A 115,343-nucleotide genomic window follows, 5' to 3' on the forward strand; every position below is an offset into this window, starting at 1 on the left:
TTAAGCACTGTTTAAGCAGTGCTTTTTTTTATTCAAAATTTATTTATTAGCCCGATATGACGACTAAAAAGCAACAAGTCCTTAATAAAAAAAGACCTATTATGATTTTGGGTTGTACCAGTGATGCCGGAAAATCCTTAATAGTTACCGCAATTTGCCGATTGCTTGCTAATCGCGGGGTAAAGGTTGCGCCTTTTAAAGCGCAGAATATGAGTAACAATGCGGCCATTACGGAAGACGGCTTAGAGATAGGCCGTGCGCAATATCTGCAGGCACTGGCGGCGAAGGCGACCCCCAGCGTATTAATGAATCCGGTTTTATTAAAACCCAGTGCAGAAACCTTCAGTCAGGTCATTGTTAACGGAGTGGTGAATAATGAAGTCAGCCGGTTACCCTGGATGGATCGTAAATCTCTGCTCTGGAAAGAGGTCCAATATGCACTGCAGAGATTACAGGATGACTATGAACAGGTAATTATTGAAGGGGCAGGCAGTCCCGCTGAAATTAATCTTCGCGCGGGAGATATTGTCAATATGTCCGTTGCCCTTGAATGCCAGGCAGATGTTTATTTGGTCTCGGATATTGACCGTGGCGGATCCTTTGCGCATCTGCTGGGGACCTGGGCATGTTTAGCGCCCGAGGAACAGAAGTTAATTAAAGGGTTTGTGCTTAACAAGTTTCGGGGAGATCCGCTTTTACTGGGTAATGCAATGGACTGGTTAGAAGAAAAAACCGGCATCCCTACGGTGGCAAATTTACCCTATTACCGTCACCAACTGCCCGAAGAGGATAGTTTCAGGCTAGGCAGCCAATGGCAACGCGGTAAAATCAATGTTGCGCTTATTTATTACCCTTACGCTTCTAATCTGGATGAGTTTGATCCGCTCTTATACCAGGATGACGTTAATCTGGTTCCCGTTCATCAAAATATCGACTTAACCCGGTTTGATGCATTGATTTTACCGGGCAGCAAAAACAGTGGTGTCAGTTTAAGCTTTTTAAGCAGCACCGGGCTCGATAAACAAATTCAGCAGTTTCAGAGAACCGGAAAATTGATTCTGGGAATTTGTGGCGGCCTGCAGATTCTTGGAAAAACTATTTTAGATCCTTTCCATATTGAAGATGGTGACAAGCAAGGTTTGGCTTTAATCGATTTGCACACTGAGATTTGCGACGATAAATCGACCCGACAAACAACTATTAATTGGCTCGGAAATAGCATTAAAGGTTATGAAATACACCACGGTAAAACCATCCGCGATGCAGCACTTGAGCATTTTATAGCGGCTGATAGCGGCTGGCAGCAAGGTAACGTTTATACTACTTATGTTCATGGTTTGTTTGAGAATAAAGTTTTTTATAACTGGTTTATGAAACACCTTGGCGGACTCGAAAATGGTTTTGAATGGGCAGATCATCTTGATAATGAACTGGATAAATTAGCGGAAATGTTTGCCGAACACGGATGGTTATAATTTTTTTTGTAAAAAGGGTTTTGAATCAAAACTTTATTGATCTGCTTCAGCGCACTCAATGATAAAAGCTGATTAAATCTTTTCTTTTACGGTCACTAGGACCGCCTCATATTTTTAACCTCATGAGATATTTTATGAAAAAATCAATTTTATTTTCTTGTTTACTTATTAGTTCTGCCTCAGCCTTTGCCTCTACTGATGCCCACTGGGGATATTCCGGTGAGCACGGTCCAGATCATTGGGCTAAACTCAGTCCTGACAATTTTTCCTGTAGCGCATCAAATCAATCACCGGTTAACCTAACGGGGTTTATTGAAGCGGACCTTACGCCGATCAAATTTAATTATAAGGCAGGGGGGAACGAAATTGTAAATAATGGTCATACCGTGCAAATTAATTATCAATCGGGCAGTAGCATCAATATTGATGGTCGCGAGTTTGACTTATTACAGGTGCATTTTCATGCGCCGAGTGAAAACCAGATTGATGGAAAATCCTACCCTCTAGAAGCGCATTTGGTGCATGCAGATAAAGCCGGAAACCTGGTTGTTGTCGCGGTCATGTTTGAAGAAAAAGCTGAAAACGCAACCTTGGCTGACGCATGGCAGCAGATGCCCGAGCATGCCGGGGATAAGTATTCACTAAACAAACCCTTTAACATTGATGGTATTTTACCTACCAACCGGGATTATTACCGTTTTAATGGATCCTTAACCACACCACCATGCTCTGAAGGTGTGCGCTGGTTAGTTTTAAAAGAGAGTGTTGCGGTGTCTGCCAAGCAAGTTAAGGCATTTTCAAGTGCCTTAACCGGACCCAACAACCGTCCTGTTCAAGCGACCAATGCGCGCCTTATTTTAAAATAATATGGCAGATATGGGAAAAGGCTTTCGGTTTTCGGCCGTCAGCCTTCGGGGTTTAGGGGTTTAAACGTTTCACAGTCCAATTTTTATCCAGTGGTTGATAAACAAATCTGTCGTGTAAACGATCCGCCTTGCCCTGCCAAAACTCGATGTTGTCAGGGATAACCCGATAACCCCCCCAAAATTCCGGTAACGGGATCTCTTTTCCGGCAAATTTTTCCTCAAAATACTTTACTCTTTGCACTAAGCTTTCTCGATCATCTAGTTCCTGACTTTGATGTGAAGCCCAGGCACCAATACGACTGCCGCGGCCACGACTTTGGAAATAAGCATTTGATTGCTCAAAGCTGATGCGCTCAATTCTTCCCTCAATACGGACTTGACGCTGCAGTATATTCCAGTGAAACAACAGTGCGGCAAAGGGATTAGTCTCTAACTCATGGGCTTTACGGCTGTCATAATTGGTGAAAAAGACAAAACCTTTGGAATCGACCTCTTTGAGTAAGACCATGCGCGAAGAGGGGCGTCCTTCTGCAGTGCAAGTTGAGATAGACATAGATTCAGGCAGAACAATACCCGTATCTTGCGCTTGTTTTAACCAGCTATTAAAAAATGAGATGGGATCCTTCGTTGTTTTTAATGCTTCATTTTCGATTAATACACCTTGACCCAGAGTGAAAGCACAACGAATTTTACTGATAAGTGACATAATATCTTCTTAATTAAATTGGAATTTAAAGGGTATACCCGAGCTGCCTCCTGAGTGTATAATTTGTTGCAAATTTTGTCGAATAATTCAACCCATATCATTGAGAACTTCTGTGCCAGTTTCATTTAATTATCAAGACCTAATCACTGTCTTTAATCACACTTTTAGTGAACCCTATAATACCGTTTTAATAGCAGGTGAAGATGAGCCTGTTTATTTACCCGCAGACTCTCAAAATAGTCAGCATCGAATAATCTTTGCACATGGTTTTTACGCCAGTGCATTACATGAGCTGGCGCACTGGTTAGTGGCAGGTGAACAGCGCAGGTTATTGATTGATTTTGGTTACTGGTATGAACCCGATGGCCGTGATGCGTTACAGCAAGCCGAATTTGAAAAAGTTGAGATAACACCGCAGGCAATAGAATGGGCATTGGCTGCAAGTTGTGGTTTTAAATTTGACGTCAGTGTGGATAATCTCAGTGGTATCAGCATTGACCGATTGGGTTTTAAACATAAAGTGCACGAAAAGGTGATGCATTATTTACAAAATGGATTTTCCGAGCGGACTCTGTTGCTTATTAATGCCTGTCGGGATTTCTATCACCGCCCGGTATTATCACCTCAATTATTTGATTATCAGGAGATGTCTGCCCTTGGTCCTGCAGATATAAACGTTTTGGAAGCTCTTAATGAATAAAACTTACCATCATCCAGTGCAGATTTATTACGAAGATACCGACCATTCCGGGGTCGTTTATCATCCTAATTTTCTTAAGTATTTTGAACGGGCGCGGGAGCACGTGATTGGTAGCAATCTGCTGGATAAATTGTGGCGTGAAAATGGGCTTGGTTTTGCGGTGTATAAAGCGAATATGATCTTTCAAGATGGGGTTGAGTTTGCTGAAATTTGCGACATTCGCACCACCTGCCAACTTGACGGCAAGTATAAAACCTTATGGCGACAAGAGGTATGGCGACCTGGCGCGACAAAAGCGGCGGTTATTGGTGATATTGAAATGGTTTGTCTGGATAAGCATAAACGCTTACAACCTTTGCCGGAAAGTATCTTGAGCATGCTGCTGGGGGAGTAATAGCAGAGACCATTTTTGTTGTTTTAACTCCCTAAGCTGTTTTGTGGTCAACGCGCCGTACAATATTACTTAACCAAGACAATACAATCTTTTAAGATTCCTCAACATGTTATGGACACATAGGTATTATTTCCATAACATGTGGTTAACATATCAGCAATATTTGAAACTAAAAAATTATGATTAATGAAAATAATGAAAATAATGAAAATAATGAAAATACAGAAAATGAAAAAGATGTAGATATACTGTTGGTAGGGTCGGGTATTATGAGCGCGACCTTAGGCATTTTATTAAAACAGTTAGACCCTGCACTGAAAATAGCCATGATCGAGCGTCTGCCTGATGTGGCAACCGAAAGTAGTGATGGTTGGAATAATGCAGGGACAGGGCACGCGGCTTACTGTGAACTGAATTATACACCGGAAATGAAAGATGGCAGCATTGATACCAAAAAAGCATTTTTTATCAATACCGCTTTTGAAGAATCGCTACAGTTTTGGTCTTATTTAGTCGATAAAAAAATCTTACCCAGCCCGACACATTTTATTAATCAAGCTCCTCATCATAGTTTTGTGAGCGGTGATAAGGACGTTGAGTTCCTGCGTAAACGTTACCAAACATTAAGTGCGCACCCGCTATTTTCTGCGATGCAATACAGTGAAGATCCGGACGTTTTGAAAAAATGGATGCCATTAATGATGCAGGACAGAGCGCCTGATAAAAAGGTTGCCGGTACGAGAGTACGTTACGGCTCCGATGTCAATTTTGGTGCGTTAACTCGGGATATACTGACCGGACTGCAGGATATGGGTGATTTTGAACTGCTTGTACAGCACTGTGTTACCCATATTGATAAACAAGATGATAATCGCTGGAAAGTGCGGGCTAAAAATAAAACCGGTGGGGCGCATCGTTACTTTAATGCACGATTTGTTTTTCTTGGTGCCGGAGGTGGTTCTTTACCGCTGCTACAGGCATCCGGCATTCCTGAGGGCAACGGTTATGGTGGTTTCCCTATCAGTGGCCAGTGGTTGGTCTGTACTGTGCCTGAAGTGGTTGAAAAGCATCATGCCAAGGTTTATGGAAAATCACCGGTCGGTGCGCCACCCATGTCAGTACCTCATTTGGATACGCGTATTATCGATGGTAAGAAGGCCTTGTTATTTGGCCCCTTTGCCGGATTTACTACCAAGTTTCTTAAAAAGGGATCTTTCTGGGATCTGCCGACTTCTGTCAATCTATCAAATCTGTTCCCTATGCTGTCGGTAGGTTTACACGGTTTTGATTTACTCCGTTATCTTATTTCTGAAGTCTTACAAACACACAAATCCAGAGTAAAAGCGTTACAACAATTTTATCCCGATGCAAAACCCGCCGATTGGTTTTTGTCGATGGCGGGTCAGCGTGTGCAGATAATTAAAAGAGGCACTGAGCGCGCAGGGAAACTCGAATTTGGCACTGAAGTTATTCATGCCGATGATGGCTCGCTGGTGGCTTTATTAGGTGCATCACCCGGTGCATCAACGGCAGTGCATACGATGTTGAACATTATTGAAGAGTGCTTTCCCGAGGAGATAAAAACCGCTGCATGGCAACAACGAATGAAAAAAATGATCCCATCCTATGGTCAATCCCTACTTGAGAATGCTGATTTGCTGGCCGAGGTGAGAAAGCATACCCTGACCAGTCTGGAGTTGGATACTTTACCGCTATAAAAACTAAACGCATTATACGTAAGTGCTGTGTTTAGTACGTAGTTTAATACGTGTTTATACGTAGTTTATTGCTGTGTTTAGTACATAGTTTAATGCGTTGTTTAATAGGTTATCGTCCCTCTTATTTCGCTTAATAAATGCCTAAAAGGCAGTGGGGGTGATGACGCTATAGAGCAGTGCTTGACGTGAGCCTGAGCTGTGAATAAGATGGATAAAAATGCGACGTCGTCGCAACTAATAAACAGCTTCAGCCATGTAAAAATAACCGAAAGTGAAAGTGATGAAAAAAGATAAAGTTCTCACCCCAACCAAACAGATGCAAAAAGATGTCAGAACCGGTGGCAGTAAACACCAAGCATTTTCCCGATATCTGTCTGCTGGTGGACAGCCTGAGCCCGGCTCAATGGCATTAGCAATGATTCCCGATAAAGCGACCGTTGAGCAATATGGCTGGATGAATATATTAATTTTGCTTATGTATTGGCTGCCGATCGGTTCTTTATATGCCGCCGGCGCGTTTATGCAGGGAAACTTCTATTTGGGGCACTTATTGGTGCCGATGATAGTGACCTATTTTTTATTAAGGAAGAGTGCTGTCAGTTACTATTTCTTTATCTATCTCAGTGCCAAACCCATCTACGAGGCTTTTAATACAAATACCGATAATAACTTGTTTTTGTCATTTGTAACTGTCTATTGCTCAATATTGATTGTTCTCACTATTAAAACCAAATTAAGACTATTTCCCTATCAGAGTTTTTTTCAGCAGAAGAAAAAATCCGACGGAACCTTTGTTTTCACCGCGGAGCCGAAAGAGGGAACAAAGTAGCGATTACATCTGTTATATATGACCGATGGCGGGCATGGCAGCAGTTATCATTGCCTGCATAAAAAGTCATTGTATATAAATATATCTGCCGGTAAAAAGCACCGTTTTAAGGTTTTTGATGTCACCTTTCCGTAAAGTAATTATCATAAAGAAATCGTATTTAGCTTATTGTTTGACAATTCTGAACTAGAATTATAAGCAGGTATCAGATAATAGGAAAAGGAGGACGTTATGCACTTTCACAATGCTGCCGGTCAGGTGATGAGGCTTGCTGATAATTTAACATTAAAAGAACTATACAATATGGGTATTGAGCTTACCATTTCAGAAAAAGTTGATCCCAACCACGAACTTTGGTTGTCAGATGAGGAGATAGATGAACTTGAGACTGTAAAAAAAGATGCTTAATCTCTTCTGCAGTTAAATCCTCCGTTTACTACCGGAGGATTTTTTTTTGCAGATTTTAACCTTCAATATTAATCTTGTTAATATTCATCTCAAAGGGCAACTATTTGCAACAGCAAGTCGCTCGTGTATTATCGCAATAATCATCGCTAAATGCTCTGCTGTTGCACCTGAAAATAATGCGGTTTTCATTTTTTTAACCCGCAACGATTAATCAGATAGTTATGCATATAGTTATGCAGATTGTATCAATACCATAGTAGCAATCTTATTTTTTAAACGAACCCTATAAAAAACTTATTTCCAGTTTTTTTCTGGAAATAATCATTCAATCGCGAATCCATAAAGAGCAAATATGACATTTAAAGATTATAAATTATTAAGCGAACAAGCCGTTTCCTTAATTGCAGATGAAACGGATTTAACGGCAAATCTTGCTAATCTCAGTGCATTACTCAATATGAACTTAGATAATATTAATTGGGTCGGATTTTACTTACTCAAGGATAATCAATTAGTATTGGGTCCTTTCCAGGGACAGCCTGCCTGCATTCGCATTCCTTTAAATACAGGCGTGTGCGGTACTGCATTTTCTACCAATACAATTCAAAGAGTGGCTGATGTTGATCAATTTTCCGGGCATATTGCCTGTGATGTAAACAGCCAATCTGAAATTGTGCTGCCAATCAGTATTCAGGGCATACCTTCACTGTTATTAGACATAGATAGCCCGATTAAAAACAGATTCACACAAACCGATCAAGATGGATTAGCCTATCTGGTTGAAAAAATACAGCCGCACCTTTAGCTTTTAGCTTGTCGGCTAAGCAATCATCATATTCTTTGTGTTGTTGGTACAATAAACACACTGAAAGCGGAAAAATAATGCTGAGTTTCAATATAATTTATTCTTATCTGGTGTTGTTGTCCCTCAGGTATAAAATGTCGCCCCTGTTTGTTATTTTTATTTATTGATTTGAGGTTTATGAAGTTGAATTCAAAACATTGTGTTGTAATTGCAATCGCAGGCGCTTCTGCATCGGGTAAAAGTTTAATAGCAAATACTATTTATCGAGAGTTGTGTGAAGAGATGGGCACCGATCAAATAGGTATTATTTCCGAGGATTCCTATTATCGGGATCAAAGCCATCTCGCATTAGATGTACGCAAGTTAACTAATTATGATCATCCTAAAGCATTTGAGCATGAATTGTTGTGCTCTCATCTAAAAATGCTAAAAGATAAATGTTCCGTAAATATCCCCGTTTACAGTTATACGGAGCATACCCGGACGCTAGAATCAGTGGCCATGACCTCTAAAAAAGTGATCATTGTCGAAGGTATATTATTACTCACCGATCCAGCTTTACGTGAGCAGATCGATGTCAGCATTTTTATTGATACGCCCCTTGATGTCTGTCTTATGCGCCGTTTAGTCCGGGATATGGCCGAGCGGGAAAGAACCATGGAGTCGGTTTTATTACAATATACTAAAACAGTCCGGCCGATGTTTTTGCAGTTTATCGATCCCTCTAAACAACACGCTGATATTATTGTGCCGCGTGGAGGCAAAAACCGAATCGCAAAGGATCTTCTCAAAACAAGAATAAAGTACCTATTGGGCAAATAAATAGGCAGTGATTTAAGGTCATATCTGCTTGAAAGGTGAAACCGGCAGATATAAGTGCTTCGACTGAAATTATTGCTCCATTTTGTATTTTAACCAACCTTTATCTAAGAGAACCGTAATGTTATTAGAATCTTATTACACAAAACATGACAATATAATGCGTATTTCTGCTGAGCAAGCAAGTGACTTCGCAAAACAGCAATGCCATGATTTTAACCCGCTTCATGATCCTGATAATAAACGTTTCTGCGTACCGGGTGATTTATTATTTGCTTTGGCTTTATCTGAATATGGGATCAGTGAGTCGATGAGTTTTACTTTTACCAATATGGTTGGTGCGAACGTCGGTATCGTTTTTCCCGAAGCAACGGGTGAGCATATTATTATCACCAACGAGCAGGGAAAAAGTGTATTAGAAATTAAAAAACAGGGCAATACCAGCCATGACCCCGCGTTAATCGAATCTTTAATCAAAAACTATGTGGTTTTTTCAGGAGAAAATTTTCCTACGCTGTTGATGCCGCTAATGAAAAAGCATAATGTCATGTTCAACCCTGCTCGCCCGCTGGTTATGTACAACAGTATGAGCTTTGAGTTTGAATCTTTATCACTGAATAACCCACTCCATGTAGAGTTATCAGATTCTTACTTTGAAGTATCACCAAAACGCGCAGATAGTTTCCTTAATTTTGATATTTTTGACGGACAGCAAGTGATTGGAAAAGGCATCAAAAAGCTTATTGTTGCCGGTTTAAAACCCTATGATCATGAACTTATTAGTGCTTTTTCAATGGCTTATGAAAGCAGACGTTCTTCATTTTATTGATTGATTAAAGTACGGAAAAAATTGTAATTAATTTTTTAATTACAATTTTTTTCTCAATAGCTCTTGCCTAAAAACTCTATGTCTAAAAACTTGGATTATGAGTTCATCTCTAGTGATCCTCGAGCAATTATCTGCAACTGCAAAATGGTACGTTTGGTTAAATCATTTCGTTTGTTTTTGTCAATATCTAAGGCTTCTGCACCCGCACTAAAAACAATGATCACCGTTGCACTTGCCTGCAGGTAAGCAATTTCGGCATTTAACTTGTTAGCTTGCTGTAAATAACCACAAAGTATCATCGTAAAAGAATCTATTTCACGGCTCACGGCGGATCTAAAGGCCGCGGATGAACCGGATCTTTCCTGTAATAACAATCGAAAAATGTTGGCGTTTTGTTCAACGAACTCCATAAAAGTCAACACTGATATTTTTATGGGTGAACCGCCTTTTTTAATGCGCAGCCTGGCTTGGCTCCGTAAGTGGTCAAGCATTAAACCGGCTTCGCTGACTAGGATTAAACCAAGCTCATCCATGTCCGAAAAATGCCGATAAAAGGAGTTTGCTGAGAGTCCAGCCGCTTTTGTCACTTCCCGTAAACTTAAATTTGAAAAACTACGTTCAGCGCTCAATTGCGCTAAAGCTGCAGCAATTAACAGACGTCGGGTTTTTTGTTTTTGCTGTGCTCTAATACTGCTCATGACCAGACCTTATCTATCCTTAGCGCATTCCAAAACCCATGGGCATTTCAAGTTTAGGGCAAGATGCAGAGGTTAATGTTAAAGAGATGTAAAAAATATGCTGTATATATGAGCAATATGTTATTATAGCTTTAAAGTGTACAAGTGTACGCTGAATATTTTCTTTTACCTATATTTGCCGAGTGGGAGGCGAAATGAATAAACCCCGTATTCTTTGGCTTAATGTTTTGTTCTTTTTAAGTACATTCTTAGTCGCCGCAGTTGCCGTACCTTATCGTGCTATCACACATGGTTTTGATGCCCCCGAAATTATTTTTGCACTGTTATGTTTTATTTTCTGCGGCATGTCAATTACGGCGGGTTATCATAGATTATGGTCACACAAAACCTACCAGGCACATTGGAGTTTACGTTTTATTTTTTCCTTAGGGGGAGCATTTGCTTTACAAAACAGCATATTGCATTGGTCATCGGATCACCGTATTCATCACAAACATGTTGATAATAATGACAAAGATCCCTATTCCGCTAAAAGGGGATTTTGGTATTCGCATCTTGGCTGGATGCTGCGTGAATATCATCCAACTAGTTACGACAATTATAATAACGTTCGAGATTTGCAAAAAGACCCCATTATAATGTGGCAGCATAAATATTATTTGCTGTTAACGCTGCTGCTAAATATCGGCATCCCGTTAGTTTTTGGTTTTTGGAATGGTGATATCATTAACAGCTTCTTATTAGTGGGTTTTTTACGTTTAGTATTAAGCCACCATACCACTTTCTTTATCAATTCATTAGCCCATGTCTGGGGCACCCAAACCTATACCGATAAAAATACCGCAAGGGACAATGGTTATTTGGCTTTTCTTACCTTTGGTGAGGGCTACCATAACTTCCATCATCTTTTTGAAAATGATTATCGTAATGGTATTCGCTGGTGGCAGTTTGATCCGACCAAGTGGCTGATAAAAAGTTGCGAATATTTAAAACTGACCAGCAAATTACGTGTCAGTCCTGAAGATCGCATGGCAAAAGCTAAATTAGCTATGACCTTAAAACGCAGTCAGCAAAAATTAGCCGCTTACCCCGATACGGATAAAATGCGTGAACGTTTACAATCTGAATATGACCTGCTTATTATTAAAATAAATGCCTATTATGCCGTCCATAAAAAATTAGTTTCAGATACCAAAAAGCAGCTTGTTAATGATGTTGAGAATTCAGAGCTAATGCAAAACTATCTGGAATTAAAGCACTCTTTAGCGGAGCAACAACGCAGTTGGAAATCATTAACCGCAAAACTTGTCTAATCACTTCGGAATGACGACTATCTTGTTGTTGCAGTAACAATAATCCTGTCCCGATCAAGCCACAAATCTGTACTAAAATTAATATAAATGCTTGAGCAGATTGCTCGGGCAGTTTTATTTTTTATTAGGAAGAGGCTAAGGGGACAAGTAATGCATAAGCATATTTTTTTTGTGCTGCTTTGTATCTGCATTTCCTCTGCTGAATGCGGAACAACACTTCAAGAGCAGGTAAAAAGCTATACCCTCTCTGCAGAACGGGGCGATGCCGCCGCACAACACAATCTTGGGGTCATGTACATGACCGGTGATGGTGTGCCGCAAAGCTATAAGCAGGCCTTCAAGTGGTTTAAGAAAGCCGCCGAACAGGGGCTTGCCAGTGCTCAAGTCAATCTTGGCAGTCTCTATCAGAGTGGCCTCGGTGTCCAGCAAAATAATAAAACAGCCTTTAGTTGGTATCAAAAAGCCGCGCGGCAGGGGCATGCTTCTGGACAAAATAATCTTGCACTTATGTATATGCTCGGTCTTGGTGTGAAGCATAATCCAACCGAGGCCATTGAGTGGTGGCATAAAGCGGCACAGCAAGGGCATGTCAATGCACAAATCAGTCTTGCTACTATCTATGAGCTTGGTTTGAGTGTCCCTAAAAATAGTAATGAAGCCATCAAATGGTCACGTAAGGCTGCACTGCAAAAAGAGAGCAGTGCTAAAAAAAACTAAAAAGCGCGTGTTTGCTGCCAGATCACGATGGTAAAGGAAGGAGGCCGTACAATGGAGCATTGGTTGACGGAATCAAGCTCAATTTATCGCGTCAGACTTAATGGTGATGGTAACCAATTATTCAGGTGAGTTCAGGTAGTGTGCAAGCAGCATCAAGTAACCTACTCGAGTCAACACTATAATGTAAAAGTAGTTTATAAGACTCAGGTGGTAAAATGGAATATTGATTAATGGAATCAAGCTCAATTTACCTTAATGGAGATGGTAACCAATATCCGAATGGAAAAGCATCTGTTAAGTAGGGGGATCATAATGGAACATTTATGGGATCAAGCTCAATTTATCGCACCGGGTTTAATGGTGATGGTAACCAATAGCTTAGGTGATAAGTTGGGGGCTGAAGCAGTTAATATTAAGACCGGCAGAGTTGAGGTAATGTGCAGGCCGCATCAAGTCACTGTGCAGAACGATGGTGACTGTTTCTGGTTAGCATCTGGCAAAATGCCAAATATCGATATCAGTCAGGATGAAGCTGAGTTATTGACTAAGTTATTGAACATTGAAATCGGTAGTCAGGATAAATAAAGACTGTATTTTTATCAAGGTTATTGATGACTTGCCATCAGTTGACTCATCAGGAAGAGTGTCAATGAAAATGTCTGTTGTTATAAGTAACCTTTATTATAGATAGTTTTTATTGTAGTTAGCTTTTATTGGATATAACAATAAACAGGGTGATTATTATGACTAAGCAACCTATCGCATTTTTCCCTACCCGGTACTGGCATAAAGAGGGGGATTTAGTCACCTGCGACCTATGTCCTCATCATTGTCACCTGCGCGAAGGAAAACGCGGCATCTGTTACGTGCGTATGAATCATCATGGTGCAATAGTGCTGAGCAGTTACGGCCGTTCTTCGGGTTTTTGTGTCGATCCTATTGAGAAAAAACCGCTCAACCATTTTTATCCCGGTTCAAAGGTGATGTCATTTGTCACCGCAGGTTGTAACCTCTCCTGTCAATTTTGCCAAAATTGGGAGATCAGTAAATCGCGTGAGATAGATACCCTTTGTGATACCGCCATGCCCGAACAACTTGCACTGGCTGCCAAAGAGCAGGGATGTAAAAGTATCGCCTTTACTTATAACGACCCGGTGATCTTTATGGAATATGCCATTGACGTTGCCATAGCGGCCAAAGCCTTAGGACTGAAAAGTGTCGCGGTAAGTGCAGGTTATATGTGTGCTCAGCCTCGAGTTGATTTTTACGACCATATGGATGCCGCTAATATTGATTTAAAAGGCTTTACCGAAGCGTTCTATCATAAAATCTGTCACGGGCAGTTACAACCCGTATTAGAGACTCTGTTATACCTTAAACATCACACCTCGGTCTGGTTTGAAATCACCACTTTATTGATTCCCGATGAAAATGACAGCGATCAGGAGTTAAATGACATGTGTCACTGGATAGCTGAAAATCTCGGCCTCGACATACCGTTGCACTTCAGCGCCTTTCATCCTGATTTTAAAATGATCGATAAACAGCCCACACCACTGGCGACCTTATTGCGCGCCAGAAAAATAGCCTTGAGCTATGGTTTGCATCATGTGTATTGCGGCAATGTGCATGATCCCGAGTCAGACAGCACCTATTGTCCAAATTGTCAGCATCTGCTGATTGCAAGGGACTGGTATCAGCTGGGCGAATATAACCTCGACGAGTCCGGACACTGTTTGAATTGCGGGCAGCTATTGGCAGGGCGGTTCGCCGGACCCAAGGAGAGTTTTGGTCGGCGGCGTATACCTGTCAGAATAAAATGATGGTGATGTCTGTATCCAAATTATTTGAAGATGCCTCTGCAAGTCGTTTGGGTACAGAGCTTATCTTCCTTCGTTTGATCTGACATTATTTTTGTATCGCTGATTTCTCCGCTGTTTAACTCTTCCTCAGGACTTTTACTCTTCATCAATGAATAAAAAATTCAGCGGCGATATAGATGCTAATTGTTTTTCTTCAGAAAGAGACACATTAAAAAACAGCCATTATAAAACAAGTCAATTTAATCTGCCTTATTTTAAGAATACCATTGCGGTTATTCACAGCTTCCAAGCCAGTTCAAACCGTGCGAATTTATCCTCTGAAAATTTATCATTAATTTCCCCTTAAATAATAAAATAACCTTGCACAGCGCTTTTTTGTGGTGCGTTTATTTCTTTTTAAGATCCATAGTGGTGCAAAATCAGCATGGATAACATCTGATTTTATTACTTAGCCCAAGGAAATAGAGGGGTTGTAAATTCTGGCATGCATATTGCTTTATTTAAAGTTCTCGTATGAGAGATATTGGTAGATATTATTAATATCACAATTCGGTAATAGACATCTAGGGTTCCGGCTGCTTGCAGTGACTGGTCCGAGAGTTGTCGACCTTTTCTAAGGTTACACGGAGGGATAAAAGCCCGGGAGAAGATTATACCAAATCTCTCGTACTTTTAATCTGTGACCAAGGAGAATATTATGAAACTAACTACCCAACTCAGTAAGTCAATCACCAAATTACTTGCTATCAGCACATTGTGCAGCGCCTTCCTTATTACTCCCGCAACAGCCGTTGCAGAAACAAAATCAGAATTTCGTTTAGCCTGGACAATTTATGTAGGTTGGATGCCATGGGACTATGGTGCCGCTTCCGGTATTGTCAAAAAATGGGCAGACAAATACGATATCGACATTGATATTGTTCAAATTAACGATTATGTCGAGTCTATCAATCAATATACAGCGGGTGGTTTTGATGCCGCCGCAATGACTAATATGGATGCTTTAACCATTCCTGCCGCCAGTGGCGTTGATTCTACCGCATTAATCATCGGGGATTTCTCCAATGGTAATGATGGAATAGTGCTCAAAGGGACTGATAAATTGGCCGATATTGAAGGTCAAAATGTTAATTTAGTTGAATTGAGTGTGTCGCATTACCTGCTCGCGCGTGCCTTAGACACGGTTTCATTAAGTGAGCGTGATGTGCGCGTGGTTAATACCTCCGATGCCGACCTGGTCGCGGCTTTTACCACTGAAGATGTCACCGCAGTAACCACCTGGAATCCCCTGTTGAGTGAGATCACGGCAATGCCAAATACCAAAAAAGTATTTGATTCCTCTATGATCCCCGGTGAAATCATCGATCTCTTAGTGGTTAATACTGAGACCCTGCAAGATAACCCTAAGTTGGGTAAAGCATTAACCGGGGCCTGGTATGAAATTATGGCGACCATGCAGGGCAATGAAAAAGAAGCGATTAAAGCACGTACTTTGATGGCCGAAGCATCGGGTACTGATCTGGCCGGATACGATGCGCAATTAGCTTCTACAAAAATGTTCTTTGAGGCTAAAGATGCCGTTGCCTTCAATAATAGCGCTGCACTGATAAGTATTATGGGTAAAGTCGCAGAGTTCTCCTTCGCCCACGGCCTGTTGGGTCAAGGTGCCCCGGATGCAAAATTTATCGGTATTCAAACCCCCAGTGGTATTTACGGTGATAAGGCTAATATAAAATTACGTTTTGACCCTAGTTATATGCAGATGGCCACAGACGGTAAATTATAAGGTCCACACTATGCGCCTGATGAACAGTAAGCCGAGCCGCGCTATGCGGCTCACTTTAAACTTATTACCCTTTGCCATTTTGCTGGTGATTTATACGCTTGCATCGGATGCTCGCTTACTTGAAAACCCAAGTGACAAACTATTACCCGCCTGGTCCAGTTTTGCCGATGCCATCGAGCGTATGGCATTTACGCCCAGTAAACGGACCGGCGAATATTTGTTATGGGTTGACACTCTGGCAAGCTTACAGCGTTTGCTGTTAGCCGTTGGAATCAGTGCACTGATAGGTTTAATACTCGGTGTGGTCAATGGCATGTTACCGGTTATGCGCGCTACCTTTTCACCCTTAGTAACCGCCATTTCTTTGATACCGCCAATGGCCATATTGCCTGTCCTGTTTATTGTTTTTGGATTGGGAGAGTTATCTAAGGTGATGCTTATTATTATCGGTATCTGTCCGATATTAATACGTGATTTACAACAACGAACGCAATCACTGCCCGTTGAACAACTGCTTAAAGCACAAACTCTGGGCGCCAATAGCTGGCAGATAATGATCCGTGTTGTCCTTCCGCAAATATTACCGCCACTGATCAGTGCGGTACGCTTAACGCTCGGCAGCGCATGGCTTTTCTTAATTGCCGGTGAAGCGATTGCAGCAACCGAAGGCTTAGGTTATCGGATCTTTTTAATCCGTCGTTATTTGGCGATGGATGTGATTTTACCTTATGTGTTGTGGATAGCGCTTTTAGCCTTTGTGATGGATACCTTATTACGTTTGCTTTCAGCTAAGGCTTTCCCTTGGTATCACGGTAAAAGGGAGCAAGAGTGATGGATAATCCTATTATTGAAATGAAACAGGTGTGGAAAGAATATGGCGATCAAGTGGTGCTCGAAAAATTAAACCTAAGCGTTCAAGCGGGCGAATTTGTCAGTATTGTCGGTGCGTCTGGTTGCGGTAAAACAACCTTGTTAAGTATGCTCTTGGGGACCGAATCGCCAAGTCGCGGCGCATTGTTACTCGACGGCGAGCCGATGCCCGCTGAGCCCAGTGCATCACGCGGTATTGTGTTTCAAAAATACTCTGTTTTCCCGCATCTGAATGCATTGGAGAACGTCATGCTCGGGGGCGAGTTTGCTGCCTCTGTGTTGTTCGGGCGAGCCTTTGGTAAGCAACGTAAAAATCTTAAAGAAAAAGCGCTGGAGATGCTACAGGCGGTCGGCTTGAGTGATGCAGCTCAGCGTTACCCCAGTGAGCTATCCGGTGGAATGCAGCAACGTCTTGCTATTGCACAGGCGTTGATCAAACAACCCCGTATTTTACTGCTCGATGAACCCTTCGGAGCGCTGGATCCCGGCATTCGCAAGGATATGCACAGCTTGATTCGTGAGTTATGGAAAAAACGCGGCTTAACGGTATTTATGATAACCCATGATTTATCCGAAGGTTTTAGTCTCGGCTCACGAGTTTGGGTATTAGATAAACCGCGTATCGATCCGCAGCAGCCGGAACGCTATGGCGCGCAAATTGTATATGATATCGGCTTAAATACCGGGCAAAAACTACCTGAATCAATACAGAATCTATTGGATAAAACAGTTCAAGACGTTTAAGACATCACCTTAAATTCAGAGAAAAAAACACCTGAATCAATACAGAATCTATTGGATAAAACAGCCCAAGACGTTTAAGACATCACCTTAAATTCAGAGAAAAAAACACCTGAATCAATACAGAACTTATTAGATAAAACAGCTCAAGAAAAAACTGTTTAGGAGAATATTATGCAAACAACGAATCAGCCACAAGACATTGATCAAGAAAGTATTTATGAAGAAACCATTGCCGGAGCCAGTCATTGGTCAATGGTAATACCAGCCGGACAAGTCTTGTCGATCACCGATCCCCAGGGTGGGGCCAATGTGTCAATGTTATTTTATAATCCGAAAAATTTATTAGAGCGTTATAACGCACCCGATACTTTAAAATGTCAGCATACTTTTAAGTTAACCGAGGGACATTGTTTATATTCGGATATGGGGCGGATTTTTTGTTCAATTATTCGCGACGATACTCACTGGATAGACACAGTAGGCGGTCTAACCAACAAACACAAAGTAGAGAAGAAGTGGGGGACCAGAAATTATCAGAAGGATCGTAATAACTGGCTGCAAAATGGTCATGACAGTTTGCTGGTTGAAGTGGCGAAATACGGTTTAGGTAAGCGTGATTTGGCGGCCAACATTAATATTTTCAGTAAAGTTAAAAGTGATGATTTAGGCAACTTAAGTTTTGCTCCCGATCACAGCAAAGCAGGAGACAAGGTTGAACTGCGTTTTGAAATGGAGACGCTGGTGGTGCTTACGACTTGCCCGCATCCAATGAATGATGCAGCCAAGTATCCCAACCTTGGGGTGGAGCTTGAGATCAATAAAGCCGCCGCCATCACGGCAGGCGATCAATGTTTAAATTCCAGTGCAGAAAATGGTCGCGGATTTGAAAATAACCGCCGTTATTTATGTCAGCACCAGCACCAGACAGCAGGAGCGCAATTATGATTATTGAAAGTCCCCTACAAGCAGAGCAAGCCATGCGCCGCGATACCGTACTCGCGGGTGATTATTATATGCAGATAGTGAAAGCAGGACAGACACTGCGCATCCTCGATATCGAAGGCAATCAAGCAGCCGATACTTTGTTTTACAATGCCCATGATCCCAGTGAACGTTACAGTGCCATTGATACCATTCGTGAACAGGGTAATGTTTATTTAACTGCGGGTACAAAATTATTATCCAATGATGGCAATCTGATGCTCGAAATAACAGCTGATACCTGTGGTCGCCACGATACTTTAGGCGGTGCATGCTCTACCGAAAGTAATACGGTACGCTATGCCATTGAAAAAAAATGCATGCATGCCTGCCGTGACAGCTGGTTACTGGCGGTGGCAGAAAATCCGCAATTTGGCTTAAACAAGGGCGATATCACCCATAATATCAACTTCTTTATGAACGTTCCTGTCAGTGCTGAAGGCGGTCTAAGTTTTGCCGATGGTATCAGCGGCGCGGGTAAATATGTGGAATTAACCGCGGCGATGGATGTGGTTGTTTTACTGTCCAACTGTCCTCAGCTTAACAACCCTTGTAATGCCTATAACCCAACGCCCGTGGAAATGATCGTTTGGGATAAAGCTTAATACTATCTCTGTTTGAGCCGTAAATCATATCTTCAATGAGATAACGGGGACGACCCTGTTAACCACTCTCAGCACTATTTCGGGACGACCCGACCTTAATAAGGTCAATCTTATGTTTACTAAAATATTAATTGCCAATCGGGGCGCAATTGCCTGCCGCATTATCCGTACTCTATCGGCCATGGGCATTCAAAGCGTATCGGTTTACAGCCTTGCCGATGCGGATAGTTTACATGTAACCCAGGCTGATGAAGCTTATTCATTGGGTGAAGGCGGCGCAAAACAAACCTACCTTGATATAGAAAAAGTCATAAGCATCGCGAAAAAATGCGGCGCCCAAGCTATTCATCCCGGTTACGGATTTTTAAGTGAAAATGTCGATTTTGTGGCTGCCTGTGAAAAAAACGGGTTGGTTTTTTTAGGGCCGACCACGGAGCAGATGCTGCAGTTTGGTTTAAAACATCGCGCTCGAGAATTAGCCGAGCAGGCTAATGTGCCTTTATTGCCCGGCAGCGGTTTATTGGACGATTTAGACGATGCGCTACACTGCGCAGAAAAAATCGGCTATCCCGTTATGTTAAAAAGTACTGCCGGTGGTGGCGGTATTGGTATGCAGCGTTGTAATAGCGCCATTGAGCTTAGTCAGGCTTATGATTCGGTAAAAAGATTAAGTGAAAATAATTTTAGCAACAGCGCATTGTTTTTAGAGAAATTTATTGTGCGAGCGCGCCACATAGAAGTGCAAATTTTCGGTGATGGCAAAGGCCAGGCGATTGCATTAGGTGAGCGCGACTGCTCGGCGCAGCGTCGTAACCAGAAAGTAATTGAAGAAAGCCCCGCACCCAATTTAGACGCAAAATTAAGAGAAAAATTATATACAACAGCAACCCGATTAGCCGCAGCGGTTAATTATCGTAGTGCGGGCACGGTTGAATTTGTGTTTGATCAGCAGACGCAGCAATTTTACTTTCTGGAAGTGAATACCCGCCTGCAGGTTGAGCATGGCGTTACCGAGCTGGTGTATAACGTTGATCTGGTTGAGTGGATGATAAATTTAGCGGCCAATCAACTGCCTGCATTAAATGAACTGAGTAAAAATATCGTCGCCAATGGCCATGCCATCCAAGTGCGTTTATACGCCGAAGACGCCAATAAAGATTTTCAACCCAGCGCCGGACTTATCAGTCATGTTAGCTGGCCGACCAGCGTGGATCACGGTACCTTGCGCATCGATCACTGGCTGGAAAGCGGCTGTGAAGTCTCGCCCTTTTTTGATCCTATGCTCGCCAAAATAATCTGTCACAGTCAAACCCGCGAGCAAGCGCTCAGCGGCTTAAAGCAGTCTCTGGCGAGCAGTGAAATTTATGGCATAGAGACCAATAAAGATTATCTGCTGCAGTTGCTTAGCAGCGAAGTTGTCGAAGCGGGTTTACTGTTAACCCAAAGTCTTAACCAGTTTGTTTATAAGCCTTGCTCTATTGATGTACTTAGCGGCGGAACACAAACAACCATTCAAGATTATCCCGGCCGTAAAGGTTACTGGGATGTTGGTGTGCCGCCTTCAGGCCCGATGGACAGTGTCGGTTTTCGTTTGGCCAACACCTTATTAGGTAATAGTGATAAAGCTGCCGGCTTGGAAATTACCGTCAGCGGCCCGACGCTAAAATTTAATAGCGCAACGCAGATTGTTATAACCGGTGCACAGATTGAGGCAACACTCGATGATCTAAGCGTTAAAAATGGCCTGGTTATTAATGTTAATGCAGGGCAAACCTTAACCTTAGGCAATATTCAAGGTGCCGGCGCACGCTGTTATTTAGCGGTGCAGGGCGGCATTCAATGCCCTGATTATCTAGGCAGTAAATCGACCTTTACCCTGGGACAATTCGGCGGTCATGCCGGACGCGCAATCCGCACCGGAGATGTATTACCTGTTAATGCGCTCACTGAAAAACAGTTACACAGGGACAGCAGCACTGATTTTCCTGTGCAATTACCTGACATTACAGATGATTGGAGCATTCGGGTTATCTACGGCCCGCACGGCGCGCCAGACTTCTTTTGCCCGGAAGATATTGATGAGTTCTTTGCCGCAACCTGGAAAGTACATTTTAACTCTAGCCGCACCGGAGTGCGTTTAATGGGCCCTAAACCCAAATGGGCGCGTGTTGATGGCGGTGAAGCGGGATTGCATCCGTCCAATATTCACGATAATGCCTACGCTGTTGGTACTATCGATTTCACCGGCGATATGCCGGTTATTCTGGGACCCGACGGACCGAGTCTGGGCGGATTTGTCTGTCCGGTGACCATTATTAAAGCGGATTTATGGAAAGTCGGGCAGCTTAAAGCGGGGGCAACCATCCGTTTTCAGGCGGTTTCCATCCATGATGCACAGCAGCTTGAACTGCAGCAGATTAAATCCTTAGCTGCGGGGGTATTTACAGATCAGCAACTGCCGACCGAGTTGCCGGTCAGCGCAATTATCAAGAAAATTGATAAAACCGAGCATAGCGAGCAGGTGGTGTACCGCGCCTCGGGTGAAGATTATCTGCTGGTGGAATATGGCCAGCAGGTATTAGATGTTGCGCTGCGTTTCCGTGTTCATGCATTGATGCTGCGCTTACAAGACATGAAAATAGAGGGGATTGAAGAGCTTACGCCGGGCATCCGCTCCCTGCAGGTGCATTATGATAATCTGCAGTTGCCCTTAGATAAATTATTGGCATTACTTGCACAGGCCGAAGCAGAACTGGGTGACATCAGCCAGTTAACCGTCCCTTCACGGATCGTTCATATTCCCTTATCCTGGGATGATTATGCGACGCGTTTGGCGATTAAAAAATACGATGAACTGGTGCGTAAAGATGCCCCATGGTGTCCCGATAATATTGAATTTATTCGCCGGATTAATGGCCTTGACTCGGTTGAGGAAGTTAAAAAGATAGTGTTCAGTGCCAGTTATTTGGTGATGGGATTAGGCGATGTCTATTTAGGCGCGCCCGTTTCCACACCGCTCGATCCGCGCCATCGTTTAGTGACCACTAAATATAACCCGGCAAGAACCTGGACGCCTGAAAATGCGGTGGGTATTGGCGGCGCTTATTTGTGTGTGTACGGCATGGAAGGCCCGGGGGGCTATCAGTTTGTTGGCCGCACACTGCAGATGTGGAACCGTTATCGTAAAACCGCTGAATTTAGTAAACCCTGGTTATTGCGATTTTTTGACCAAATCCGTTTTTATCCGGTCAGCAGTGAAGAATTAACCCAAATTCGTCACGATTTCCCGCGCGGTGATTATCCGCTTAAAATCGAACCAACTACTTTCAGTCTGGCTGAATATCAGCAGCAGCTGATCGACGATCAAGAATCTATTATTGCTTTTAAAGAGACGCAGCAAAAATCCTTCGAAGCCGAGCGTCAGCGCTGGCAGGAAAGCGGACAGGCTAACTTTGTGGCCGATGAGATGACCCAGGTAGAAACCGATATTGCCACTCTAACGGCGCAGCAACGCGGCGTGGACAGCCATGTTGCCGGAAACATCTGGAAAGTGCTGGTTGAACCCGGTGAACATGTGATTGCCGGGCAGCCTTTATTAATACTGGAAGCGATGAAAATGGAAATCGAAGTGGTTGCTCCGGCGGCGGGGTTAGTCGAAAGAATAGTACAAAAAGAGGGGGCTCAAGTGCATGCCGGGCAGCGTTTATTGATTTTGGAGCAGGTCTAATGAAGACTCAGATGAGCGAACAACTAATGACCATCGATGCCCTGCAGCAGGCTTATCGCAGCGGTAAATTAAATGCGCAAATATTTTTAAAAGAGAAATTACAAGCGGCAAAAAATGATCTGAATAATGTCTGGTTAGCCACCATTTCCGAATCGCAACTGCAGGAAATGTTAACCAGACTGAGCACTAAATCAATGGATGAGCTGCCGCTTTATGGCGTGCCCTTTGCAATCAAGGACAATATCGATTTATCTTTACTGCCCACCACGGCGGGTTGTGCAGCTTATGCTTATCAGCCAAGCCAATCGGCGCAGGTGGTGCAGCTGTTAATGCAAGCCGGTGCTATTCCTCTGGGTAAAACAAATTTAGATCAGTTTGCCACCGGACTGGTCGGCGTGCGCAGCCCCTGGGGCGCGGTAAAAAATAGCTTTAATCCCGAGTATATCTCCGGTGGTTCAAGTTCAGGCAGTGCGGTGGCTGTCGCCAAAGGACAGGTCAGCTTTGCATTAGGGACAGATACCGCAGGCTCCGGCCGAGTACCTGCCGCCTTAAACAATATCGTCGGATTAAAAGCGACCAAAGGTCTATTAAGCTGCACCGGCGTTGTGCCCGCCTGTAAAAGCTTAGATTGTGTCACGCTCTTTGCTAATACGGTGGATGAGCTCAATCAACTGCTTGATATCAGCGCGCAGCTGGATAAAAGCGATTGTTATTCTCGCGCTAACAGCCTTGAGAATAGTGCATCTTATTATCAAGCAGAAAATAGTTTGTCAGGCTTAAAAATAGGCATGCCGGCGAGCACTCAGCTTGAGTTTTTTACTGACAGGAGCGCACAGGCTTTGTTTGAAAAAAATATCGATCTATTAAAACAGGCCGGGGCGCAGATAATTCCGATTAATTTCCAGCCTTTTTTAGAAGCCGCTAAACTGCTCTATGAAGGTCCTTGGGTAGCGGAGCGTTATGCGGGCATTGAAGATTTTTTTGATAAAGAGACAAAGCAATGTCTCCCGGTGATTGAAACTATTATCGGCGGGGCGGAAAAATATTCGGCAGTGGATACTTTTAAAGCCATTTACCGCCTGCAAGCTTATAAAATCGAATGTGATGCTATTTTAGCGCAGGTTGACTGCATATTAACGCCGACCGCGGGAACAACTTATACTATTAAACAGGTGGAAGCTGAGCCGATTAAGTTAAATTCAAATTTGGGTTATTACACCAACTTTATGAACCTGCTTGACTATGCAGCGATTGCGCTGCCGGCCGGTTTTTTGGATACAGGTTTATCCTTTGGTATCACCCTGTTCGGGCCTGCGTTTAGTGACCGATTATTGCTCAGTGCCGGTGCGCAGTTGCAGCAACTTGCAGGTTTGACTTTAGGGGCAACGGGGCAAGCGCTTCCTGTAGTTAACAAGCCCGCATCCACTGTGTCTAGCGCGGCAGCAGATCAAATAGATATCGCCGTTTGCGGCGCGCACTTATCAGGTTTTCCGCTTAATAAACAGCTTATTGATCGCGGAGGGCGCTTAGTCAAAGCCTGTAAAACATCGAATAATTATCGTCTATACGCTCTGGCCGGCGGTCCACCTTATCGTCCCGGATTAATACGCGAAATGGCGTTAGGAAAGGGCGTTGCGATCGACGTTGAAGTCTGGCGTCTACCTGCGCATTCCCTTGGCAGTTTCTTAGCAGGCATAGCACAACCTTTAGGGCTAGGGAAAGTCCAGTTAGAGGATGACACTTGGGTAACGAGTTTTATCTGTGAAGGTTATGCAATTGCTGACGCACAAGATATAAGTCAATTTGGCGGATGGTCCGCTTATATTAAATCCCAGTAATATTCATGCATGAGGTCGCCCGTTGTAATTATTAAAAATAACTGGCTATTTTTCCGTGGATTATGTCTGACAGATTGATAATCCACGGAAAGATATTATTTCAGATAGAGGCCAATTTTGTTTACATAGTTTTTTATGCACAATCATAAACGGTCAGTCCTTTATAATATGTTACTCTTGGATCCTGTTGTTATAGAAAGGAAAGGGTCGTTAATGAACAAGCCAATCAAAGCAGCGCTATTATCTGCTTTTATTTTTCCCGGTGTGGGGCATCTGTTATTCAAGCGCTATATTTCTGCGGCGATATTGGCCACAACGGCCTTTACCATCACTTATCTGTTGGTTGCTAAAGCACTCGAAAATGCAATGTTGATCGTTGATAAAATTCAACGTGGTGAAGTCGCCGCAGATATAACTACGATTAGCGAATTAGTATCACAACAGCCCTCAGCCGATGGTTTTCTGAGTACAGATCTAATGACCACCATACTGCTGATTACTTGGTTAGTTGCGATTATTGATTGTTATAGAATCGGCCGCTCACAAAAAAACAAAGCCGAACTTTCAAAATAAGTTTAAAAATCTCAGTTACACCGAATTCAATTAACGCTTGATGGGGCGTTTTTTCTTGGTTCTTTTTTCTGCTTATTTGGAAGAGCAGATCTAAATCCCGTTTTACTAGCCTCTTTATTTATATAAGAATTTAACTCTTTGATGATTAAAAGATTATACAGTTTTCATAAAAAATAAACGGAACATGTCATCAAGGTAAAAATTGCATCTCTGTAGTTAGAAATATGTTAAAATGCCTCCTCTTTAGCACAACAAAAAACAGCTTGGCGCGATCAATTAACAGCCAGGCTGCTTAATAAATTAGCCCTATTAATATATTTATGGCTATTTTACTCTTAGGAACTCTGCCCATGAAAAAACTCTTTTCTGCCCGTTATACAGCTGTTGTACTGAGCAGCTGCTTTCTGATAGGTGCCTGTTCCTATGTAATGAACAGTGGTACCAGCAAAAGTGAAAAACTGATGGCAAACCCTGTTGAGGTCAGTATCACTTCCCTTGATGATTTGAATACTTTATTTGATAAATACCAATACAACGATGAAAATTGGGATAAAGGCAGCCGCGAAGTGCCGCGTATTACCTTTGAAGGAGTCGGCAAACATTGGGCTGAGGGATCAAAAAAACTGCCCGTAGAAACTAAAAAAATGATATTTTTCCGTCTCATGACACCACTGGCATTAGTTTCTAATGAAAATATTTTACGTGAACGGGAAGTTGTTAAAAGCAGTCCGCTGGATGCAAGCAAACTTAAAAAAATCGCCCTTAAATATCGCGTTATTGAAGAGCAGAGCGACGAGTTGAATGAAGATAAACGCGCAGCATTACTGACCCGTGTTGATGTTTTACCCCCGTCATTAGCACTCGCACAAGCGGCCGAAGAGAGTGGTTGGGCGACCTCGCGTTTCACACAGGAAGGTAACGCTTTCTTTGGACAGTGGGATTTTACCGGTAACGGCATGAAACCTCGGGCTCACCGGGAAGAGCTGGGTGACTATGGCGTTGCGCGTTTTGATAGTCCGCTTGCTTCGGTTGAAGCTTATATGCTTAACATTAACAGCAACAGCTCATATCAGAAATTACGTACGTTACGCAGTGAACTGCGCGCCGACGATAAAGCGGTTACCGGCATAAAATTGGCGGGAACTCTGGATAAATATTCCGAGCGGGGACAAGAATATATCGACGGGCTGCGTGCCATGATCCGCTATAACAAGCTTGAGCAATTCGATCAGGCGTATTTATCTGATAATAAATTAATCCACTTAATCACAGAGTATTAATATCACTCTGTTTATAAACATCACAATAACGGAAGACTGTGCATACATCCTTCCGTTATTAATCTGCTAACTCTAAGCCATTCTCAAATCTGCAATCAGCAGCGTAAAACACCCTTTCTTAAAAAGCATTAATTTTGGTATATTTATAAAAAGCCAATCTGACTGATATCTAACCTGAAAGCTTGCGGCTGTTTATCTGCAAGCAGAATGCTAATTTGTTTAACGTCCGCCAATTTTAATGGCGGCGCATCGTCAACGGTTGTTCCTCTATAGGTAGGAATAAATTCTTCTTCTTTAAAAATCAAACTGTTCCAGTTGTTTGCCGGCGCATTAAACTCAACCTTGTAGGCAATCGCGCCTGTTCCCGTATCCGTTCGTAAACGTAACTGATAGCGACGATCATCCCCTTTGAAAGTCATAGATACTTTATCTTTTGCTGCTATTGGTTTAATGAGAATATATCGGGCTGAAGCAAAACCGCCGTTATTTGCAAATGAAAGTTTGCCGCTAAAGCTGAGTATGTTGTTATCGACTGATATTTTACTCTGTGAAATCCCGCCCATCACGGAGTCATTCACTATCACCCATCCGTCAATAAATTGTTTGCTGTTAAAGTCGAGCTCTTCGGCCAGACTGTGGTTTATGTTTGTCATTATTAGCACCAAAAGTAGTCTATATTTGCTCGTTAAAAAGTTCATCCAAGTCACTCTCATGGTAGTCCCGGAAATTTTTATCGTAAGTTGCAGTTCGTTACTAAATGCTTAGTAGACCTGTTTATTTCGCTAAAATTTATCAGACTATATAAAGCGTTCATGTTTGTCTGATTGACAGTTCATAGGCCCATTTAAAAGATGGTCTCTGTGAATGAGATAGGGAAGATTTAACTTACCTATGAATTTACTTATGAGCTTACCCATACACTTGCCAATGCACTTACCAATCAATTGTTTTGCCCTGCCAGTCAATAAAACAGGCTTGCTGGTCGGAAGCGTAATTTTCTAAGGCAAATGGTTTAATTAAAGATAAAAGCTGAGTAGCCACAAACTCAGGCTTAAATAATTTTTCCGGCGCCACATTAGACTGGAAAGGTTGGGATAATTTTGTATCAGTGGTGCCGGGATGAAAGACTATCAAGCGGACGTTTTTAGCGCGTCTGGCATATTCAATGGCAGCGGTTTTTACGAACATATTAAGCGCTGCTTTGGACGCCCGATAACTGTACCAGCCACCGGCACGATTGTCGCTAATACTGCCCACCCGCGCACTGAAGACCACAACGGTGCAGGGCAGCGGGTGCTTAAGTAAGGTAATTAATTGTTGCAACCACAGGCTCGGAACCACAACATTCACGTGCATCACCTTTTCAAATATATCGACAGAAAATTGCTCTATTTTTTTCTCCGGTAAAAATGAGCTGTCGTGTAAAATGCCGTTGCACACAAAAACCTGCGCACAGGGAAGACAAGTCGCTTTTATGTTCTCAATAATCGCCTTTATCTGTTCCGGGCTATACGTGCATTCAATTTGCTTTAATCTTTTTTGATTAAGCAAACGCTGCTCAAAGTGCGCCGGAAAACTGCGGCTAATCGCATAAACCACAAGTTCATCATCTAATAGCAGCTTATCAATCAGAGCTTTTGCAATGGCACTGCTTGCGCCGATAACAAGGGCGCAACGTTTAATCTCGGTCATTGTTTTTTCCCGGTGAGTTATGCGCTGATTTTATTTCACACTGGCCATTTTTACAGCTTTTTTCCCCCATTAATAGGCTTGAAATACGTATTCGGTGTTTTGCAAATAACAGGTAGCACCAATCGGCAAAGGGTTTGATAATAGGAAAACGCAGCACCGCAAGCCAGGGTTTTTTACCCACCAGTCGCCATGCATGACAGGTCACATCGAGTCCGAGCAGTGTAACGCCATTCAATTTTCCATGCAGTATCTCAGTGGCCTTGCGTTTGTTTATATCGGGAAATTTCTGCTCAAAATCGCTTTGGTGAATATCCTCCAGCTGAATGTTATTGTGCAGGTCATAACGGCGTAATGCCTGCATTTCCGTTGAACAGAGCGGGCAGTTTCCGTCGTAAAAAATCGTTAGCATGACAAACCTCAAAGACTTAAATGATTGTTAAGCTTAACATACGTACCAACTCTGCCGTTGGATCTGTTTGTTTCTCGATCTTAATATGATCACTGAATTAATCCGATATTTTCTTCAATATGATTTTGTTTATTATTGTCAGAGGATAGTCTGTTATCGCAACGGGGCGAGTTATTGTTTTATAGTTTGCTGAGTGCCCCCAAGCAGTTTACAAAACGCCACATCTGTGGCTAAATTTACCCGGACTTCTGGTAGCATAGTCAGCATTTTTAATATATTAACTTTGATTAAAAAGAGTATTTTCCCTAACTGTAAAACAAGATAACAATCAAAAAATAAGCTAACTTTGACGGTACAGTATTGCAATAAGGCGATAATTAACCACAAAAGTGCTCTATACCCTCTAAAATATTTTCTAAATGCTGGTGTTAGCAAACAAAGTGTAAAGATGAATATGATATATAAACATACTCAATGACAGAAAGCGTTGCTGGCCTGCTGACAGGATGACTATAGAAGAAAAGATTGGACAATTATACTAAAAACAAATATTTGAATATCAAACACTTAACATATCGATCTGAATGGTTTTATATACCTTTTTATTCAGATTGACATTTAATTTTTATACATTGAATTTGGCTCATCTTTTTAACGAATTGGATACTTACCTATGAAAACCGAAAGAATTAGGATCGCCTAGAAATACATTGTCCCCTGTCAGCCGTCAAGTTGCTGACGAAGGTATCTTACTTCTGGAAAACAAAAACGCGACACTACCTATCAAAAAAAGGGGAAAATATTTCTCTTTTTGGTTGTTGTCAAATAGATACTTATCGCAGTGGTACTGGGTTTGGTGCTGCTGTTAATGTGCCTTATGCGGTCAACGCATTACAAGGACTTCGTGCCAATCCTGCGATTGAAATTAATGAAGCGCTTGTAACAATCGGTGAACAGTGGATTGTATAGCATCCATTTGCCGACGAGTTCATTAAACAGGCTGCTACTAACTCAGATAAAGCGTTATTTTTTTATCGGCCGCACCGCAGGTGAAGATCAGGACTGTGCAGATGCGGCGGGTAGTTATCGTCTGACCGATGTTGAAATGCTAATGATCGAAAAAGTTAACACCTATTTTGACCAGATTATTATTGTTCTTAATGTGACCAATATTATGGATATGTACTGGCTGGAGTCGATAAAAAATAAACAATCTATTCAAGCCGTCCTCTATAGCCGGGCAGCCGGTATGCAAAGCGGTCACACGTTAACTGATATTCTTTGCGGCGCTATCTCACCCAGCGTTTGTCTGAGTAAAACTATCGCTTATCAGCTTTCTGACTATCCATCATCCGCTAATTTTGGCTGCAAAGATTATAATCTATACATTGAAGATATTTATCTTGGATACCGTTATTTTGAGACTTTTAACTCGCAAGCCGTCCAGTATGGGTTCGGGCGGGTCTTTCATATACTGAGTTTAGCCGCTAACTGGTTTCACACTTAGTACAGGGTATTGGCATTAACCAACTCCTGCATTTTGATATTAAAGAGGAAACCATCGGATCGAAATTTAGTAGTAAAGAGGTTATCCAAATTTATGTTGAGGCGCCGTAAGGCCGTCTTGGTAAATCAACACGTGTATTAGCCGGCTTTGTTAAATCCAATATACTTAATCCAGGTGAATATGAAATTGTTCTCCTTTGTATCACACTTAAAACACTGGCTCCTATGATGACAGTGGAGTAACAGGACACCGTAATTGCTACGTTATTGAACCGGGTTGTTATTAACTTTATGTCGGCGCTAGCGTTCGCCACGCGCAGTGTATCAGTACAACGTTACAACTGGATCAGCTATTAGTAATAGAACAACTCACTGAAGCACTGGCGCCGATTAAAGCGTTTGAGCGACTAAAACTGGCCTGCTAGAGGGGAATGGTCTTTATCAGGCAACCTATGAGTTAGTCCCGTGGCGGCAGACGGTCCTTCTGGAAATACTCATGGACACTGACCATAAAGCCATGCAAGTGACTATCTGTACGGTACTGGAACAGTGAGCTTGATGAGCAGTTATTGTATCTTGTAGGGCAAGAGCTTGGTGCTAATCAGATTGACACTTTATTAGGACCGGGTATCAATATTCACCATCATCCGCTTAATGGCAGAAACTTCGAGTATTTCTCTGAAGATCCGTTAATTACCGGAATTATGACTGCGGCACAAACCCGCGGCTTTGAAAAAGCTGGCGTATCCGGCACCATTAAGGACTTTTCTGCCATTGACCAAGAGACCGTGCGAGTCGATGTTGACAGGGTAATGTCACAGCGCGCGCTACGCGAAATTCACCTTAAAGCCTTTGAAATGACCACTAAAGAGGGCCATACGTCAATCATTATGACATCATATAACGCTATTAACGGGTATTGGCCGCCTCTAATTACGATCTCAACACCACTATTTTACGTGGTGATTGGGGGAGGGCTGGGATTGTGATCACCGACTGGTGGGCTAAAATGAACGATCCGGTGGCAGACAACACGCTTGAATCTATAGAGAATGGCACCTTGACCGTTGGGTAAGTGCAACGTAGTGCAATGAACATCTGTCGTTTTATCATGGAAGCTCTCGTGATGGGGCGTCTACTTAAGGCTTATGAGCTGATTAAGGCGTTTTCAGAAAATAACGACATTGCCACTGTTAATGCACTGCGCATTGAAGATAAAATCAAACTAAATTGTAAAACCAATATCAGTGTGGCTATTGCAGTTTCTAAGTCTAGTATCTATCAATGTAACGGCCTTCTTCGTTATAATCGAAACTCACTTGCTCAATCTTCTTGCAGTCTGGGTTTCACGGCATATTTAGTATATCTCTTACGGTTAACGGCACTATTGACAAGCTGGCCACTATTTAAGGACTGCAGGTAAAACTGGAAAAAGGGCGCTACGAACGGTATCTGGATTTCGTAAAATCTAGTGTAGTACTTGAGTCTCTTATTTTTACTAAAGCGTGAAAAACACACTGCGCTGCATTATGCGTTGTTGAACTGCGATCACTATTGTTCTTCGAATCATCTCTTTTTTACATCTATCTCCTGTACCTAATTAGTGGAATTGTTATTACTTTGACCCTTCTAGCTGATCCGGGTTAGTCAGTTGTTGTGATGTAGATATCAGTTCCACAGAAATGTGAATATGAAATTAGGAAATATTTAGGAAGCGCTTTATCCTCAACAGGAAATTATAAAAAAATTGTAAAAAAATTGTTTTATAGTCATCTGTTAATTACAGAATGATTGCACCGCTATCAATGAAGTACTCAAGTATTACGTCGGGAAAATAGATAAAATTCTGATGAATTATAAATAAGAGTTAATGATATAAATGCAATATTGTTTAGGGATTGAACAAACTTATGAGTTTAATATGAAAAAAACGGGCTTCACTCTGATCGAGTTGCTGGTGACAGTGTCTATATTTTTAACCTTATTATTTATTGGCATCCCCAGCTTTAAGGATATGATTGACAATAGTCGGATAGTTTCAAGCTCCAACGAGGTGCTTGGGGCATTTAATTATGCCCGTATGGAAGCTGTTAAACGTGGTAATACCGTCCATTTAGGGCAACGAAATGGTACTTGGGCTAGTGGTCTTGTCGTGTGGGTGGATGCAGATGCTGACGACACAATGGACCCAGGTGAAGAGTTACGTTTATGGGAGCCCTTAAGCAGAGAAAACACCTTGGTCAGTGCTAACACTATAACAAGTTTTGTCTTTCAGGCCACCGGAGCGGTTGATAATGCGGATCAATTGACTATCTGCGACAATCGCAGCGGAGAAAAGGGGCAAACAATTTCTATATTAATATCAGGGACAATCTTTGCTGAGAAGGTGACTTGTGTATAAACATAATCAAACCAACAGACAGAAACGATTAATGACGCGAAATCAGCAAGGTAGTTCACTGCTCGAGGTGTTGATCGCAGTGTTAATTCTGGGAATTGGTTTGCTCGGGTTAGCATTTCTGCAGATGGTTAGCCTTAAAAATATTAATAACTCACAATTTCGCACACTGGCGACAGTCTATGCCTATGATATGGCAGAACGCATGCGTTCCAATCAAACTGCAGTCTCCGCCGGTAATTATGATTCAATCACCGCTATAGTGAATGATCCTCCTGGCTGTCCCCCCTCGTGTACTGTTGCACAGATTGCTCAGCTTGATGGCTACCAATGGAATCAGCAAATTAAACAAGGTTACTATGTTGGAGAATTAGGATTAACGGAAGAAGCTAAAAATTTCAATATAGGAGGATTACCTTCAGGTATCGGCACGGTTACCAAAAACGGCAATGTCTATGATATCAAAATCGCCTGGCAGGAGCAGCAGCGTGATAGTGCAGGCGGTAATGTGGATAGCGTTGAGTTTACCCTTTCCATTCAGCTTTAAAAATTTAACGGCAGCAGTAAAATTAGCAGGAATAAGGATGTTAATACAGGAAGTTGCATTTGAGATTAAAGGATCTATTTAGGAATATAGGGATATGGCTACAATAAAAAATTGCCGTTTAATACAGCAACGCGGGTTTACATTAATAGAACTGATGATCTCCATACCGCTTGGCTTGCTGGTCATGTTTGCTGTACTGAAAATATTTACCGCCAATGTAGAGGGGGTTAATTTACAAAATGCCTTTTCCCGCGTGCAGGAGAATGGCCGCATGGCAACTGAACTGCTGATCCGCGATATCCGTGGCGCGGATTATTGGGGTTGTCTGCGTGATACTAGTTTGATAACTAATAATTTAGATACCAGTGATGATGATTATGTATTGGCCACGCAAATTCCGACAGGGTCAAGTGGCATTGCCGGAGAAAATAACGTCGACTCAGGCATAGAAATCGCGGACATTCCTGTCAAAGAGGCAACCGACACACTAACCCTACGCGGTGCCAGTGCTATCGCCAATATAAAGATTGTTCCTCCCTATGCGCCCGCTTCATCTTCGCAGATCAAAATCAACTCCGAGGGATATATTCCCCCGGGCACGATCATCATGATTGGGGATTGTGGGGGAGCTGATGTGATTTCAGTTACCAACAATAACGGCAACAACGACACTGTAGTCCATAATAGCGGTACCATAAATATTGCTAATTCGGTGAATAATGCACACGGAAAACTCTCGCGCAGTTATTCCAGCAGTTCACTACTGATGACTCCCTACGTTAAAACTTATTTTATTGGCCAGAATTTAGCCGGTAGTTATTCATTGTTCAGTAGTGATAATGGCGTGGCTAATGAGCTGGTGCGAGGCGTTACTGACTTACAGCTGGAATATGGTGAAGATACAGGCACATTTTCCGAGGCTTCTAGCGTAAATATGACTGCAGTGCGCTCCATTCGTTTTAGCATTGTTGCAGAAAGCAGCAGTGGTTCAGGAAATGCCCCCTTAGCCAGAACCTATACAGTCACCTCGAATATACGCAATCGTACATTACAATAAGGTGCACAAGATGAAAATTAAAAAACAGTCAGGTGCCGTTTTGGTGATAAGTATAGTTATTTTACTGGTCTTAACCTTTTTGGTGCTCTCAGTCACTCAATCCGGAGTAGTACAGGAAAAAATGACTGCGGCGGTGCGTGATTCACATATCTCGCAGGAAATAGCTGAGTCGGGTCTTAGAGATGCTGAACATTATATTGAAACACTGGTCACCATCAACGGATTTAATGATACGGGCAATGGTGGATTGTATACGCAGGAGAAGGGCCCGGCAGATCTCTTTGATCCAAGCATCTGGGCGGACAGTAAAACCCGAGTCGCGACAACCAGTGTTTCCGGGCAGTTGGAAGCAAGCTATTATATCGAATATCTGGGGATACAAAACCTGTCGGATGATGATTTAGGTGCGGTTAATATAACCGGATACGGCACAACAACGGGCGGGGGTAATCTAAATATTTTTAAAGTTGTCTCCCGCTCCTTGGGTGCTAATGGTAATAGTGAGCGTATCGTTGAGATATATTATGGAAAGCGTTTATAACTTAGGTCTTTATAGCTTAGGTATTTATAACCTAGGCATTGATAACTTAAGCATTGATAACTTAGGCAAAGGAAGGTCACAATGAACAGAATATTCACAAAAACATTGCTCAGCGAGATAGTGGCTGCGAGCCTCTTTTGCGCTCCTCTTGCCTTAGCCGCCGAATTGAACCTTTCATCAACCCCCTTAATAACAGCCGCTGCCGTGGCACCGAATATGATGCTGCTATTGGATAGCTCCGGGTCGATGAGCAATATTGTCCCGGATTCTCCCTATAATGCTGACACTTATTCTTATACCTGTGAGGATGGCTTAGGTAACGGTAGCCGAATCGATATTGAAATTGAGAGTAATGGTGATGCGACAGTGGGTGGTACAGCATTTGGCAACGGATCTGCAGAAGCTTGTTTCGATAATGGCAAGCTTTATAATGCCCGCCTCTACGCTAATGGCGGTACATCTCCTTCGGGTTACTTAGATGCATCTTATACAGGTCATTATTTAAACTGGTATTTTGATAGCGAAACGAACGGTTTTGCTGACGGTAAGAAAACGGGGACTTTTACCCGTATGGAAATAACCAAAAAAGCTTCCATTAATTTACTCGATGAGTTAGGGGATATTCGTATTGGCCTTGCAAAATACAACGGCAGCGATGGTGCGCGGATTCTGGAAAATATTGACGACCTGAGTACTATTAAGAGCAATCTAACAGCAGCAATCACCGGTATAAGCAACGATGGTATGACTCCGCTAGGGGAATCGTTGGCTGACATGGGGCGTTACTTTACCTTAGGTTATCCAGCAGCCTCTTCATTGGTAATTCATCCCGATGCAGATGGGAATGGGACAAGTGTCCCAACAAATGGGGTATTTACAAATAGTCTTGCATATAAATCAGGCGTAACAGCCCCCTCTGAAGTGACTCAATACTGGTGCCAGCAGAATTTTGTGGTGGCAATGACAGATGGTGTCCCGACAAACGATAGCAACGTGAGTAGCTATTTAAGGGACTATGATAATGGCACCGGAGAGATATTAGATGATGTGGCGCTTGCGATGTTTGATATTGATTTACGTCCGGATCTCAAGAATGGTACTAAGCAGATAAAAAACAATGTGATAACCCATGTTATCGGTTTTGCCGATGCCGACGTAGTCAATAGTACTTTGATGGTAAATGCGGCTGCAAACGGCGGCGGTACTTTTACTGGTGCAGCAGACAGTGCGGGTTTGGTGAGCGCATTTCGCAGCGCATCCAATAGTATCTTTAACAAAGTAGGCACCCTGGCGTCGGTGTCATTTAATACTAGTCAGCTTACCGCTGACAGTGGACTGTACACAGCAAACTTTAATACTGCAGGTTGGAGAGGCAGCCTGCAGGCCTATCCATTGTCTGGCACCGGTGTGGTAGAAGCACAAGCTTGGAACGCTGCGACCAAGCTTGATGAAATGGATTATACCGATAGAAATATATTTACTTATAACCAGAATTATTCTTTGGGTGGTGATTTCACCCGTACTAATTTGAGTACTGAGCAGCGAGATGATCTCAATGCCGGCCCGGCAGGCGCTGCCGACGCTGATGTAGATCTGCTGATCAACTACCTCCGCGGCGATCGAAGTAATGAGGGGACAGGTGCAACGAACTATCGCACTCGTAGCAGTCGACTGGGTGATATAGTCAATTCAACGGCAATGTATGTGGGTGCGCCATATTTAAGCTGGCCAGATTATGGCAGCAACAATATGTTTGGTGCGGCGGACAAAGACTATTCCACTTTTAAAACCGACAATGCGGCGCGCACACCTATGGTATATGTGGGCGCTAACGATGGCATGCTGCACGGATTTAATGCGTCGCTCTCGGGCACTAATGCGGGTAAAGAACAGTTCGCTTATATACCGGGAAGTATTGCTTCCGATGCTGAACAAGCCGGATTACATTATCTGGCCGAACAAAATTATGCGCACCAATTTTATGTTGATCTAACGCCGACCATCAGTGATGTTTATATCGGCAAAAAAGGATTTTTAACCACTAGAGGCTGGCGTACCCTTTTGATTGGCGGATTACGCGCTGGCGGTAAAGGTCTGTTTGCGCTGGATGTCAGCGATCCTGAAAACTTTGCTGCACAGGACGTATTATGGGAATTCAGCAGTGCTGATGATCCCGATTTGGGTTACACCTACAGCAAGCCAACCGTGGCCATGATGGCTAATGGAAAATGGGCGGTGATTGTTGGTAATGGTTATAATAGCGGCGACGGTAAGGCCAAACTGTTTATTATCTTTATCGAAGAGGGCCTGGATGGTACCTGGGATACGGGGGATTACATTAAAATAGATACGAGTGATGCTACATCCAACGGATTATCAACGCCGCGTGTGGTTGATATTGACGGAGATGGGGTGGCGGACCGTATCTATGCCGGTGATTTACAAGGTAATATGTGGGCATTTGACGTCACCTCGGATGATCCCACTAAAAAGAACAAGGAATGGGAAGTGGCTTATCTAACGAGTAATGCAAATGGCGCTCCACCTGCCCCCCTCTTTACTGCGACCGATAGCAGTGGCAATGCTCAACCGATCACCTCGGCGCCGATCCTGTCAACAAACCCGAATACATCACAAGGTGATCCTGATCTTTTAGTGTTTTTTGGTACAGGAAAATACCTGGAAGCCACCGATGTCACCACCAATAGGGATGAAATGAGTTACTACAGTGTCTTGGATGCTGGTGCAAGCAGTCTAACACGCAGCGATTTAGCTTCCCGCGAGTTAGTGACTAACGCGGGTTTACGCACTATCAGCGGCAGTGACTGGACTTCTAATTCCGGATGGTATTTAGATCTGCTTGACTCCTCGGCGACTCCCAGCGCGCAGGGCGAACGTGTCATTGCCGAGTCACTTATCCGCAATAATGTCTTATTCTTTAATACTGTCATCCCCAGTGGAGACCAATGTTCGTCTGGTGGTAAAGGCTGGTTAATGTCATTGGATTTAGGAACCGGACTGGCACCCACCTTCGGTGTTTTTGACGCCAATGGTGATAAGAGTATTGATGATGGTGACATAGGTTACATAGGAGAGGTTTTTGATGACGGTCTTCCCTCTGCGCCAGCTATCTTGGGTGATGTGCAATATACGGTCGGCAGCACAGGTGCATTGGAGGCGCGAGACATTCACTCGGGGGAAAGTAGTAATGGTGGACGACTCTCCTGGTTTGAACATACCCGCGAATAGGCAGGGGATTAATATGATCTATTCTGTTTGCGCTCGTTAGACGCAGATAAGAATAGAGCCGGTAATAACTGGAATGCGCAGAACAACAATTGCGTTAAATAAGATATCTATTTTAAGCAGTACAAAACAACATAAAATGCTCTAATTTGCTATAACAAGGAGTTTTAATGAACGGTCAAAAAGGATTTACCCTGATCGAGTTGATGATTGTGGTGGCTATTGTCGCCATTTTAGCCGCCATAAGTTTTCCGTCTTATCGGGACAGTGTGCGTAATGCGCGGCGAGCCGAAGCGCAGGCTACGCTACAAGGTTTGTCTCAAGCGATGGAACGTTATTATACTACTAATGGTACCTATGCGGGCGCTGCTGCCGCTGGCGCAGATACGGGCGCCCCGGATATTTTTTCGACAAAATCACCGATTGATGGCGGTGATGCATTTTATAATTTAAAAATTGTTTCAGCGGGTGGGTCTGCCTATGTGGTTGCCGCTGAACCGATTAATGTTCAGGCGGGCGATGGCATATTGATATTAAAGTCAACGGGTGCCCGGGGGTGGGATATTGATAATGATGCCGGGGGCGTGGTTTCCGGATTAGGAACACCGAATGAAGTTGAAAACACCGAGTGGACATGGTGAAGGCTTGTTAGCAAATCTGCCCGTCGTTTATATACCGAAACTACTTGAATATTCAGAATTTCGCTCTCGGATGGGAGTACAAGGCTATAGGACGCTCTTCGTTGTTAGAAGTCTTTGATTTAGAATATCTAGATAATCAGTCTTCCGCCCGGGATATGATCCTTTAGCGTCTTGTTGATACCTGCTTCTTCAAGTAATTTTGGGATAGTACTGTTAGAATAACCTTTGCACTCATCTCCGTCTTTAGGTCTTCTGTAATAATGAAATCAATCTCCTCAACTGTGTTTGGTCATTTATTTGGTCACCCAACAAGCATCTCTATGGGCCCTGACGGGGTGATACTGATGGTTAAAAATAGATCAACGAAAATTAGCTGGCAAGCCCTGATTAAACCGCCAACCTTTGATTTTGGCTGGCTCGGTCAAACGGTCAGTTTTCACCATTCCAAACAAACCTATGTGCTCTGCAATCTTGCTTATAACAGTGAGAAAAATCATAAAACTGACTGCGAGCGGTGGTGGGCGGAGGCGAATAAAAATCAATTATTTGGTTTGTTAAGCAAAACAAAAAAAGTAATTAACAGCCGTTATCTGCGCCAATCGACGGTTAAAAATATGCAGCGGGCGATCGCTAAAGAATATAACAGGTGGTTTCCCTGGGCCGCATCAAGTCAAGGCGTCGAAAGTCTTGCAAAAATGATCAAGGCGCTAGCACATTATCACCATTGGCAGGAACAACAGCTAACACTTTGCCGTGAAAGCTATATTCACAAACAGTTACAAACCCATCAACAATTTTTTGACCAGATTGAAAGTAATGCCCTAACGGACCGGCAGCGTCGAGCCTGTATTATCGATGACGATAACAATTTTTTATTGGCGGGCGCCGGCACCGGTAAAACCAGCGTAATGATTGGCCGAACAGGTTATCTGCTTAACAGCCAACAGGCTAAACCTCATGAAATTTTGTTATTAGCCTATGGCCGAAAAGCCGTCGATGAAATGGATCAAAGAATAAAAGATAAGCTCGGCACTGATAAAATAAGCGCAACAACCTTTCACAGCCTTGGGCTTAATATCATTAAACAGGTTGAAGGTGGGCAACCTGATTTATCGGTGTTCGCAGAGGATGATAAAGCCAAGTCTAAATGGATACAGGCTTGTTTCGAGGCGCTAATAAAGGAGAAGCCGCAATACCGCCGCGGGGTTCTGGAGTATTTCAGTCACTATTATTATGTTGAAAAAAAACATTTTGAATTTACCAGTCTGGGTGAATATTACCAATATCTAAGTGATAACGATATTCGCAGTTTAAAGGGCGATAAGGTAAAAAGCGTGGCTGAATTATATATTGCCAATTGGTTATTTAATCATGGTATTGAGTACCAATATCAGGCTAACTTTTTTCTTCCGAAGTTGAATATTTATATTGAATATTATGCCGTAGACGAAAATGGCAATACCGCGCCTTATATTGATAACCAGGCATACCATGCCGCGATTAACAGCAAGCGGCAAAGCCATCAGAAACATAACCGTAAATGCATTGAGTTAAGCTATGCGCAGCATAAAAAAGGGTTACTGCTTAAGTCCCTGAAGAAAAGCCTGAAAAATGCAAATGTTGTCTGTGAATGTTTACCCGATGAAATGATCTTAGCCAGTTTAAAGAAGACCGGGCGTATCAGCTTACTGGCGGAAATGTTTGCTAAATTAGTCGGCCTCTATAAAGCGTCCGGTTTGAATAAATCGTCCGAAAAACGGATTGTTGCCGCCTCCATTGACGCTAAACAAACCGCAAAAGCATTAGCATTACTCAAGCCAATTTTAGCGGCTTATCGAGCAAGGTTAGTAAGTCGTCATGAAATAGACTTTGAAGATATGATCATCAAAGCAATTGCCTATGTCGAGGCCGGACGATTTATTTCGCCCTGGCGTTATATCATGGTTGATGAATTTCAGGATATTTCCGAGCCGCGTGCGCGTTTAGTCAAAGCGCTGCGCGACAGCCATAAAGGCAGTTCTGTTTTTGCCGTTGGTGATGACTGGCAGGCTATCTACCGGTTTAGTGGTGCAGATGTCACCCTGACCACGGGTTTTGCCGATTATTTTGGGCCAACGACGCAGACTGAACTGGATCAGACCTTTCGCTTTAACAACAGCATCGGCCAGGTGGCAACTGCTTTTGTTAGTAAAAACCCTGCACAAATAAAGAAAACCATTAAGTCCTTTAAGCAGGTGAATAAACCGGCGGTTTCAATCCTGCGAAAGAGTGCCGGTAGTGTGCCGGCAAAGGGTGATAAAATAATTTCTGAGATTGAAAATGGTGCCATTGAACAGGTGTTAACGGCTATTGTTGGTAAAATTAACCAACCCGTCAGCGTTTATTTACTCGCTCGTTTTTGGTTTCAACTGCCGGATAAAACAACTCTTTCCCGTTTAAACAATCAATACCCTCTGCTTAATATACAAACCCAGTCATTTCATGCATCTAAAGGTAAAGAAGCCGATTATGTGCTGATCATGGGATTAAAATCGGGCCAACATGGTTTTCCTTCCGGCAAAGTAACCCCCGCCGTTTTAGACGTGTTTCTGGCAAAAGAAGAACAGTTTGAACACGCCGAAGAACGGCGTTTATTTTATGTCGCGCTAACTCGTGCAAAGGATAGAGTCTATATTATTGCAAATATGAAGGACGCAAGCTGCTTTGTTAAAGAGCTTGTTGAAGGGTATGACGTTGAGCTTAATGAATTTGCAATAACGGAAAATCAGGCTTCTGTTGAAAAGATACTCTGTCCAGGCTGTGAAACGGGGACGCTTAAAGCGCGGCAAAGTCGTTTTGGCACCTTTTATTCGTGTTCACACTTTCCACGCTGCGATCATAAAGAAAGCGCCTGCGAAAGTTGTCAGGGGTTGATGTCTAAAAGCCGTCATAAAGGCTTTAAAAGCTGTTTAAATAAAAACTGTGATCATATTTTCCCGCTTTGTCATCAATGCGGTGCCGATATGGTTCTGCGGAAAAGTGCTAAAGGTGAATTTTGGGGATGTAGCAACTACAGTGGTAATGAACAGATAACCTGTAAAAACGCGATTGACAGTGCAAAAATTCAGTGGCCAAAAATGCAGGGTTAAGTTTAACATCCTAATGTTGCTATCTAAATGGCCTTGCCGTCTGTCGTGAACAGCGCTGTCAAATTCTTCTGAGAACAGGCAGCATTTGTGCAGCTTCCGTGTTTTTCTAATGGATAAGACGCTGCCTAAGATGCTTAAAGCTGCTGCACAATTGATCTTCTTTTGCACAAATACTTAACAGGTCATCAATAAAATGGAACAGCGCGCGTTGTTCAATTTGCTTGATTTGCAGCTGCTGTTGAGCGTTTAGCATGTGGTACATAGTTGCCGCGCCAAAGTCGCCAAAAATGATATTTGCTTGTTCATCAAACAGCGTATTATGCGCATATAAGTCACCATGGCAGACCTGATTTTCATGTAAATGCGTAAATACCGCTTCCATTTGTGCAACGATTTTCTCAATTTGCTTAATAGATAAGCTAAAGTCCGGCGTAAAAGTATCACGGGTACAGCTTTTAAAGCAGGGTGGTAGTCCCAAGTTATTATAATGTGGGGGTATTAAATCCATTATTAATGCTAAATAATCGGGTTCATTGACCTGCGCTAGCGACTGCACTAAATTAGCATGATGACCGACTTTTAAACAGGCTTGCAATTCATCTTCGGGATAGCCGTCACTGGTGACTTCACCCTTAAAGACTTTAACCGCAATATCATCGGGGAAGCTGCTTTGATCCGTATTCCAAACGGCTTTGGAGATAACTCCGGAGGCACCCTGACCAAGCACGTTTTGTAAGCTGAAGCTCGATGATGATAATGTCGGTACCGTATTGATTTTAACATTTGAGCGGCTAAAGGGGTTACCTGCAAAAGCAAACCAGGCAAGCTTGGGTAATCCCAGCAATTGCGCCGGACATTCGCTCAGTCGGTTAGCGGAAATACGGACCAATTCAAGGTTTTCAGACTGAGCCAGGGTTTTGGGCAGTTCTGTTAAACGATTACCCGCCAGTGCCAATTTTTGCAGTCGCGGCCGTTCACCCAAAGAGTCAGGTAAAATTTTAATGCGGTTATCGGTTAATATCAACCAGCGTAATCTGGCGGGTAATGAGTTGGCAGGAACCCGGTTAATAATATTTGCTTTAAAGCCGACCATTTCTAAATCAGAACATTGACCCAGTACTTCAGGTAATGTTTCAAAGAGATTGTTGGATGCAAAAATAATTTTAAGTTTGGTTAACCGGGCAAGCTCCTCGGGCAATGAAGTTAATTGATTATTGGATAAATCAAGAATCTCCAGGCTATCGGCCAGTGATAAAATCTCGATCGGGAATGAAGTTAAGTTTTCAGATAAGGCTAATCGTTTAATCCCGTTTAATTGGCCCGATTTAAGCTGTGCAAGTGTCTGCAAAATGATCTTCCCGTGAGTGCTGGTAACAAAACGGCTAGTCTACTGGAAAAATCATTAAAAAGGGGATGAGCGGGCGAATTGCTTGTTAATAATAGCAATTCGCTGATAGTTCAAGCAAAACAGAGCTTTTATTGTTTTAAATGAAAATAAGCCGGTTTGCTGGCTATCCGTGCATCATCTATCGCTTTACCGACGGTGAAATGATAAAGCGTTTGCCATTGATCATCCTTCAGACCCAGTAACTGGTGCACTTGATCATCGAAGAAACAACCTATACCTGTGCCGCGCAGACCAAAAGCTTCTGCCTGCAGATACAATACCTGGCCGATTAATCCGCTTTCCCAATATAAAGTGGGATAACAACTTGGTGATTTTTCTAAAGGGGCGGCAAAATTTGCCAGCATAGCCAATGAAAAAGCACTTTCACCGGCGATATCCTGATCACAGCTAACCGCTTTGGCAATCGGTCTGCAATTTCCAGCTTGTAATAAGTACAAAGGTTGTTGTTCAATGACCTCTGTCCACTCAAAGTCACTGTCCATTTGCGCTTTTAATAACGGCAGATGATCCTCATTTCGTACCCAAATATACAAACCTGGTGCTAGTCCCTGTACATTATGTACAAATAAAACAAGGTCCAGCTGTGCCTCGAAAGGTAAAACTGAAAATGGGATGGTATTGCCGGGCAGGGTTTTTTGCAGGTTATGTAAAAAGGTGTTTAACGGCAGGTGACTGCTTGCTCTGTCATAACTTTGTGCACTGCGGCGTTGGCGAATAAGTGTTTCGGCATTGGCTGTGCACAGGCTCTCTGTCTCCGGGTTAATAATAGTGGTCTTTTTGGCAGGTGTTAATTGTAACGGCTCCTGCTGGCTGGATGAGGCAACTTGGTTGATAATCGGCCAGTCGATATGAACCTTACTCAGTTGATTCGCTGAGTGTGAATAATTAAGCGTTGGCAGCTGATTCAACCATTGATCAATAGCTGCGAGATCAGGTGTTGTCCGGCTCACCCAGCAGACACAATCGGCAAACTCGGTTTCTGCCTGCACATGGTTTGATTGTGCAAGCGCAAAGAGACTTTCTGACTTTTCAGCGGAGATATTGGGCAATACTTGAATCTGCCAGCCATTGAGGTTGCAGGCAATGTTTAATGCCGCTAAGGCATGGCCCAAATCATGTTGACAATAACGGTAAGCACGCTCGCCATATTTCCATGCCTCCCGCCAGGCAATACTGCTTAGCATTAAGGGAAAACCATCCATCTTTTTTAATGCCAGCGCTGCATCATCGGGTATGGTTGCACGTTGTTCAAGAAGATGAACATAGGGGTTGTAATGCACACTGGCAGCCGCTTGCTGATCGACTTGCGGCAATAGTAAATAACACTCGGTGGGATGCAGGTTGCCGCTGGATGGATTGATGCGCAGTGCCCATTCTGAACCTTGATACTCTTTCCAGGCGGAAAGCCCTAAACTGAGCTCCAACATACTGGCAATTGATTCTACAGAGATGGATTCCGCTGTTTTTTCAGCTCTCTGAAAAAGTGCGGAATAGGGGGAATCTTTAGTTTTTTGTAACAGCGGTAAAGGGATTTGTTGTGCCCCTTCGTAAAGCCGGTAGGGTAATGGCTGATTTGCCCAGTCCATATAACCTGGTGCACGCGCATATCGGCCAGGCTGGTGTTTGCTCTGCTGGTGGTAATTTTTGATTGTCTGCAAGGCGGTTTGGCTCATTATTTACCTCAAGATTATTAACTGGCTGATAACTATAGAGGTTGTTGTGTCTAATTTAAAGCGGGCATTTGTAACAATAGAACAGCTACTGAGGTATGCTGATTTTTGTAAGCTATCTTTGGGCGTTTATCTGCTTATAAAACAAAAAAAGGTGTTGCAGCCATAGTGAAAATTTAAAGCCGATGTGAATAACAATGTACTACCTTATGAAAATTCTCAGCTGCTGATGACTTTCTCAAAACAAATCAATCACGTAACCATTAAAGATCGCTCGGTGATCAACCGATCTTGGCGGTTTGTTAATAGACAGGGCGGCTCACTATCTGCTGTGAATTACTGATAGAACAAGCAGATAACGCTTTAAAGTATTTGAGTTCGTTACTTTTCATAGTAATCTCTAGGTTGAAAAATCATCATTGCGCTTATTTTAAGATTAGTCTGATGATTTATTTTGCGCCGCAATGCGGCTTCGTTGAGCAAATAAGTTAAGATTTAAGGTGACAGATAATGAATATAGTTTGGGCAACAAGTGAGGCAGCACCATACGCTAAAACCGGTGGATTGGCTGATGTATCATACTCATTACCTTACGCTTTGGCAGAGAACGGGCACAATGTTTCAGTTTTTATGCCTTATTACCCGCAGGTGATGGGCGACAAATGTGATGATACGGTATGTGTACATGAACTGCTGGGTGTCCCTTTTGGCGAAGGAAATGAGGAATGGGCTCGCATCAGACGGCACAAGGTCAGTGAAAACCTCTCTTTTTATTTTATCGAGTTTAACCGTTTCTTCGATCGCCCTAAACTGTACGACTGGGATGGCAATGAATACACTGACAATGCCGAACGTTTTATATTTTTGAGCCGTGCAATTATGCAGGCTGTGCTGGCACTGGATATCAAGGTTGATGTACTGCACTGCAACGATTGGCATACGGCAATGTGCAGCGTTTATTTAAAAAGTGCCCTGTACAACGGATTTGAAAATTTCAAGCAAACCAAGTCGATTATCACTATCCATAACATTGGCTACCAGGGTGTGTTCAGTAAAGCGAATCTTTACTGGACAGGACTTGGCTGGGAGTATTTTAATGTTCATTGTTTCGAATTCTACGATCAGCTTAATTTCTTGAAAGCGGGGGTATTGACCGCTGATATGGTCACCACCGTCAGCCCAACCTACGCTGGAGAGATCCTCTCTCCAGAATACGGATTTGGCCTGGATCATCCTCTGCAACACCGAGCCGTTCAAGGCAAACTGCGCGGTATTTTAAATGGCATCGATGTCATCGAGTGGAATCCTGAAACAGATAAGTTACTGCCTTACAATTTCTCGCACAAAGACTTGAGCGGTAAAGTTTTATGCAAAGCAGAACTGCAGAAGGAATTTGGCCTGGAAGTGCGCGCCGATGTGCCGATTTACGGCGTAGTATCGAGGCTTGCCGAGCAGAAAGGGCTAGATGTCTTTATTGCATGTTTAGATAAGATGCTTGAGGAAGACGATGCTCAATTTGTGATTGTGGGCTCCGGAGAGAAATGGCAAGAGGTTGCCTTAGCCGATTATGCTAAAGCCTACCCGACTCGATTTGGATGCCATATTGGCTACAGTAACAAGCTTGCTCATCTTGTTGAAGCGGGATCAGATTTCTTTGTTATGCCTTCAAGGTATGAGCCATGCGGGCTTAACCAGATGTACAGCATGAAATATGGCACCGTTCCTATTGTAAGGTCAACGGGAGGGCTGGAGGACACAGTCAGCAACTATTCCGTTGAAAATATCGAGAGCGCAACCGGGTTTAAATTCTACGATCTGTATCCCGAAGCATTAAGAGAAACAATGCGCTGGGCAGCTTCTGTATACCGTAACGATTATCCGGCATTTGAAATAGTGATGAAAAATGGCATGACCAGTGACTTTTCATGGCATCACACGGCCGTCGAATACGAAGATTTATATCAACGTGCGAACACTAAATTCGGATTATAGATAGACAGTCTATCAATAATTCTTAGTCTTGCATTAAAAAATGGCAGCCCTAAAAAGGTCTGCCATTTTTTTGCTTAAATTATCCCCCTTCGACTAAATGCTCATCTGTAATTCCTGCTTCTAAAACCGCTTTATTCTGTTTATAAAGCTTCATCTTTCTGTAACATCTGTTTTCTATAATCGCCATTGTGGTTTTGATTTGAGAAAAATTTCAATCGAAAATGAGCGCAATCAGCCTAATATTGTGATCTGTTGTAATGATTTTTTTGTGCGTTTAAAAACGGCAAACAGATCAATGCTTTATAGTCTTTATAAACGTTGTCAGAACATGCTTAAAATGACAAAAAAAGTAACTGGTATTGACGTTAAGTTCACGTTTACACTTCTAACTTATTTTTTTTGCGAAAAATTAAGTTAGTCTAATCGGCGAAATAAAATCCGCCTTTTATTGATTTTTTAACCTATGCTTTTAGTGATAAGTAGGGTGTTTTTATTTAAGACGGCAATCATTGAAAATGATGCTGTATTTGATTAATTTAATAATAACAGGAGGATATTTATGAATGATATGTCTCGTATAAAGCATTTAGCGATTGATCGCTATCATGGGGATCGTTTGGCTAATAATGGACCTGTGCACTGGGAGCGAGCTTGGGAAAATGCCAAACTTTTAATCCCAATCACCAAGGCTAATCCAATTGTTGTGCAGCTATTTTGTTATCTCCATGATTGTTGTGCTGTAAACTGCATAGAGGAACCGGATCATGGTCCTGCCGCTGCTTTTTTTATCAAACAAAATAAAAAATCATTCTCTTTTTTAAGCGCGCAAGAGTTTAAATTGTTAGTGGATGCCTGTGCTGAGCACACCTTTCATGCATTGTCGCAAGATCCAACCATAGGGACCTGTTGGGATGCCGATCGTTTAGATTTGGGCCGTTTGGGTATTTATCCAAAAGCCGAATTTTTTTCGACGCAGGCCGCAAAAGATCCACAGATCATTGAGCGTGCCTATCAAAATAGTATCGCTAAAGTTGCATAATATTTGCCGTGATGATTGTCAGGTTATTAAATGCCTGCTTTTTTGATTTATCGGTCAGGCACTATACTGCCAGGCGCTTTTGTACCACCCAGAGATGTTTTCCTAATAATATCGCGGCAACCGTTAAACCTGCCGTAATACCAATCCAAAATCCTTTTGCGCCAAGTGCGGGCATAAACAGATCGGTCATTGCCAGGCTATAACCCAGTGGTAATCCAACTATCCAATAAGCAATAAAGGTGCGTGAAAATATTGCTTTCATCTCTTTGTAACCGCGCAGGGCGCCAGCCGCTACAACCTGAATAGCATCAACACACTGGTACATGGCAGAAAATATTATCAGCGTAACCGCTAATAAAATCACCTGTTGGTCATCGGTATAAAGCTGTGCTATCTGTTGTTTGAATATTAAGGTTAATAATGCGGTGACCACCGACAGAGATAAACCGACAATAAACCCCGCATAACTGGCATTTTTAGCTTCCGTTTTGTTTGTTTGCCCGAGGTTAAAACCAACTCGAATACTGACCGCATTGGCAATGCTCATGGGGAGCATAAACACCATGCCGGCAAAATTGATCGCAATTTGATGGGCTGCCACTATGCTTGCGCCTAGTGGTGCGATTAAGAGCGCGACGATGGCAAAAATTGAGATCTCAAAAAACAGCGCGATGGCAACCGGTAAACCAAGGCTAAAGATGGCTAATTGCGTTTTCATATTAATGGCTGAGAAGCATTTAAATAAAGGGTAATAACGAAGTTTTTTGGCATGCCGCACATAAAAAATGAGTGCCAACAGCATCAGCCAATAAACGAGGGCCGTTGCCACGCCGCATCCTGCGCCGCCCATGGCCGGAATGCCTAATTTTCCATAGACAAAAATCCAGTTCAGTGGAATGTTAATAATTAATCCCATAAAACCTATCACCATTGCAGGTTTGGTGAGTGACAGACCTTCTATATAGTTACGCAGTGCCTGAAACAATAAAAAGGCCGGTACGGCGGGTAGAATAGCGTGCAGATAGCGAATCGTAATATCTTTTAAAATGGGGTTCATGTCCATGATATTAATAAGGTAACTGGCGTTATATAAAATCAAAAAGATGGGAATGGAAAGTAATAAGGCCAGATATAAACCTTGCTGACCGATCATCGGAATGCTCTCTGTGTTGTTGGCACCATGTGCCTGCGCCGTGAGCGGAATAAGCGCCATTAATACACCCACGCCAAACAAAATGCAGGGTAACCAAATACTGGTCGCAACGGCGACTGCCGCCATGTCATTTGCGCTAACACCACCGGCCATCACTGTATCAACAAAACCCATGGCCGTTTGCGCAAATTGTGCGATAAAAATGGGGAAACTTAGCTTGAGTATTTTTTTGATTTCTCGGGAGTAAGGCACAACACTTTCCAATTGAATAGAGGATAAAATTTACAACTGATTTATACGCGTTAGACACTGCTATTGCAATCTTAGTCGCCGCAAAAAAGATAGGATAAGTATCTTGTTTTAAAAAGAAAAAAAGGCATAAAAATGACGGGAGCGTAAACTGTTAATAATTATATTTGTCTGAGGTTCTGTGTTCATGAGTTTATTAACCCTAAAAGGTTTTTTTAATCCAAAATCGATAGCCGTGATCGGTGCTTCGGTTATTCCTCATCGGGCCGGTTATTTAGTCATGAATAATCTATTATCAGGGGACTTTAACGGTCCTATCATGCCCGTTACCGCTAAATATTCTTCAGTGCACGGCGTGCTTGCCTATAAAAATATCGACCAGTTACCTATTACGCCTGAACTGGCGGTTATTTGCACCAATGAATCCCGTATTCCGGATATTTTACACGCTTTAGTAGAAAAGGGCTGTACAAGGGCGATTGTGGTCACCACGGTCAAAGAGCAGAAAATTGCAGAGAGCGTTTATAAAACCGCAAAAAACCTTGGCATACGGCTTTTAGGCATGAGTAGCTTGGGTATTATCAACCCCTATAATCGCTTAAATGCCAGCCTTGCTCATTGTAATGCCCTGCCGGGAAATATTGCTTTTGTTTCACAATCCGCTGCTGTTTGCACCACTATTTTAGATTGGGCAAACAGTAAAGGGATAGGTTTTTCTGCCTTTATTTCTATCGGTGATGCTCGGGATATCGGTTTTGCAGAATTATTAGATTATCTGGCGCGCGACCCTAAAACCCAGTCCGTGCTTTTGTATATCGACAGCATCTCCGATGCGCGCGCATTTTTATCCGCCGCACGGGCAATTTCACAACATAAATCCGTGGTGGTGATTAAAGCCGGGCGATCGCCTTTAGGGGCGATGGCCGCGGCGCTGCACAGCAACGGCCAATACGGGCACGACAGTGTTTATGATGCGGCCTTTAAACGTGTTGGTATGTTACGTGTTTATGATTTCCACGAGCTGTTTGCCGCGGTTGAAACCTTAGCCTACTCAAACTACCTGCACGGTGAGCGCCTCGCTATTATCACCAACGGCGGAGGCTTAGGCGTTTTAGCGGTCGATGATTTAGTGGAACAGGGGGGGCGGTTGGCCCTGCTTGACGATCAATTAATGACGCAATTAGACGGCTGCTTACCCTGTAACTGGTCGCGCAATAACCCGATAGATATGATAGGTGATGCAGATCCCAAACGTTATGCTGCGGGATTAAATATTTTAATGAACAGCGACCAGGTTGATGCGATATTAATAATGCATTCTCCCTCTGCACTGTCTGACAGTGAAGATTGCGCGCGGGCAATCATTGATGTTATTGAAAAACATCCGAACAGAAAACGGGTTAATCTTCTTACCAACTGGACAGGCGAAAATGCCGCTAAATCTGCCCGGCAATTATTTTCAAAGGCAAAAATTGCCACCTTAAGAACGCCGAAGGGTGCAATTACTGCGTTTATGCATTTAGTACAATATCGCCGTAATAAAAAATTATTAATGGAAACGCCGAGCAGTACGCCGGAAAATTTATTTTATGAGACGCTCGCTGCATCGAAATATATTAAGAGCCTGGTCGGGCCGGATTCTGCGTTGCTAAAACTCAATACTTTCCAAACAAAACCCATATTAGAAGCTTATCAGCTGCATACCATCGAAACCCTGCAAGTGGGCTCAGCGCAGGAAGCCTTAGACAAAGCAAAAATGATTGGTTTTCCGTTGGCGGTAAAAATTAACTCTCCGGATATTGCTTACAAATCCCTTGTTCATGGGGTTATCTTAAACATCAATAATTTACGTGAATTAGACGTGGCATTAAAAGCGATTAACAAACGGGTTAAAAGCTTATTACCCGAGGCACGTTTAACCGGCTTTACGCTGCAAAAAATGGTCGCCAGTGGCCTCGGCTTAGAGTTACGGGTGATGATCAAGCAAGATCCGATCTTCGGTCCTGTTATTGCTATTTCCCAGGAGAGTGATGCGCGCGATCTGCAAACTACTCTGGAAAATGCGGTTGTCGCTTTACCCCCATTAAACATGGCATTAGCACGTTATCTGATGATCCAGGGCATTAAAGAGAAAAAGATCCAGGTCAAAAAAGCCGCTCAAGATTTTGATATGGATGCGGTGTGCCTGATGCTCACTAAAATTTCCCAAATGTTAATAGATCATCGTGAAATCGACGAGTTAGATCTTAATCCGGTGCTTGTGACCGGTAAAAAGGTAATTATTTTAGACAGTCAGATGCATCTCCTGCATACCGACATAGGTACCCAGAGCAAGTTTGCTATCACACCCTATCCAAAACAGTTAGAGCAGCAGGTGCGCCTTAAAAATGGTGAACAGATATTAATTCGTCCCATTAAAGCGGAAGATGAAGCGCGCCATCAGATTTTTGATGCCGCATTAAGTGAAGAGGATCGTTATAAACGTTACTTTTCACAGCGCGGAAAAATGAGTCATGAAGAGATGGCGACCTTAACCCAGATTGATTACGAGCGGGAAATGGCCTTTATCGCGGTGCGTTTTGATGAACTTAATGAACAGGAAACCTTAGCGGTTGTTAATGCATCGGTTGATCCTGATAACATTGATGCTGAATTTGCGATGGTGGTGCGTTCCGATCTGCAGGGTTTAGGCTTAGGTCAAATATTGTTGAAAAAAATCATTGAATATCAACAAGCTAAAGGTACTACTTATTTAACCGGAATGACCATGCTGTCTAATGTTGGGATGGCCAGCCTGTCTAAAAAATTAGGGTTTAAGCTTGAAAGAGATATGGAAGAGGGGGTGATCAATATGAAATTAGCCCTGCAGAAGCCCGCCGATTGAGGTTTTTTTTGCAAGTTGGCAGATAAGCGCTTAGCATTCCTTAAATCGTCTTGTATATTAGTACGTATCCTTATGAATCCTCTACTAAAAAGAGTGCCTTAAAATGAGTCAAGTTACCTCGATTGAAGAAGTTGCAGAAAAAAATCCAAAAGAAAAATACCTTTCAGATTATCAAGTTTCGGATTATGAGATAGAGAGCATTGATCTGGACTTTGATCTTTATGACACTAATACCTTAGTCAAAGCAGTGAGTCGTGTGGTCCGTGTTGGTGAGCATGATCGCCCGCTGTTTTTATTCGGTGAACAGTTACAACTTAATATGCTGCTGGTTAATGGTATCGAGCATCATGATTATAAGCTGGTGGAAGACGGTTTAGAACTGTCTCATCTGCCGCAGACATTTACTCTGGAAATTCATACGCAATTAAACCCCCAGGCAAATACTTCTTTTTCAGGGTTGTATAAATCCGGCGGTGCATTTTGCACTCAATGTGAAGCGGAAGGTTTTAGGCGCATTACCTATTATCTCGATAGACCCGATGTAATGGCAAAATTTACCACTCGAATCAGTGCAGACAAAACCTTGTACCCTTTTCTTCTATCCAATGGTAATCGTCTTGACCAGGGGGATTTAGCCAATGGCCGTCATTGGGTCAGCTGGTCTGATCCCTTTCCAAAACCGGCTTATCTGTTTGCCGTAGTTGGCGGAAATTTTGATTGTTTAGAGGATACCTTTACCACTAAAAGTGGCCGCGAAGTGGCATTAGAGCTGTTTGTGGACAAAGGCAATCTGGACAAAACTGCCCATGCCATGATTTCACTGAAAAAAGCCATGTTATGGGATGAACAGCGTTTTAATTTAGAATACGATTTAGATATTTACATGATCGTTGCCGTAGATTTTTTCAATATGGGCGCGATGGAAAACAAAGGCTTGAATATTTTTAATTCTAAATTCGTTTTAGCTAATGCGCAAAGTGCAACGGATCAGGACTTTTTAGGGATTGAAGCGGTGATCGGTCATGAATATTTTCATAACTGGACGGGTAACCGAATTACCTGCCGCGACTGGTTTCAATTGAGCCTGAAAGAGGGATTAACCGTTTTTCGCGATCAGGAGTTCAGTTCAGACCTGGGCAGTCGCAGTGCTAATCGTATTGCTAATGTAAAAACCATGCGTAATCACCAGTTTGCTGAAGATGCCGGTCCAATGTCACATCCGATTCGCCCCGCCTCGGTGATGGAAATGAATAATTTTTATACTTTAACCGTCTATGAAAAAGGCGCTGAAGTGATCCGTATGCTGCACACTTTATTAGGTGAAACGGCATTCCAGCAGGGCATGCAGTTATACGTTGAACGCCATGACGGACAGGCCGTCACCTGTGATGATTTTATTGCCGCGATGCAGGATGCCAGTAAGATTGATTTAACCCTGTTTAAACGTTGGTATTCACAATCAGGCACACCACAAGTAAATATTAGCGATCACTTTGATCCGCTAAAAAACACTTATCAAATTACCTTCAAGCAAACAACACGGCCGACCGCAGATCAACAAATTAAACACCCGTTGCATATTCCGATTGCCATTGAATTATTGGGTAAGCAGGGTAACGTATTGAATTTCGATGGTAATAAAACTAATACCATATTGAGTTTAACCCAAAATGAGCAGACTTTTGTGTTTCAAAATATCACTGAAAAACCGGTTCCATCTTTATTCAGAGGTTTTTCAGCACCGGTAAAATACCAATACGGCTATTCGGATTTGCAGCTTTTACATCTGATGAATTTTGCCAGTGATGAATTTTCCCGCTGGGATGCAGGACAAACCTTATTTAACAAATACCTGGTTGAAAACGTACGACATCTGCACAATAACCGACTGATGCAGCTGCCGGAACTCTTTACTGATGGTTTTAAAGCGGTGCTGGTCAGTGAGCAATTAGATCCTGCTTTGATTGCCGATATGTTTGAGTTTGTTTCGGAAACCGGAGCAATGGAGTTATTTGATAAGGTTGATATTGAAGCACTGCATCAGGCGCGCGAATTTATGATCAGCCGATTAGCTGCTGCTCTGCACTCAGAATTTTTGAGTGTTTATGAAACCCATCAAGTGGCGGGCGAGTATCAGCCGGTCACCGCGAATATTGCTGACCGTAAACTGGCTAATTTGGCATTGTTATTTATTGCCAAGGCAGATTCTGCAGTCGGCAATGAACTGGTCGTCAAACAAATCAAGCAGTGCAATAATATGACCGATCATCTCGGTGCATTAATTGCGGCCAACGGTGCTTCGCTTGCATGTCGGGAAACGGTTATGCAGGATTTTGAAGCGAAGTGGTTTGAAAATGGACTAGTTATGGATAAATGGTTTGTGATTCAGGCAAGTCAAGATGAGTCTGGTGTTCTAGACAATGTAAAAAACTTGTTTAAACATCGCAGTTTTGATTTTAACAATCCGAATAGATTACGTTCTCTAGTGGGCGCTTTCGCACAAAATAATCCTTATCATTTTCATGCTAAAGACGGCAGTGGTTATCGCTTCCTAACCGAGCAGTTGATAAAATTAAATAAGCAGAACCCGCAAGTTGCTGCGCGCTTAATAACCCCGTTAATTCAATTCAAACGCCTCGATGAAAATCGCATAAATTTAATTAAAGAGCAGTTAAATCGTTTACTACAACTTGATGATTTAGCATTAGATTTATATGAAAAAGTCAGTAAAGCGTTAATGCAGTAATTTCATAAAATTTATATAACTTATTAAAGTGATCCAGTAAGCCTTTTTGCAGATACAAAAAGGCTTTTTTGATTCTAAGTGATCTGATTCACTTTTTTTTATTGTGGTTAATAGACAATCATTTTTTATCACAATAAAAAGTTACGTCTATGATAAGTAAATATTTAAAGTATCTGCTACCTGTTATCATCCCGTTAATTATTCTGATTTTGCCCAGCGATAGTTTTGGCATTGTCGGACTCACCCTGATCGAACAAAGAGTGATCGCTATTTTTGCAATGGCTGCGCTTTGTTGGGTATTAGAGCCAATCCCTATTTTCGCAACCTCAGTAGTTATTATTGTCTCCGAGTTGTTATTAGTTTCCGACAAGGGTTTATGGTTTTTTAAAACACCCAGTCCGGATTTAGGACATTTAATCAATTACAAAACCATTATGGCAACCTTTGCATCACCTATTATTATGCTCTTTTTAGGCGGGTTCTTTTTAGCAATGGCAGCCACTAAATATCGCTTAGATGTTAATTTGGCCAGAGTATTACTCAAACCCTTCGGCAGTAAACCCAAATATGTGATGCTTGGTTTAATGATGATCACGGCCGTTTTCTCCATGTTTATGAGCAATACTGCCACCACAGTGATGATGTTATCCATTTTATCACCGGTTATTGCTCTGCTGGCGACCAAAGACTTAGGTAAAGTTGCCTTCTCATTATCGGTGCCCGTCGCCGCCAATATCGGTGGTATAGGAACCCCTATTGGTACGCCGCCCAACGCCATCGCATTAAAGTATTTGGTTAATGAAAACAGTATTTCCTTTGGGCAATGGATGGTTTTTGGTGTGCCCTTTGTGGTGGTGATGTTATTTATCGCCTGGTTACTGTTAATAAAACTGTTTCCAACATCAACTGAGCACATGAATCTAAATATTAAAGGAAAATTTTTAAAAACCCCCAAAGCTATTACGGTTTATATTACCTTTATCGGTACTATTTTATTATGGTTAATGGGCGATATACACGGCATGAATGCCTATGTTGTTGCATTAATTCCAGTCGCTGTTTTTGTGATCTTTAAGATTATTACCAAAGAGGATTTAAAGCGCATCTCCTGGGATGTTTTATGGCTGGTATCAGGTGGTATTGCATTAGGTGTCGCCTTAGATGAATCGGGTCTTGCTGAGAATGCGGTTAATGCTATTCCGTTCGGCAGTCTGCATCCTCTTTTATTGATTCTTGGCGCCTCGCTATTATGTTTAACCATGGCGAATTTTATCTCCCATACGGCAGCCGCCAATTTATTATTGCCCTTGATTGCCGCATTAGCGACAACCATGCAGTCCCTATTACCCTATGGTGGTGAGGTTGTATTAATACTAGCAGTTACTTTTGCTGCCTCCTTAGGCATGTCATTGCCTATCAGCACGCCCCCCAATGCACTTGCTTACGCATCGGGAAATATTGAAACCAAGCAGATGGCAAAAATAGGCGTTATTATTGGTATTGTTGGTGTATTAGTCGCCTTTGCTATGTTATTCATTCTGAATAAAACCAATTTTATTGGCTAAGTGATTTTTTTATTAAACAATTTTATTCGAGGCAGCAAAATGGAAAAAATTAATATTATTTGTGTTGATGATGAACGTGAAGTCTTGGAATCGGTCAGTCGCGACCTCGATTATTTTAGCGATATGTTTAATATCGAAGAGTGTGAGTCTGCTTTTGAATGCCTACAGTTATTGGAAGAGTTAGATGCAAAGCAGGAATATGTTGCCTTAATTATTTCGGATCATATTATGCCGGAAAAATCAGGGGTCGAATTGTTGACTGAAGTGGCCAAGGATAATCGTTTTCTGGGAACCAAAAAATTACTGTTAACGGGTCTTGCAACCCAAGCTGATACTATTCAGGCAATCAATAATGCCAAACTTGATAACTTTTTAGAAAAAGTTTGGGATCCCAAAGAGTTAGTGCAAATGGTAAAAGAGTTAATCACGGAGTATATCGTTGAAAAAGGGATCGATTATGAGCAATACTTGGCAAAATTGGATGCACCAACCTTATACCGGTTACTCAAGCCCTGAGTTCCAGGCACTGCAGATGACACCATTAGCATTAATGGCGTCTCCGCTACTGTTAACTTACTCGTTATGATTCATCATTGATCAATTCCTGCTTATAAACATCCACCCATAAAGCCGTCGCTGCGCACACCGCCTTTGGCATGGTGATAGAGTTTAAGACCGGGACCCTGGTAAAAAACTGATCAGCATGGCAAAGGTTAAATTTTGCCTAAACATTTTCTTAAACTCAGTTTCATTTGCAGGGATATTTAAGATAACAACAAACTGCGGCCGGTCATCACCTTCGGTTTGGGTAAATCGAGTAATTCCAGGATAGTTGGTGCTACGTCAGCAAGGCTACGACCGACACCTAATCGCACATTTTTTTCTCCGATTAAGAGGCAAGGTACTGGGTAGGATGTGTGCTGGGTATGTGGTTCCCCTGTTTGTGGATCAACCATTTCATCACAATTTCCATGATCAGCCGTGAGTATTATCCGCCAGCCACGTTGTAAGGCACTTTGTATAATACGTGAGCTTTGCAGGTCAACTGTTTCGACGGCGCTGATAACTGCCGGGCGAACCGCTGTATGGCCAACCATATCGGTATTGGCAAAGTTCACTAAAACAAATTGATAGGAATCACTTTCAATGGCGGTAATCACTTCGTTAGCGACTGCCGGTGCACTCATTTCAGGTTTTAAATCGTAAGTTGCAACCGCAGGTGAAGGGATGATTTTACGGGTTTCTCCAGGGAAGGGCGGCTCGATCCCGCCGTTGAAAAAATAGGTGACATGCGGGTATTTTTCAGTTTCGGCACAATGGAACTGTTGCATGCCAGCAGCACTGATAATCTGTGCTAGCACCTGTTGTGGTAATTGCGGTTCAAATAAAATTGGAAATGGAAATTGTGCGTCGTATTCGGTCATACAAACGACAGAACGAACGCCTACTTCGGCACGGTCAAAGTCATTAAATTTCTCTAGACCGATAGCGGCAGTCAACTGACGAATACGATCGCTACGAAAATTGAAGAATAAGACTGCTTCATTATTCGCGATGCCTTTGTAATCACCGATGATAGTTGGTTGAATAAATTCATCGTTTTCATCGCGCTGGTAAGCGGCTTCTAAGGCATTGCTTGCACTATCACTTTGTAGTCCTTGACCCGTGACAATAGCAGACCAAGCCTGTTGGGTACGATCCCACTGATTGGTGCGGTCCATGGCTAAGTAGCGACCGCTTAGTGTTGCAATTTTGCCACAACCCAATTGTTGTAGCTTGTCTTCTAGTTGTTGGATATATGATAGTGCTGAACGAGGTGCTGTGTCTCGTCCGTCGCTTATCATGTGTATTACGGGTTCGACGCCTGCCTTTACTAGTAAGGGTAAAAGTCCACAGAGATGATCAATATGAGAATGCACTCCGCCATCTGACACTAAGCCCACTAAATGTAGGCGCGGTGACTGAGTGAGCATGGCTTGCCATTTGGGATTTGCGGACAGTTGATCACTGCTAATCGCGTGTGAAATACGTGGCAGTTCTTGTTTTAAAACACGACCGGACCCGAGTGTTAGATGTCCCACTTCGGAATTCCCAAACTGACCATCTGGAAGGCCAACGGCTTCTCCTGAGGCATTTAATACAGTGTGTGGCCAAGTGGAAAAATAATGGTCAAGATGGGGCGTTTTTGCTAATGCCCAGGCGTTATGAGCTCGACTGGGATTAACGCCGAGGCCGTCTAATATGATCAGTAAAACGGGTGTTTTTTTCATTATTTCTGCCTTATGTATTTTTCAAGTTTGTCTACTTATCGAATTGTTTTCAAAACTGAATACAGGAGAGGTTTATTTTATTTATGATAACCTTTATCAATAATGCGGATTTTTCTATTCCTGTCCAAATTATTTCTGGCTGAATGTTTAGCAATTTTTATTTTTATTTTATAAACATCCCCACCTAGACTATTCCAATCGTTGCTGATAGTAAATCGCTTATCAACCGGCCTGTAAATATATCGGCAACGCCCCAATAATTGTCGCTTTTAATTGTTGTTAGCATCTGTTCGGAAAGGGAAAATATAAAAAGACAGGATAAAGCTGGCGAGCTGTAAAAATGGGCTGTGCTATAAGTTTGACTTGACTATAGATAAAAATAAGCTCATTTTTAAATGATAATAATATTAACTATTATTACCATTTACTATTTGGAGGTTTTCGATGAATAACAAACAATTAGAACGAATGAGAACAGCAAAAGGTTTTATAGCTGCGCTTGATCAAAGTGGCGGCAGCACCCCTAAAGCGTTACAAGGGTATGGTATTGAAGAAAACGAATATCATTCTGAAGAAGAAATGTATGATTTAGTCCAAGCGATGAGAAGTCGAATAATACAAAGTCAATCCTTCACCTCTGAGCATATTTTAGCGGCTATCTTATTTGAAAAGACCATGGATAGAAAAATAGAAGGGTTGTATACCGGCGATTATTTATGGGATAAAAAAGGCATAGTACCCATTCTAAAAGTAGATAAAGGACTTGCAGAACTAAAAGATGGCGTTCAATTAATGAAGCCGATGCCAGATTTAGATCGTTTACTCGAAAGAGCAAAAGAGCGAAATATTTTTGGAACAAAAATGCGCTCTGTAATACATGAAGCAAATGCAGCTTCTATTAAAAAAATTGTAGAACAACAAATCGAAGTTGGTAAAAAAATAGCAGCAGCAGGGTTAGTGCCAATTCTTGAGCCCGAAGTAGATATTCATAGTAGTAGCAAAAAAGAAGCTGAACAAATGCTTATTGCTGAAATTGAAAAGCAACTATCGCAATTAGATAAATCAGTTAAAATCATGTTAAAAGTATCTATTCCAACGGTGAGTGGTGCTTATAGCGCATTAATGAATGAGACTCATATCGTTCGTATTGTGGCTTTGTCTGGTGGGTATAGTCGCCAGGAAGCTAATACATTATTAGCAAAAAATCCTAATTTAATTGCAAGCTTCTCACGTGCGCTACTTGCAGATTTATCAGCCAAACAAACGCCAGCTGAATTTGATCAATTGTTAGCAACAGCGATTAACGAAATATATAAAGCCTCAGTTTAAAGTAATAAGTTTAAAGTACTGATTTTTAAGTAATAGGGCAGGGGAGCCGAGTAAGGCTCCTGTAAATGACCGACTGATAATAAAGACGATGCTACTTTTTAACTAGGCTTATGTTGTAAGTTAAAGGGTAGTTTATGTTGACTCAACTCCTGACATTCAGATACTAAAGATGACGTCATTAGCATTAATGGCGTCATCCGCCACTATTAATTGACGTTTTGTGATTCATCATTGATGAATTCCTGTTTATAAACATCCACCCAGAAAGCCGTCGCTCCACACACCGCAATCGGCATGATGATAAAGTTTAAGACCGGGACAGTGGTAAAAAAACTCACCAGCATACCAAAAGTTAAATTTTTGCCTAAACGTTTTCTTAGTCTCTGTTTCATTGTCGCAAAGGGGACTTTATGATTATCAAAGGGGAAATCTGCATACTGTATTGCCATCATCCAACCTGCAAATACAAACCAGATAAAGGGAGCAACTATTTGTCCAAAACCCGGGATAAAAAATAATAATCCACAGAACAGCATTCTTGGCAAAAAGTAAGCTAATTTTTGTAACTCTCGTTTAAAGATACGCGGTAAATCTCTAACAATATCGGATAAGCGCGTTTCAGCTAAGGGTTGATTGGTTAATATTATTTCGGTTTTTTCTGCCAATAAACCGTTAAAAGGGGCGGCGATTAAATTAGCGATAGCAGAAAATATAAAGGTAAAGGCGAATAAAATGGAAAGCACTATAATTGGCCATAAAATATAATTTAACCAACTTAAAAATTCCGGTAAGCCTGCCATGTAACTGTCTATCCATTGTGTTATTGAACTGAACAGAAACCAAAAGGCACCGGCAAAAATGAGTATATTAATCATTAGGGGGATCAATACAAAAAAACGCAATTTAGGGTGACTGAGAAGTTTTGCACCTTTAAGGAGATAACCTACACCGGAAAGGGGCTGTCTTATGAGTTGGTTTTGTAGCATAATTTACTCTTTAAATTTATCAAGAACAGGATTCTAACGAAAAAGTTGGGCTTTGTATAAAGGTCTAACAGTTTTAGAAAAAAATACAGGCAAAATGTAGACGCTTTCCTTTAATCAAGGTATTTTAATACTCATCTAACTATATTTTAAATTAAGAGAATTTATCATGCAGCATTTTCAATCTATTCTTATTTTTATCGGGTTACTTGCCATTGGCGCAGTATTAATTCATGGTTATTTAATCAATCGTAAAGAAAAAAAAGTGCTGTTTGAAAATAAAATAACCACTGATATTTTTTCTGAAAAAGAGAGTGTGGGGCCCGTTCAAGAGGGCATTATTGATGATTTGGCCTTCAGCCATTCGAGTGACGAGGACGATCAAGAGCAGATTGATTTTTCAACGTCAGAAGAAGATGATCTTGAACCCCTGCATTTTAGTGAACAAGAGAAAGGCGAAGAGAACAAAAAGGTTGATTTTTCTGATTCCGATGTACACGATTCTGAGCAAGAATTTTCTTTAAATACCGATGACACAGATGAACAGCAAACTCGGGAAAATAATTTCGAGTTATTTGCGGATGATCAAAAACCGGCAACCGTTAATGAAGCGCCAATCAATGAGCCGCAGGATGTATTTATTTTTAACGTTGTTGCAAAAGAGGGAACTAAAATACTCGGCCATGAGTTACTGCAGTTTTTTGTAACCTCCGGATTCCGTTTTGGTGAGCGCTCTGTTTTTCACCGCCATTTACATTCCGACGGCGCCGGACCGATTTTATTCAGTATCGCTAATATGGTGGAGCCGGGTATATTTGAGCCGGAACGGATGGCGCGAACTCCCTGTGAAGGCCTGTCATTTTTTGTTGTGGCGCCAAATCCGGAGATTAATATTAAAGCCGCCTTCGATATGATGCTGACCGCAGTACAGCAGATGACTGAAGAATTTGACTGTGTTGTATTAAATGCACAACGAGAGCCGCTAACCGAACAGCAATTTAGAGATGACCACCAACGGTTAATGCGTTATGCCTGAGTGACAGTAAATTGCTATAAAAAATAAATGCAAAATAAAACCTCGAGCAGCGAGGTTTTTTTATAAAAAAAATATGGTATGGATATGAGTATAGATAAAGAGATTCAAGGATTAACGGCCTTATTAGAAGAATATAATTATCAGTATTATGTGCTTGATAATCCCAGTGTGCCGGACAGTGAATATGATCGGGTTTTTCAGCAATTACAGACCTTGGAAAAAGCGCACCCAGAATATTTAAATCCCAATTCACCGACCCAAAAAGTCGGTGGTTTAGCGTTAAGTAAATTTGAACAGGTTAAACATCAATTACCCATGCTCAGTTTGGATAATGTGTTTAACGAACAAGCTTTATCTGACTTTATCCAGCGAGTGATCGACAGATCAGATGCACAAACCGCTTTCTGTATCGAGCCCAAATTAGATGGTTTAGCCGCGAGTCTCATTTATGAAAATGGTTTATTAGTGCAGGCGGCAACACGCGGCGACGGGCAGACCGGAGAGAAAGTCACTGAAAATGTCAAAACCATTGCCAATGTGCCGCTTAAACTGCGTGGCGAGAATGTACCTGCTTTGTTAGAGGTACGCGGTGAAGTATTTATGCCTAAAATCGGTTTTAATAAACTCAATGACGGCTTGATTAAAGCGGGTGAAAAACCCTTTGTTAATCCGCGTAATGCCGCTGCGGGCAGTTTACGTCAGCTAGACTCTAAGATAGCAGCGAGCCGTCCTTTGGCTTTTTATTGTTATAGCGTAGGGGTTTTCGACGGGGAGTTAGCGGACAGCCAGTTTGAGCGTATGCACCAGTTAAAAGGATGGGGGTTGCCCATTTCCGCTGAAATTAAACGTATTATCGGTAAAGAAAATTGCCAGGCTTTTTATGAAAAAATGCAGTTAAATCGGCCAAACTTGGCCTATGAAATTGATGGTGTTGTTTATAAAGTTGACGATATTAATTTACAGGAAAGTTTAGGTTTTGTAGCACGGGCGCCGCGTTGGGCGACGGCCTATAAATTTCCCGCGGAAGAAGCTGTTACCGTGGTTGAAAATGTGGAATTCCAAGTTGGGCGCACCGGGGCAATTACCCCCGTGGCAAAACTTAAACCGGTCTTTGTGGGCGGGGTGACTGTTTCAAATGCGACCCTGCATAATAAAGATGAAATTGAACGTTTAGGTATTCTAATTGGCGATCAGGTTGTGGTGCGTCGTGCAGGTGACGTTATTCCGCAGGTTGCGCGTGTTTTATTGGATAAACGCGACCCTGATACGACCCGCGAAATCGTCTTTCCAAGCGTTTGCCCTGTTTGTCAAAGCCGTGTTGAGCGTATCGAAGGGGAGGCAACTATTCGCTGTAGTGGCGGATTATATTGTCCGGCGCAGTGCAAAGAAGCCATTAAACATTTTGCTTCGCGTAAAGCCTTGGATATTGACGGCTTAGGAAATAAGATTGTTGAGCTGCTAGTGGATCATAATATGATCAAACACCCGTCGGATTTATTCAGTCTGAGTAGCGATCAACTTGCCTCTTTACCGAGAATGGGCGCGGTATCGGCGAAGAAATTAATTAACAGCTTACAAATCAGTAAACAGACAACGCTTGCCCGTTTCCTTTACTCTTTGGGCATTCGCGAAGTGGGTGAAGCGACCGCAAATAATTTGGCAAATTATTACAAAAGCATTGAAGCGGTTAAAAATGCGGGCATAGAAGATCTTAAAGCGGTCGCAGATGTCGGTGAAATTGTCGCTAAACATATCTATTATTTTTTCCGTCAGGAACACAATATAGAAGTACTGACTAAATTAATGGATGCCGGCATTCACTGGCCTGAAATAAAAGCCGTTGAGCAGGACACACAACCCTTAACAGGACAAACCTTCGTGATCACCGGCTCATTTGGCAATATGTCGCGCACTGATATTAAAAATGCATTACAGGCGTTAGGCGCCAAGGTTGCCGGCAGCGTTTCTAAAAATACAAATACCGTTGTGGCGGGTGAAGCAGCCGGTTCTAAACTTGTTAAAGCGCAGGAGCTTGGTATTAATATTATGGACGAAGCAGCTTTATTAACTATGCTTGAAAAATAAAGGCTCGAAACTCGAAAGCTCGAAGCTAGAAGTATCTTCTGCATTTTTAACTTGGAGGATATAATGGCAGCATAAATCACGGTTTATTGTTTTAAAAATTTATAAACTTGTTATGAGTATTAACCATATTGGGTAACTGATGAAAAAAATAAAAAATGAATCACAATTATTACAACATGCTATTAAGTTAGGTTCCACATACGCATTAAAACGGGGTTATGTTGGAATAGATGAAACAACTTCTGCCAAGGATAAACAGGAGTGCATCTACCGTTTGTTAGTACAAGATAAATTGGTTTCAGCGCTCCCTAAAGATCAGGAAACATCGGCTAATATTCGCCATAAATTAGTTATTTGGATCACTAAACATCTGCCGCCGGATCACTCATTACTGAAATAAAAAGTAGAAAATAGAAAGCAATCAATTAAAAACGGGAACCTTTAATAGGGTTCCCTTTTTTATTGCAGTGACGGGTTGTCTCATAACACTAAAGAGCTAGCGCTTGTGAGCTTTTGGTTTAACTTTCATTGTTGGTATTCCGCCCTTGACGGCGTGTTACTTTTCTCTCAGCAGCAAGAGAAAAGTAACCAAAAGAGTGCCGTCCGAGACGTTTTTTATTCTTGTGCTGCCCAACCACATTTTTACTCGTTCCCACGCTCCGCGTGGTAATGTCAATACCGCACTGGTTATTTGTGTGCCTTCGCTTGTGAGCTTTTGGTTTACTCGTTCCCACGCTCCGCGTGGGAATGTAAATACCGCACTGGTAATTTGCAAGCCTTCGCTTGTGAGCTTTTGGTTTAACTATCATTGTTGGTCTTCCGCCCTTGACGGCGTGTAGACGATGAGAAACCGAAACGCAGTTTCGCAGTTCGAGGGAGTCATGCTCTCTCAACAGCAAGAGAAAAGTAACCAAAAGAGTGCCGTCCGAGACGTTTTTTTATCTTGATAAATAAATTCCTTTTTAACGCACCGGCTTGGACAGCACATCCATGTGCAGAGCCAAGCCTAGTGGAAACTTCCTGTTTCCTCTTGCTAAAGGAATTGATTAATCAAGAAAAACGTACGGAAATTGCCTATCCGTATTGGTTTGGTGTTTTAGAAACGAAAGCTTTGGTTGTCCCATTTTTTTGTTAATAAAGTAATCATAAGCTTTAATGCTATTGGTATTATGTTATCGGTAGGGTGCATTTCATGCACCGCAAGTCGCGGCGATCAGTGCACGGAGCACACCCTACGTAAAGAGTAGGCGAACAACTTGCGTTTTCTACAACCTGCTTAATAACCCATCAAAATATTCACTTACTTAAAAATTAAGAAAATAATCCCAATAGGTAGAGGCAATGGCAAAGACCATTAGTATAGAAAAAAGATTTAATAAAAAACCATAGCGGATCATACTTTTCACCTCAACGGCCGCGCAGCTCATTGCAATCGCGTTTGGCGGTGTTGCTATGGGCAGCATAAAAGCGTAACTGGCACAGACGGTGGCAACCATCATCAACAATCTTGTATCCAAACCATTTTGTTCACCAAGGGCGTAAATTACCGGCAAGATCATTGAAATAAGCGCTGTATTGCTGGTTATTTCGGTTGAGAACGTCACCAGAGCGGCAATTAATAGAATCAATAACGGGATCGGTAATTGGCTAAAGTTCTGCAGGAAAGTCGCTAATTCAACCGCTAAACCCGAGCTTGTAAAAACGTGCGCAATAGAAAACCCTGCACCAAATAAAAATAAGATTTCAAAGGGAATTTTTTTGCTATCGGACCAATTTAGGATATTGATAGGTGGTAAAAATAAGACTAATCCCGCGCATAATAAAATTCCTTTTTCGTTTAAGCCCAATCCCCCATAGTAGGGCTGTATTGGCGAGTTAATAAAAAGCAGTAAGATCAGCATCACTAATATCCCGGTTACTTTTTTTTGCGCGGTGCTTAGTTTTGTACTTAGCTGTGAGGGTTGTTTAATTATCTGTTTGTTTTTTGTTCCCCAGGAAAGTATCCACCCAAGAAATAAAAACAGAATTAATGCTAATGGTAAAACCAGCAAAACCCATTGTATAAAAGGAATACTTGGTAAATCTAACTGGTCCAGCAAACCGTATAAAATCAGATTGGGTGGAGTGCCGATAGGGGTGATAATACCGCCAATACTTGCTCCGTAACAGATGGCCAGAGCGAAGCGTTTTTTCAGAGCATCATCATCAGATAAAAACAGTGCTAAGGGAATTAACAATAAGCAGCTGGTAGTATTAGAAAGAAACGCGCTAAGACTGCCTGCGGTTAGTGCGAGGGCGTAAATCATACCTGTGATTGTATTTGGGAAAAAATCTAAAATTTTATTGGCAATGACTTTATGGAGCTCGGTTTTTTCCACCGCAATCGCCAGTAAAAAACCGCCAATAAACAGAAAAATTATGGAGTTACTGTAATTGCTGGTGACGTCATTGGTGGGTAACAGACCAAACATAGGAAACAAAAGGATTGGCAGTAATGAAACAACACCCAGCGGCAAGCCGTTATTGCTCCATAAAATAACCAGCAAACAGATTAATGCCAGGGTGATTGCCTGCGCGGATACAAGCCAAATAACGGCGATAAAATAAACCGGCAGCGCGCACCCGATTGCTAATAAAATTTTACTGATATTACTATCCATATTGGGCATCCAATAGTGAAATATCTACCTATAACTTTAGTATCAATATCAGATTTTATTAGCAAGGATCTTAACAATGATTCTCTGTGAAAGGACAAAAAGAGAAGACGTCCATTATAAAACTGTGGGTATGCAAATAGCTGAAATATAAAATATGAGCTAGAGTCTATTTTATGAAAAATGATGTTTATTCTACTCATCGAAGAGATTTTTTAACTCATCGCCTTGTAAAATATCGAAGGCTAACAGTGTTCGAATATGTTTTTTAGTGATTCCGAAAAGGATAAATTGTGCAGGACAAAGCTGATAAAAAAAAGTCGCCCTCGATCATCAAGGTTGTATTCAGTGTTATCGCGGCAGCATTTGGCGTGCAGAGCAGTAAAAACAGTGAGCGGGACTTTACCACAGGTAACGTACTCGTCTTTATTGCCGTGGCTATCTTATTCACGTTTCTTTTTGTTATGACGATTATCGGTGTTGTGAGCTTGGTGCTGGGAACCTGACCGGGAATAAAGCCGATAGAAATCATCTAGTCGTATAGGTTTTGATGGCAGCCGAGCTCAGGAAGCCTGAACTCAATCCTTTAACAATAGTAATAACCCCTCCAGCTATTCCCGCAATCAGGCCTGCTTGGTCAATGTTGGACCCTCGTTGACTTCAGTATTGAGTAAGCGGGAGTAAACGCCGTTGATCGCCAGCAACTGCTGATGGTTGCCTTGTTCGACAATCTTGCCGTGGTTAAGCACCAGAATTTGATCCGAGTCGCGAATGGTACTCAGGCGGTGAGCAATAGCGATAACGGTTTTTTCCTTAAACAACCGTTCGATAGCCTTTTGGATCAGATTTTCGGTAACGGAATCCACCGAACTGGTGGCCTCATCCAAGATCATTACCTGTCCACCCTGAGCGACTGCCCGGGCAAAGGAGATCAATTGCGCCTGACCCGCCGACAAATTACTGCCGCTTTTTTTGAGCTCAAACTGGTACTGGTCCGGCAGTCCTAGAATAAAGTCGTGGGCATAAACGTATTTTGCGGCATTCACCACATCTTGCTCACTGATATGTGCGACGCCAAGGGAAATATTAAAATGGATATTCTTCTCAAACAGAAACACATCCTGCTGCATCAGCGAAAACAGATGCAGCATTGAATCTTTAGGAATACTCGACAGCTCAATACCGTTAAGAAGAATGCTGCCTTCATAGTCCATGTAGTTTTTACTCATGATGCGGATGATGGTCGATTTGCCGGACCCGGTGGTGCCAACCAGCGCCAACTGCTCACCCTTTTTAAGGGTAAAGGAGAGGTCATCCAACACATATGGGCCTTTACCGCCGTATTGGAAACGCACATTTTTGAACTGCAGAGATTCAAAATGCGCAAGCTTGTCTCGTAGCGCATCTGCAGGCAAAAGCGTTCGACCGTGTTCTTCAAGGTCTTCCACAAAAAGCTCTTCAATGTGCTCAAAGGCCGCAAAAGAACGCTGAATAGAGGCTATCTGCGAGGTGAAATCCCGCAGCGGCACGAATACTTTTTCCAACGTATTGATGAAGGCTATTAATACGCCAAGGCTGACAAAGCCCGCGAGCACTTCGCTGGCGCCATACCAAATAATCAGTCCGATGGTGATGCTGGTGATCCCGGTTATAATCGAAAACAGAGTGGCATCGTATTTATTGGTTTTTAACTGCGCCCGCAGGAACTCGTCGGTGTAACCCTGATACTTAGCTTCCACTTCCTCTTCGGCGCCATACAACTGCACGGTTTTCACCCCAAGCAGACACTCCTGCAAAAAGCCTGTGCCCTTGGCCAAAGACGAACGCGTAATGCTATACATGGCGCGCAGGCGATTGCGCACATACTGGGTGAGCAGCAATACCGGCGGAAACACCAGCAACACCAATAGGGCTAATTCCCAGTTGATGAAAAACATAAAGCCCAGCACCGCCAAAGTGTTGATTGAGTCCTTAACCAAGTTCAGCACGCCGAGTACGAAGGATTCACCGATCGCTTCAAGATCGCTGGTCAAACGCGACAAGGTCACACCCGTGGGGGTTTTATCAAAATAAGTGCGAGGCAGTTTTAAAATGCGCGCAAACAGGGCCATACGTATATCAAAAACAGCTTTTTGCCCGGTCAAACGAAAGCAGTAGGTGTAGATGCCATCGGCAATATAATTGACCATCAAGACCACCAACATAATGACGATCAGGAACATCAACCCTTCGTATTTACCGGGCGTGAGGTGCTTATCTATTACTTGAATCACCAACCAGGGAAACAATACGTTGGCGACCACGGATATCGGCATCATCAATAAACCGATCATAGCGGTGTTTTTGTAGCGCGAAGCGTAGTGATAAAAATGTTTTAGGTACTTAAGATCCAAAGATTTAATCATGCGGCCTCCGTCTCATGTTGCTGTAATTCCCAGGTCTTTCGATAATAACCGGACGACTCAAGCAGTTCGGCGTGGGTGCCGCGGGCGATGATTTTACCCTCTTCCAGCACCAGAATTTTATCCATGTATTCCAGCGCGCTGACCCGGTGAGAAACCACCAACAGACTCTGCTCCTTAATGCGATTAAATACCCCTTTTAAAATGGTGCGTTCGGTTTCGTAATCCACGGCCGACAACACATTGTCCATAATGATAAGGTCGCTGGGTGTGAGCAGGGCACGGGCGATACTCAGGCGCTGCTTTTGTCCGCCGGAGAGCATAATACCTTTTTCACCCACCAGAGTTTGGTCACCGGCAGCAAACCGCTGTACATCTTCGCTTAACTGGCTGAGCTCAAGCACCTGCTCCAGGTCGAGCTCAGCGGTTGCATTCTTGTGTTGCTTGGCGCCAAATTTAATATTCTCAGCAATCGTATCGGAAAACAGAAAAGGGTCCTGAGTAATGGTGCGTATATAGCTGCGCCAATCCTGACGTGAGACTTGAGTAATATCTTGGTCACCCCAAAAAATTTGCCCGGGTTCAAGGGATAAATGATGATTCAAACAATTCACCAGCGTACTTTTACCCGATCCAATACTTCCCAAAATACCGACTTTCTCGCCTGGTTCAATGGAAAAACTGAGGTTTTTCAGCACCTCGGTGTTTTCTCCCGTTGCGCTTGGGTAACGATAACTGAGGTTTTGCACTAACAGCCTTGATCCGTGCAGAGAGGATTTTTGATCAATGTTCATTCTCAACAGATCCGTCTTTGGCACCGCGCTATTGAGAATATGCTGCACACTCTCAATACTGATCAGGCCTATTTGATAAACCGTGACAATTCGCCCGAGGTGCATCAGCGGTATCGCCAGCAGTACGGAGTAGGATAAAAAGGCAGTAATCTCACCAATCGACAGTTTTGCCTGCAAAAGATAATAACCGCCCAGCCCCAAAATCAGCACTTTCATAAAATGGTTGGCGTAATCGAGAATAGGCATGAAGATGGTTTGGATTTTAGCTATTTTCATGGTGCATTCAAAGAGACGGCGATTGACCTCATTGAGTTCGCTGCTCACCCAATCTCCCATCTGCTGATTTTTAATCAAATCGATTCCGCCCAGATAGTTCATCAACTGCTCGGACAAATCCTGCAAACGGGTCAATCTCTCTGCCTGTAAAGCGCGTAATCGTCTGAAACCAATGCGGAAAATAATAGAGGCAATAATGATCGGAACCACCGAGTAGAGGGTTAATTTCGGAGAGATTTTCCACATCCAAATCGGCGTAAGAGACAGCGCAAACAAAATATTAAACAGCTGTAAAAAACCAATACCGTAAAACAGGCGAATACCATTGAGATCATTATTGATAATGGAGATCAGTTTGCCCGACGCAAATTGTTCGTGAAAGGTTGAAGGAAGACGGTTTAAACGCTGAAAAATATCATTTTTTAGTGTCGCTTCCGTAATTCGTCCCGGGTTTAAGGCATACACACGGGAAAGAATACGGATCACCACCATCACCAGCGACAGCGCAATCACCCACAGCACGTTTTCAACCAGCCCCTCTTTTGACGCCAGTGTTGATTCGTTCAGTAAATCAACGGCAAGCTGAATGTAGCGTGGAATTTCCACTTGCAGGTAATTGACCACAAAAATGCACACAATCGCAAACAAATAAGAAAATTTGTTTAACAGGAAATAGTGCTTTATAAATTTATATTTAGTCATCGCTTGCAGAGCCCTTATTAGAGATCGATGGATGCTGCGCAAGGCAGGCGTCGATAATCAACTGTCTTGGGTCTCCTTGTTCACTCAATTGCTCAAGCAACCATTCAGGCAGGCGAATAGGTTGTGTTTTCACGCCGGGCTTGCGACCGCAGCCGCTGCGTTTTCCGCCGTGATCACAGCAAGCTTGATTGGACTTCTGGGGCATTTTGACTCGCTTCAGAAAAGAATAGGGATGAGAAAGGTTGATAAGTGTACGCTTATCAAGTGGTGTTTACTAGCCCTGTTTGTAATGAAAGTCTCGCAGCGGGGATTGGCAATCGGAAAGCTTTGGCTGTCCCATCTTTTTGCTTGCCATCTTTTTGAAGGGTGTGAGTGTCTTGTTAAATTAATATTGTTAAATTGTCTTGAAATCGCTCTCGTATTAGCTTTTTATCAAAAAACATTAGATAAAAGAGGTGATAACGGTCCGCCTTACTGCACGCCCTTATCGGATGGAAAGCAAAGACCTGTTTCAGCATCAGCAATGCCGGCCCTTAAGAAGATAATTTCCAGTGATAAAGGGGACAGATCGAAATTTTGGAGTGTTCTAGAAGATGCAAAAAAAGAGTCGCACATACTTTTTGCTGACAGGCAAAATGCACGTAGGACTCCTTTATCTTACTTTTTATTTTTGTGCCACTGGCTCTATGCTGTCTGGCAAAGAGCTAGTTCGAAGCAGTTGCGTACGCAATCACTTGGTAAGGCGTATGTTGTCCACATAGATGCTAGTAGAGCCTTCAACACTGCCGGTTGTTTCAAGCACCAGAATATCCACTATGCTGCTGATATCCATCGATGAACCTGGACTAAAGCGGTTCTCACTCGCAATGAGCGTTTGAATTGGCACTTCTACTGCTACCCATGTATCAAGCGTAGGCGTTCCGCCAATGAGATCAGCGAACAATGAGATATCACTCAAGTTTGGCCAGTCAGTTGCCATTTTCACTATTACGTCAGAGCCAGCTTCAATTGCGCTGAAGTACACGTCAAATTGTAACTTGGCGGTCGTGACATCGTACGCAGAAAGGTCAGCAGGTAAGCCATCTTTGTGGAAAGCGACATTGCTTTCTGGGTTAAGTGTTGCGCTAAATATCATGTTACCTGTGCCGTCGTCAATGATAGCTCCGGTATCGTTCTGGTAATTCGTCAAGCTATATCCGGCACTCATTGCATCGTCGAATATTACCACTTCGGACGCATCGATCACATCAGCTTGTGCACCAAATGCATCACAGTTTGGCTCTGCATCTGCTGTGTCAGGCATCCAACGGATATTTTCTAGCGATATAGCCAAAGGATCTTCGGCATAAATCAAGAAGGGGACATTGACGTTGGTGATATCTAAATCAGTAAAACATTGCAATGGAATACTTACCTCATGCCAATCGGAGTCAGTAAATGAGCTCAAAAGGCTGGTAATGTCCAGTGGGCTAACGCATGGATATACACAATGCGTTTGCAATGAGACAACTTGATCTGCAGTTGCAGGAGTGTTCACTTTAACATTAAACATTAATGAGGTGTTTGAGTTAAGGTAATCAGAACGATCTGCCCCCAACCCATCACTCGTTTGAAAGTAAAGTTGACCGCCTCCTAATTCCCAAGTCACGTCTAATGCGCTGTACTGGCTTTCACCGTTAACGATATTAACATTTAATACAGCGCCGTCTGAGATGGTTGTTTCATTGGGATCGATACTAATGTCTTGATCCCAATTGCTACCAGATCCTACCTTCGCAATGAAGCCACTCGCATTGTCACCGTTTTCAAAGACCGGTAGCGGTGTATTAGTTGTACCTGTTCCTGCTTGAGGCACATCACAACCTGTGCTTGATTCTGCTTCATCTAATGAATCGCTTAAAAGATCCTGATCGGTCGTTAATAAACCAAAACCGTAAGCAAACAATGGAGCATAGTTTTCATCTCCAATATTTAACGATGTTTGGCAATCTGTTGCCGGCCAGCTGTAAGATAATTTCCCAACAAATGGATAATCACCAAACAATACATCGGCAACACCAGAGCCTTCTGAGCCTGGTAGCCAAGCTGCAATAAACACGTCAGATTTATTGAGCTGTTTATTCATCCACAATGGGCGTCCACCAACATAAAGCGTCACAATCGGCGTCATAGATACATTAGCTGAAACTGTGTTTAATACCTCATAACCTATGCTCTTTGGCAAGGTATCGAAACCTAGTGTTCTAAATTTAGAAATGTCACCTTGACCTTCCGCGTAGGGGGTTTCACCAAGGGCGACGATAATAACATCATAAGAGACGTCATCAGCAAGAGATCCGTCTGCACTATAGTCAACCGTGCCGCCTGCAGCAGAAACTGCCGCTCTAATGCCGTCTAAAATCGTATTACCGTTAGGAAATTCATCGTTAGTGTTACCCGTGCCTTGCCAACTTAAAGTCCACCCGCCAGTCTGCAGTTCCATGCTATCTGCGGACACTCCGGTCACCAATATTTTAGATGCAGGATTAAGTGGCAATACAGATTTTTCAGCAACTTTTTTATTTTTTAACAATACTAATGATTTACGAACAGCTTCACGTGCAATTGCGCGATGAGCTGTTGATGCGAGCACTGTACTATCTCCTGCGAGTTGGCGCTCAGATGGTCTAGGGTGGCTAAACATACCCGCACGCATTTTGACTCGTAAAATACGAGTCACTGCATCGTCAATCCGCTGTGCTGAAATTTCACCGGCTTTAACTTGAGCAATGGTGTTTGTGATAAACGCTTTCCAATCGTTTGGTACCATGATCATATCTACGCCAGCGTTAATCGCTTGAGCACAACTGGAATTATCACAGCCATCCACTTGACCAATGCCGTCCCAATCAGAAATAACGAAACCGTCAAAACCCATTTTTTCTTTAAGTACAGTAGTAAGTAAATACTCATGACCATGTAGTTTTGAGCCTTGCCAGCTGTTGAATGATGCCATCACAGTTTGCGCACCCGCCTGTAAAGCGGAGTAATATCCTTGAGCATGGATATTTATCATCTGCTCTTCAGTTGAACTATTATTACCCTGGTCTGCACCAAGTTCAGTACCGCCGTCGCCGATATAATGTTTAGCTGTTGCGACTACGTTGGCTTGGGTAAATTCTCCCTGCAAACCTTCGACCATCGCGCCGCCAAAGTTAAAAACAATTTCAGGGTTTTCTGAATAACCCTCATAAGTTCGACCCCAACGATCATCACGAACAACGGCTAATGTGGGTGCAAAGGTCCAATCAACACCAGTAGCAGCAACCTCTGCCGCGGTTGCTGCACCAATACGGCGAATAAGGTCAGTATCGTTGCCTGCACCCAATCCAATGTTATGCGGGAAAATAGTCGCGCCATACACATTACTGTGACCGTGCACCGCATCAGTTCCCCAGATCAACGGTATTGCTTCATAGCCGTCATCACCGTTCATTGATGCAACCCAGTAGTCATCCGCTAGTGTTACCCAATCTGATAAAGAGGCCTGTTTATCATTATTTGGCCATGAACCACCGCCATTAAGCACAGATCCCAAGTGATAAGTGATGACATCTTCTGGTGTCGCTTGTTTAATCTCAGGTTGCGTCATTTGACCAATTTTTTCAGCTAACGTCATGCTGTCTACAAGCACTTGTACTTTAGTTTCAATTTGTTCGTCTAAGGCAATCTTACTGGTAATGGCTGGCCATTCAGTGCGGTCTGTTTTATAGGTGATTGGTGAGTTTGATTGTGCGACAGGCTCGGTGTAAGAAGAATCATAATTGCAACCGACCAGGGTGGTAGCAGCTAATGGTAATAACATAAACAACGGAGTCATTAACCTCCGGTGCATTTTTTTTGTTTCCATGATTAAAATCCTTAATATTGATGTTTTTTGGGTTTGTTTCTTTGCAGGTTCCTAACCTTAAAGAAAGCGCTTTCAAAATCAAGGTGGATGAGCGTTTTTGTTAACAAAGACTATATTTTTTTTGTGGATATCTATAGATGTGTGACATAGATCGCAGTGGATTAGCGTGTTGCCGTTTACAGCAATACGATTGTTGCTTCCTGCACGTATTGCCTACTTTTGTACTAAAAAGACCAACACTGAAGTGAAACAGAGCCTTTACAAACAGTCGTATGGTGTCATTTTAGGGATTTTCCCAGTGATAGGTATCACCCTGCAGGTTATATTGATGGGTAGCTAAATTTAGTTTATAAATTAATAGGTTAGGATCTATCTGAAAAATGGGATAGGTGGCACGTTAACACCGATCCCAAAGTGAAAATTTACTAAATCATCACTTAAATCATCACTTAAAACATTGGTTTGTTGATGTTAATTAGATATTGTTGTGATTATTTGTCATGAGATAGGTATCGCGGCTTTTCGTGCACAGTGATGCCTATAAGCGTTAAATGTCAGAGGTGCAATTGAGAAATACTTATATATTGGTCTGCGATGAATCGGGGAAGTTAGGGTACGCTAGAAATAAACGAAACGATGACGATAATATTATTACGTTGCATGCGGGAATTTTAGTTGAAAAAGAAAAGTGGCCATCTATTTCTATTGGTTTGGAAGAAATTTATAACAAATATCATAATCAGAAAGAAGGTAAGTTTCATATAACCGATGTAAAAAATCAATGCGCTTTGAGATTAGATGTATTTAAATTCATTCAGAGTCACTCAATAAGTGACGTATACTGCTTTATATTATGATTCTTTAAGTGAGTTATATCAGCAAAATCATGTTATTAATCATGAGTTGTCACTTCATGCTCAACGCAAAGGTTACGGGGTTTCACAAAACGATACTAAGTATAAATTCTTGGCGGAAGAAAAAACATTTTTTGCTGTATACCTTCTATCGCTATGCACATGTATTCATGCCAAACAAAATAGTGTAAAAATATTGGTCTACACAGGTAAACTCAATGAAAATAATTTAGCTAAATATCAATCTAAAATAGATCACTATCACTCTCAATCAATCGATCTTAATAGTCTTTTTTATAATCGCAATACGAGAAAGAAAGAAATATTTAACCGAAAAGTTCAATCTATACCAAACGATTTTTTTGAAGAAACCGTATACAGAAGTTCAGGTCAGGTAACAATACAAAGTGAGAAAGTCACTTTTGTGGCAGATGTTATAGCTAATAGTTTACTTCATCACCTTGAACAATATGCTAGAAGTAGCGACTTTTCGGCATTGAACACTGGAGTAGCCACACAGACGCATCCTCTTTATGCAAATATGATTGCTTGCGATTATGATATTTTAGATTCGTTTTTCACTCATCCAAAACATTTAACAAGTTAATCAACTGGACTAAAAACCGCGGGCTATTTTCGCTGCGCTCAAGTCTAGCCCACAATTTTTAGCCAGTTATTAAGGCGTTGAGGCTGTAGAATAACTCGTTTTTTATAAATTTATACTTTTTAACTTGTTGTTTTAAAAATAAATTAAATTTAGAGAAATTGTGTTTTTTCTGAAAATGGAGAAATTCTACAGCCTCGTTAGCAGTCAACCTAAGTTTGTCGTTGATCTTAAAGCCCTAGTAAGAATTAACCATTTGGCTTAGTGTGTTTGGCAGCCAAGTAAAAATACAAAATCACGTGTCTTATAAGTGCTGATTAATTTAGTTAAATGCCAAAATAAAATATTTAAGATGCGCGACCAATCAATTGCGGAAAAAGAAATCAGACATACTTTATACTGACTAACGAAACGGTCAATAACAACAAGGACGATTAATGAGTAACGTCACCTGGTTACATCTTAGCGACATTCACTTTCAAGCTTCCACAGAATGGCGCGCCAATCCGGCCCGTGAAGCTTTACTGATATTTTTACAAACAAGATTTGATAACGCTCCTTCTTTAAAACCTGACTTTATCACTTGCACCGGTGATATTGCTTTTGGGGCGACTTCTCCTACAGCTTTAGATGAGCAATATAAAATTGCTGCCGATTTTTTTGACAAAATTTTAGAAGTTTGTGGTAGCGATGGTAAATCGCTTGATAAAGAGCGTTTGTTTTTGGTGCCGGGTAATCATGATATAAATCGAAAAACATTGAATAAAAGAGCCCAGCTTGCACTAACGTCAATGGCGAAAGAATCAGCCGATAATATTAATGAAATTAATCAAGATTTTGCCAGCAATAATAATGAAACCCGTGAAACCATGAAACGTTTGACGGAATACAGCAAGTTTGTTGCCAGTTATTTGCCCCATCAGCACGATGAAGAGGGTCGTTGCTTTTATACCCATGAATTAGCGGTAAATGGAACTAAAGTTGGCATAACCGGTTTTAACTCTGCTTGGTCTTGTGCGGGGAATGAAGATGATCGTCATTTATGGCTGGCAGGAGAGTGGCAATTTAATCAGGCGCAGGCGCAATTGACTGATCAGCATATTCGCATTGGATTGATCCATCATCCCATTGATTGGCTGACACAAGCCGAGCGAAAAGTAGCGACGACTCGACTGGAAAGCGGTTTTCACTTTCTATTGCACGGTCATACCCATGATGCTTGGGTCAATGAAGGAAAAAATTTAATCACGATTGGTGCCGGGGCGCTTGGGGCGCATGATGAGACAGAATTTGGTTTTAATATCACTCAGCTTGATTTAATCACAGGCAAGGGAAAAATTAACCTTTATACCTATTCGCCCCGACATAATGGCTGGATGATTGCAGCAGATCCACATCACGCCCCTGATGCTATCTGGCCTTTGACTCTTCAGCAAGAACTAATAGTAGCGCCTGTTGCAGAACCGCCAGAACCTATATATCAGCCACAGCTTAAATCTCAGGACCATCGCCCCGTCAAAAGGCAAACGTTGTTTGGTCGTGATAAGTTACTCAAACAGGCTGAAAAACATCTTAAACAGAACAATTGCCTATTGGTTTATGGGATGCGAGGCAATGGGAAATCTGTGTTTATTGATGAACTGAGTCAACACATACATTTGCAAGGTAATGAATTGCTGAGAATGCCGGTCAATGGTAGTACTAATGCCAATTTACTGTATCAGCATCTGGCGAGAATACTTGGCGATCACCGTGAAAATATCAGTGTTCCAATAGGCACAATTGCAGAGATTAAACAAACTATTGAAGGGTATAACCGCGATGAAAAAAGCTACTGCATCTGGCTCGAAAACGCCCACCAATTGTTTGAAAACGGAAGTTTTATTGATCCAGACTTACGTAAACTATTGCAGGTGTTGCGAGAATTATTACCACACTGGTATTGGATTTTTGAACTGAGAGAACGACCGGCGCAAGGCCAGATAGTTAACAGTGAAATTTTGGAAATGCCCGGTTTAGACAAAGTCACATTGGCAGAGTATTTATTAGCAAATACACCAGACAATAAAGCCCCCTGGGAGTACAAAGGGAATAAACTTAGAGGCATATATCAGTGGTTGGGTGGCGGACATGGTCAGCAAGCTCATCCACAAGCGACTCATTTATTGATTGAAGTCGCCAAAGGCTATGATGAGACACCATATCAGGTTTTGCAACGGCGACTGGAGTTTTATGAACAAGAGCTTGAAGACTTTTTGCTGGGTGATCTCTATCACAATGTATTAAATGCCCACGAACAAAAGCTGTTTTCTTGCCTGGCTTTATACCGAGTGCCAGTTCCGGCCGATCATATAGAAACACTGGAGCAAGCTATGGATTTAGACAGTGCCTGGGATGGTTTAAATTCCCGCTGTCTTCTAGCGGTAAACCATGATGAAAGCCAATACTATTTACACGGCTTTATTATAGGTTGGTTACGCCAAAATCAAGATTACACACTTGAAGAAGAAAGTTATAATGATCAGAAAGTTGGACTGAATGTATCGCAAGAAGTGATAAACAGGCAACGGGCTATTTCAGATTGCTGGGTAGCATCGGTAAAAGGCCGTAAGCGGGTCTCAATACAGAATGTTAACCGCACTAACGAAGCATTATTTCATCTGATCGCCGCTGGTGATTATCATGGATTAAATGAGGTGGCTGTAAATATGTTGGGTGCCAATGCTGAGTTTGTTTTTCAGCAAGTTTTTGGGTTATATCAGCATTTATTTAAAATTAAAGCGGCATCATCAAAGCAATGCGCACTTTTAGAGTTTCTGATTAAATTAAAACCGGAAGAGCATTATCTTTATCGATTTTTAGGGAGTAATTGGCGAAATCAAAAAGGGTGGAAAGATAATCGGGTCTTGGATAATTTCAAAAAAGCCATTGATTTATCTCCTGATAAGCCTTACAACTGGTCAAATTATGGCAAAGCATGCTTGAACCAAAATAAGGCTGATCAGCTTATAAAAGAACTAGAAAATTATGAACTAAGTGCGCCTTCGCCAGTGGGTATTGATGGTTTTGTATTGGGGTTAAAGGCTGATTGTATGGAGTCCATAGGGGATAAAGAGGGCGCTTTTGAAATTCGCCAGGAAGAAATTATTGCTGGGGCGAGTCACCCCGCCATTTACAATGGTCAGGCAAAAGCCTATTTAGAGCAAGATAAGCCATTGTTGGCGCTCGAAGTTTTAGAATTAGCAGAAAAAAATAATGCCAGTGATGAATATTCCTTAAATATAAAAAGCCATATACTGGAGCAATCTGACGATATAAATGCTGCAATGGCTTTACGACAACAACAGTTGGATAATGGGACCAAAAACTCGACATTTTATAATGACCAAGCTCAGGCTTATCTAATTCAAGGCAATCCTACAGAAGCATTGGCTGTGTTGGCTCAGGGGGATAAAAATTGCGCTGCCAATGAGTTTTTTTTAAGTATTAAGGCCAATGCACTGGATCAAAATGGACAGGCTGATATGGCTTTTGCTTTACGTCAGCAGCAGATTGATAATCGCAGCAGAAATCCTGTATTTTACAATGCGCAAGCAAATGATTATATTAAAAATGAAAAACCTGAATTAGCATTGGAGGTATTGTTGTCGGCAGAAAAAAATGATGCTGTTAATAACATTACCCAGAAAACAAAGGAGAAAGTATTACGCAGGTTACATCATATGAGTTCGCTCTAAGCACCGTAGTTGATAGTTAAACTAGTGCTGTAATTGATGAAAAACAACGGTAATGCGCTCTTATGGCGAGGCATTGAAATAAAACGTAAAACTGCTAACAAGGCCATGCAATCTGACGCCGCAACCTGTCACGCTTTATGCGTGCCGCACAAAGGTGCGCCAGCTTGCTACGCAGTTGATGGCGGCGTTAGTGCGTCAAGCGAAGCTTGATGCATCTTGCAGTGTGTAAGTCCCTGTCAGGTAAGGTTTAACCAACCACCTGTATCGAGTGTTGCGCCTATGGCGGAATTCAGGATTGGTGAAACACTTATCAGCGATTTATTCGCAACTGGAAGAACAAGATAGGTGAAGCGTACACAGAGAATCATATAGGCCATAGGGGCTGTCGTGGCCCTAAAGTGCTGGTATCGCTCCGACAAATATTAGATCTGACTGACGAGGTTTCTTCTTTTCTCAACGAAAGTGCCATTGAAGTCCAAGCAAAGCAATCGTAATTGGTGAGGTGTGGCGAGTCAGCGGCTTCCCTGAAGGTGAAAGTTAAGCTGTGGCATGTATGAAGAGATGCATTTTCCTTTTGCTCGCTGAAGGCTCTTTGAGAGATCCAAAGGTGTTCCACACGGAAGGTGGTAGGGAAGCCTAGCCAAAAGCAAGGCCAACGATGACTCTTTGGAAGTCAGATCAGCCCGTAGTGGTTTGAGCAGGGGAAAGCCTTGTACATGGCGAAGGAGCTGACAGTTCTTTTTATAAATAAAGAGGGGTTATTAAGCAGACACATAGTCCGGACAAAGTGAGGCTGGAGACACTATGACAACCACACTTGATAACATCACATTTAAAGCACGAACCCACCCCAAGCACAGGTTTCAGAATTTATATGGATTATTAAATACTGATAGCCTGTATCAAAGCTGGGGGCAACTCAACAAACAAGCCGCGCCAGGTATTGATGGCATGACCATCAGTCACTATCAGCAACGCTTGCCGGGAAATATAAACCGCTTAAGTCAGGATCTTAAACAGAAATGTTACCAAGCCAATGACATTAAGCGCATCTTTATTCCTAAATCAAACGGTAAACAACGGCCATTAGGTCTGCCTACGGTGAATGACAAACTGGTGTAACAGAGTGTTAGTCAGATTCTGCAAACTTTACTTTAAAACAGTTGGTGGGAACAAGACTTTATGCGTAACAGTTATGGTTATCGGCCTAATAAAAGCGCGCATCAAGCGGTGCACAGTCTGGGTTTAAACCTGCAATTTAAAGGGTATGGATACATTGTTGAAGCGGATATTAAAGGCTTCTTCGATAACCTTGATCACGACTGGCTGATGCAAATGCTCAAACAACGCATTGACGATCAGGCGATGCTTAATTTGATAAACCAATGGTTAAAAGCGCGGATAAAATCCCCTGACGGTGAATATACAAAGCCATCGAGTGGTAGCCCGCAAGGCGGAATTATTAGCCCAGTATTGGCTAATATATATCTTCACTATGCTTTGGATTTATGGTTTGAAAAGAAAGTAAAACCGACAATGCGCGGGCGTTGCATGATGATCCGCTACGCAGACGATTTTGTCTGTGCGTTTCAATTTTCAAAGGATGCAGAACGCTTTTATAAGGTTTTACCGAAACGATTAAAGACGTTACCTTAAAAATAAGCAATTTGAACGTAGCAGAAGATAAAACATTATTAATGCGCTTTAGCCGATTTCATGTTGGCCGAAAACGTCACTTTGTTTTTCTAGGGTTTGAATTTTATTGGGGAACCGATGCCAAGGGTAAAGCGAGGCTTAGGCGAAGAACTGCTGTTAAGAAACAGAAAGCAACGCTCAGTGAATATTACCAATGGATAAAGGCAAAACGATCATTCAAATTGCGAGAGTGGTTGCCGCAATTAAAACGAAAACTAATGGGATTTAAGAATCACTTTGGACTGCCCGATAACAGTCGTAGCTTATCGCATTTATACAACTATGTTTTGCATACACTGTACAAATGGCTGAACGGGCGAAGTGGTTGGAAAAGTTATAATTGGAGTTATTTCAAGAAGATGTTAACGTATTTTAAAATTCAGGTACCGAAAGTCAGCAAGCGAAATGTGCTGGTTGACTGGTACTAGGGCGTGTTTTACACGAGTGAATAGTTAACTGAAGAGCCGGATGCTGTTTTGTTTATAAATAATAGGGCACGTCCGGATCTGTGTGGGGTCGGTCTGGTAACAGATCGCTCTACCACGATTATTACTGACAAATATTTGAGAACTTTATGAATGACTTGGTTCAAATTGTGATTTTGACTCTAATCGCTGGACTAGCAATGCCAATTGGGGCATCGATTGCTAGTTTCGAGCGAATTCGTCCGCGCTGGCTAGAAACCGAAGTTCGTCACAGTGTAATCGCCTTTGGTGGAGGGGCACTACTAGCTGCGGTTGCCCTGGTTCTCGTCCCCGAGGGTGTACGGAGTCTATCGCCGGTTTTGATTGTTGCTTGCTTTGCAGGTGGCGGCGTCACATTCATGATGCTCGATATGCGTTTGGCTAAGAACAATACACCGCTTAGTCAGTTGGTGGCTATGTTATCCGATTTTGTGCCTGAAGCCTTGGCTCTTGGTGCGACCTTCGCTGTTTCTAACGATGCAGGGCTTCTTCTGGCTTGTATCATTACTTTGCAGAATCTGCCGGAAGGTTTCAATGCATACCGAGAAATCAAGTCATCCACGCATTATAGTCGGATACAAATCATAAGCGCCTTTACCCTAATGGCTTTGTTAGGTCCAATTGCAGGCCTCTCTGGTTACTTTGTGCTTTCGGGATATCCGCAAATTGTTTCCGGTATTATGCTATTTGCAGCAGGTGGTATCCTGTATATTATTTTTCAAGACATTGCGCCGCAGTCCAAACTGAAGAAACATTGGGCGCCTCCATTGGGCGCTGTTGCTGGTTTTTTGCTTGGTGTATTGGGTAAAGTCGCAGTTGGGGTATAACAAGGCACTGCTGTCGGACAAATTTTCCGCAGAGCGCGGCGTTGGTTTTCGCTTCTGAACATTTTATTGCAGGGCTAAATCACGTAACGCCTAAAAATCAAACAGCTAATTTTCTCAGATATAGTGATAAATATCACCGGATCATTTTCTTAATAATGATCCTGGAGAAGATCATATTTACCTGTGATCTTATACTTTTCTTTATGTGCCAGAAAGTCAAAATGAATGAATTAACCTTGTTAGAGCATATCTCAATTATCAGAGAGCCACGTCAAGAGTGGAAAATCACACATAAATTATCTGAAATTTTGTTTTTAGCAATAAGTGCAACGATAGCAGGCTCAGAAGATTGGGGTGAAATATCTGATTTTGGAGCGGATAATATAGATTGGCTGAGGAAATACTCTTATTTTGAAAATGGGATTCCATCCTATCATACGATAGCGCGTGTGTTTTCCGCGATGAATCCAAAAGAGTTCCAAAAAGCCTTTATCGGCTGGATGAATGACTACATGAAGCGACACATGGCGACATCATTGCCATAGATGGAAAACGTGTCAGAGGCTCATATAATCAATCAGATAAAAGTGATGCTATCCATATGGTCAGTGCTTTTGCTGCAGGCAATGAAGTTGTTCTTGGACAAATTAAGACAGCCCGAAAATCTAACGAAATAACGGTTATTCCTAAACTATTAAAGTTGCTGGGTATCAGAGGTTGCTTGATTACGATTGATGCGATGGGCTGTCAAACTAAAATAGCAAAGCAAGTAGTAGATGGGGGTGGAGATTACCTTTTAGCGGTAAAAGGAAACCAGCCTAAACTCTTAGCTGCAATAGACAAAGTCATTTCAATTGGTAAACTTGAATCAGCTACCGAGAACGTATTGTCGCAAACAGAAAAAGGGCAGGGTCGGAAGGAAACCGATCACCACATGATTTGACAGAACTAGGTGATATGGCATTTGAGTGGCCAGAGCTAAAAAGCTTAGGCTACATTGTTTCGTTTAGAACTGTGAAAGGTAAAACGACAGAAGCCTCTTTTCGATTTTATATTAGTTCCGCTAAATTAAGTGTTCAAGAGTTTGCGAATGCAGCTCGAGAACATTGGTCCATTGAAGTTAAGTTACATTGGAAACTTGATACTGCATTGAATGACGATGCTTGTCGAATTAGGCGAGAAAATTCCGCTGAAAATTATGCAATAGTGAGGTATACCGCGCTTAACTTATTAAATGCAGACAAAACATTTAAAGCGAGTATTAAAAGAAAACAAAAACGGGCGAATAGAAATACCGATTATATTAATCAAGTCCTTACGGGGCAAGGTGCTTCATGATTTCGCCCTGGATCCCCCGCAGACTGCCACTATTTGATCCAAAGATAGATCCTTATAGCCCCGTTCTACAAATAATTCAGTGGCTACTTCAATAATTTTAGTTCTTTTTTCTGAGTGGAATCTCGCATGTAAAAACCTAATCGTAAACAAAGTGTACTGGATAATATCATTTTAAAGTTGTTATTAATTACTTTTTGAGGATCAATAGACAACCAAATTTTTTCCCGCCTTATCAGGCAACCAGCATTAAAAGGCAATGCACATAGCATTAGTTGTTGCTATGATTGTTGGCAGTATTTTATTGTGTTTTTTAGGCAGCCATAAAAGAGAGTGAAATAGATGCTAAATATGAATTTTGATAAAAAAATGGCTATTCAAACCGATCAACAGCCTTGGGTTGCCAGTCCACATTCGGGCGTTTGGCGTAAGCCCTTAGCCCGAGAAGACGCTGAAAGAGGGCATGCAACCAGCATAGTTAAGTTTGATCCGGGGGCCAGTTTTAAAGAGCATGATCATCCATTGGGTGAAGAAATACTAGTGTTGTCAGGTATATTCTCTGATCATACTGGCGACTATCAAGCGGGCAGTTACTTTCGAAATCCGGAAGGATTTAAACACGCGCCCTTTAGCAAAGAAGGCTGTGTTATTCTGGTGAAATTACATCAGTTTCAACCCGGTGATAATGAGCATGTGGTTATCAATACCCAAAAAACAGCCTGGTTACCCGGAATAGGTGGTTTGCAGGTGATGCCTCTGCACCATTATAAAGGCGAATCTACAGCGCTGGTTAAATGGCCTGCAGGAGAGCATTTTCAAGCGCACCGCCATTTTGGGGGTGAAGAAATATTTGTTATCAGTGGTGAGTTTATTGATGAGTATGGTCGTTATCCCCAAGGAACCTGGCTTCGCAGTCCGCACCTAAGTGAGCACTGTCCTTATGTTGAACAAGAAACCGTTATTTTGGTGAAAGTAGGGCACTTATAAACACTGTTACCAAGCAACACCTGTCAGCTTGGTAACTCTTTAATTATTGTGTTGTACGCCTTTAAGCGGTATCGACAAGCTCTATACCAAGGCTGTAATACCAAAAGCATTAAATTTATGATCAATTGCTTCAAAGGAAAAATTTAAGCTCGCAAATCTGTCGGTATGATTTTGAATAGTAAATCAGATCACTTTATAAATGCATTTGATATGGTGTTATCGGTAGGGTGCATTCTATGCACCGCGGGCAGCGAAAATCGGTGCATAGAATGCACCCTACGAGCTATGCGTTTGTTGTCATGGTTGGTGCTAGTTGGCGCTCAAGTAAGACAGCCATTAAATTTAGGATCAATTTTGAATAGTAAATCAGATCACTTTATTAATGCGTTTGGTATAAACAAACAAAAAATGGCTTTTTATCTTTTTTAAGAAGATGGCAGGCGTGTCATTAGCCGCTGCTCGTTCACACCAACATAACTTCAACATCACTGCGGATGTGCGTACTGCATGCCAGAACATAACCTTGGCTTAGATCATCCTCAGTAAGTCCATTTTTACTATTACCTTGTACCTCTCCTTTTATAACTTTGCATTTGCAGGCGCCGCAAACACCAGAACGACAATCCTGGTTGATCGGTACATTCAACTCCTCAAGCGCATCAAGCAAAGTCATAAAGCCATCAACTTCAATCGATTGAGCATAATCAGGAACACTAACGGTAAATAGACTTGTACTTTGGCTACCTTCACTACAATCCTGTAATTGACCGAAACTCTCTTTATGGAAGTAGTTCATATCAAAATCACGGCTTTCCAGACATTCTTGTAAAATGCTCATAAAAGGTCCTGGCCCGCAAGTGAATACGGCACGCTTAGTTAAATCAGGTACCAGTTCATCGAACAATATTTTGTTAAGTAACCCGGTTCTATAACCAGCGCTAGGTTGCTCAGACAATACGATACTTAAGGTCATGTTTTCGTAGTGCTTGGCGAGTCTCTCTAGCTCTTTCCCGAAAATAAGATCATCGACAGTGCGTGCAAAATAGATAAATTGGATATTAGACTGAGCGCTCATATCCAGTAAATAACGGGTCATTGACATTTGCGGCGTAATGCCACTTCCCGCGCTGATAAACAAATAATGTTCATCTGTTTTGCATTCTGATAAGTTAAATTGACCTGTTGGGGATATTGCCTGAATCAACATATTGGGCAGAAATTGATCCACCAGATAATTAGAAATCAGCCCGCCTTGCACACGTTTAACCGTAATAGCCCAAGTTGTTGGACGTGAAGGGGGCGATGAAAGTGAGTATGCCCTGCGATAAATTTTTTGATTAATATTTACCAGCAGAAGAATATGTTGCCCCGAAATATAATTAACAGCAGGCGCCTTGAATATGAAGGTTACCGTATCATGAGTCTCATCAATTCTTTCAATACATTGCAGGGTGATAGGTGAGGGTGAAAGAGTAGGCTTCTGATTAGTCATCATAGATTTGCTATGACGATGGTTAGCAATAAATTCAATGATTCGCATAACAGCTAAACACAACAGAGCGGGTATCAGAGTCAGTACTGCGACCTTTACAAAGGGTAAAATCGTCATCATTAGCGCAGACAGATCCGGTTTATCGTGAACCTGCACAGGTTGAGTATTGATTGTCGCCGCCCACTCGCTCATTGATAATGTCCATAAAATCATGCAGATAATAAAAGATACTAGAAAAATGATAGCACTGCGTTTTTTCCACTGGTTAGTAATATGTTTCATTGTTCAGTCCTGGGATCTTTTTGTTTACTGAATATTTTGATACTAAGGCTCTTGATCCACTTCCAGTGCATGGCTAAGTGAATACCTAACATAGGCATCAGCAGGTTACTGAATAAATCATGGATTTCTGCCCAGAAAGGTTGAATGTCTAACTGGACACCCAACTGCGCTAATAATGCTTCCGATATTAAAAATCCACTCAGAATAACGATTAACATCGCGATATAGAAAATCAAATCCCATAATAGATTAAACCGAGCTTGACCTTTAAACGCTCTCAAATTGGTCATAAGATGCTTTGGCAGAGATATGATCCAATCCCAATGCAGCAGCAGATGAATAACAAAAGGGACAATAAATAAAAGGCTTAGCCATTCATGCAATAGGATCCCTGTAATATTGGGCAGACAAAGTAAAATAAACCCGACAAGAAGAAGACTATCCATCAGATAGCGAGTGACCGCTAAATTATTTTTCCAACTTTTTTGAATCATTTTTTCACCATAAATATAAACAGCAGGGTATAGATGTTAACTATTACTTATTCGGGCTAAGTGCCCGAATAACGCAATCGATATTTTAGTTTTTCATTTCCGGCAGCCAAGCCAAAACACCTTGTTTAAAGCTCGGACGCTGGATAATCGTATTTTTCCATTTTTCCAAATTCGGATAGTTTTCAAATGGATAATTTGCAGCTTTGAGGACGACTAGCTGTGGGATCCAGGTAATATCAGCCAAAGAGAAATTATCTTCGACTAGCCAATTATGGTCTTTTAGCCGCTCGTTCATTTTTTCGAAACAGTCATCAATAACAGCGGTGGCTATCTTCAAATCTTCTTTTGTCAAACCCTGAGCGGAATTAAAGCGTTCATGAAACGCCAGTAAAGCTGTATCAAAAGTTTGATTCTGGCGATACTCAGCCATCTGCTCGACTGTTCTTTTCATATTTTCACTTGCACGTCCAATATTGCCATACATGTAAGTTTTAATGGAAAGGTGATTATCTCTTGCTAAATACATCCAGTAGTAGAGCAATTTCTGGCCTTCTTTCGACACGGGCCGAAGTGAACCAGGCATAAATTTTTTATCCAAGTAATCAATAATGTCAGCAGAGTCGATAATAACGACGCCATCATCGATCAAGGTTGGAACAACAGCATTGGGGTTGATACCAATGTATTCCTTAGTTAGATTCTCGCCCTTTGAAAGGTCGATAGGATGACTGGTCCAATCCAGACCTTTCTCTTGCAGAGCGATTCTGACTCGCATTGCACAATTAGAAAACCCAGTATGATAGAGGTGCAGACCCTTAAAGCTTTCCACTGATTTATTGGTTGGTTTGATAATTCCCATCTTCTCTACCCCATAATATGAACATATACCAGCAACATGAAGGTATTCAGTTTGTTGGTTGACTTTACTGCTATACTGTTAAGCCTTCTTTACATCACAACACTTAGTTGACAATGTTAACTATACTCATGTGGTTGATATTGTCAATCAATTCAAAATTAAAAAAGATTCCTTAATGAATAATTTAACCAGTAAGTATTTGTTTACTTTGATACAAAGCTATCGCACCGAGATGCGTAGAGCGATCGATGCAAAATCATTAAATATCAATGCTATGCATGTCCATTGTTTAAGGATTATTGCACAAATACCAATCTGTACAGCAAATGATATTGTCCAGGGATTAGGCCGCGATAAATCACAAATATCAATATTAATCAAAGATATGCTTAGCAAAGGATGGATTGAAAGAAAACCGAATGAAGCCGACAAACGCAGTAAGCTGTTAGTGCTGACAGAATCAGGACGTGATCTGATTGATAAAGTTCATCAGGAAGATATTGTGATCAGTAAACGGATGCAACAGGGACTGTCGAAAGAGGAACTAGCAACCTTTGAAGCGGTCATTCAAAGCATGATTAATAATCTCAATGAATAGTGCTATCAATTAGCGCTATTTTAAATTTTAAGGTGATTGGAAATCATTAAGATGGAGTAAGGCAGGTAATGTCTTCCGAATCGATTAAGTCATAGTGTTTACCTTAATCACAACAGACTAACTTGGCCTACCATACAATTTAAACCGTTCTAATACGATCTGATACAAGAAGATAACTGTGCGTTTTTTAGCGTTTATAACCTTGCTGCGCTTACACAATGACGCCTGTATGCCACTCGCCTCTACTTTTTATTCCTGAATCTCAATTTACTCAAGCCAGACCGGGCGATAGACGGGGGCGCCACAACCGTCTTTCTGTTTCGATAATATAGTCTTTTAAAAAGCTATTTATAAGTCACAAACCGGCTTAGCAATTTTGTACTTACTTATTCCTCATTATTTTCAGACAATTAAACTCGACAACAACTACTAAATTACCTGTACATACACTACAGTTAAAGCACACTCAGCCCGATAAAGTGTATTAAATCAGTGACTAAATTTACTGACCATGACAAAAATGAATTAAAAGGGAGTTTTAATCATGCCAACTTATGCATTTTATTTACTTAAATTTTTTGCTTTAACGCTAACATGCCTAACTATTTCAGCTTGCGGTGGAGGAGATAGTTCAGATACACCAACCGAGCCGGACTTCTTTGCTGAGGGGATATATATCGGCTCCACTGAAACAAACGGAGTTGAATCCGGTATGGTTGCCGTTATAGGTGCGGATGGAACGTTTGAGTCTGCGGATATTTATTATAGATTTGTATCTTATGGTGTTTTGAATGCCTCCAGTCAAAATCAAGCTAGTGGTACCATCACATTATTAGCTGCCCCGGGTGGCAATTGGAGTAATGGTGAGGAATCCATTCTGGTAGACTTCGAGATAACTCAATCCTCTACCGATAACTCAATTACGGGTAGCACCTCGTATCAAAACGGAACTCCAGCTCTTTTTTCTTTACAAAGTCTTCAACAACAGTATGACAATCCGCCTTCGGACTTTGGGATTGTTGCCGGAACATATCTTGCTGAAATGAATAGCCTTAATATTACTCTCTCCATTGATGATCAAGGCCTAATAACGGGCTCTGATACAGATAACTGTAATTATTCCGCACAGCTACAGCAAGCCGTGAACGGAAAAAATCTCTATAATTTAACGGTAAGCGTTACCGTCTGTGATTCCAAAAATGGCGATTACGAAGGACAAGGTTTCTTTATTGAATCTTCTAATTTATCCACTTATTTTGCCCTTATTGCCCACGTTGATAACAATGGTGTTGGTGGTCTATTCACTTTTCAAAATAGATAGGAATATAAGTTTTAATGGCCAAGTTAACTTGGCCATTAATTTTCCGGTCATCTGGACTCTGCCTTTATTAATAATGCCCGTCACTAAAATTTGATTCTGAATCAAAATCCCCGCTTAAAAATGTCATAAATTTTACACTTTCAGCATTCGCTTTGATGGTGTGGACTTTGCTGGCCTGGGTTTTCGCGGCGTAAAAAAATATCAAATAGCCTTTTTAAATTTCTATTTAAACTAAATCACTGCATACCTGTCTTTTTGTACCTAATTAAGATCCTATTAAAGGTTTTTTACAAAAAAAACATCAAATTCTGCTCTGTTTCGATCAGTGCCTGATAATTTATGACACTCCTCTTTTATAGATTCCCAAGAGTGTCACAGTTACAACCTGAATAGGATCTTTTACATTGCATTTTAAACGAGGATAAAACATACTGAAATTGATAAAAGTCAATAAAACAAAGAACTTAGTGATAAAAAATGCCTATTTATAAAAAATAAATCACTTAATAATACCAGCAATAACTTTTGATTTTCATAAAAAATAAAGCACCAAGTAATGAATAAATTCGAGTCTTAATTTACTTTCTCTGCTATCGGCAGATTAATTTTAAGGGGCAGTATAATGCTATTACTGCATAGTCCACACAAAGTAACGTAGGAACCGATTTTTTTATAAGCGCTCAGGATCAGATATTGCTTTTTGCTAACAAAAAGTTCAAATCCGAATCTGAAAAAAGTCCATTTAATTAAATTTCACTGCAAGATTATTATATTATATGGGATAAATTAACGAATATGACAGAATTTCTAATTGTAGCAGGTGTGATTTTTTTACTGGCCAGCCTTAAACCGACTTTGTTTATCTGCCGACAGGATAATAGTGTAGGTTGGAGAATTTTAATGGCTTTGATTATCTTGTTTAGTTTCGGTTATCTGCTTGTTCTGTCTTTTTTATACCATAGTCCAACGGTCACTTTTGTTGAAAAAAGCCTATCTATCATTCTCTTTGGAGGGGCCATTTTTGTGCTAATGGTGGTTAGATTAAGCGTAAAAAGTCTTAAAAAAATGCAGTATTCTTCCCATCAGGAAAAATATAATGCACTTCATGACTCACTAACAGGACTTGCTAACCGCCAACATTTTTTAGCGGTAGTCAACAAAAAAAGCGAGCTGGCAAAACCTTTTTCGGTTTTTGTTTTAGATATTAATGGCTTCAAAAAGATAAATGATATGCTCGGACATAGCAGTGCCGATCAGGTTCTGATAAAAACAGCTGCGGTTATTAAAAGAAAACTACCTGAAGGGTGTTTTATTGCGCGAGCCGGCGGCGATCAATTCATGCTAATATCTGATGCAGTCACAGATAACGATATTAACAAGTTAATGGACAGCATCCATTCGACCTTACAAGACCCTTTTTGCATCAACAGCTATAACCTTAAAATCAGTCTTTCGATCGGTGGCGCGCTCTTCTCCCAAAATTGCACTGACGTTCCCCTTTTATTACAGCATGCCGATGCAGCAGTAAGTGCAGCAAAAAAGAAACAGCTCAAATATATAATTTATAATAAAAATTTAGAGAATGATGCTCAGTCTTATCTTGAAATATTAAGTAAGTTACACTGCGCTTTGGAGAAAAAAAAGTTCGAGGTGCATTACCAACCACTTATTAATGTTAAAAAAACACATGTTTATCACTTTGAAGCGCTGATTCGCTGGCCGATGGCAGAAGGGGGCTTTATTCCCCCTGATAAATTTATTCCCATTGCAGAGCAGAACCACTTAAGCAAATGGATAACGCTTTTTGTCTTAAATGCTATTTGTACACATTTTCAGGTACTTAAAAAAGCCGGTATTGAAGCCTGCATCCATCTTAATTTATCCGCACTGGATCTGCAGGATGACTACCTTTCAATAGAGCTTGATGAACTGATTAAACACAGCCGGATTTTACCCCAGCAGTTGGTTTTAGAGGTGACTGAAACAGCAGCGATAAATGATCTGGCGACCACTAAAGCGGTACTGCAAAGGCTCTCTCTGCAGGGGTTTTTAATCAGTCTTGATGATTTTGGTACAGGGTTCTCTTCTCTTTCCATGCTGCTAGAGCTGCCTATCAATCAGATTAAAATTGACCGCTCCTTTGTGATATTGATGCAGCAAGAGCAAAATAAGCATTCAATTGTTAAATCGCTTATTTTTCTGGCACACCAGTTAAACTGTACGGTGGTCGCTGAAGGTGTTGAAACAAAAGAGCTTGCAGATGAATTAATTTATTTAAAATGTGATTATTTACAAGGCTACTATTACAGTAAAGCATTACCTATTGGCTCACTGATTAGTTATTGTCAGCAGCAGACAGTTAACAAATGCGCGGCTATATTAAATTAATAGCAAAGGAATTAATGAAGTGATCAAGTATTGCGAAGGAAAAATCAGCATTAACAAGGCGAGAGTTGCATTCGAGCGTTGTTCTCACTTCACAAAAATCGTATGGAACGATTTTGAACAGCTTTAGCTGACCACAAAGAGTGTAAGAATGGGATGTTCTGAATAAAATTCACAACGCGGTTAAGGGTAATTTTAACCAGCAAGGGTGATTACCTTTTTAGTTCTTTTAGTATAACGTGCCGGAGAAATGCACTTTAACCCTCTAACCTGAAACGGTAACTGGTTTTTGATTACTCAGCCTGATTAATTTTTAGCGATTTTCTTAATCAGATTGCGCAGCTGCTTTCTTCTAATAGCGAGCCTTGTCCAATATCAGACCGCTTGAATGCGAATGTGTTTTTGTTCAACTTCAGAAATACAATATGTCAGTCTACTTAACCGACAAACGCCTTATAGCTAGTATTTACCTTGATATTTATGCTATAAACAGTAACTAGCTAAATGCTTAAGCCTTGAGTGATGCTCTTATGGTTATATGCCTGACGCTGAAAATACACAGCTAAAGATTGTGTACAAGGACGTTCAAATTTATGAGCTTAACCCCTCTGGAAACACATATTCAAGCGCTAAACCGCTATCTTAATTTCCACAAAGTCTGCTGGTGGATTATTGATATTGAAAATGCTACCGATGTCTTTTATTGCAATGATTATATGGCCGATGTTTTTAACCTTGATAAATCTTTATCCTGTCATTCGGTCTCTAATACCTGTCCTATTGCTGGTGATTATCTTAAAAATGTTGAGCTGAAATCATCTCAACAGGCAAAATTAATACTGTCTCAATATCAGGACTTACTCAACCAAAAAATAGCAGAGTATAAGAATTATTTCCCCTATTTTGATCAAAGAACAAATATTACTTATTACTTTACAAGCCGGGCTAAGATACTTGAACTTAACGATAAAGGGGAGACCGTCATTATTTATGGCGTTATTGAAGATACCAGCACAATCGAACGACAGCATCAAACCATAAAAATGCAAAATAAAATGTTCAAAGAACTAAGTGAGACGGATGCATTAACAGGGTTAAGTAACAAACGTTTTTTTATGGAATTATTTGAGTTCAACTTTGATAAAGCGCAACGGGAGCAGACTGAGCTCGCGGTGTTGATGATAGATATCGACTATTTTAAGTCGTATAACGATTATTATGGTCACATGGAAGGCGATCAAGGTTTAAAGAAGGTTGCTGATATTATTAAAAACTCCCTATCCAGAAAAACCGATGTTGTCGCAAGATTTGGCGGAGAGGAATTTATTATCTTTTTTACCGGGGTGAGTGCGCAGGAGACATTAAAGCTGGCCAACTTGATAAAAAAGAATGTTGAGTTAGCTAAAATTACGCATCCAAATTCAGCTATCTCTGATTATATTACGGTGAGTATTGGCGCTTATATGAAAATTCCATCACTTGATGATCATGCCGGAGATAAATTTATTAAATATGCCGATAAAAATTTATATAAAGCGAAATTATTGGGGCGTAACAGAAGCGTTATTAATTAAGTCCGTAATATCACCCTCATAAATGAATGGCTTTGATATTATTACCCTCAGTACATTTTCCCGCTAGCCTATTTTTGCGCAATATTCAGCCGATCACTTTGAGCCTAAACCACCTGACTTAGCAGGCGGGTTAAGCTGTACTATTAAAAAGAGCTTTGCAGCATTTTATGCAGTCGCTCCAGGGCAACCGGCGTCGCTTTTAGCGTTATACGCATACCATCCTCATGATATTGCTCATCTATCACCTGCATTTTGCTGTGAATTTCGCCCATGACGCCACTGGCTGTGTAGGGGATATGAAAACACGCGGGGCACATTTTCTTTTCCAGAAAATCTTGAATTTCCCGATGCACTAAGGCGATATCCTCTTTGTTACGGCTACTGATTTGCAGCGCATCAGGGTATTGCTCCAGCAGCTCTAATTGCCGCTCTTCACTGATACAATCGACCTTATTCAGCAATAATAGTTTATTAGCGGAATCGACATTTAATTCCGCTAATACATGATCAACAACGGCTAATTGAGAGGTAAAGTTTTCATCGGAGGCATCCACCACATAAAGCAATAAATCCGCATCTTTTGCTTCTTCTAGGGTTGAATGAAATGACGCCACTAAATCATGGGGCAGCTTTTTGATAAAACCCACGGTGTCTGAGATTAAAATTCGCGGCTGTGTCGGCGGTTGCAGAGTACGTACCGTGGTATCTAATGTCGCAAAAAGTTTATCTTCAACTAACACTTCCGAGTCGGTCAGGGCGCGCATTAAAGATGATTTACCGGCATTGGTATAACCCACTAAGGCCACACACAACTGCTCGACGCGACTGCTGCGTCTGCCCTGCATCTCTTCCTGCAGTTTTTTCAGCTCACGTTTGAGGTCGGCTATTTTATCGCGAATACGGCGACTGTTAATTTCAAAGGCGCTTTCACCTATCCAACTGCCTTTTTGACGCTCGCGATCGCCACTGTTTTCATCACGTAATCTGGGCGTTAAGTAATTAAGTCGTGCTATTTCTACCTGCAGCTTAGCGGTTCGAGTGCGTGCATGTTTACTGAATATTTCGATAATCACGCGGGTCCGATCGTAAACCTCTACGCCTAATGCGGCTTCAACATGGCGTATTTGATTGGGGCTCAGTTCGCAATCAAAGACCGCCACATTTGCCTGTTCTTGAATATCGCCTGAGGCTAATAATGCGCTTAATTCATCCTGGTCAAAGTCTAACTGCGGTTGATCGTTTTGTGACTGCTCAGACTCACTGGTTAATGCGGCTAATTCTTCCAGTTTACCGGAGCCTAATACTGAAAGCTGTTTGGTCGATCTTTGTCGTTGCGTTTTAGTCGCAACGACAGAAAATCCTAAGGTGTTCACTAAACGGCCTAATTCTGCTAATGATTCGTCCACTTCCTGCAGACTAACATCAGGGGTGCGAATAGAAATTAATAGGGCGCGGGTGACAGATTTTTCTGTTGTTGGAATCGTCATATTGCTGCTCATTGCTTAAAGTAATATAAGCTTCATTCTACGCATTTGTGCGGCGCTTATATACCCATTTTATAGTGCGCGACTAAAGCTTAGTGTCCTAGCTGCTTTAGCGCTATTTTAGTTGTTTTCTAAGTTCGAATATAAGCAGGTACTGATTGCCGTGAGACAAATTATAATAACGGGATATTATCGCAATCATTGTCAGAATAAGGTAAATTGTGGCGCATACCTATTAAAGAGAAATGCTCATGAACCCAATTATTCAAACCTTAAAAGATCACAATGTTGATGATCAGAAAATCGCCGAAGTATTTGAAGCTTTAACACAAAATCCCTTAGCTGCAATGGCCACCATTCAAAGCTTGGGTATTCCTGAAGATAAATTGAAACCGATGCTGATGATGGTAATGACCAACCCGAATTTGATCAAAGAGGCCGTTGAAGAGTTAAATTTAGATTTTTCAAAAGTAGAAGCTGCCAAAGCGACACTGCAAGAGAGCAAATAAGCGCTTATAAAAACTAAAAAACCTCAATACAATGTTGAGGTTTTTTAAAGTCGATTTTCTTACTTCTTTTTAATATCCTGCCTTCTCCAACCTTTCGAAGATATCAGCTAAAATTCAGTGTTCATTTTTAACAGACACTTGAGCAGTATCGCGCGTTCATTTTCATCTAAATTAGCAGTAATATCCTGAGTCAGGGTGAGGTGAAGGTCATCGTGTTCACGGTAAAAGCTCTGTCCCGTGTCCGTTAAGTCAACCAGGATAGAACGCCTGTCCGAGTGGTGCGGGCGTCGCTCAATAAATCCGGCATTCACCAGCTTATCTACCTGCACCGTGAGCGTGCCCGTGGTTATCCCCAATCTGCTCGCGAGTTCTTTCATGCGCATTGCTCCGTGGCTACCCAATACTTCAATAGTGTGAGTTTGCGCAAGTGAAAAGTGTTTGTCTCTTACAACGGACTGCTCCCACGAAGAAAATTTATCGTAAAATTCGATGATAGAATGGTTCAGCTTTTCAATCTCTTTCATTCATTTCTCCGGGTGATTGCTGTGCGTTAGCGCAGGAAAAGCGGGGACTAAATCCACTTGAAAATAATAATGAGCTGGCAATTTAATGTTTCTCTGTGCAGTGGTTTACCTCAATGGTGAGGTGATCAATTTTATCAAATTTATCCAGTAATTGCTTGTAATGCTCAACCGGTTTTGGATCGTGGGTCACCAAAGAAATCATTGCGGCGTAATTATCTGCACTGACCTTCCAAATATGGATATCACTGACTTGATTGTCATCATCCATTTCCAGAGTGCTGATTATTTGATTTTGATATTCAGGTTCAATACTGGCGTCCATCAAAATAGGACCGGTTTGTTTGATCAGGCCAATAGCCCATTTAGTAATGATCACTGAGCCCACAATACCCATCACAGCATCAACCCAGCTCAAGCCCCAATATTTTCCGGCAAGCAGCGCAAAGATTGCCAGCAGTGACGTAAATGCATCGGCTAAAACATGAAAATAGGCGGCTTTCAGGTTGTGATCGTGGTGATGAGCATGACCATCATGGTGATGATCTTCTTTGAGTAAAAATACACTGAAAATATTAACCAACAGGCCAATCACGGCAACCAATATAGCTTCATTAAATTGAATTACCTGCGGTGACATTAAGCGGTGAACAGATTCACCGATCATGATCAGAGCAACCAAACCCAAGGCGATGGCACTGCTGAATCCCCCCAGCACACTGGCTTTGCCGGTACCGAAAGTAAAAGATGCGTTATTGGCATTTTTACGTGCATATTGATAGGCAAAAATGGTGATCATAAACGCCACAGCGTGCGTGCCCATATGCCAGCCGTCTGCCAACAAAGCCATCGATCCGTAAATTGTGCCGGCAATAATCTCTACGACCATGGTAATGACTGTGAGAACAAGAACGTAATAGGCGCTTCGTTCACCTTTACGGTTCTGGCGGCTGAAATCATGGCTTTGCTGCCATTTATTGATGCTGTGATTATTCATTAAGTTTGCCCGTTTGCTTTGATTGTCAAATAAGATTTATTTTATATAGTTTGATAGTCAATGTAAATGACAGTGGGCATTATATTTCTACTCAAATCACCTGGGAATAAAGATTTAGAATATTGCTCAATGTCAGAACAAGGCAATAGCCCGTAGCTACCAGCGGTGCATAGAATGCACCCTACCAATAAAATAGTCCGTAGCGTGCAACGCTGCTGCGGTGCATAAAATGATCTCTACCAATAACATAACCCGTAGTGTGCGCTCCGCGCACCGCTTGCCTGTGGAGCATTAGATGATATCTACCAATAATATAACCCGTAGAATGCTTACCGATTGCCTCTGCTTTAACTCGGTAAAACCACAATGCCCAGTGATTCTAATAATTGTTCCTGCTGCCAGTCGCAGATTTTTACTCCGTTTAAGTTTACTCGGCGCGGATCCAAACCGTATAATTCACAGTAGGTTAAATCACAATACTGCATATCAAACTGCTGCCAGCTGTCGGCTGAAAATTCGCCACGGCTTAAATCAGAACCTTTAAAAGAAGCCAATTGTAAATTAGCGCCATTCCAGCGGTTTTCAAATAAATCACACTTTTCAATGCACTGCCTTTCGAAGTTGCTATAAGACAAATTGCAGCCCGTGATATAAACCGAGCAAAAATAACTTTGCTGCGAGATATGATTTACAAAGCTGGTTTTTAAGAAACTGGCTCCCTGCAAGTCACATTCTCTAAACTCTGCACCAAAACCATTGGCACCTTGAAAGTTAGCCATGCCGAGCTTGCACTGTTTGAAACTGGCATCACGTAAATCAGCATAATTAAATTGGCAGCCGATACTGTCTCCGGTTTCAATAAATTGACAATTGATAAATTTTGCATCCCTTAAATCTGCACGGCTAAAATCACAATGGTAAAAATGGCAGTTTTCAAATATTGAATCTTGTAAGGATTGTTGTGAAAAGTCATGCTCACGAAAGGTTTGGTTGTGGCTCATTTGTCTTCTCCAAATTAATTATCCGGCAAATATAACACCGCAAAACAGCAAAGATCCAATTTATTAACTTCTTTAAAATCAACCCTTTAAAAACCCTCTAAATCGCGATTCTAAGGCACTAAAGAGACATTCTCAGGAACTTTAGGTGAACATAACTAAGCAACGTCCTATAAAATACTTTAGTTATTTAACGGATTAACTCGTTCCCACGCTCCGCGTGGTAATGCACAGTAGATAATGTAAGCTGTTATGTACCCAAGCGAAGCATCAGAAATGTTAGCCAGAAGCATTCCCACGCAGAGCATGGGAACGAGGGAAAACTAAAAGCTCGCTAAAACAGAAACCTACGGACCGTTGTACTTACAGCGAATTTTTAATCTAACTTTTTATTATAGGTGCATGATGGCGTTTACAGAAACGGAAAAAAATGAGTATGAGCATTTGGTCTCTAACTTGATTGAAAATCGGAGAAGGCAAGCGATTGAGAATGGTTTTGATCTGGGTTATCTATTTAATAATCAAAGTATCGAGTTATTTGAAATTCATCCTAGTAGCCATCATAAACAAGGTTTCTTTCATTCCTCAGTTGCAAAAATTACATTTATTAGAACAACTAAAATATGGAAAATATCCTGGATGAGAGGCAGCTTAGAATGGAAAGGTTATAGAATAAACTCAAAAATTAATAAACTCAGTGAAGCATTGTTTATTGTTAATGAAGATCCAGACGGTTGTTTTTGGAAGTTGTCATCGGCTAAATAACCGTAATTCGTTCCCACGCTCTGCGTGGAAATGCAGAGTAGTTGAAGCAGGCGTAAAGAGAGGAATAGAGTATGGGACGTAGTCGTTATAAAATTACTCAAGCCGATGCAACGCATTTTGTGACTTTAACGGTACTGCATTGGATACCTGTTTTTACGCGGCCGCAGACAGTTGATATTTTGCTTGAATCTTTACGTTTTTTAATGGGAGAGGGATTAAAAGTTCATGCCTATGTGATTTTGGAAAATCATTTGCATTTGATTCTGCAAAGCCCGCAGCTTGATAAAGATATGGCTCGCTTTAAGTCGTTTACAGCAAGAAAATTATTGGCTTATCTTGAACAACACCAGGTTAAAACGATTTTAGAACAACTTGAATTTTATAAAAAAGCACATAAAACGGATCGCCAATATCAGTTTTGGCAAGAAGGCATTCACCCTGAGTTGATCCAAAACGAGGCGATGATGTTGCAGAAAATTGAATATATTCATCATAACCCCGTTAAACGAGGTTATGTTGATCAAGCTGTGCATTGGCGTTACTCCAGTGCGCGAAATTATGAAGGCGAAGTTGGGCTAATCGATATAGACAAATGTTGGTAGCCAGATGCATTCCCACGCGGAGCATGGGAACGAGAATCCTGAGTTGATCCAAAATGAGGCGATGATGTTGCAGAAAATTGAATATATTCATCATAACCCCGTTAAACGAGGTTATGTTGATCAAGCGGTGCATTGGCGTTACTCCAGTGCGCGAAATTATGAAGGCTAAGTTGGGATGAACGATATAGATAAATACTGGTAGCCAGAGGCATTCCCACGCGGAGCATGGGAACGAGAATTCTGAGTTGATCCAAAATGAGGCGATGATGTTAGAGAAAATTGAATATATTTATCAGAATCCCGTTAAACGAGGTTATGTTGATCAAGCGGTGCATTGGCGTTACTCCAGTGCGCGAAATTATGAAGGCGAAGTTGGGCTGAACGATATAGATAAATACTGGTAGCCAGAGGCATTCCCACGCGGAGCATGGGAACGAGTAAAAGCTATTACTGTCTCGAATCCCCTCAGGCTTTAGGAGCCTGCTGTGCTTTTACGTAGGCCATAAAATCAGGCAGATTTGCCACGCGATCGGCTTCTACCTTTTGTGCAATAGCGGATTCACTCATTGCGGCTGTCCAAGCTTTCATGCCCGGTATCTCGGCGAGAATGTCGCGGTTGAGCTGACTGGGGCAAAAGGTATTTACTATGGTATTGACGTAATAAACATAGATATCAGCCAGGGTCATTTGATCGCCCGCAATCCACGGTGAAAACTTGCACAGGCGCTGCATGGCGCCAACTCCGCGGGTTAACACTTTGCTCACTTCAGTCTGAATATCTTCGGGTGCTGTCTTACCAGAAAATGCGTAGGGAATAAGTCGTCGGCTGGGCAGCTCTAAATAAAGCTCGGCTATTTTCATGATTTGCCGTATAGCCGCGCGTTCACCGGCATCAGCAGGGTAGAGCGGCTTTGCGGGATAAGACTCTTCGATAAAATCACAAATGACGCTAGATTCAGATAAATACCGGCCATCGGCGGTTGTTATTGCCGGAATTTTCCCCACCGGGCTTATTGCCTTCCACTCGTCGCCTCCGCTGTAAGTCAGATGCTCCTGAAAGGGTAGCTCTTTGTATAGCAGTAAATGTTTGACCAGATTGTAATAGTTACTGGCTGCAAATCCGTGCAAAGTAATCATATCTCTGTTTCCTGTTTTGAGGGGTAACTCTTTGTAAGTAACTCTTTGTAAGTAGCTCTTTGTAAGTAACACTGCAAAGGGTAACGCACCGCCAGAACTTGTTCTAGCGCTTTTTTGCCTGCCGGTAAGTTTGATCGACTGATTTTGCTATTGGCTGATCAATATAGACAAATGCTGGTAGCGAGATGTATTGCCACGCGGAGTATGGGAACGAGTAATAGATCGAAGCAATATCTCAGCCAAACTAATTAGTTATTACCGTGATGCGATGACCGTCCGTATCAGTAAAAATGCAGTTTTTATGCACAAGGGAATCCTTGCTCTTTCAACAAAACTTGTTACTATTGGCGCAAATATAGTCGGGGGGCCGAAAGGCTGAGAGCGCATAGTGCGAAACCCGTTGAACCTGATTCAGTTAATACTGCCGTAGGGAACTATCTGCCTTTTTTTGATTATCTTCTGCTACACCTATCTTAAATAGTTGGCTTGATATAGTTCCAGTACGTCAGTTCTAGGAGCGTTTATGTCAAACCTTACTGCAACTTCTACTGCTCAAAATTCATCAACGCCGATTGTGCTGACTATCGCCGGATCCGACAGCGGTGGTGGAGCAGGTATTCAAGCTGATATTAAAGCCATTTCAGCAACGGGAAGTTATGCCTGTTCGGTGATCACGGCGATTACCGCTCAAAACACCCTTGGGGTGTCTGCTATTTTTCCTATCCCCCTTGAACATATAGAAAAACAGCTTGATGCGGTTTTTAGCGATCTTAATGTGGCTGCCGTCAAGGTCGGAATGCTCGCTGACAGTGACATCATTAAACTTGTGGCGGCAAAAATAAAACACTATCGTCCTGCATTTTTAGTGGTTGATCCGGTGATGATCGCGACCAGCGGAGACTTGTTGCTGCAGGCGTCGGCGATCGCTACGCTCAAATCTGAACTGCTTCCTCTTGCTGACCTGGTCACGCCTAACTTACCCGAAGCTGCGGCATTGATTTATTCCGAGGTGCCAAGCGATGCTCCGGGTATGGAGAAGATGGTCGACAAACTTCGTCAACTTAAACTCAATGCGGTATTGCTGAAAGGGGGACATTTACTGGACGATCAAAACAGCAACGATCTGCTTATCTTTTCGAATCATCTTGAACAGTTAAACGCCCCCCGTATCAATACACTCAATACCCATGGCACCGGCTGCACACTCTCTTCGGCAATCGCCTCCTATCTGGCGCAGGGTAATGATCTGTTATGCGCCGTCCAGCTGGGTAAAGAGTATATCTCGCAAGCCATTGCCCATGCCGATCAATTAGATGTCGGGCAGGGTCACGGGCCGGTCAACCATTTCTTTAGCGGACATGAAAATGTCCGTTAGTCTGCGGACTTCATCGGTTAAAAGTCCTGCTCTGCGAATAGATATCTCCGCCGGTTACCTGCGTTATCTCGACTGCCAAGCGCCAACATTACGGGGCATTAATGTGAGCTTCCCCGCAGGGCAGTGGAGCTGTATTTTAGGCCGTAGTGGTTGCGGAAAAACCTCATTGCTGCGTTATCTGGCGGGTTTGCTTGATCAGCAAGTGAGCTGGTCCGGCGAGCTGAAAATTACCCCTGCGCAATTTGATCTTAAAAATAATATTGCTTATATGGCGCAGCAGGATTTGTTGATGCCATGGCTGTCGGTATTAGACAACGTCACCCTGAGCGCAAAATTTGGTAACAGTATTACGGCTGTTGAAAAACAAGCTGCGCTGGCATTGCTTGATAAGGTCGGACTTGCAGGGAGTGCAAACAGCTTGCCGCAAACACTGTCGGGCGGAATGCGTCAACGTGTCGCGCTGGCCAGAACATTAATGCAGGATAAATCTGTGATTCTAATGGATGAACCCTTTTCTGCATTGGATGCGGTAACACGTTACCGCTTGCAGGATCTGGCCTGGGAATTGCTCAGAGATAAAACCGTGATTTTGATTACCCACGATCCGCAGGAGGCCATTCGCCTGGCGGATAAAATCTACATTATGCAGGGCAAACCCAGTTCAGCCGAGTCACTTGAGGTGCCTAACTCTTTAACACCACGTCAATTTGACGCCGAATGTGCGCAGCTTCAGCAGTCTATCATGGCATGTCTGGAGCAGGATGATGCCTGATATTAGCGTTATTGACAGGATATCTGATCAGAAAGCCCCTCAAAAAAACGCTCTCAAGCCGCTTCTGCGCATTATCATAAGCTGCATGGTTATTGTTGGTTTATGGCAGACCGTGGTGGTTTTTTTTGGAATGCCTGCGTATATTTTACCCGCTCCTGTAGATGTATTTGTAAAACTGCTGCAGCGCTATGACATTCTCCTTAAACACACCTTGGTCACGGCGCAGGAGATTATTCTCGGGCTGTTTCTGGGACTTTTTATGGGTCTGTTTTTTGCCCTGCAGATGTTGTTATTTAAGCCGATTAAACATTGGCTTCTACCTATTTTGATTGCCAGTCAGGCGATTCCGGTGTTTGCGCTTGCGCCGCTACTGATGCTTTGGCTGGGTTATGGCATCGCCTCGAAAATAGTGATGGCGGCGTTAATCATCTTCTTTCCGGTGACTACTTGTTGCTTTGATGGGCTGCGCAATACCCCCTCGGGTTATCTTGATCTTGCGCAAACCATGGGGGCCACAAAATGGCAGATGCTGCGCCATATTCAGTTTCCGGCCTCTTTGCCGACACTGGCGTCCGGTATTCGTGTTGCGGTGGTGATTGCCCCTATTGGCGCCGTGGCGGGAGAGTGGGTTGGCTCAAGCCAGGGTTTGGGTTATCTGATGCTACAGGCTAATGCGCGAATGATGATCGATGAGATGTTTGCCGCACTGTTTATCTTATCGCTGCTGTCGGTCTTACTTTATTTTGCAGTCGATAAATTGTTAAAAAAATGCATCCCCTGGGAAGCTTAATCACTAATAAAAAGGAAAGAGAATGAAAACAAAAATAATCTTGAACACTGCTGTCTTAATGGCATTAATGCTAGCGCTGCCGGCGCAGGCCGAGATGAAGAAATTAACCTTGATGCTGGACTGGTTTGTTAACCCCAATCACGGACCCGTGGTGATTGCTCAGCAGCGTGGTTATTTTAAGGCACAGGGCCTTGAGGTTAAGATTCAAGAGCCAGCCGATCCGAGCATGCCGCCTAAATTGGTTGCGGCAGGTAAAGTAGATCTGGCTATTTCTTATCAGCCTAATTTAATCATGGATGTGGCTGCAGGGCTGCCGCTGATCCGCTCCGCCACCCTGATTGCTACGCCGCTTAATACTCTGACCGTGTTAGACAATAATAAAATTAATAAAATCGCAGATCTTAAAGGTAAAAAGATTGGTATTTCCATCGCGGGTAATGAAGAGGCGACCATCGGCACGATGTTGAAATCCCAGGGTGTTAACTATGAAGATGTTGAGATTATCAATATAGGCTGGGCACTGTCTGCCTCGCTTGCCTCTGAAAAAGTCGATGCAACCTGGGGAGGATTCCGCAATTTTGAAACAAACCAGTTAGCACTGGAGGGCATTAAGGCAAAATCTTTCTTTCCCGAAGAGCACGGTGTACCACCCTACGATGAACTGGTGTTTGTAGCCAATGCCAACAGCTATGATAAAGCGGCCATTCAGGCCTTTAATAAAGCGCTGGAGCAGGCGACAATTTATATAGTCAATCACCCTCAGGAATCCTGGAAAGAGTTTGCAGCCTATGCGCCGGACACTCTGAATAATGAGCTTAATAAACTGGCTTGGAATGCGACATTGACCCGCTTTGCATTGCGTCCTTCTGCGGTTGATTTAAAGCGTTATGACGATTATGCCAATTTTATGTATAGCCAAAAAATCATCAGCACGCTACCTAAAGCGCAGGATTATATTCCTAGTTTTCAATAATAAATAAAAAGGGAGCAGTATGAGCATAAAAACGATTGTTGCCGCGTTACATGCGCTGCGCGAACAGAAACCGCTGGTGGTCAGTATCAGTAATTATGTGGCGATGAATAATACCGCTAATGCCTTGCTTGCCGTGGGTGCGTCGCCGATTATGGCGCATTCCCGCAAAGAGATGGCTGAACTGCTGTCTTTTTCCGGTGCCCTAGTGGTCAATATCGGCACTCTGGACAGTATCTGGATTGAGCGGATGTTGTTTGCCGTTGAGCAGGCGAATATCCATAACAAACCTATTGTACTTGATCCTGTCGGATGTGGTGCAAGCAGCCTGCGAACGGTAATATCACGGCAAATCGCGCAAGCTGCCAACAAGCTGATTATCAGAGGAAACGCTTCGGAAATCATTGCCTTAGCCGGAGAAAAAGGAAAAAGCAAAGGCGTCGATGCGCTTGACAGCAGTGAGGCCGCGCTTGGCGCTGCACGGTATTTGCGTGAAACTTACCAATCCGCTGTGGTTATTTCCGGTGCGACGGATTTTATTGTTACATCGATCGGGCAAACGCAGCTTGATAACGGCCATGCCATGATGCCTTATGTGACGGCAATGGGCTGTACTCTGAGCGCCTTAACCGGCGCTTTTGCAGCGGTTGGGGAAGAAACCGGATTAGCGGCGGCGGCAGTATTAGGAGTAGCGGGTGAAATCGCAGCTATGCAGTCAAAAGGGCCCGGCAGTCTGCAGCTTAATCTTTTAGATGCTTTGTATTTGTTGGATGAGGCAACCCTGATTGAGCGTTTGAAATTATCCTAGCCAGAATAAAAAACAGTTGGAGGGCAACGCCTTGAAAAATCCTATTTTGGAAAACCGAGTATCGGAAAATAAACACAATCCCTATCGTTTATATTTAGTCACCGATGACCAGCAAAATATCGAAACCTTAAAAAGGGTGGTTGCAGAAGCCGTTGCCGGCGGCGTGACCATGGTGCAAGTTCGCGAAAAGCAGGGTGATGTGCGCGTTTTTATAGAAAGGGTGTTAGCGGTGAAGGCTATTTTACAGGGCACCGGAGTGCCGTTGATCGTCAACGACAGGGTAGATGTTGCACTGGCCGTTAATGCCGATGGGGTGCATCTAGGGCAATCGGATATGCCGGTAGAAATTGCCCGCCTGTTAATAGGTGAAGATAAATTGCTTGGCCTGTCTATTGAGAATCAGCAGCAGCTTACTGAAGCTGCATCTTTACCCGTCGATTATTTGGGCTTGAGTGCTATTTTTGCTACGCCAACAAAAACCAATATCAAGAAACAATGGGGTATTGAGGGGCTTACCGATGCCGTCGCGCAAAGCGCTTTGCCGATAGTTGCTATAGGCGGTATCAATGCTGAAAATCTTGATGCGGTGATGGCAAGCCATGTGGCGGGCGTGGCATTGGTCTCGGCTATTTGTCATGCACCGTCGCCAAGACAAGCGGCAATGAATTTGCGCTGTCAGATGGAAAAACTGCTTTAAGGCTGTTAGTTGTCGGCTATCAGGCTCGAAGCTCGAAAGCTGGCTCGAGTGGAGTCATCATCTTGGCTGTAAATCGACAACCCTTTGTTATTGCTGGCCGCAAGATTTAATTTTTTTAGATGTTTTGACTGATACATCAAATTATCCGCTTCCGAGATAAGCTCATCGGGCGAAACATCTTTTTCCGGTGCGTAACTAGTAATACCATAGCTAAACTCAATCGAAAATGGCTTGTGTTTGACAATCTCGATCTCTTTTAGACTATTTTCTACTTTGGCAACCAGGAGGTTGGCATCTGCGCTTGTGCAATTATGTAGTATCAGCAGGAATTCATCCCCGCCAAGTCTAACCGCTGCATCGCTGCCGCGAATGTTGTCACTTAGCGCGCGCGAGACGGTGCAAATCAACCAGTCACCTTCCCCATGCCCATATTGATCGTTGGCCTTTTTCAAACCATCGACATCAATATAGCAAATTGACAGTTGACCACCGTTGCGTTGTAGCAGCTTCATTGCTTTTTCAAGAAACAGCAACCCCGTGCGACGGTTCAACAAGCCGGTCATTTCGTCGAAGGAGGCATAGTGTTCGAGCTTCTCTTGTGCTTTTTTGAGTTCGCTAATGTCAGTGATGCCGATAACAAAGACCTTTTTCCTTTCAAAAGTAATAACGCGAACCGAGACAAGTGTCTCAACGACAGATCCCTGTGTACTGAGAATAACTATCTCATACTCGTTGAAGCTCTCGCCTTTTTTAAGTTTGTTGATAAACAGATTATTGCTTTCATAGTTGTCACCCAAATAGGTCTGCAGTGTTGTTGTACAAATCGTGTCTAAGGGTTCTCCGATTAAATCTTGTGCTTTTTTATTGGCGTGTAGAACCGCAAAGTCAGCGGGATCTACCAGCAATATTGAGATTGGGCTGGCGGCAAAAAGATGTTGAAAATTTTTCTCGCGCTCAATAAGTCCCTGCATGTTCCGCTGCAGGCTCTTGGTAGCAGGAGAGAAAATAAAAAGCGCTTCGAGCAACAAGACAATGAGCGTAGTGATCATTAAAGAGATTTCAAGCCATTTGGCCGATCTGATCTTATCGTTAGCTTCCCGGTCATACTGAAATACAATCTCATTCATCCCTCTCAGGAAATCAGATTCATGCTGCGCTATAGAATGCGCATCCAGCCTAACAGCCGTCTTGTCAGATGCGGAACTGATTAATACTGCGGCATTGAGGATTGTTTGATAGTGGAATTGAATGTTATCAAATAAAGCGACAATTTTTTTGCTGTTATTGCCCGGTAACTGTAAATCCTTATTTCCGTGGATTAAGCCAAGGTGAGAATATTCCCATAAATTGGCCGCATCTTTAAGCTCTGCGCGATAATGCGATGCGAGATCTTCAGATTCTGCGGTTGAAATATAATAACTCAACTTGGTTATTTTCTGGCTCAACATGCGTTGTCTACCGGCAATATTAACAAGGTGCGAATCATATATCTGAGCTGTTAATAAAAATTGTATTACAATTTGGGATCCGATGATCAGCAGTGCAATGAGCGAGAGTGCAATAATATAGCGCTGACGTAACTTAGAGACGGTGATTGTTGCGGTATCGTGGCCTTGATATGGAACCTTGGATGGCATAATTATTTTCCTGCGATGTGTTTATTGATAAATCCAATATTTTCCACAAAGACGTGACTAGGGGCTGCTTGAAATTAGGGTCTTAATTAAGCAAAGCTGAATAAAATTAATTCTGCTTATTGTGCTCACGTCTCTGTTATCTATTTTACCTAATCTGAAAATATTGTGTGATAAGAAAACACTAACTACTTTGATATATATCAAATGCTTGCGCTACATTTTGGCTTAGTGGTTATTGTTGTGGACTGAACCTTTAAAAGCAATAACGCGACTCCTTTGTTGAGATCTTGCGTGCATTTTTGTCGTTATTTTTGAAGGCTTTTTAGAAGTTAGTGACAGCATCTTTTAGTATTGGTTGTTTACTGTGCAGAACTGTGTTTTTATCCTGCTGAAAACGCTTTTAGCGTTGAGCAAAATGATAACTGTAACCAACTCAGTTTGATCTTTGTAATTTTTTATTTCGAATAAAAGGAAGTGAGAATGTTTAGTCATGTCATGCTTGGAAGCAATAATATAGAAGAGTCAAAACTGTTTTATGACGCGGTATTGGCGACACTCGGACACAGTGAAGGTGTTTTAGATGCGACAGGACGCTGTTTTTATATGACCGATGCGGGGGTTTTTGCGTTAACACTGCCGATCAATGGAGAAGCTGCAAGCTACGGTAACGGTATGACTATCGGATTTAAAGCCGGCAATTCGCAAGCGGTTGAAGCATTTCATGCGGCAGGAATAGCGAACGGTGGGAGCGCATGCGAACAACCACCTGGGCTTCGCGAAACGGGAACCAGAAAACTTTATTTAGGTTATCTGCGTGATCCATCGGGCAATAAAATTTGTGCTACCCACTTTGTTGCTTAATCCGTATTTTTGCATTTTTAGATGCTGAGATAGTTCTGTTGCATGTATCATGTCACGGTAACAGGCAATCATATTGCGTTACGAATTAAAGACCTAATCCTCGATTTTTACCCTTAATAAAGGCGATATCTTTTAGGATATCGCCTTTATGTTTGATTAAGCAGCTTGCTTGTTAAGTGCTTGATATTCAGCTTTCTTGTCTAGTGCGCCGCTAAAGCGCGTTAATAGCAGCGCAAATAACACCACCATCGCGCCAATCCAAGGGGTATTCATCAATCCTGCTTGTTCGACGATTAAACCGCCTCCCCAGGCACCCAGTGCAATACCGACGTTAAAGGCGGCAATGTTAAGACCAGAGGCAACATCAACCGCATCCGGTGTGTGTTTTTCAGCCAGTTTTACGACGTAAACCTGCAAGCCAGGGACATTACCGAAGGCAAATGCGCCCCAAACTAAAATAGTGGCTACCGCTGCAATGGGGTTAACCGCGGTAAAGTTAAATACCAGCAGCACCGCGGCAAGCCCTGTAAAAATAATGCTTAGCGCTTTAATTGGCCCCATTTTATCCGCCATTTTTCCGCCCCAGATATTACCTACAGCAACCGATACCCCATAAACCAGCATAATCAGACCGATAGCACTTGAATCAAAACCAGAAATTTGTTCGAGAATAGGTGCTAGGTAGGTAAAGGCAATAAAGGATCCGCCGTAACCAATCGCTGTGATTGCGTAAACCAAGAGTAAACGCGGCTCTGAAAGTACTTTCAATTGTGTTGAAATCTTAGTCGCTGCTGCCTGCTTTAAGTTATTGGGTACTAACAGCGCGCTGCCTATAAACGCAATTAAACCGAGTAGCGCAACTGCTAAAAAGGTTGCCTGCCAACCGAACGTTTGGCCAATATAGGTCCCCAGCGGAACGCCCGTCACCAAGGCTACGGTTAAACCCGTAAACATGATGGCAATGGCACTCGCCGCTTTCTCTTTTGAAACTAAACCTGTCGCAATAGTGGTGCCTATTGAAAAGAACACCCCATGCGCCAAACCCGTTAGGATGCGTGCGGCAATCAGCGTTTCATATCCGGGAGCCTGCCACGCCAGTAAGTTGCCCGCGACAAAAAGTGCCATTACACAAAGCAATACATGCTTGCGGTTCCAGCTTCCGGTCAGCGCGGTTAAAACAGGTGCTCCAATGGCAACACCCACTGCATAGAGGCTGACTAACAGCCCGGCGGAAGGCAGTGACACACTTAAATCCTGTGCCATGGTGGGGATTAATCCGACAATGACAAATTCGGTGGTTCCGATGGCAAAGGCGCTGAGCGTCAATGCAAGTAATGCTAAAGGCATCTTTTTTCTCTCTTTTTCTGTTTCTATATTGGAACACAATCTGTGTTTTCGTTTGATGGGCGCATTATTATTGATTTTTAAGTCACGAAAAACCGTGTTATTAACAAATTACTTTTGTTAATATTGCAACAATAGACCTTGAGATTGAATGGATAATGTTATGTTGACGCGTTCCGATGATTTACAAATCCTGCTTAGTGTGATCGATAGCGGTGGGTTTTCTGCTGCTGCTGATAACTTGGACATTCAGGTCGCCAGAGTATCCCGCGCGGTGAGTAAAGTTGAAAAACAGCTGGGTGTGACCATTTTAAACCGCACCACAAGACGGATTGAGCTTACCGATGAAGGGAGGCAGTTTGTGGAGTCTGTTCGAGTGGGGCTGTTGCATATTCATCAGGCCGAAGAGCAGCTTATTTCCCGTGGCGAATTACCCGCGGGCAGGTTGCGCGTTGATGCGGCAAGCCCTTTTGTATTTCACCAGCTTGTTCCACTGATTCAGTCTTTTAAAAAAGCCTTCCCTGATATTCAACTGGAGCTCACTTCTAATGAAGGTTTTGTGGATCTGTTGGAGAAAAGAACCGATCTGGCGATTCGCATCGGTAAATTAAACGATTCCACTTTACACGCCCGCCCGTTGGGGAAAAGTCTGCTGCATATGGTGGCATCCCATGAGTATCTGGCTAAAAGGGGAGTGCCCAAAAAAGTGAGCGATTTATCGGGCCATGACCTGATTGGTTTTACGGGTTCAAAAGTATTAAACCGCTGGCCATTAGCCGGGATTGATTATATTGAGCCGAATTTGACCGCCAGCAGCGGTGAAACCGTGCGTCAACTGACACTAGCAGGAAATGGCATTGCCTGCTTATCCGGCTTTATGGTTAATAAGGATATTGCAGCAGGCAGACTTGTTGCTGTTTTAGAGCAAGGAAAACTCACCAATACGGATCGTGAACAGATCAATGCTGTTTTTTATAAGTCTTCATCCGTTGCCAGACGGATCTCGGCATTTATTGATTTTATTCATCCCAAGTTGTCTTTGTAAAGCCGCTAACGGGCTGCTGGAATTGTGGAATAGCCACCTAATGATTTGTAAAAAAATCTACATCATGGGGCGATTGGCAATGCGTTTTAAAGGCAACTACACTGGAAGACAGGTCACAGGTTTAGCCTGCAACGGCTTACAATAATTTATTATATACTGGAAAATTCAGCTGGTTCCGCTATAGGCACTGATGCTCTTTTAGTTAAATATGTCAGCCAAACCAGCGCAACGTTTGAAAGTGGCTTTTTATATGAAAAACAAAAGTATGTATCCTCAAAAGGGCATAGAGTATACATAACGGGTGAGGTTATCGTGACCCTGTTTCAATTTAGTGGTTAGCTGAGCAATGTAATATTTAAAGTGCTGCTGTTATCAACGTAGCATTTATATTTAAGGGGGGTGTTTTTGTCTCATTCTATTAGAAATATACTGTATCTTGGGGATAATATTACCCTTATTGATACATTACTTAACACATTTTTTGTGAATAAAAAAACAGATAACTATCATATTGTTCATTTATCGAATAGCGATCAACTCGATCTGACTTTATCGGGAAATAGTTTTAGTCACTTGATATCAGAACTCCCCCTTACGACAGATGTAAAAGATAAAATTAAAGCTGATTTTCCCCTATTGAATACAACCTACCTGAATGCAACTGAACAGAGCAGAGATGCTGGTATAGAAAATGTTTTTACTGATGAGGTTAAAGCCGTTTTAGAGTCTCTTAGTATTCCCATCTATTTTAAAAATAAACAAGCACAATATTTAGCCTGTAATCACCATTTTTCCGAGCTGTTCGGTCTCACTCCCGCACAAGTTATCGGGAAAACATTTACTGATCTATCTGACTCTCCTTTAAAGGATGAGATCGACAAAGTAGATCAGCAAATGTTTATTGATCATCAAGTTGGCTTGCATGAATATAAATGGACTAATAAAGCGGGTGAAAAACATGATCTTCTCTTTTATAAAGAGTTTACCGCTAATGTAAAAATACAAAGCGGACTTATTTTTGACATCACAGAACTCAATAAATCAAAGTTTCTATTAGAAAAACAGCGAAGAATGCTGCGCGCGACGGAAGATATTTCTCCGGATATGATCTCTCATATAGACTTAAAAAGTCGCATATTGAGCTGTAATAAACCCTTTGAAAAATTTGTGGGTTATCTGGAAAAGGAGGTTTTGGGTAAAACAGTGTATGATTTTTCCCCATTGGAACAAGCGGTAGCGTCTATTAAACAAGATCAAAGGGTTATAAAAAATAATAAAATTAATGAACAGGAAGTCGTTTCCACCGATTACGACGGTGAACGTCATTTACTCAATATAAAAAAATACCCGTGCAGGACAAACATGGCGATGTGCAAGGGGTTATTTCTGTTGGCCAGAATATGACCGAGCAGCGAAAAACTCAGAAGCGCTTTGAGATTGCGGATGCTGTATTTGAAAATAGTAAAGAGAGTCTGATCGTTACCGACGGGGACGGCAGAATAATGTCAGTGAATGACCACGCTTGTGTTGTTTTTGGCTATCGTAACGATCAATTACTGGCTCAGGAAATCAATTTATTAGCTTCTCCTACCCATGATCACAACTATTATAAAAGTATTGAGCAGATTTTAGACGCAGACGGTTCCTGGCAGGGCGATATCACCTATCGCACTAAACGTGGTGATATTTGTCACGCCTGGTTAGAGGCCTATGAGGTCCAGCATACGCGGGAAAATAGGGTTGAACGAGTCTATTCTTATACCGATTTAACGCACTTTCAGGTAACAGATAAAAAAATCAGCTTCTTATCAAAACAGGATCCGTTAACAGGATTAGATAATCGAATTTCCCTGTTTAGCCGATTGGAAGATAGATTAACACGTGCTAATTATCAGCAAAGTGCAGTAGCGGTTATGTTAGTTGATATTGATGATTTTAAGGCGATTAATGATAAGCATGGTCATAATGGCGGTAATCAGGTTTTAAAGGAGGTTGCTAAGCGTCTAAAAAACTGTCTGTCCGGAAAAGAGACTCTGGGGCGTTTTGTTAAGGATCAATTTATTATTATCATTGATGAATTGGTCAGTGAATTAGATGCTGCTAAGCTCGCGCGTAAAATAGCAGAGCAGTTTAGGCGCGCATTTGTTATCGAAAACGTCCACAAAAATCTTACCGCAAGTATTGGTATCAGTCTTTCCCCCGATGATGGGATTGAGGTTGGTCTGCTGTTTTTGAATGCTGAAAGAGCGATGCAGCGTGGTAAACACGACAAAAGTACAGTATACAATTTTTATACCCCCGGCTTGACGCTCGGTTTGAATAAAGAGTTTGAACTAGAAAAAGAGTTAAAACAGGCATTATTGTCAGGGCAGTTAGATTTGTATTACCAGCCGGAATACGACCTTAATAAACGGCAAATAGTTGCGATCCAAGCCTTACTGCGTTGGCATCACCCCAAGCGTGGAATATTACTGCCCGAGCGCTTTTTGAGCGTGGCGGAAGGCAGCCATTTGCTAGTGCCCATTGGCTGGGAAATGATCCGTAAAGCCTGCCTACAGGCGGTTGCCTGGGAAAAAGCGCAGATTAAATTTGGCCGGATTGCAATTGCTTTGTTCAAAATACAACTATCACAAATTAGTTTCATTGCGGAGCTGCAAACTATTTTAAAAGAAACGGGCTGTTCAACCAGGCAGCTTAATTTTATCGTTGATAAGGAAATTCTTGGCGACGCCTCAACAGATATTCTGTCGAACCTGAATAATGCTAATAAGATGGGGATTACATTGACCGTTAGGGATTTTGGCATGGCCGCTGATGTTATCGATTTAATTAATCGTCTGGGCGTTGCCAATTTGAAAATATCAGACTCGCAGATTGAAAATGGTTTAGAATCTTTAGCGAATAACGCACAATTAAAATCCGCTAACGTTTTTGCGAGCAGTTTGGGGCTTAATATCCTCAGTGATGCTATCGACAATGCCGAGCATAAAGCATTTTCAAGCTCTCATCGATTTGACTCCGGACAAGAGCATTTTCTTCATAAAAAAGTGATGAGTGTTTCTGAAGCGACCTTTTATCTGCGTTGCAACAATCACTGATCAGCCTTAACGGGTATATTTATCTGTAAACACCTTGACTGACTAAACAAAATAATACACAGGAAACGAGTATGAATACCGTATTTTCAAATATTGAAGCCCGCATTATTGGCTGCTTAATGGAAAAAGAGCAAACCACCCCTGATCTTTATCCCCTTAGTTTAAATAGCTTAACAAATGCATGTAATCAGAAAAGTAACCGTGATCCGGTAATGTCAGTTTCGGAAGCTGAGGTATTAGATGCAGTGGATGCTTTAATTGAAAAACGTTTAATAAACGATGAAAGTGGTTCTCATAGCCGTGTCGCTAAGTACCGTCACCGTTTTTGTAACACCGAATTTGGTAGTCTTCAATTTACTAAGCAAGAAAAGGGCGTTGTTTGTTGCATGCTGCTGAGGGGAGCGCAAACTCCGGGAGAGTTAAGAACAAGATCCAATAGACTATGCCAGTTTATTGATGTAAGAGAGGTTGAGGCTGTTCTGGATAAATTGGCTGAACAATCACTGGTGGTGAAATTACCCCGTGAAGCCGGCAAACGCGAAAGCCGCTATATGCATCAATTTAGTGGTGAAGTTGATCCGTCTGAGGTTAGTCTTGCAATGCCGCCGGTATTCGGAATAGTGCAGT

97 protein-coding genes, 1 pseudogene and 2 riboswitches (1 of these 100 only partly in view) are annotated in these 115,343 nt (G+C 42.2%); of the genes and pseudogenes, 72 read left to right on the plus strand and 26 right to left on the minus strand.

The features are described from left to right. Nucleotides 1-56 precede the first annotated feature (56 nt). Nucleotides 57-1,475, plus strand: coding sequence for a cobyric acid synthase (locus tag ACJAZP_RS00250; RefSeq protein ID WP_415228718.1), 1,419 nt, complete (start codon nucleotides 57-59; stop codon nucleotides 1,473-1,475). A gap of 134 nt (nucleotides 1,476-1,609) precedes the next feature. Further along, nucleotides 1,610-2,341, plus strand: coding sequence for a carbonic anhydrase (locus ACJAZP_RS00255; protein WP_415228719.1), 732 nt, complete (start codon nucleotides 1,610-1,612; stop codon nucleotides 2,339-2,341). Nucleotides 2,342-2,393: 52 nt separating this feature from the next. Here the strand turns inward: ACJAZP_RS00255 and pdxH are convergent, their stop codons facing one another. Beyond that, entirely contained in the window at nucleotides 2,394-3,047 is a 654-nt protein-coding gene (pdxH, locus tag ACJAZP_RS00260) for a pyridoxamine 5'-phosphate oxidase (RefSeq protein ID WP_415228720.1), read from the minus strand. Nucleotides 3,048-3,159: 112 nt separating this feature from the next. On the opposite strand from pdxH, the gene ACJAZP_RS00265 reads away from it, so the two are divergent. From ACJAZP_RS00265 to ACJAZP_RS00300, 8 genes are all read left to right on the plus strand, one after another. Continuing rightward, a complete protein-coding gene (locus tag ACJAZP_RS00265; protein WP_415228721.1) occupies nucleotides 3,160-3,747 on the plus strand; it encodes an elongation factor P hydroxylase in 588 nt (195 codons plus the stop codon). Further along, entirely contained in the window at nucleotides 3,740-4,141 is a 402-nt protein-coding gene (locus tag ACJAZP_RS00270) for a thioesterase family protein (protein ID WP_415228722.1), read from the plus strand. Before ACJAZP_RS00265 ends, ACJAZP_RS00270 begins: the two co-directional genes overlap by 8 nt. Nucleotides 4,142-4,320: 179 nt before the next feature. Beyond that, nucleotides 4,321-5,859 (plus strand): malate dehydrogenase (quinone), encoded by a 1,539-nt coding sequence (gene mqo, locus ACJAZP_RS00275; RefSeq protein WP_415228723.1) that lies wholly within the window; start codon nucleotides 4,321-4,323, stop codon nucleotides 5,857-5,859. A gap of 280 nt (nucleotides 5,860-6,139) precedes the next feature. After that, nucleotides 6,140-6,688: a hypothetical protein gene (locus tag ACJAZP_RS00280; protein ID WP_415228724.1), complete on the plus strand. Its 549-nt coding sequence runs from the start codon at nucleotides 6,140-6,142 to the stop codon at nucleotides 6,686-6,688. 231 nt (nucleotides 6,689-6,919) lie between these two features. Continuing rightward, nucleotides 6,920-7,096 carry a hypothetical protein gene (locus ACJAZP_RS00285; RefSeq protein WP_415228725.1) on the plus strand — a complete coding sequence of 59 codons (177 nt, stop codon included), beginning with the start codon at nucleotides 6,920-6,922 and terminating at the stop codon, nucleotides 7,094-7,096. 352 nt (nucleotides 7,097-7,448) lie between these two features. Beyond that, nucleotides 7,449-7,901: a GAF domain-containing protein gene (locus tag ACJAZP_RS00290; protein ID WP_415228726.1), complete on the plus strand. Its 453-nt coding sequence runs from the start codon at nucleotides 7,449-7,451 to the stop codon at nucleotides 7,899-7,901. A gap of 183 nt (nucleotides 7,902-8,084) precedes the next feature. After that, entirely contained in the window at nucleotides 8,085-8,723 is a 639-nt protein-coding gene (udk, locus tag ACJAZP_RS00295; protein ID WP_415229014.1) for a uridine kinase, read from the plus strand. Between the two features lie 118 nt (nucleotides 8,724-8,841). Then, on the plus strand, nucleotides 8,842-9,549 hold the full coding sequence (locus ACJAZP_RS00300; RefSeq protein WP_415228727.1) for a DUF3581 domain-containing protein: 708 nt from the start codon (nucleotides 8,842-8,844) through the stop codon (nucleotides 9,547-9,549). Nucleotides 9,550-9,644: 95 nt separating this feature from the next. On the opposite strand, the gene fabR is transcribed toward ACJAZP_RS00300, so the two are convergent. Beyond that, complete coding sequence (fabR, locus tag ACJAZP_RS00305; protein ID WP_415228728.1) at nucleotides 9,645-10,247, minus strand: HTH-type transcriptional repressor FabR; 603 nt, start codon at nucleotides 10,245-10,247, stop codon at nucleotides 9,645-9,647. Nucleotides 10,248-10,441: 194 nt separating this feature from the next. On the opposite strand from fabR, the gene ACJAZP_RS00310 reads away from it, so the two are divergent. The 13 genes from ACJAZP_RS00310 (at nucleotide 10,442) to ACJAZP_RS00370 (ending at nucleotide 26,504) form a co-directional block, all read left to right on the plus strand. Beyond that, nucleotides 10,442-11,560, plus strand: coding sequence for an acyl-CoA desaturase (locus tag ACJAZP_RS00310; RefSeq protein ID WP_415228729.1), 1,119 nt, complete (start codon nucleotides 10,442-10,444; stop codon nucleotides 11,558-11,560). A 150-nt stretch (nucleotides 11,561-11,710) separates the two neighbouring features. Beyond that, on the plus strand, nucleotides 11,711-12,277 hold the full coding sequence (locus tag ACJAZP_RS00315) for a tetratricopeptide repeat protein (RefSeq protein ID WP_415228730.1): 567 nt from the start codon (nucleotides 11,711-11,713) through the stop codon (nucleotides 12,275-12,277). Between the two features lie 312 nt (nucleotides 12,278-12,589). Further along, complete coding sequence (locus ACJAZP_RS00320; protein ID WP_415228731.1) at nucleotides 12,590-12,862, plus strand: hypothetical protein; 273 nt, start codon at nucleotides 12,590-12,592, stop codon at nucleotides 12,860-12,862. A 158-nt stretch (nucleotides 12,863-13,020) separates the two neighbouring features. Next, nucleotides 13,021-14,100: an AmmeMemoRadiSam system radical SAM enzyme gene (gene amrS, locus ACJAZP_RS00325; RefSeq protein ID WP_415228732.1), complete on the plus strand. Its 1,080-nt coding sequence runs from the start codon at nucleotides 13,021-13,023 to the stop codon at nucleotides 14,098-14,100. Between the two features lie 552 nt (nucleotides 14,101-14,652). After that, nucleotides 14,653-14,748, plus strand: a riboswitch (guanidine-I (ykkC/yxkD leader). 49 nt (nucleotides 14,749-14,797) lie between these two features. Further along, on the plus strand, nucleotides 14,798-15,886 hold the full coding sequence (locus tag ACJAZP_RS00330; protein WP_415228733.1) for a putative urea ABC transporter substrate-binding protein: 1,089 nt from the start codon (nucleotides 14,798-14,800) through the stop codon (nucleotides 15,884-15,886). Nucleotides 15,887-15,896: 10 nt separating this feature from the next. After that, nucleotides 15,897-16,718: an ABC transporter permease gene (locus ACJAZP_RS00335; protein ID WP_415228734.1), complete on the plus strand. Its 822-nt coding sequence runs from the start codon at nucleotides 15,897-15,899 to the stop codon at nucleotides 16,716-16,718. Further along, complete coding sequence (locus tag ACJAZP_RS00340; RefSeq protein ID WP_415228735.1) at nucleotides 16,718-17,500, plus strand: ABC transporter ATP-binding protein; 783 nt, start codon at nucleotides 16,718-16,720, stop codon at nucleotides 17,498-17,500. The genes ACJAZP_RS00335 and ACJAZP_RS00340 overlap by 1 nt, the downstream gene beginning before the upstream one ends. A gap of 171 nt (nucleotides 17,501-17,671) precedes the next feature. After that, entirely contained in the window at nucleotides 17,672-18,445 is a 774-nt protein-coding gene (locus tag ACJAZP_RS00345; RefSeq protein ID WP_415228736.1) for an urea amidolyase associated protein UAAP1, read from the plus strand. Continuing rightward, entirely contained in the window at nucleotides 18,442-19,086 is a 645-nt protein-coding gene (locus ACJAZP_RS00350) for an urea amidolyase associated protein UAAP2 (protein WP_415228737.1), read from the plus strand. The genes ACJAZP_RS00345 and ACJAZP_RS00350 overlap by 4 nt, the downstream gene beginning before the upstream one ends. 112 nt (nucleotides 19,087-19,198) lie before the next feature. Then, on the plus strand, nucleotides 19,199-22,813 hold the full coding sequence (gene uca / locus ACJAZP_RS00355; RefSeq protein ID WP_415228738.1) for an urea carboxylase: 3,615 nt from the start codon (nucleotides 19,199-19,201) through the stop codon (nucleotides 22,811-22,813). Beyond that, nucleotides 22,813-24,651, plus strand: a complete 1,839-nt coding sequence (gene atzF, locus ACJAZP_RS00360) for an allophanate hydrolase (RefSeq protein ID WP_415228739.1) — start codon at nucleotides 22,813-22,815, stop codon at nucleotides 24,649-24,651. Before uca ends, atzF begins: the two co-directional genes overlap by 1 nt. Before the next feature lie 213 nt (nucleotides 24,652-24,864). After that, complete coding sequence (locus ACJAZP_RS00365) at nucleotides 24,865-25,224, plus strand: hypothetical protein (RefSeq protein WP_415228740.1); 360 nt, start codon at nucleotides 24,865-24,867, stop codon at nucleotides 25,222-25,224. Nucleotides 25,225-25,574: 350 nt separating this feature from the next. Further along, nucleotides 25,575-26,504 (plus strand): glucosaminidase domain-containing protein, encoded by a 930-nt coding sequence (locus ACJAZP_RS00370; protein WP_415228741.1) that lies wholly within the window; start codon nucleotides 25,575-25,577, stop codon nucleotides 26,502-26,504. Nucleotides 26,505-26,647: 143 nt separating this feature from the next. Here the strand turns inward: ACJAZP_RS00370 and ACJAZP_RS00375 are convergent, their stop codons facing one another. The 3 genes from ACJAZP_RS00375 to ACJAZP_RS00385 form a co-directional block, all read right to left on the minus strand. Continuing rightward, nucleotides 26,648-27,157: a CIA30 family protein gene (locus ACJAZP_RS00375; protein ID WP_415228742.1), complete on the minus strand. Its 510-nt coding sequence runs from the start codon at nucleotides 27,155-27,157 to the stop codon at nucleotides 26,648-26,650. A gap of 280 nt (nucleotides 27,158-27,437) precedes the next feature. Beyond that, a complete protein-coding gene (locus ACJAZP_RS00380; RefSeq protein WP_415228743.1) occupies nucleotides 27,438-28,196 on the minus strand; it encodes an SDR family NAD(P)-dependent oxidoreductase in 759 nt (252 codons plus the stop codon). Further along, the gene (locus ACJAZP_RS00385; protein WP_415228744.1) at nucleotides 28,183-28,605 is read right to left on the minus strand and encodes a thiol-disulfide oxidoreductase DCC family protein; all 423 of its coding nucleotides are present in this window, start codon (nucleotides 28,603-28,605) and stop codon (nucleotides 28,183-28,185) included. Before ACJAZP_RS00385 ends, ACJAZP_RS00380 begins: the two co-directional genes overlap by 14 nt. 732 nt (nucleotides 28,606-29,337) lie before the next feature. Between ACJAZP_RS00385 and ACJAZP_RS00390 the strand changes: the two genes are divergently transcribed. The 10 genes from ACJAZP_RS00390 to ACJAZP_RS00435 all read left to right on the plus strand — a co-directional run bounded on the left by ACJAZP_RS00390 (nucleotide 29,338) and on the right by ACJAZP_RS00435 (nucleotide 41,669). Further along, a complete protein-coding gene (locus ACJAZP_RS00390; protein ID WP_415228745.1) occupies nucleotides 29,338-29,574 on the plus strand; it encodes a hypothetical protein in 237 nt (78 codons plus the stop codon). Nucleotides 29,575-29,581: 7 nt separating this feature from the next. Beyond that, a complete protein-coding gene (locus ACJAZP_RS00395; RefSeq protein WP_415228746.1) occupies nucleotides 29,582-30,112 on the plus strand; it encodes a glycoside hydrolase family 3 C-terminal domain-containing protein in 531 nt (176 codons plus the stop codon). Between the two features lie 568 nt (nucleotides 30,113-30,680). Beyond that, entirely contained in the window at nucleotides 30,681-31,100 is a 420-nt protein-coding gene (locus ACJAZP_RS00400) for a glycoside hydrolase family 3 N-terminal domain-containing protein (protein ID WP_415228747.1), read from the plus strand. A 932-nt stretch (nucleotides 31,101-32,032) separates the two neighbouring features. Further along, nucleotides 32,033-32,512, plus strand: coding sequence for a GspH/FimT family pseudopilin (locus ACJAZP_RS00405; RefSeq protein ID WP_415228748.1), 480 nt, complete (start codon nucleotides 32,033-32,035; stop codon nucleotides 32,510-32,512). Beyond that, entirely contained in the window at nucleotides 32,505-33,056 is a 552-nt protein-coding gene (gene pilV, locus ACJAZP_RS00410; RefSeq protein WP_415228749.1) for a type IV pilus modification protein PilV, read from the plus strand. Before ACJAZP_RS00405 ends, pilV begins: the two co-directional genes overlap by 8 nt. A gap of 94 nt (nucleotides 33,057-33,150) precedes the next feature. Next, entirely contained in the window at nucleotides 33,151-34,113 is a 963-nt protein-coding gene (locus ACJAZP_RS00415) for a prepilin-type N-terminal cleavage/methylation domain-containing protein (protein WP_415228750.1), read from the plus strand. 10 nt (nucleotides 34,114-34,123) lie between these two features. After that, nucleotides 34,124-34,654 (plus strand): PilX N-terminal domain-containing pilus assembly protein, encoded by a 531-nt coding sequence (locus ACJAZP_RS00420; RefSeq protein ID WP_415228751.1) that lies wholly within the window; start codon nucleotides 34,124-34,126, stop codon nucleotides 34,652-34,654. Between the two features lie 81 nt (nucleotides 34,655-34,735). After that, a complete protein-coding gene (locus ACJAZP_RS00425; protein ID WP_415228752.1) occupies nucleotides 34,736-37,903 on the plus strand; it encodes a pilus assembly protein in 3,168 nt (1,055 codons plus the stop codon). Nucleotides 37,904-38,070: 167 nt separating this feature from the next. Continuing rightward, the gene (locus tag ACJAZP_RS00430; protein WP_415228753.1) at nucleotides 38,071-38,541 is read left to right on the plus strand and encodes a type IV pilin protein; all 471 of its coding nucleotides are present in this window, start codon (nucleotides 38,071-38,073) and stop codon (nucleotides 38,539-38,541) included. A gap of 260 nt (nucleotides 38,542-38,801) precedes the next feature. Further along, on the plus strand, nucleotides 38,802-41,669 hold the full coding sequence (locus ACJAZP_RS00435; RefSeq protein ID WP_415228754.1) for a UvrD-helicase domain-containing protein: 2,868 nt from the start codon (nucleotides 38,802-38,804) through the stop codon (nucleotides 41,667-41,669). 106 nt (nucleotides 41,670-41,775) lie between these two features. On the opposite strand, the gene ACJAZP_RS00440 is transcribed toward ACJAZP_RS00435, so the two are convergent. Together ACJAZP_RS00440 and ACJAZP_RS00445 are read right to left on the minus strand one after the other, a co-directional pair. Further along, the gene (locus tag ACJAZP_RS00440) at nucleotides 41,776-43,017 is read right to left on the minus strand and encodes a leucine-rich repeat-containing protein kinase family protein (RefSeq protein ID WP_415228755.1); all 1,242 of its coding nucleotides are present in this window, start codon (nucleotides 43,015-43,017) and stop codon (nucleotides 41,776-41,778) included. A gap of 128 nt (nucleotides 43,018-43,145) precedes the next feature. Beyond that, nucleotides 43,146-44,750, minus strand: coding sequence for a SagB/ThcOx family dehydrogenase (locus ACJAZP_RS00445; RefSeq protein WP_415228756.1), 1,605 nt, complete (start codon nucleotides 44,748-44,750; stop codon nucleotides 43,146-43,148). 507 nt (nucleotides 44,751-45,257) lie between these two features. Between ACJAZP_RS00445 and glgA the strand changes: the two genes are divergently transcribed. Continuing rightward, complete coding sequence (glgA, locus tag ACJAZP_RS00450; protein WP_415228757.1) at nucleotides 45,258-46,739, plus strand: glycogen synthase GlgA; 1,482 nt, start codon at nucleotides 45,258-45,260, stop codon at nucleotides 46,737-46,739. Between the two features lie 559 nt (nucleotides 46,740-47,298). Next, entirely contained in the window at nucleotides 47,299-47,778 is a 480-nt protein-coding gene (locus ACJAZP_RS00455; RefSeq protein ID WP_415228758.1) for a hypothetical protein, read from the plus strand. Between the two features lie 61 nt (nucleotides 47,779-47,839). Here ACJAZP_RS00455 and ACJAZP_RS00460 read toward each other — a convergent pair whose 3' ends face one another. Further along, complete coding sequence (locus ACJAZP_RS00460; RefSeq protein WP_415228759.1) at nucleotides 47,840-49,183, minus strand: MATE family efflux transporter; 1,344 nt, start codon at nucleotides 49,181-49,183, stop codon at nucleotides 47,840-47,842. Between the two features lie 184 nt (nucleotides 49,184-49,367). Between ACJAZP_RS00460 and ACJAZP_RS00465 the strand changes: the two genes are divergently transcribed. From ACJAZP_RS00465 to ACJAZP_RS00480, 4 genes are all read left to right on the plus strand, one after another. Beyond that, entirely contained in the window at nucleotides 49,368-52,064 is a 2,697-nt protein-coding gene (locus tag ACJAZP_RS00465; protein ID WP_415228760.1) for a bifunctional acetate--CoA ligase family protein/GNAT family N-acetyltransferase, read from the plus strand. A gap of 103 nt (nucleotides 52,065-52,167) precedes the next feature. After that, the gene (pepN, locus tag ACJAZP_RS00470; RefSeq protein ID WP_415228761.1) at nucleotides 52,168-54,810 is read left to right on the plus strand and encodes an aminopeptidase N; all 2,643 of its coding nucleotides are present in this window, start codon (nucleotides 52,168-52,170) and stop codon (nucleotides 54,808-54,810) included. Nucleotides 54,811-54,959: 149 nt separating this feature from the next. Next, complete coding sequence (locus tag ACJAZP_RS00475) at nucleotides 54,960-56,375, plus strand: SLC13 family permease (protein ID WP_415228762.1); 1,416 nt, start codon at nucleotides 54,960-54,962, stop codon at nucleotides 56,373-56,375. A gap of 39 nt (nucleotides 56,376-56,414) precedes the next feature. After that, nucleotides 56,415-56,891, plus strand: a complete 477-nt coding sequence (locus ACJAZP_RS00480; protein WP_415228763.1) for a response regulator — start codon at nucleotides 56,415-56,417, stop codon at nucleotides 56,889-56,891. A 248-nt stretch (nucleotides 56,892-57,139) separates the two neighbouring features. Here ACJAZP_RS00480 and gpmI read toward each other — a convergent pair whose 3' ends face one another. Beyond that, nucleotides 57,140-58,645 (minus strand): 2,3-bisphosphoglycerate-independent phosphoglycerate mutase, encoded by a 1,506-nt coding sequence (gpmI, locus tag ACJAZP_RS00485; protein ID WP_415228764.1) that lies wholly within the window; start codon nucleotides 58,643-58,645, stop codon nucleotides 57,140-57,142. A 444-nt stretch (nucleotides 58,646-59,089) separates the two neighbouring features. Here gpmI and ACJAZP_RS00490 point away from each other — a divergent pair, with 444 nt between their 5' ends. Next, nucleotides 59,090-59,974, plus strand: coding sequence for a fructose bisphosphate aldolase (locus tag ACJAZP_RS00490; protein ID WP_415228765.1), 885 nt, complete (start codon nucleotides 59,090-59,092; stop codon nucleotides 59,972-59,974). A 206-nt stretch (nucleotides 59,975-60,180) separates the two neighbouring features. Here the strand turns inward: ACJAZP_RS00490 and cysZ are convergent, their stop codons facing one another. Beyond that, complete coding sequence (gene cysZ / locus ACJAZP_RS00495) at nucleotides 60,181-60,960, minus strand: sulfate transporter CysZ (RefSeq protein ID WP_415228766.1); 780 nt, start codon at nucleotides 60,958-60,960, stop codon at nucleotides 60,181-60,183. Nucleotides 60,961-61,126: 166 nt separating this feature from the next. Here cysZ and zipA point away from each other — a divergent pair, with 166 nt between their 5' ends. From zipA to ACJAZP_RS00510, 3 genes are all read left to right on the plus strand, one after another. Beyond that, the gene (zipA, locus tag ACJAZP_RS00500; protein WP_415228767.1) at nucleotides 61,127-61,993 is read left to right on the plus strand and encodes a cell division protein ZipA; all 867 of its coding nucleotides are present in this window, start codon (nucleotides 61,127-61,129) and stop codon (nucleotides 61,991-61,993) included. Nucleotides 61,994-62,071: 78 nt separating this feature from the next. Next, nucleotides 62,072-64,078 (plus strand): NAD-dependent DNA ligase LigA, encoded by a 2,007-nt coding sequence (gene ligA, locus ACJAZP_RS00505; protein ID WP_415228768.1) that lies wholly within the window; start codon nucleotides 62,072-62,074, stop codon nucleotides 64,076-64,078. Nucleotides 64,079-64,217: 139 nt separating this feature from the next. Beyond that, the gene (locus ACJAZP_RS00510; RefSeq protein WP_415228769.1) at nucleotides 64,218-64,478 is read left to right on the plus strand and encodes a DUF5062 family protein; all 261 of its coding nucleotides are present in this window, start codon (nucleotides 64,218-64,220) and stop codon (nucleotides 64,476-64,478) included. 904 nt (nucleotides 64,479-65,382) lie between these two features. On the opposite strand, the gene ACJAZP_RS00515 is transcribed toward ACJAZP_RS00510, so the two are convergent. After that, nucleotides 65,383-66,738: an SLC13 family permease gene (locus ACJAZP_RS00515; protein ID WP_415228770.1), complete on the minus strand. Its 1,356-nt coding sequence runs from the start codon at nucleotides 66,736-66,738 to the stop codon at nucleotides 65,383-65,385. Between the two features lie 290 nt (nucleotides 66,739-67,028). On the opposite strand from ACJAZP_RS00515, the gene ACJAZP_RS00520 reads away from it, so the two are divergent. Continuing rightward, nucleotides 67,029-67,241 (plus strand): DUF2970 domain-containing protein, encoded by a 213-nt coding sequence (locus tag ACJAZP_RS00520; protein ID WP_415228771.1) that lies wholly within the window; start codon nucleotides 67,029-67,031, stop codon nucleotides 67,239-67,241. Nucleotides 67,242-67,358: 117 nt separating this feature from the next. On the opposite strand, the gene ACJAZP_RS00525 is transcribed toward ACJAZP_RS00520, so the two are convergent. The 4 genes from ACJAZP_RS00525 to ACJAZP_RS00540 all read right to left on the minus strand — a co-directional run bounded on the left by ACJAZP_RS00525 (nucleotide 67,359) and on the right by ACJAZP_RS00540 (nucleotide 74,798). Beyond that, nucleotides 67,359-69,140 (minus strand): ABC transporter ATP-binding protein, encoded by a 1,782-nt coding sequence (locus ACJAZP_RS00525; protein WP_415228772.1) that lies wholly within the window; start codon nucleotides 69,138-69,140, stop codon nucleotides 67,359-67,361. Then, nucleotides 69,137-70,909: an ABC transporter ATP-binding protein gene (locus tag ACJAZP_RS00530; RefSeq protein WP_415228773.1), complete on the minus strand. Its 1,773-nt coding sequence runs from the start codon at nucleotides 70,907-70,909 to the stop codon at nucleotides 69,137-69,139. Before ACJAZP_RS00530 ends, ACJAZP_RS00525 begins: the two co-directional genes overlap by 4 nt. Continuing rightward, complete coding sequence (locus ACJAZP_RS00535) at nucleotides 70,902-71,114, minus strand: hypothetical protein (protein ID WP_415228774.1); 213 nt, start codon at nucleotides 71,112-71,114, stop codon at nucleotides 70,902-70,904. The genes ACJAZP_RS00530 and ACJAZP_RS00535 overlap by 8 nt, the downstream gene beginning before the upstream one ends. Before the next feature lie 525 nt (nucleotides 71,115-71,639). Further along, on the minus strand, nucleotides 71,640-74,798 hold the full coding sequence (locus tag ACJAZP_RS00540; RefSeq protein ID WP_415228775.1) for a glycoside hydrolase family 3 N-terminal domain-containing protein: 3,159 nt from the start codon (nucleotides 74,796-74,798) through the stop codon (nucleotides 71,640-71,642). Nucleotides 74,799-75,629: 831 nt separating this feature from the next. Here ACJAZP_RS00540 and ACJAZP_RS00545 point away from each other — a divergent pair. From ACJAZP_RS00545 to ACJAZP_RS00575, 7 genes and pseudogenes are all read left to right on the plus strand, one after another. Beyond that, complete coding sequence (locus tag ACJAZP_RS00545; protein ID WP_415228776.1) at nucleotides 75,630-76,259, plus strand: hypothetical protein; 630 nt, start codon at nucleotides 75,630-75,632, stop codon at nucleotides 76,257-76,259. A gap of 434 nt (nucleotides 76,260-76,693) precedes the next feature. Further along, nucleotides 76,694-79,993 (plus strand): metallophosphoesterase, encoded by a 3,300-nt coding sequence (locus tag ACJAZP_RS00550; RefSeq protein WP_415228777.1) that lies wholly within the window; start codon nucleotides 76,694-76,696, stop codon nucleotides 79,991-79,993. Nucleotides 79,994-80,029: 36 nt separating this feature from the next. Continuing rightward, nucleotides 80,030-80,203: a hypothetical protein gene (locus ACJAZP_RS00555; protein WP_415228778.1), complete on the plus strand. Its 174-nt coding sequence runs from the start codon at nucleotides 80,030-80,032 to the stop codon at nucleotides 80,201-80,203. A 594-nt stretch (nucleotides 80,204-80,797) separates the two neighbouring features. Beyond that, complete coding sequence (locus ACJAZP_RS00560; protein WP_415228779.1) at nucleotides 80,798-81,115, plus strand: reverse transcriptase; 318 nt, start codon at nucleotides 80,798-80,800, stop codon at nucleotides 81,113-81,115. A 60-nt stretch (nucleotides 81,116-81,175) separates the two neighbouring features. Next, nucleotides 81,176-81,649: a reverse transcriptase domain-containing protein gene (locus ACJAZP_RS00565; RefSeq protein WP_415228780.1), complete on the plus strand. Its 474-nt coding sequence runs from the start codon at nucleotides 81,176-81,178 to the stop codon at nucleotides 81,647-81,649. Between the two features lie 613 nt (nucleotides 81,650-82,262). Continuing rightward, entirely contained in the window at nucleotides 82,263-82,979 is a 717-nt protein-coding gene (locus tag ACJAZP_RS00570) for a ZIP family metal transporter (protein WP_415228781.1), read from the plus strand. Between the two features lie 221 nt (nucleotides 82,980-83,200). Continuing rightward, nucleotides 83,201-84,317, plus strand: a pseudogene (locus ACJAZP_RS00575) (ISAs1 family transposase). Here the strand turns inward: ACJAZP_RS00575 and ACJAZP_RS00580 are convergent. Next, entirely contained in the window at nucleotides 84,312-84,467 is a 156-nt protein-coding gene (locus ACJAZP_RS00580; RefSeq protein WP_415228782.1) for a TetR family transcriptional regulator, read from the minus strand. The pseudogene ACJAZP_RS00575 and the gene ACJAZP_RS00580 sit on opposite strands and share 6 nt — an antisense overlap. A 189-nt stretch (nucleotides 84,468-84,656) precedes the next feature. On the opposite strand from ACJAZP_RS00580, the gene ACJAZP_RS00585 reads away from it, so the two are divergent. After that, complete coding sequence (locus tag ACJAZP_RS00585) at nucleotides 84,657-85,301, plus strand: cupin domain-containing protein (RefSeq protein WP_415228783.1); 645 nt, start codon at nucleotides 84,657-84,659, stop codon at nucleotides 85,299-85,301. A gap of 463 nt (nucleotides 85,302-85,764) precedes the next feature. Here ACJAZP_RS00585 and ACJAZP_RS00590 read toward each other — a convergent pair whose 3' ends face one another. From ACJAZP_RS00590 to ACJAZP_RS00600, 3 genes are all read right to left on the minus strand, one after another. Further along, nucleotides 85,765-87,075, minus strand: coding sequence for a 2Fe-2S iron-sulfur cluster-binding protein (locus ACJAZP_RS00590; protein WP_415228784.1), 1,311 nt, complete (start codon nucleotides 87,073-87,075; stop codon nucleotides 85,765-85,767). Then, on the minus strand, nucleotides 87,072-87,569 hold the full coding sequence (locus ACJAZP_RS00595; RefSeq protein WP_415228785.1) for a cytochrome b/b6 domain-containing protein: 498 nt from the start codon (nucleotides 87,567-87,569) through the stop codon (nucleotides 87,072-87,074). Before ACJAZP_RS00595 ends, ACJAZP_RS00590 begins: the two co-directional genes overlap by 4 nt. 85 nt (nucleotides 87,570-87,654) lie before the next feature. Next, nucleotides 87,655-88,428, minus strand: coding sequence for a glutathione S-transferase family protein (locus ACJAZP_RS00600; protein ID WP_415228786.1), 774 nt, complete (start codon nucleotides 88,426-88,428; stop codon nucleotides 87,655-87,657). 175 nt (nucleotides 88,429-88,603) lie between these two features. On the opposite strand from ACJAZP_RS00600, the gene ACJAZP_RS00605 reads away from it, so the two are divergent. From ACJAZP_RS00605 to ACJAZP_RS00620, 4 genes are all read left to right on the plus strand, one after another. After that, a complete protein-coding gene (locus ACJAZP_RS00605) occupies nucleotides 88,604-89,026 on the plus strand; it encodes a MarR family winged helix-turn-helix transcriptional regulator (protein WP_415228787.1) in 423 nt (140 codons plus the stop codon). A 544-nt stretch (nucleotides 89,027-89,570) separates the two neighbouring features. Next, complete coding sequence (locus ACJAZP_RS00610) at nucleotides 89,571-90,347, plus strand: hypothetical protein (RefSeq protein ID WP_415228788.1); 777 nt, start codon at nucleotides 89,571-89,573, stop codon at nucleotides 90,345-90,347. A gap of 795 nt (nucleotides 90,348-91,142) precedes the next feature. Then, on the plus strand, nucleotides 91,143-92,735 hold the full coding sequence (locus ACJAZP_RS00615; RefSeq protein ID WP_415228789.1) for a putative bifunctional diguanylate cyclase/phosphodiesterase: 1,593 nt from the start codon (nucleotides 91,143-91,145) through the stop codon (nucleotides 92,733-92,735). Nucleotides 92,736-93,325: 590 nt separating this feature from the next. Beyond that, nucleotides 93,326-94,306, plus strand: a complete 981-nt coding sequence (locus ACJAZP_RS00620; protein ID WP_415228790.1) for a GGDEF domain-containing protein — start codon at nucleotides 93,326-93,328, stop codon at nucleotides 94,304-94,306. A gap of 143 nt (nucleotides 94,307-94,449) precedes the next feature. Here the strand turns inward: ACJAZP_RS00620 and hflX are convergent, their stop codons facing one another. Continuing rightward, complete coding sequence (gene hflX / locus ACJAZP_RS00625; protein ID WP_415228791.1) at nucleotides 94,450-95,793, minus strand: GTPase HflX; 1,344 nt, start codon at nucleotides 95,791-95,793, stop codon at nucleotides 94,450-94,452. A 248-nt stretch (nucleotides 95,794-96,041) separates the two neighbouring features. On the opposite strand from hflX, the gene ACJAZP_RS00630 reads away from it, so the two are divergent. Next, a complete protein-coding gene (locus tag ACJAZP_RS00630; protein WP_415228792.1) occupies nucleotides 96,042-96,299 on the plus strand; it encodes a DUF2999 family protein in 258 nt (85 codons plus the stop codon). A gap of 107 nt (nucleotides 96,300-96,406) precedes the next feature. On the opposite strand, the gene ACJAZP_RS00635 is transcribed toward ACJAZP_RS00630, so the two are convergent. The 3 genes from ACJAZP_RS00635 to ACJAZP_RS00645 form a co-directional block, all read right to left on the minus strand. Beyond that, a complete protein-coding gene (locus tag ACJAZP_RS00635; RefSeq protein WP_415228793.1) occupies nucleotides 96,407-96,823 on the minus strand; it encodes a MarR family winged helix-turn-helix transcriptional regulator in 417 nt (138 codons plus the stop codon). Between the two features lie 82 nt (nucleotides 96,824-96,905). Then, nucleotides 96,906-97,817 carry a CDF family Co(II)/Ni(II) efflux transporter DmeF gene (gene dmeF, locus ACJAZP_RS00640; RefSeq protein ID WP_415228794.1) on the minus strand — a complete coding sequence of 304 codons (912 nt, stop codon included), beginning with the start codon at nucleotides 97,815-97,817 and terminating at the stop codon, nucleotides 96,906-96,908. Between the two features lie 347 nt (nucleotides 97,818-98,164). Beyond that, on the minus strand, nucleotides 98,165-98,818 hold the full coding sequence (locus ACJAZP_RS00645) for a Qnr family pentapeptide repeat protein (protein WP_415228795.1): 654 nt from the start codon (nucleotides 98,816-98,818) through the stop codon (nucleotides 98,165-98,167). A gap of 402 nt (nucleotides 98,819-99,220) precedes the next feature. On the opposite strand from ACJAZP_RS00645, the gene ACJAZP_RS00650 reads away from it, so the two are divergent. The 4 genes from ACJAZP_RS00650 (at nucleotide 99,221) to ACJAZP_RS00665 (ending at nucleotide 100,586) form a co-directional block, all read left to right on the plus strand. After that, nucleotides 99,221-99,580 carry a DUF3024 domain-containing protein gene (locus ACJAZP_RS00650; RefSeq protein WP_415228796.1) on the plus strand — a complete coding sequence of 120 codons (360 nt, stop codon included), beginning with the start codon at nucleotides 99,221-99,223 and terminating at the stop codon, nucleotides 99,578-99,580. A gap of 71 nt (nucleotides 99,581-99,651) precedes the next feature. Continuing rightward, nucleotides 99,652-100,182 carry an REP-associated tyrosine transposase gene (locus ACJAZP_RS00655; protein ID WP_415228797.1) on the plus strand — a complete coding sequence of 177 codons (531 nt, stop codon included), beginning with the start codon at nucleotides 99,652-99,654 and terminating at the stop codon, nucleotides 100,180-100,182. A gap of 4 nt (nucleotides 100,183-100,186) precedes the next feature. Continuing rightward, nucleotides 100,187-100,351 (plus strand): hypothetical protein, encoded by a 165-nt coding sequence (locus tag ACJAZP_RS00660; RefSeq protein WP_415228798.1) that lies wholly within the window; start codon nucleotides 100,187-100,189, stop codon nucleotides 100,349-100,351. A 97-nt stretch (nucleotides 100,352-100,448) separates the two neighbouring features. Beyond that, complete coding sequence (locus tag ACJAZP_RS00665; RefSeq protein WP_415228799.1) at nucleotides 100,449-100,586, plus strand: hypothetical protein; 138 nt, start codon at nucleotides 100,449-100,451, stop codon at nucleotides 100,584-100,586. A 61-nt stretch (nucleotides 100,587-100,647) separates the two neighbouring features. Here ACJAZP_RS00665 and ACJAZP_RS00670 read toward each other — a convergent pair whose 3' ends face one another. After that, nucleotides 100,648-101,319 (minus strand): glutathione S-transferase family protein, encoded by a 672-nt coding sequence (locus tag ACJAZP_RS00670; protein WP_415228800.1) that lies wholly within the window; start codon nucleotides 101,317-101,319, stop codon nucleotides 100,648-100,650. Nucleotides 101,320-101,669: 350 nt separating this feature from the next. Continuing rightward, a riboswitch (TPP riboswitch) is annotated at nucleotides 101,670-101,769 on the plus strand. Nucleotides 101,770-101,842: 73 nt separating this feature from the next. Here ACJAZP_RS00670 and thiD point away from each other — a divergent pair. The 6 genes from thiD to thiE are packed head-to-tail and all read left to right on the plus strand — an operon-like array spanning nucleotide 101,843 to nucleotide 106,731. After that, on the plus strand, nucleotides 101,843-102,694 hold the full coding sequence (gene thiD, locus ACJAZP_RS00675) for a bifunctional hydroxymethylpyrimidine kinase/phosphomethylpyrimidine kinase (RefSeq protein ID WP_415228801.1): 852 nt from the start codon (nucleotides 101,843-101,845) through the stop codon (nucleotides 102,692-102,694). Then, nucleotides 102,684-103,466: an ABC transporter ATP-binding protein gene (locus tag ACJAZP_RS00680; RefSeq protein ID WP_415228802.1), complete on the plus strand. Its 783-nt coding sequence runs from the start codon at nucleotides 102,684-102,686 to the stop codon at nucleotides 103,464-103,466. Before thiD ends, ACJAZP_RS00680 begins: the two co-directional genes overlap by 11 nt. Then, nucleotides 103,459-104,256, plus strand: coding sequence for an ABC transporter permease (locus tag ACJAZP_RS00685; protein ID WP_415228803.1), 798 nt, complete (start codon nucleotides 103,459-103,461; stop codon nucleotides 104,254-104,256). Before ACJAZP_RS00680 ends, ACJAZP_RS00685 begins: the two co-directional genes overlap by 8 nt. A gap of 22 nt (nucleotides 104,257-104,278) precedes the next feature. Then, entirely contained in the window at nucleotides 104,279-105,229 is a 951-nt protein-coding gene (locus ACJAZP_RS00690; RefSeq protein WP_415228804.1) for an ABC transporter substrate-binding protein, read from the plus strand. A 19-nt stretch (nucleotides 105,230-105,248) separates the two neighbouring features. Next, on the plus strand, nucleotides 105,249-106,034 hold the full coding sequence (thiM, locus tag ACJAZP_RS00695) for a hydroxyethylthiazole kinase (protein WP_415228805.1): 786 nt from the start codon (nucleotides 105,249-105,251) through the stop codon (nucleotides 106,032-106,034). Between the two features lie 31 nt (nucleotides 106,035-106,065). Continuing rightward, a complete protein-coding gene (gene thiE / locus ACJAZP_RS00700) occupies nucleotides 106,066-106,731 on the plus strand; it encodes a thiamine phosphate synthase (RefSeq protein WP_415228806.1) in 666 nt (221 codons plus the stop codon). 5 nt (nucleotides 106,732-106,736) lie between these two features. Here thiE and ACJAZP_RS00705 read toward each other — a convergent pair whose 3' ends face one another. Beyond that, nucleotides 106,737-108,368 carry a diguanylate cyclase domain-containing protein gene (locus ACJAZP_RS00705; RefSeq protein ID WP_415228807.1) on the minus strand — a complete coding sequence of 544 codons (1,632 nt, stop codon included), beginning with the start codon at nucleotides 108,366-108,368 and terminating at the stop codon, nucleotides 106,737-106,739. Nucleotides 108,369-108,848: 480 nt separating this feature from the next. Here ACJAZP_RS00705 and ACJAZP_RS00710 point away from each other — a divergent pair, with 480 nt between their 5' ends. Then, nucleotides 108,849-109,229, plus strand: coding sequence for a VOC family protein (locus ACJAZP_RS00710; RefSeq protein WP_415228808.1), 381 nt, complete (start codon nucleotides 108,849-108,851; stop codon nucleotides 109,227-109,229). Between the two features lie 156 nt (nucleotides 109,230-109,385). Here ACJAZP_RS00710 and ACJAZP_RS00715 read toward each other — a convergent pair whose 3' ends face one another. Further along, entirely contained in the window at nucleotides 109,386-110,576 is a 1,191-nt protein-coding gene (locus ACJAZP_RS00715) for an MFS transporter (protein WP_415228809.1), read from the minus strand. A 160-nt stretch (nucleotides 110,577-110,736) separates the two neighbouring features. Between ACJAZP_RS00715 and ACJAZP_RS00720 the strand changes: the two genes are divergently transcribed. From ACJAZP_RS00720 to ACJAZP_RS00735, 4 genes are all read left to right on the plus strand, one after another. Then, nucleotides 110,737-111,618 (plus strand): LysR family transcriptional regulator, encoded by an 882-nt coding sequence (locus ACJAZP_RS00720; protein WP_415228810.1) that lies wholly within the window; start codon nucleotides 110,737-110,739, stop codon nucleotides 111,616-111,618. Between the two features lie 405 nt (nucleotides 111,619-112,023). Further along, complete coding sequence (locus ACJAZP_RS00725; RefSeq protein ID WP_415228811.1) at nucleotides 112,024-113,022, plus strand: PAS domain S-box protein; 999 nt, start codon at nucleotides 112,024-112,026, stop codon at nucleotides 113,020-113,022. Next, nucleotides 112,968-114,716 (plus strand): putative bifunctional diguanylate cyclase/phosphodiesterase, encoded by a 1,749-nt coding sequence (locus tag ACJAZP_RS00730; RefSeq protein ID WP_415228812.1) that lies wholly within the window; start codon nucleotides 112,968-112,970, stop codon nucleotides 114,714-114,716. The genes ACJAZP_RS00725 and ACJAZP_RS00730 overlap by 55 nt, the downstream gene beginning before the upstream one ends. A 71-nt stretch (nucleotides 114,717-114,787) precedes the next feature. Further along, nucleotides 114,788-115,343: the 5' portion of a YceH family protein gene (locus tag ACJAZP_RS00735; RefSeq protein ID WP_415228813.1), read on the plus strand. It continues 92 nt past the right edge of the window; the window shows 556 of its 648 coding nt (coding positions 1-556); the start codon lies at nucleotides 114,788-114,790; its stop codon lies off the right edge, out of view.

The organism is Psychromonas sp. (genome assembly GCF_047632955.1).
Taxonomy (GTDB): Bacteria; Pseudomonadota; Gammaproteobacteria; order Enterobacterales; family Psychromonadaceae; genus Psychromonas.

Coding starts and splice junctions, on each gene's coding strand:
- ACJAZP_RS00535 (WP_415228774.1), bottom strand. CDS start 71,114: ATGCCCCAGAAGTCCAATCAAGCTTGCTGTGATCACGGCGGAAAACGC.
- ACJAZP_RS00445 (WP_415228756.1), bottom strand. CDS start 44,750: ATGAGCCAAACCGCCTTGCAGACAATCAAAAATTACCACCAGCAGAGC.
- ACJAZP_RS00595 (WP_415228785.1), bottom strand. CDS start 87,569: ATGATTCAAAAAAGTTGGAAAAATAATTTAGCGGTCACTCGCTATCTG.
- ACJAZP_RS00335 (WP_415228734.1), top strand. CDS start 15,897: ATGCGCCTGATGAACAGTAAGCCGAGCCGCGCTATGCGGCTCACTTTA.
- ACJAZP_RS00415 (WP_415228750.1), top strand. CDS start 33,151: ATGGCTACAATAAAAAATTGCCGTTTAATACAGCAACGCGGGTTTACA.
- ACJAZP_RS00705 (WP_415228807.1), bottom strand. CDS start 108,368: ATGCCATCCAAGGTTCCATATCAAGGCCACGATACCGCAACAATCACC.
- ACJAZP_RS00475 (WP_415228762.1), top strand. CDS start 54,960: ATGATAAGTAAATATTTAAAGTATCTGCTACCTGTTATCATCCCGTTA.
- ACJAZP_RS00615 (WP_415228789.1), top strand. CDS start 91,143: ATGACAGAATTTCTAATTGTAGCAGGTGTGATTTTTTTACTGGCCAGC.
- ACJAZP_RS00590 (WP_415228784.1), bottom strand. CDS start 87,075: ATGAAACATATTACTAACCAGTGGAAAAAACGCAGTGCTATCATTTTT.
- ACJAZP_RS00635 (WP_415228793.1), bottom strand. CDS start 96,823: ATGAAAGAGATTGAAAAGCTGAACCATTCTATCATCGAATTTTACGAT.
- ACJAZP_RS00310 (WP_415228729.1), top strand. CDS start 10,442: ATGAATAAACCCCGTATTCTTTGGCTTAATGTTTTGTTCTTTTTAAGT.
- ACJAZP_RS00380 (WP_415228743.1), bottom strand. CDS start 28,196: ATGACCGAGATTAAACGTTGCGCCCTTGTTATCGGCGCAAGCAGTGCC.
- ACJAZP_RS00425 (WP_415228752.1), top strand. CDS start 34,736: ATGAACAGAATATTCACAAAAACATTGCTCAGCGAGATAGTGGCTGCG.
- ACJAZP_RS00525 (WP_415228772.1), bottom strand. CDS start 69,140: ATGATTAAATCTTTGGATCTTAAGTACCTAAAACATTTTTATCACTAC.
- ACJAZP_RS00435 (WP_415228754.1), top strand. CDS start 38,802: ATGAAATCAATCTCCTCAACTGTGTTTGGTCATTTATTTGGTCACCCA.
- ACJAZP_RS00600 (WP_415228786.1), bottom strand. CDS start 88,428: ATGGGAATTATCAAACCAACCAATAAATCAGTGGAAAGCTTTAAGGGT.
- ACJAZP_RS00560 (WP_415228779.1), top strand. CDS start 80,798: ATGACAACCACACTTGATAACATCACATTTAAAGCACGAACCCACCCC.
- hflX (WP_415228791.1), bottom strand. CDS start 95,793: ATGACGATTCCAACAACAGAAAAATCTGTCACCCGCGCCCTATTAATT.
- ACJAZP_RS00490 (WP_415228765.1), top strand. CDS start 59,090: ATGAATAACAAACAATTAGAACGAATGAGAACAGCAAAAGGTTTTATA.
- ACJAZP_RS00680 (WP_415228802.1), top strand. CDS start 102,684: ATGTCCGTTAGTCTGCGGACTTCATCGGTTAAAAGTCCTGCTCTGCGA.
- cysZ (WP_415228766.1), bottom strand. CDS start 60,960: ATGCTACAAAACCAACTCATAAGACAGCCCCTTTCCGGTGTAGGTTAT.
- ACJAZP_RS00280 (WP_415228724.1), top strand. CDS start 6,140: ATGAAAAAAGATAAAGTTCTCACCCCAACCAAACAGATGCAAAAAGAT.
- ACJAZP_RS00515 (WP_415228770.1), bottom strand. CDS start 66,738: ATGGATAGTAATATCAGTAAAATTTTATTAGCAATCGGGTGCGCGCTG.
- ACJAZP_RS00420 (WP_415228751.1), top strand. CDS start 34,124: ATGAAAATTAAAAAACAGTCAGGTGCCGTTTTGGTGATAAGTATAGTT.
- ACJAZP_RS00270 (WP_415228722.1), top strand. CDS start 3,740: ATGAATAAAACTTACCATCATCCAGTGCAGATTTATTACGAAGATACC.
- gpmI (WP_415228764.1), bottom strand. CDS start 58,645: ATGAAAAAAACACCCGTTTTACTGATCATATTAGACGGCCTCGGCGTT.
- ACJAZP_RS00340 (WP_415228735.1), top strand. CDS start 16,718: ATGGATAATCCTATTATTGAAATGAAACAGGTGTGGAAAGAATATGGC.
- ACJAZP_RS00510 (WP_415228769.1), top strand. CDS start 64,218: ATGAAAAAAATAAAAAATGAATCACAATTATTACAACATGCTATTAAG.
- ACJAZP_RS00315 (WP_415228730.1), top strand. CDS start 11,711: ATGCATAAGCATATTTTTTTTGTGCTGCTTTGTATCTGCATTTCCTCT.
- ACJAZP_RS00665 (WP_415228799.1), top strand. CDS start 100,449: ATGTTAGAGAAAATTGAATATATTTATCAGAATCCCGTTAAACGAGGT.
- ACJAZP_RS00385 (WP_415228744.1), bottom strand. CDS start 28,605: ATGCTAACGATTTTTTACGACGGAAACTGCCCGCTCTGTTCAACGGAA.
- pdxH (WP_415228720.1), bottom strand. CDS start 3,047: ATGTCACTTATCAGTAAAATTCGTTGTGCTTTCACTCTGGGTCAAGGT.
- ACJAZP_RS00610 (WP_415228788.1), top strand. CDS start 89,571: ATGCCAACTTATGCATTTTATTTACTTAAATTTTTTGCTTTAACGCTA.
- zipA (WP_415228767.1), top strand. CDS start 61,127: ATGCAGCATTTTCAATCTATTCTTATTTTTATCGGGTTACTTGCCATT.
- ACJAZP_RS00670 (WP_415228800.1), bottom strand. CDS start 101,319: ATGATTACTTTGCACGGATTTGCAGCCAGTAACTATTACAATCTGGTC.
- ACJAZP_RS00585 (WP_415228783.1), top strand. CDS start 84,657: ATGCTAAATATGAATTTTGATAAAAAAATGGCTATTCAAACCGATCAA.
- ACJAZP_RS00255 (WP_415228719.1), top strand. CDS start 1,610: ATGAAAAAATCAATTTTATTTTCTTGTTTACTTATTAGTTCTGCCTCA.
- amrS (WP_415228732.1), top strand. CDS start 13,021: ATGACTAAGCAACCTATCGCATTTTTCCCTACCCGGTACTGGCATAAA.
- dmeF (WP_415228794.1), bottom strand. CDS start 97,817: ATGAATAATCACAGCATCAATAAATGGCAGCAAAGCCATGATTTCAGC.
- ACJAZP_RS00455 (WP_415228758.1), top strand. CDS start 47,299: ATGAATGATATGTCTCGTATAAAGCATTTAGCGATTGATCGCTATCAT.
- ACJAZP_RS00620 (WP_415228790.1), top strand. CDS start 93,326: ATGAGCTTAACCCCTCTGGAAACACATATTCAAGCGCTAAACCGCTAT.
- ACJAZP_RS00650 (WP_415228796.1), top strand. CDS start 99,221: ATGGCGTTTACAGAAACGGAAAAAAATGAGTATGAGCATTTGGTCTCT.
- ACJAZP_RS00465 (WP_415228760.1), top strand. CDS start 49,368: ATGAGTTTATTAACCCTAAAAGGTTTTTTTAATCCAAAATCGATAGCC.
- ACJAZP_RS00480 (WP_415228763.1), top strand. CDS start 56,415: ATGGAAAAAATTAATATTATTTGTGTTGATGATGAACGTGAAGTCTTG.
- ACJAZP_RS00290 (WP_415228726.1), top strand. CDS start 7,449: ATGACATTTAAAGATTATAAATTATTAAGCGAACAAGCCGTTTCCTTA.
- ACJAZP_RS00550 (WP_415228777.1), top strand. CDS start 76,694: ATGAGTAACGTCACCTGGTTACATCTTAGCGACATTCACTTTCAAGCT.
- ACJAZP_RS00690 (WP_415228804.1), top strand. CDS start 104,279: ATGAAAACAAAAATAATCTTGAACACTGCTGTCTTAATGGCATTAATG.
- ACJAZP_RS00655 (WP_415228797.1), top strand. CDS start 99,652: ATGGGACGTAGTCGTTATAAAATTACTCAAGCCGATGCAACGCATTTT.
- ACJAZP_RS00685 (WP_415228803.1), top strand. CDS start 103,459: ATGCCTGATATTAGCGTTATTGACAGGATATCTGATCAGAAAGCCCCT.
- ACJAZP_RS00630 (WP_415228792.1), top strand. CDS start 96,042: ATGAACCCAATTATTCAAACCTTAAAAGATCACAATGTTGATGATCAG.
- ACJAZP_RS00605 (WP_415228787.1), top strand. CDS start 88,604: ATGAATAATTTAACCAGTAAGTATTTGTTTACTTTGATACAAAGCTAT.
- ACJAZP_RS00555 (WP_415228778.1), top strand. CDS start 80,030: ATGAAAAACAACGGTAATGCGCTCTTATGGCGAGGCATTGAAATAAAA.
- ACJAZP_RS00645 (WP_415228795.1), bottom strand. CDS start 98,818: ATGAGCCACAACCAAACCTTTCGTGAGCATGACTTTTCACAACAATCC.
- pepN (WP_415228761.1), top strand. CDS start 52,168: ATGAGTCAAGTTACCTCGATTGAAGAAGTTGCAGAAAAAAATCCAAAA.
- ACJAZP_RS00330 (WP_415228733.1), top strand. CDS start 14,798: ATGAAACTAACTACCCAACTCAGTAAGTCAATCACCAAATTACTTGCT.
- atzF (WP_415228739.1), top strand. CDS start 22,813: ATGAAGACTCAGATGAGCGAACAACTAATGACCATCGATGCCCTGCAG.
- ACJAZP_RS00365 (WP_415228740.1), top strand. CDS start 24,865: ATGAACAAGCCAATCAAAGCAGCGCTATTATCTGCTTTTATTTTTCCC.
- ACJAZP_RS00350 (WP_415228737.1), top strand. CDS start 18,442: ATGATTATTGAAAGTCCCCTACAAGCAGAGCAAGCCATGCGCCGCGAT.
- ACJAZP_RS00710 (WP_415228808.1), top strand. CDS start 108,849: ATGTTTAGTCATGTCATGCTTGGAAGCAATAATATAGAAGAGTCAAAA.
- ACJAZP_RS00285 (WP_415228725.1), top strand. CDS start 6,920: ATGCACTTTCACAATGCTGCCGGTCAGGTGATGAGGCTTGCTGATAAT.
- uca (WP_415228738.1), top strand. CDS start 19,199: ATGTTTACTAAAATATTAATTGCCAATCGGGGCGCAATTGCCTGCCGC.
- ACJAZP_RS00715 (WP_415228809.1), bottom strand. CDS start 110,576: ATGCCTTTAGCATTACTTGCATTGACGCTCAGCGCCTTTGCCATCGGA.
- mqo (WP_415228723.1), top strand. CDS start 4,321: ATGATTAATGAAAATAATGAAAATAATGAAAATAATGAAAATACAGAA.
- ACJAZP_RS00530 (WP_415228773.1), bottom strand. CDS start 70,909: ATGACTAAATATAAATTTATAAAGCACTATTTCCTGTTAAACAAATTT.
- ACJAZP_RS00300 (WP_415228727.1), top strand. CDS start 8,842: ATGTTATTAGAATCTTATTACACAAAACATGACAATATAATGCGTATT.
- ACJAZP_RS00405 (WP_415228748.1), top strand. CDS start 32,033: ATGAAAAAAACGGGCTTCACTCTGATCGAGTTGCTGGTGACAGTGTCT.
- ACJAZP_RS00570 (WP_415228781.1), top strand. CDS start 82,263: ATGAATGACTTGGTTCAAATTGTGATTTTGACTCTAATCGCTGGACTA.
- glgA (WP_415228757.1), top strand. CDS start 45,258: ATGAATATAGTTTGGGCAACAAGTGAGGCAGCACCATACGCTAAAACC.
- ACJAZP_RS00370 (WP_415228741.1), top strand. CDS start 25,575: ATGAAAAAACTCTTTTCTGCCCGTTATACAGCTGTTGTACTGAGCAGC.
- ACJAZP_RS00565 (WP_415228780.1), top strand. CDS start 81,176: ATGCGTAACAGTTATGGTTATCGGCCTAATAAAAGCGCGCATCAAGCG.
- ACJAZP_RS00345 (WP_415228736.1), top strand. CDS start 17,672: ATGCAAACAACGAATCAGCCACAAGACATTGATCAAGAAAGTATTTAT.
- ligA (WP_415228768.1), top strand. CDS start 62,072: ATGGATATGAGTATAGATAAAGAGATTCAAGGATTAACGGCCTTATTA.
- ACJAZP_RS00660 (WP_415228798.1), top strand. CDS start 100,187: ATGCATTCCCACGCGGAGCATGGGAACGAGAATCCTGAGTTGATCCAA.
- ACJAZP_RS00540 (WP_415228775.1), bottom strand. CDS start 74,798: ATGGAAACAAAAAAAATGCACCGGAGGTTAATGACTCCGTTGTTTATG.
- ACJAZP_RS00375 (WP_415228742.1), bottom strand. CDS start 27,157: ATGACAAACATAAACCACAGTCTGGCCGAAGAGCTCGACTTTAACAGC.
- ACJAZP_RS00320 (WP_415228731.1), top strand. CDS start 12,590: ATGGAACATTTATGGGATCAAGCTCAATTTATCGCACCGGGTTTAATG.
- ACJAZP_RS00430 (WP_415228753.1), top strand. CDS start 38,071: ATGAACGGTCAAAAAGGATTTACCCTGATCGAGTTGATGATTGTGGTG.
- thiM (WP_415228805.1), top strand. CDS start 105,249: ATGAGCATAAAAACGATTGTTGCCGCGTTACATGCGCTGCGCGAACAG.
- ACJAZP_RS00250 (WP_415228718.1), top strand. CDS start 57: ATGACGACTAAAAAGCAACAAGTCCTTAATAAAAAAAGACCTATTATG.
- thiD (WP_415228801.1), top strand. CDS start 101,843: ATGTCAAACCTTACTGCAACTTCTACTGCTCAAAATTCATCAACGCCG.
- fabR (WP_415228728.1), bottom strand. CDS start 10,247: ATGAGCAGTATTAGAGCACAGCAAAAACAAAAAACCCGACGTCTGTTA.
- ACJAZP_RS00720 (WP_415228810.1), top strand. CDS start 110,737: ATGTTGACGCGTTCCGATGATTTACAAATCCTGCTTAGTGTGATCGAT.